At 39.4% G+C, this 115343-nt stretch carries 111 protein-coding genes and 2 tRNA genes (2 of these 113 cut by a window edge); 28 read left to right on the forward strand and 85 right to left on the reverse strand.

Going from position 1 to position 115343, the window contains the following annotated elements:
• A protein-coding gene (locus EHQ31_RS04955; protein ID WP_135570110.1) for a crotonase/enoyl-CoA hydratase family protein crosses the window boundary here: on the forward strand, positions 1-564 show its 3' portion. Its footprint begins 267 nt before the window's first position; 564 of the gene's 831 nt are visible here — the last part of the coding sequence; its start codon lies beyond the left edge, outside the window; its stop codon occupies positions 562-564.
• On the opposite strand, the gene EHQ31_RS18790 is transcribed toward EHQ31_RS04955, so the two are convergent.
• Positions 565-720: a hypothetical protein gene (locus tag EHQ31_RS18790; protein ID WP_167481632.1), complete on the reverse strand. Its 156-nt coding sequence runs from the start codon at positions 718-720 to the stop codon at positions 565-567.
• 79 nt (positions 721-799) lie between these two features.
• Between EHQ31_RS18790 and EHQ31_RS04960 the strand changes: the two genes are divergently transcribed.
• Together EHQ31_RS04960 and EHQ31_RS04965 are read left to right on the forward strand one after the other, a co-directional pair.
• Positions 800-1651 (forward strand): tetratricopeptide repeat protein, encoded by an 852-nt coding sequence (locus tag EHQ31_RS04960; protein ID WP_135570112.1) that lies wholly within the window; start codon positions 800-802, stop codon positions 1649-1651.
• Positions 1636-3462: an AAA domain-containing protein gene (locus EHQ31_RS04965; RefSeq protein WP_135570114.1), complete on the forward strand. Its 1827-nt coding sequence runs from the start codon at positions 1636-1638 to the stop codon at positions 3460-3462. The genes EHQ31_RS04960 and EHQ31_RS04965 overlap by 16 nt, the downstream gene beginning before the upstream one ends.
• Positions 3463-3540: 78 nt before the next feature.
• On the opposite strand, the gene EHQ31_RS04970 is transcribed toward EHQ31_RS04965, so the two are convergent.
• Positions 3541-4194, reverse strand: coding sequence for an adenylate/guanylate cyclase domain-containing protein (locus EHQ31_RS04970; protein WP_135570116.1), 654 nt, complete (start codon positions 4192-4194; stop codon positions 3541-3543).
• Between the two features lie 31 nt (positions 4195-4225).
• Positions 4226-4819, reverse strand: a complete 594-nt coding sequence (locus EHQ31_RS04975) for a TetR/AcrR family transcriptional regulator (RefSeq protein ID WP_135570118.1) — start codon at positions 4817-4819, stop codon at positions 4226-4228.
• Between the two features lie 183 nt (positions 4820-5002).
• Between EHQ31_RS04975 and EHQ31_RS04980 the strand changes: the two genes are divergently transcribed.
• The gene (locus EHQ31_RS04980; protein WP_135570120.1) at positions 5003-5392 is read left to right on the forward strand and encodes a DoxX family protein; all 390 of its coding nucleotides are present in this window, start codon (positions 5003-5005) and stop codon (positions 5390-5392) included.
• Positions 5393-5447: 55 nt separating this feature from the next.
• Here EHQ31_RS04980 and EHQ31_RS04985 read toward each other — a convergent pair whose 3' ends face one another.
• The 12 genes from EHQ31_RS04985 to rlmN form a co-directional block, all read right to left on the reverse strand.
• Positions 5448-5987 carry a hypothetical protein gene (locus tag EHQ31_RS04985; protein WP_135570121.1) on the reverse strand — a complete coding sequence of 180 codons (540 nt, stop codon included), beginning with the start codon at positions 5985-5987 and terminating at the stop codon, positions 5448-5450.
• 148 nt (positions 5988-6135) lie between these two features.
• Positions 6136-6651 carry an Lsa16 family lipoprotein adhesin gene (locus tag EHQ31_RS04990; protein ID WP_135570123.1) on the reverse strand — a complete coding sequence of 172 codons (516 nt, stop codon included), beginning with the start codon at positions 6649-6651 and terminating at the stop codon, positions 6136-6138.
• Between the two features lie 10 nt (positions 6652-6661).
• On the reverse strand, positions 6662-7912 hold the full coding sequence (locus EHQ31_RS04995; protein ID WP_135570125.1) for a hypothetical protein: 1251 nt from the start codon (positions 7910-7912) through the stop codon (positions 6662-6664).
• An 8-nt stretch (positions 7913-7920) separates the two neighbouring features.
• Entirely contained in the window at positions 7921-8508 is a 588-nt protein-coding gene (locus EHQ31_RS05000) for a c-type cytochrome (protein WP_135570127.1), read from the reverse strand.
• On the reverse strand, positions 8505-9071 hold the full coding sequence (locus tag EHQ31_RS05005; protein ID WP_135570129.1) for a DUF3341 domain-containing protein: 567 nt from the start codon (positions 9069-9071) through the stop codon (positions 8505-8507). Before EHQ31_RS05005 ends, EHQ31_RS05000 begins: the two co-directional genes overlap by 4 nt.
• Position 9072: 1 nt before the next feature.
• The gene (nrfD, locus tag EHQ31_RS05010) at positions 9073-10446 is read right to left on the reverse strand and encodes an NrfD/PsrC family molybdoenzyme membrane anchor subunit (RefSeq protein ID WP_135570131.1); all 1374 of its coding nucleotides are present in this window, start codon (positions 10444-10446) and stop codon (positions 9073-9075) included.
• A gap of 19 nt (positions 10447-10465) precedes the next feature.
• A complete protein-coding gene (locus EHQ31_RS05015) occupies positions 10466-13594 on the reverse strand; it encodes a TAT-variant-translocated molybdopterin oxidoreductase (RefSeq protein WP_208652736.1) in 3129 nt (1042 codons plus the stop codon).
• A gap of 24 nt (positions 13595-13618) precedes the next feature.
• Complete coding sequence (locus EHQ31_RS05020) at positions 13619-14131, reverse strand: cytochrome c3 family protein (RefSeq protein WP_135570135.1); 513 nt, start codon at positions 14129-14131, stop codon at positions 13619-13621.
• Positions 14132-14390: 259 nt separating this feature from the next.
• Complete coding sequence (locus EHQ31_RS05025) at positions 14391-16394, reverse strand: methyl-accepting chemotaxis protein (RefSeq protein WP_135570137.1); 2004 nt, start codon at positions 16392-16394, stop codon at positions 14391-14393.
• A gap of 229 nt (positions 16395-16623) precedes the next feature.
• On the reverse strand, positions 16624-18330 hold the full coding sequence (locus EHQ31_RS05030) for an ArnT family glycosyltransferase (RefSeq protein WP_135570138.1): 1707 nt from the start codon (positions 18328-18330) through the stop codon (positions 16624-16626).
• A complete protein-coding gene (locus EHQ31_RS05035) occupies positions 18327-18611 on the reverse strand; it encodes a Cys-rich protein (RefSeq protein WP_135570140.1) in 285 nt (94 codons plus the stop codon). The genes EHQ31_RS05030 and EHQ31_RS05035 overlap by 4 nt, the downstream gene beginning before the upstream one ends.
• Complete coding sequence (gene rlmN / locus EHQ31_RS05040; RefSeq protein ID WP_135570142.1) at positions 18598-19656, reverse strand: 23S rRNA (adenine(2503)-C(2))-methyltransferase RlmN; 1059 nt, start codon at positions 19654-19656, stop codon at positions 18598-18600. The genes EHQ31_RS05035 and rlmN overlap by 14 nt, the downstream gene beginning before the upstream one ends.
• Before the next feature lie 218 nt (positions 19657-19874).
• On the opposite strand from rlmN, the gene EHQ31_RS05045 reads away from it, so the two are divergent.
• Positions 19875-21194, forward strand: coding sequence for a sterol desaturase family protein (locus EHQ31_RS05045; RefSeq protein WP_135570144.1), 1320 nt, complete (start codon positions 19875-19877; stop codon positions 21192-21194).
• Here EHQ31_RS05045 and EHQ31_RS05050 read toward each other — a convergent pair.
• Positions 21191-23173, reverse strand: coding sequence for an LTA synthase family protein (locus tag EHQ31_RS05050; RefSeq protein WP_135570146.1), 1983 nt, complete (start codon positions 23171-23173; stop codon positions 21191-21193). The genes EHQ31_RS05045 and EHQ31_RS05050 overlap by 4 nt on opposite strands.
• A 71-nt stretch (positions 23174-23244) precedes the next feature.
• Positions 23245-24480, reverse strand: coding sequence for a PQQ-dependent sugar dehydrogenase (locus EHQ31_RS05055; protein WP_135570148.1), 1236 nt, complete (start codon positions 24478-24480; stop codon positions 23245-23247).
• Between the two features lie 74 nt (positions 24481-24554).
• On the opposite strand from EHQ31_RS05055, the gene EHQ31_RS05060 reads away from it, so the two are divergent.
• Complete coding sequence (locus EHQ31_RS05060) at positions 24555-24857, forward strand: transmembrane 220 family protein (protein ID WP_135570150.1); 303 nt, start codon at positions 24555-24557, stop codon at positions 24855-24857.
• Between the two features lie 99 nt (positions 24858-24956).
• Here EHQ31_RS05060 and sufB read toward each other — a convergent pair whose 3' ends face one another.
• The 4 genes from sufB to EHQ31_RS05080 all read right to left on the reverse strand — a co-directional run bounded on the left by sufB (position 24957) and on the right by EHQ31_RS05080 (position 31298).
• The gene (gene sufB, locus EHQ31_RS05065) at positions 24957-26351 is read right to left on the reverse strand and encodes a Fe-S cluster assembly protein SufB (RefSeq protein ID WP_135570152.1); all 1395 of its coding nucleotides are present in this window, start codon (positions 26349-26351) and stop codon (positions 24957-24959) included.
• Positions 26352-26386: 35 nt separating this feature from the next.
• Positions 26387-26980, reverse strand: coding sequence for a peroxiredoxin (locus EHQ31_RS05070; RefSeq protein WP_100790359.1), 594 nt, complete (start codon positions 26978-26980; stop codon positions 26387-26389).
• Between the two features lie 35 nt (positions 26981-27015).
• On the reverse strand, positions 27016-28524 hold the full coding sequence (locus tag EHQ31_RS05075; protein ID WP_135570154.1) for an ATP-binding cassette domain-containing protein: 1509 nt from the start codon (positions 28522-28524) through the stop codon (positions 27016-27018).
• A 182-nt stretch (positions 28525-28706) separates the two neighbouring features.
• Positions 28707-31298: a hypothetical protein gene (locus EHQ31_RS05080; protein ID WP_135570156.1), complete on the reverse strand. Its 2592-nt coding sequence runs from the start codon at positions 31296-31298 to the stop codon at positions 28707-28709.
• A gap of 162 nt (positions 31299-31460) precedes the next feature.
• Between EHQ31_RS05080 and EHQ31_RS05085 the strand changes: the two genes are divergently transcribed.
• Positions 31461-31865, forward strand: a complete 405-nt coding sequence (locus EHQ31_RS05085; RefSeq protein ID WP_002973585.1) for a PaaI family thioesterase — start codon at positions 31461-31463, stop codon at positions 31863-31865.
• Positions 31866-31869: 4 nt separating this feature from the next.
• Positions 31870-31956, forward strand: a tRNA-Leu gene (locus EHQ31_RS05090).
• Between the two features lie 8 nt (positions 31957-31964).
• On the opposite strand, the gene EHQ31_RS05095 is transcribed toward EHQ31_RS05090, so the two are convergent.
• Genes EHQ31_RS05095 through EHQ31_RS05125 form a run of 7 tightly spaced genes read right to left on the reverse strand, consistent with a single transcriptional unit; the run spans position 31965 to position 39402 of the window.
• Positions 31965-32738: a hypothetical protein gene (locus EHQ31_RS05095; RefSeq protein WP_135570159.1), complete on the reverse strand. Its 774-nt coding sequence runs from the start codon at positions 32736-32738 to the stop codon at positions 31965-31967.
• A gap of 18 nt (positions 32739-32756) precedes the next feature.
• Positions 32757-34103, reverse strand: coding sequence for an N-acetylmuramoyl-L-alanine amidase (locus EHQ31_RS05100; RefSeq protein ID WP_135570161.1), 1347 nt, complete (start codon positions 34101-34103; stop codon positions 32757-32759).
• Positions 34104-34145: 42 nt separating this feature from the next.
• Positions 34146-34898: a hypothetical protein gene (locus EHQ31_RS05105; RefSeq protein WP_135570163.1), complete on the reverse strand. Its 753-nt coding sequence runs from the start codon at positions 34896-34898 to the stop codon at positions 34146-34148.
• Between the two features lie 58 nt (positions 34899-34956).
• On the reverse strand, positions 34957-35616 hold the full coding sequence (locus EHQ31_RS05110; protein ID WP_135570165.1) for an O-methyltransferase: 660 nt from the start codon (positions 35614-35616) through the stop codon (positions 34957-34959).
• Positions 35613-36452, reverse strand: a complete 840-nt coding sequence (locus EHQ31_RS05115) for an MBL fold metallo-hydrolase (protein ID WP_135570989.1) — start codon at positions 36450-36452, stop codon at positions 35613-35615. Before EHQ31_RS05115 ends, EHQ31_RS05110 begins: the two co-directional genes overlap by 4 nt.
• Positions 36452-37855 carry a M16 family metallopeptidase gene (locus EHQ31_RS05120; protein ID WP_135570166.1) on the reverse strand — a complete coding sequence of 468 codons (1404 nt, stop codon included), beginning with the start codon at positions 37853-37855 and terminating at the stop codon, positions 36452-36454. The genes EHQ31_RS05115 and EHQ31_RS05120 overlap by 1 nt, the downstream gene beginning before the upstream one ends.
• On the reverse strand, positions 37852-39402 hold the full coding sequence (locus EHQ31_RS05125; protein WP_135570168.1) for a M16 family metallopeptidase: 1551 nt from the start codon (positions 39400-39402) through the stop codon (positions 37852-37854). Before EHQ31_RS05125 ends, EHQ31_RS05120 begins: the two co-directional genes overlap by 4 nt.
• A gap of 21 nt (positions 39403-39423) precedes the next feature.
• Between EHQ31_RS05125 and EHQ31_RS05130 the strand changes: the two genes are divergently transcribed.
• Both EHQ31_RS05130 and EHQ31_RS05135 read left to right on the forward strand, forming a co-directional pair.
• Positions 39424-40113 carry a hypothetical protein gene (locus EHQ31_RS05130; protein ID WP_135570170.1) on the forward strand — a complete coding sequence of 230 codons (690 nt, stop codon included), beginning with the start codon at positions 39424-39426 and terminating at the stop codon, positions 40111-40113.
• A complete protein-coding gene (locus EHQ31_RS05135; RefSeq protein WP_135570172.1) occupies positions 40114-40545 on the forward strand; it encodes a lipoprotein in 432 nt (143 codons plus the stop codon).
• A gap of 23 nt (positions 40546-40568) precedes the next feature.
• Here the strand turns inward: EHQ31_RS05135 and mpl17 are convergent, their stop codons facing one another.
• From mpl17 to EHQ31_RS05200, 14 genes are all read right to left on the reverse strand, one after another.
• Complete coding sequence (gene mpl17, locus EHQ31_RS05140) at positions 40569-40997, reverse strand: cell surface protein MPL17 (protein WP_135570174.1); 429 nt, start codon at positions 40995-40997, stop codon at positions 40569-40571.
• Between the two features lie 11 nt (positions 40998-41008).
• Complete coding sequence (locus tag EHQ31_RS05145; RefSeq protein ID WP_135570176.1) at positions 41009-42166, reverse strand: DNA methyltransferase; 1158 nt, start codon at positions 42164-42166, stop codon at positions 41009-41011.
• A gap of 577 nt (positions 42167-42743) precedes the next feature.
• Positions 42744-43268, reverse strand: coding sequence for a hypothetical protein (locus EHQ31_RS05150; protein WP_135570178.1), 525 nt, complete (start codon positions 43266-43268; stop codon positions 42744-42746).
• 71 nt (positions 43269-43339) lie between these two features.
• The gene (locus EHQ31_RS05155; RefSeq protein ID WP_135570179.1) at positions 43340-43702 is read right to left on the reverse strand and encodes a hypothetical protein; all 363 of its coding nucleotides are present in this window, start codon (positions 43700-43702) and stop codon (positions 43340-43342) included.
• Positions 43703-43940: 238 nt separating this feature from the next.
• Entirely contained in the window at positions 43941-44114 is a 174-nt protein-coding gene (locus EHQ31_RS18795) for a hypothetical protein (protein ID WP_167481633.1), read from the reverse strand.
• A gap of 97 nt (positions 44115-44211) precedes the next feature.
• A complete protein-coding gene (locus tag EHQ31_RS05160) occupies positions 44212-44442 on the reverse strand; it encodes a hypothetical protein (protein WP_135570182.1) in 231 nt (76 codons plus the stop codon).
• Positions 44439-45173 carry a hypothetical protein gene (locus tag EHQ31_RS05165; RefSeq protein WP_135570184.1) on the reverse strand — a complete coding sequence of 245 codons (735 nt, stop codon included), beginning with the start codon at positions 45171-45173 and terminating at the stop codon, positions 44439-44441. Before EHQ31_RS05165 ends, EHQ31_RS05160 begins: the two co-directional genes overlap by 4 nt.
• A 136-nt stretch (positions 45174-45309) precedes the next feature.
• On the reverse strand, positions 45310-46269 hold the full coding sequence (locus EHQ31_RS05170) for an RluA family pseudouridine synthase (RefSeq protein WP_135570186.1): 960 nt from the start codon (positions 46267-46269) through the stop codon (positions 45310-45312).
• Positions 46270-46272: 3 nt separating this feature from the next.
• Positions 46273-47493 (reverse strand): PilZ domain-containing protein, encoded by a 1221-nt coding sequence (locus tag EHQ31_RS05175; RefSeq protein WP_135570188.1) that lies wholly within the window; start codon positions 47491-47493, stop codon positions 46273-46275.
• Between the two features lie 2 nt (positions 47494-47495).
• Positions 47496-49748: an alpha-hydroxy-acid oxidizing protein gene (locus EHQ31_RS05180; RefSeq protein ID WP_135570190.1), complete on the reverse strand. Its 2253-nt coding sequence runs from the start codon at positions 49746-49748 to the stop codon at positions 47496-47498.
• Entirely contained in the window at positions 49745-50887 is a 1143-nt protein-coding gene (mnmA, locus tag EHQ31_RS05185) for a tRNA 2-thiouridine(34) synthase MnmA (RefSeq protein ID WP_135570991.1), read from the reverse strand. Before mnmA ends, EHQ31_RS05180 begins: the two co-directional genes overlap by 4 nt.
• Position 50888: 1 nt before the next feature.
• A complete protein-coding gene (locus EHQ31_RS05190; RefSeq protein ID WP_135570192.1) occupies positions 50889-51764 on the reverse strand; it encodes a hypothetical protein in 876 nt (291 codons plus the stop codon).
• A complete protein-coding gene (locus EHQ31_RS05195) occupies positions 51728-51955 on the reverse strand; it encodes a hypothetical protein (RefSeq protein WP_135570194.1) in 228 nt (75 codons plus the stop codon). The genes EHQ31_RS05190 and EHQ31_RS05195 overlap by 37 nt, the downstream gene beginning before the upstream one ends.
• A gap of 22 nt (positions 51956-51977) precedes the next feature.
• A complete protein-coding gene (locus tag EHQ31_RS05200) occupies positions 51978-53039 on the reverse strand; it encodes a sensor domain-containing diguanylate cyclase (protein ID WP_135570196.1) in 1062 nt (353 codons plus the stop codon).
• Between the two features lie 167 nt (positions 53040-53206).
• Here EHQ31_RS05200 and EHQ31_RS05205 point away from each other — a divergent pair.
• Positions 53207-53279: transfer RNA gene (locus EHQ31_RS05205), tRNA-Met, on the forward strand.
• Between the two features lie 6 nt (positions 53280-53285).
• Here EHQ31_RS05205 and proC read toward each other — a convergent pair.
• Genes proC through EHQ31_RS05220 form a run of 3 tightly spaced genes read right to left on the reverse strand, consistent with a single transcriptional unit; the run spans position 53286 to position 55568 of the window.
• Entirely contained in the window at positions 53286-54071 is a 786-nt protein-coding gene (proC, locus tag EHQ31_RS05210; RefSeq protein WP_135570198.1) for a pyrroline-5-carboxylate reductase, read from the reverse strand.
• A gap of 4 nt (positions 54072-54075) precedes the next feature.
• Positions 54076-54756 (reverse strand): YggS family pyridoxal phosphate-dependent enzyme, encoded by a 681-nt coding sequence (locus EHQ31_RS05215; protein ID WP_135570200.1) that lies wholly within the window; start codon positions 54754-54756, stop codon positions 54076-54078.
• A 2-nt stretch (positions 54757-54758) separates the two neighbouring features.
• On the reverse strand, positions 54759-55568 hold the full coding sequence (locus EHQ31_RS05220) for a hypothetical protein (protein WP_135570202.1): 810 nt from the start codon (positions 55566-55568) through the stop codon (positions 54759-54761).
• Positions 55569-55637: 69 nt separating this feature from the next.
• Here EHQ31_RS05220 and EHQ31_RS05225 point away from each other — a divergent pair, with 69 nt between their 5' ends.
• The 3 genes from EHQ31_RS05225 to nadE are packed head-to-tail and all read left to right on the forward strand — an operon-like array spanning position 55638 to position 59595.
• Positions 55638-56387: a flagellar filament outer layer protein FlaA gene (locus tag EHQ31_RS05225; protein ID WP_135570204.1), complete on the forward strand. Its 750-nt coding sequence runs from the start codon at positions 55638-55640 to the stop codon at positions 56385-56387.
• Positions 56388-57665, forward strand: a complete 1278-nt coding sequence (locus EHQ31_RS05230; protein ID WP_135570205.1) for a 3-deoxy-D-manno-octulosonic acid transferase — start codon at positions 56388-56390, stop codon at positions 57663-57665.
• Entirely contained in the window at positions 57652-59595 is a 1944-nt protein-coding gene (gene nadE / locus EHQ31_RS05235; RefSeq protein WP_135570207.1) for an NAD(+) synthase, read from the forward strand. The genes EHQ31_RS05230 and nadE overlap by 14 nt, the downstream gene beginning before the upstream one ends.
• A 2-nt stretch (positions 59596-59597) precedes the next feature.
• Here nadE and EHQ31_RS05240 read toward each other — a convergent pair whose 3' ends face one another.
• On the reverse strand, positions 59598-60287 hold the full coding sequence (locus EHQ31_RS05240; protein ID WP_135570209.1) for an LIC_20245 family lipoprotein: 690 nt from the start codon (positions 60285-60287) through the stop codon (positions 59598-59600).
• A 42-nt stretch (positions 60288-60329) separates the two neighbouring features.
• On the opposite strand from EHQ31_RS05240, the gene EHQ31_RS05245 reads away from it, so the two are divergent.
• The 7 genes from EHQ31_RS05245 (at position 60330) to EHQ31_RS05275 (ending at position 65496) form a co-directional block, all read left to right on the forward strand.
• The gene (locus tag EHQ31_RS05245; protein ID WP_135570211.1) at positions 60330-61067 is read left to right on the forward strand and encodes an LIC11073 family putative lipoprotein; all 738 of its coding nucleotides are present in this window, start codon (positions 60330-60332) and stop codon (positions 61065-61067) included.
• Positions 61057-61779 carry a 16S rRNA (cytidine(1402)-2'-O)-methyltransferase gene (gene rsmI, locus EHQ31_RS05250; protein WP_135570213.1) on the forward strand — a complete coding sequence of 241 codons (723 nt, stop codon included), beginning with the start codon at positions 61057-61059 and terminating at the stop codon, positions 61777-61779. The genes EHQ31_RS05245 and rsmI overlap by 11 nt, the downstream gene beginning before the upstream one ends.
• A 21-nt stretch (positions 61780-61800) precedes the next feature.
• On the forward strand, positions 61801-62127 hold the full coding sequence (locus EHQ31_RS05255) for a flagellar biosynthesis anti-sigma factor FlgM (RefSeq protein WP_135570215.1): 327 nt from the start codon (positions 61801-61803) through the stop codon (positions 62125-62127).
• Between the two features lie 83 nt (positions 62128-62210).
• Positions 62211-63377, forward strand: a complete 1167-nt coding sequence (locus tag EHQ31_RS05260; protein WP_135570217.1) for an iron-containing alcohol dehydrogenase — start codon at positions 62211-62213, stop codon at positions 63375-63377.
• 6 nt (positions 63378-63383) lie between these two features.
• Positions 63384-63629, forward strand: coding sequence for a hypothetical protein (locus EHQ31_RS05265; RefSeq protein WP_135570219.1), 246 nt, complete (start codon positions 63384-63386; stop codon positions 63627-63629).
• Positions 63626-64804 carry a FliG C-terminal domain-containing protein gene (locus EHQ31_RS05270; RefSeq protein WP_208652713.1) on the forward strand — a complete coding sequence of 393 codons (1179 nt, stop codon included), beginning with the start codon at positions 63626-63628 and terminating at the stop codon, positions 64802-64804. Before EHQ31_RS05265 ends, EHQ31_RS05270 begins: the two co-directional genes overlap by 4 nt.
• Before the next feature lie 62 nt (positions 64805-64866).
• Positions 64867-65496: a hypothetical protein gene (locus EHQ31_RS05275; RefSeq protein ID WP_244247266.1), complete on the forward strand. Its 630-nt coding sequence runs from the start codon at positions 64867-64869 to the stop codon at positions 65494-65496.
• A 98-nt stretch (positions 65497-65594) separates the two neighbouring features.
• Here the strand turns inward: EHQ31_RS05275 and glpK are convergent, their stop codons facing one another.
• Together glpK and EHQ31_RS05285 are read right to left on the reverse strand one after the other, a co-directional pair.
• The gene (glpK, locus tag EHQ31_RS05280; RefSeq protein WP_135570222.1) at positions 65595-67091 is read right to left on the reverse strand and encodes a glycerol kinase GlpK; all 1497 of its coding nucleotides are present in this window, start codon (positions 67089-67091) and stop codon (positions 65595-65597) included.
• 1 nt (position 67092) lies between these two features.
• Positions 67093-68049 (reverse strand): MBL fold metallo-hydrolase, encoded by a 957-nt coding sequence (locus tag EHQ31_RS05285; protein ID WP_135570224.1) that lies wholly within the window; start codon positions 68047-68049, stop codon positions 67093-67095.
• A gap of 85 nt (positions 68050-68134) precedes the next feature.
• Between EHQ31_RS05285 and EHQ31_RS05290 the strand changes: the two genes are divergently transcribed.
• Positions 68135-68452, forward strand: coding sequence for an STAS domain-containing protein (locus EHQ31_RS05290; RefSeq protein WP_135570226.1), 318 nt, complete (start codon positions 68135-68137; stop codon positions 68450-68452).
• Between the two features lie 2 nt (positions 68453-68454).
• Here the strand turns inward: EHQ31_RS05290 and EHQ31_RS05295 are convergent, their stop codons facing one another.
• The 10 genes from EHQ31_RS05295 to EHQ31_RS05340 form a co-directional block, all read right to left on the reverse strand.
• Complete coding sequence (locus EHQ31_RS05295; protein ID WP_135570228.1) at positions 68455-69210, reverse strand: CDP-alcohol phosphatidyltransferase family protein; 756 nt, start codon at positions 69208-69210, stop codon at positions 68455-68457.
• The gene (gene tsaD / locus EHQ31_RS05300; protein ID WP_135570230.1) at positions 69207-70232 is read right to left on the reverse strand and encodes a tRNA (adenosine(37)-N6)-threonylcarbamoyltransferase complex transferase subunit TsaD; all 1026 of its coding nucleotides are present in this window, start codon (positions 70230-70232) and stop codon (positions 69207-69209) included. The genes EHQ31_RS05295 and tsaD overlap by 4 nt, the downstream gene beginning before the upstream one ends.
• The gene (locus EHQ31_RS05305; protein WP_208652737.1) at positions 70232-71596 is read right to left on the reverse strand and encodes a S41 family peptidase; all 1365 of its coding nucleotides are present in this window, start codon (positions 71594-71596) and stop codon (positions 70232-70234) included. The genes tsaD and EHQ31_RS05305 overlap by 1 nt, the downstream gene beginning before the upstream one ends.
• Position 71597: 1 nt before the next feature.
• On the reverse strand, positions 71598-71888 hold the full coding sequence (locus EHQ31_RS05310) for an LA_1448 family UV-C exposure upregulated protein (protein WP_135570235.1): 291 nt from the start codon (positions 71886-71888) through the stop codon (positions 71598-71600).
• A gap of 36 nt (positions 71889-71924) precedes the next feature.
• Positions 71925-72533, reverse strand: coding sequence for a transcriptional repressor LexA (gene lexA, locus EHQ31_RS05315; protein WP_135570237.1), 609 nt, complete (start codon positions 72531-72533; stop codon positions 71925-71927).
• A gap of 50 nt (positions 72534-72583) precedes the next feature.
• Entirely contained in the window at positions 72584-73765 is a 1182-nt protein-coding gene (locus tag EHQ31_RS05320; RefSeq protein ID WP_135582923.1) for an efflux RND transporter periplasmic adaptor subunit, read from the reverse strand.
• 6 nt (positions 73766-73771) lie between these two features.
• Positions 73772-75097, reverse strand: a complete 1326-nt coding sequence (locus EHQ31_RS05325; protein ID WP_135570241.1) for a TolC family protein — start codon at positions 75095-75097, stop codon at positions 73772-73774.
• Positions 75094-75717, reverse strand: coding sequence for an inorganic pyrophosphatase (locus EHQ31_RS05330; RefSeq protein WP_135570243.1), 624 nt, complete (start codon positions 75715-75717; stop codon positions 75094-75096). Before EHQ31_RS05330 ends, EHQ31_RS05325 begins: the two co-directional genes overlap by 4 nt.
• Positions 75718-79014 (reverse strand): efflux RND transporter permease subunit, encoded by a 3297-nt coding sequence (locus tag EHQ31_RS05335; RefSeq protein ID WP_135570245.1) that lies wholly within the window; start codon positions 79012-79014, stop codon positions 75718-75720.
• 75 nt (positions 79015-79089) lie between these two features.
• Positions 79090-79416 carry a hypothetical protein gene (locus tag EHQ31_RS05340; protein ID WP_135570247.1) on the reverse strand — a complete coding sequence of 109 codons (327 nt, stop codon included), beginning with the start codon at positions 79414-79416 and terminating at the stop codon, positions 79090-79092.
• A 152-nt stretch (positions 79417-79568) separates the two neighbouring features.
• Here EHQ31_RS05340 and EHQ31_RS05345 point away from each other — a divergent pair, with 152 nt between their 5' ends.
• Both EHQ31_RS05345 and recJ read left to right on the forward strand, forming a co-directional pair.
• The gene (locus EHQ31_RS05345; RefSeq protein ID WP_135570249.1) at positions 79569-79889 is read left to right on the forward strand and encodes a bactofilin family protein; all 321 of its coding nucleotides are present in this window, start codon (positions 79569-79571) and stop codon (positions 79887-79889) included.
• Positions 79877-81847, forward strand: a complete 1971-nt coding sequence (gene recJ, locus EHQ31_RS05350) for a single-stranded-DNA-specific exonuclease RecJ (RefSeq protein WP_135570251.1) — start codon at positions 79877-79879, stop codon at positions 81845-81847. The genes EHQ31_RS05345 and recJ overlap by 13 nt, the downstream gene beginning before the upstream one ends.
• 94 nt (positions 81848-81941) lie before the next feature.
• On the opposite strand, the gene EHQ31_RS05355 is transcribed toward recJ, so the two are convergent.
• The 23 genes from EHQ31_RS05355 to EHQ31_RS05465 all read right to left on the reverse strand — a co-directional run bounded on the left by EHQ31_RS05355 (position 81942) and on the right by EHQ31_RS05465 (position 103282).
• Entirely contained in the window at positions 81942-82475 is a 534-nt protein-coding gene (locus EHQ31_RS05355; protein WP_135570253.1) for a cupin domain-containing protein, read from the reverse strand.
• A 100-nt stretch (positions 82476-82575) separates the two neighbouring features.
• Entirely contained in the window at positions 82576-84018 is a 1443-nt protein-coding gene (locus tag EHQ31_RS05360; protein WP_135570256.1) for an NADH-quinone oxidoreductase subunit N, read from the reverse strand.
• 3 nt (positions 84019-84021) lie between these two features.
• Positions 84022-85761: a complex I subunit 4 family protein gene (locus tag EHQ31_RS05365; protein ID WP_135570258.1), complete on the reverse strand. Its 1740-nt coding sequence runs from the start codon at positions 85759-85761 to the stop codon at positions 84022-84024.
• A 1-nt stretch (position 85762) separates the two neighbouring features.
• Positions 85763-87691 (reverse strand): NADH-quinone oxidoreductase subunit L, encoded by a 1929-nt coding sequence (nuoL, locus tag EHQ31_RS05370; protein WP_135570260.1) that lies wholly within the window; start codon positions 87689-87691, stop codon positions 85763-85765.
• Between the two features lie 4 nt (positions 87692-87695).
• Entirely contained in the window at positions 87696-88016 is a 321-nt protein-coding gene (gene nuoK / locus EHQ31_RS05375) for an NADH-quinone oxidoreductase subunit NuoK (RefSeq protein WP_135570262.1), read from the reverse strand.
• Positions 88013-88630: an NADH-quinone oxidoreductase subunit J family protein gene (locus EHQ31_RS05380; protein WP_135570264.1), complete on the reverse strand. Its 618-nt coding sequence runs from the start codon at positions 88628-88630 to the stop codon at positions 88013-88015. Before EHQ31_RS05380 ends, nuoK begins: the two co-directional genes overlap by 4 nt.
• A complete protein-coding gene (nuoH, locus tag EHQ31_RS05385; RefSeq protein WP_135570266.1) occupies positions 88609-89679 on the reverse strand; it encodes an NADH-quinone oxidoreductase subunit NuoH in 1071 nt (356 codons plus the stop codon). Before nuoH ends, EHQ31_RS05380 begins: the two co-directional genes overlap by 22 nt.
• 16 nt (positions 89680-89695) lie before the next feature.
• A complete protein-coding gene (gene nuoF, locus EHQ31_RS05390) occupies positions 89696-90967 on the reverse strand; it encodes an NADH-quinone oxidoreductase subunit NuoF (protein WP_135570268.1) in 1272 nt (423 codons plus the stop codon).
• A 1-nt stretch (position 90968) separates the two neighbouring features.
• Positions 90969-91457, reverse strand: coding sequence for an NADH-quinone oxidoreductase subunit NuoE family protein (locus tag EHQ31_RS05395; RefSeq protein WP_135570270.1), 489 nt, complete (start codon positions 91455-91457; stop codon positions 90969-90971).
• Complete coding sequence (locus tag EHQ31_RS05400) at positions 91457-92677, reverse strand: NADH-quinone oxidoreductase subunit D (protein ID WP_208652714.1); 1221 nt, start codon at positions 92675-92677, stop codon at positions 91457-91459. Before EHQ31_RS05400 ends, EHQ31_RS05395 begins: the two co-directional genes overlap by 1 nt.
• Positions 92678-92693: 16 nt before the next feature.
• Complete coding sequence (locus EHQ31_RS05405) at positions 92694-93215, reverse strand: NADH-quinone oxidoreductase subunit C (protein ID WP_135570273.1); 522 nt, start codon at positions 93213-93215, stop codon at positions 92694-92696.
• A complete protein-coding gene (locus EHQ31_RS05410) occupies positions 93212-93772 on the reverse strand; it encodes an NADH-quinone oxidoreductase subunit B (RefSeq protein ID WP_100742528.1) in 561 nt (186 codons plus the stop codon). Before EHQ31_RS05410 ends, EHQ31_RS05405 begins: the two co-directional genes overlap by 4 nt.
• On the reverse strand, positions 93763-94140 hold the full coding sequence (locus EHQ31_RS05415) for an NADH-quinone oxidoreductase subunit A (protein ID WP_002981657.1): 378 nt from the start codon (positions 94138-94140) through the stop codon (positions 93763-93765). The genes EHQ31_RS05410 and EHQ31_RS05415 overlap by 10 nt, the downstream gene beginning before the upstream one ends.
• A gap of 115 nt (positions 94141-94255) precedes the next feature.
• Entirely contained in the window at positions 94256-95515 is a 1260-nt protein-coding gene (locus EHQ31_RS05420) for a replication-associated recombination protein A (protein ID WP_135570274.1), read from the reverse strand.
• Between the two features lies 1 nt (position 95516).
• Entirely contained in the window at positions 95517-95738 is a 222-nt protein-coding gene (locus EHQ31_RS05425; RefSeq protein ID WP_135570276.1) for a hypothetical protein, read from the reverse strand.
• Positions 95739-96323, reverse strand: coding sequence for a YqaA family protein (locus tag EHQ31_RS05430; RefSeq protein WP_135570278.1), 585 nt, complete (start codon positions 96321-96323; stop codon positions 95739-95741).
• A gap of 49 nt (positions 96324-96372) precedes the next feature.
• A complete protein-coding gene (pth, locus tag EHQ31_RS05435) occupies positions 96373-96939 on the reverse strand; it encodes an aminoacyl-tRNA hydrolase (RefSeq protein ID WP_135570280.1) in 567 nt (188 codons plus the stop codon).
• The gene (cimA, locus tag EHQ31_RS05440; RefSeq protein ID WP_135570282.1) at positions 96936-98471 is read right to left on the reverse strand and encodes a (R)-citramalate synthase CimA; all 1536 of its coding nucleotides are present in this window, start codon (positions 98469-98471) and stop codon (positions 96936-96938) included. Before cimA ends, pth begins: the two co-directional genes overlap by 4 nt.
• Positions 98468-98743 (reverse strand): Smr/MutS family protein, encoded by a 276-nt coding sequence (locus EHQ31_RS05445; protein WP_135570284.1) that lies wholly within the window; start codon positions 98741-98743, stop codon positions 98468-98470. Before EHQ31_RS05445 ends, cimA begins: the two co-directional genes overlap by 4 nt.
• Positions 98744-98764: 21 nt before the next feature.
• Complete coding sequence (locus tag EHQ31_RS05450; protein WP_100717340.1) at positions 98765-99181, reverse strand: response regulator; 417 nt, start codon at positions 99179-99181, stop codon at positions 98765-98767.
• Entirely contained in the window at positions 99178-101910 is a 2733-nt protein-coding gene (locus EHQ31_RS05455) for a HAMP domain-containing sensor histidine kinase (RefSeq protein ID WP_135570286.1), read from the reverse strand. Before EHQ31_RS05455 ends, EHQ31_RS05450 begins: the two co-directional genes overlap by 4 nt.
• Positions 101911-101939: 29 nt before the next feature.
• Positions 101940-103001 carry an A/G-specific adenine glycosylase gene (gene mutY / locus EHQ31_RS05460; RefSeq protein ID WP_135570288.1) on the reverse strand — a complete coding sequence of 354 codons (1062 nt, stop codon included), beginning with the start codon at positions 102999-103001 and terminating at the stop codon, positions 101940-101942.
• Positions 102998-103282, reverse strand: coding sequence for a hypothetical protein (locus EHQ31_RS05465; RefSeq protein WP_039937836.1), 285 nt, complete (start codon positions 103280-103282; stop codon positions 102998-103000). Before EHQ31_RS05465 ends, mutY begins: the two co-directional genes overlap by 4 nt.
• A gap of 141 nt (positions 103283-103423) precedes the next feature.
• Here EHQ31_RS05465 and ispG point away from each other — a divergent pair, with 141 nt between their 5' ends.
• Genes ispG through EHQ31_RS05480 form a run of 3 tightly spaced genes read left to right on the forward strand, consistent with a single transcriptional unit; the run spans position 103424 to position 108435 of the window.
• Positions 103424-105472 (forward strand): (E)-4-hydroxy-3-methylbut-2-enyl-diphosphate synthase, encoded by a 2049-nt coding sequence (gene ispG, locus EHQ31_RS05470; protein WP_135570290.1) that lies wholly within the window; start codon positions 103424-103426, stop codon positions 105470-105472.
• Positions 105473-105514: 42 nt separating this feature from the next.
• A complete protein-coding gene (locus tag EHQ31_RS05475; RefSeq protein ID WP_135570292.1) occupies positions 105515-107200 on the forward strand; it encodes a DUF2339 domain-containing protein in 1686 nt (561 codons plus the stop codon).
• Entirely contained in the window at positions 107197-108435 is a 1239-nt protein-coding gene (locus EHQ31_RS05480) for a hypothetical protein (RefSeq protein ID WP_135570294.1), read from the forward strand. The genes EHQ31_RS05475 and EHQ31_RS05480 overlap by 4 nt, the downstream gene beginning before the upstream one ends.
• Positions 108436-108535: 100 nt before the next feature.
• Here EHQ31_RS05480 and EHQ31_RS05485 read toward each other — a convergent pair whose 3' ends face one another.
• Positions 108536-109624, reverse strand: a complete 1089-nt coding sequence (locus EHQ31_RS05485) for an alkane 1-monooxygenase (RefSeq protein ID WP_135570296.1) — start codon at positions 109622-109624, stop codon at positions 108536-108538.
• 12 nt (positions 109625-109636) lie between these two features.
• Positions 109637-110140, reverse strand: a complete 504-nt coding sequence (locus tag EHQ31_RS05490; RefSeq protein ID WP_135570998.1) for a TetR/AcrR family transcriptional regulator — start codon at positions 110138-110140, stop codon at positions 109637-109639.
• Positions 110141-110480: 340 nt separating this feature from the next.
• Here EHQ31_RS05490 and EHQ31_RS05495 point away from each other — a divergent pair, with 340 nt between their 5' ends.
• Positions 110481-110930 (forward strand): DUF1499 domain-containing protein, encoded by a 450-nt coding sequence (locus EHQ31_RS05495; protein WP_135570298.1) that lies wholly within the window; start codon positions 110481-110483, stop codon positions 110928-110930.
• Positions 110931-110969: 39 nt separating this feature from the next.
• Here the strand turns inward: EHQ31_RS05495 and carB are convergent, their stop codons facing one another.
• Together carB and EHQ31_RS05505 are read right to left on the reverse strand one after the other, a co-directional pair.
• Positions 110970-114287 carry a carbamoyl-phosphate synthase large subunit gene (gene carB / locus EHQ31_RS05500; protein WP_135570300.1) on the reverse strand — a complete coding sequence of 1106 codons (3318 nt, stop codon included), beginning with the start codon at positions 114285-114287 and terminating at the stop codon, positions 110970-110972.
• Between the two features lie 21 nt (positions 114288-114308).
• A protein-coding gene (locus EHQ31_RS05505; RefSeq protein WP_135570302.1) for a sulfatase family protein crosses the window boundary here: on the reverse strand, positions 114309-115343 show its 3' end. 1224 nt of this gene lie beyond the right edge of the window; 1035 of the gene's 2259 nt are visible here — the last part of the coding sequence; its start codon lies off the right edge, out of view; the stop codon is at positions 114309-114311.

The following is a 115343-nucleotide window of genomic DNA, read 5'->3' on the forward strand; positions in this document are numbered from 1 at the left end:
CTCTACCAACTCATTCTCACAATGCAAAAAGGAATCAATGCGGTTTATAATTCTAAAAAACCATCCATAGCGCTTGTTCAAAAACATTGTATTGGCGGGGGACTTGATTTGGTATCTGCTTGTGACATTCGTTACGCGGCAAAGGATGCGGTATTCTCATTAAGGGAATCCAAAGTTGCCATTGTTGCTGATATGGGTTCGCTGCAAAGGCTCCCCCATCTGATTGGAAATGCACACACAAGAGAGCTTGCCCTGACAGGAAAAGACATTAGTGCCGAGGAAGCTTTACATATGGGACTTGTAACAAAAGTTACCGAAGACTTCGACACTCTACTGCAAGCCGGACTAAAAACTGCCGAAGAAATCGCAGAAAACCCGACGATTGTCATCCGAGGAGTCAAACAAGTATTAAATCATGGTATAGGAAAGACCATTGAAGAAGGTTTAGACTACGTAGCTGTTTGGAATGCAAGTATGCTAGATTCCAAAGACTTCCGTTCTGCCATTGGTGGGTTTATGGAACGAAAACGACCAGTTTTTAATCCAGAAACCCGAGTAGACTAACTAACAGTAGATGTCGAGTAACCTTTCGCTTTTTGCTGCAGGACCTACTTTTTCTTCCACAGCCAACTTCATGAGTTTTTCTGACAGTTGGTTTTGTGCCTGGAAAATTTCCTTAGGCAAATTGACGACAGGGTTTATAGGTATAGATGGAACCATAAAGGACCTCCTTTTACAATCTTTACTCCCTATTCTACCCATCGACAATTCCAGTATTTCCTGAAGAAAAAAACGTCCTATGAGCTCTTTTTTTTCCCTAATCCGCGAAGCAAAAATCCTGGAAGAGGAAAAGGAATTCACGAGAGCATTTAATGTTTATGCACAGAGTGAATCCCATACAAAAAACGAATCGGCCCTCATCAAAATCAAAGCCAAAAAGGCCTGGTGTTTGTATGCAGTTGGTAACCCTAGAGAAACGGAAACTCTATTTCAGGATATCATTCAAAACTATCCCTCACATCCCTTAAGTATCACCGTTTATTCTCGTTATCTGATCAAATTAAAGAAATTCAAATCAGCAAAAATTTTACTCCAAAAAAGTATAATACAGTTTCCATCCTATTTAGAAAACTACCTCCTTCTTGCCTCCCTGCTAAAAGATATGGAAAGATCTGAAGAAGCGATTGAGGTATTAAAAAAAGCTCTTTCTCAAGACCATTTAAGTAACGGCCGAGGGATTGATAGGAAAGACATTTGGGCCGAACTTGGATCACTTTATTTTTCTCGAGGTGATTTTAATTCGGCTCTTGCTTCCTTAAAAAAATCTTTGAAAATGGTGGAACCGGAAGAGTTCCTTCATTATGATTTGCTTGCCTTGTGTTATTTGGAGGCAGAAGATCCAGAAAATGCACTTATATCGATAAGAACCCATATTCAATTTTGTAAAGAAATTGATCCTGAGACATTAATCATATTAGCAAGAGCCCATTGCCGCTTGGGGAAATTGGAGGAAGCTGCCAACAATCTCATCCAAGCATATTCCATAGAAGATTCTTTATACTTAAAAGCTACTGACTTTATCGATTTTGCGCCTCTACTTAGAAATGGTTTTTTTACAACCTTGGAGAACATTGAATGGGAAGAACCATAAAACAAGAGTTTGGTTCACTTGAAGAAGAAATTCTAAACGTAAAATCAATTTTATTAAAAGAACGTGAATTTGAACGTTCTTTGTTTTTAGAAAAAGGGGAACAATCGAAAGCCATTCAAGCCGCAGAACTAGAAGATCTAAAATTTGTAGTGGGAAATACTTGGAGGGCTGAATTCAAAATTTCAGCATCTACAAAAGCCAAAGAATGGTTAAAACCTGGAATTCCTGTCCTCTTAAAAGGAAATTCCGAATCCATTTTTGGAAATATTTACAGAACAAATGATACCCAATTGACAGTCCAGATACGAGGAGATTACGAGTGGGAAGACAGTGAATTTCAAATTTCCAAGTGGTTCCAAGAATCCACATATGATCTATATAACGAAATCATAGCCAAAGTTTTAGAAGATAAAGATAGCCTATCCCATAAAAAGCTAAATTGGATTTTGGGATTTGGTCTTGGAGAAAAACCGACTCCGCCAAAATCGGGACTAACAACACCTCCACTCGAACGTATCTTTCAAATCGCAGATTATGGAATGATATTCGGTCCACCAGGAACCGGAAAGACTACCTTACTCATGCAAGCTGTGGAATTCATCAAAGCAAAAAATGAGTCAGTGTTAACACTTTGTCCCACAAACTTCGCTTGTGATTATATTGTAGAACTTGCTTTAAAAAAAGGAATACGTGTGATCCGATTGGGTAACTCCACCAAAATCAAAGAAGAAGTCCTACCCCATCATATCGACCACCTCATCCAAGAACACCCAGACCAAAAACAAATTCACAACTGGCAAACAGAACTAAAAGCCATTCAAAAAAAAGCTAACTCTTGGAAACGAAATTTTGGCAAAGAAGAAAAAGAAGAAAGAAAAGCCCTTAGAAAAGAAGCTAAGTTTTTACTTACCACGATCAGAGAGGCGGAATCAAACATCCGTATGAAGTTATTAGATAATGCCGAACTCATTGTATCTACGTTTTCTGGATTTGGAAATGAATTTAAAAAAGGTAGAGTTTTTGATTACGTGTTTGTGGATGAAGCGACACAAAGTTTAGATCCAGGATGTTATCTTGCTTTATATGTTGGTAAAAAAACTTTTTACTTTGGAGATCCTAAACAACTTGGAGCTAGTTTCTCTCATCCCGACCACGAATCTCTCCATAGTTTTCTAGAAAAGGCAGTTGCTTTTGATACAGGAGAGCGGGTGATCTTTTTAGAAAAACAATTCCGAATGAAACCGGAAATCCTTGGGTTTCCCAACAAAACATATTATGAAAGCAAAATTTTAACCCATCCTGATGCAAAATGGAACAACAATCTGGATATTTCAAATGTATTTGGAAATAATTCACCGATCCTTTGGATTGATACGGCAGGAAGTGATTCTGAGGAAGAAACAGAAGGAGAAGAACCAAGTTTTTTTAATCATACGGAAATCCAACTGATAGAAACTTTGTTTCGGTTAGGAATTCCCAAAGAACAAACAACTGTCATTTCACCTTACAGAGGACAGGTGGAAAAATTAATCAACGTATCGTCGGGCAGATGGTTTACCCAAACCATTGATTCCTTCCAAGGAAGAGAGTCAGAAATTGTGATTTTAAGTTTAGTCAGGTCCAATAATGACGGAGAGATTGGGTTTTTATTAAATCCAAAACGTTTGAATGTGGCATTAACACGTGCTAAATCACATTTGATTCTAATCGGAGATTCTGGAACCCTTTGCCAGGCCAAGGAATTCCAAGACCTCTATTCTTATATTGAATCTGTTGGTGAAATTCGTTCGATTTATGAATTTATGGAATAAAGTTTCCTAACCAATTAGATTTTTTTTTCGACCCAGATATCTAATTCGAATACTTCTTTAAGGTTCATTTTTCTACATTTATAATACAACCCATTTGGGTTCTTCTAAAGTGTAAACCAATCGGAATGCCCCGTCAGAACCTGGCGGGATTTCTGTAATGGGTTCAAAATCAAAATCAGAGGTTTCGTCGGCATTTTCTTTCACAGAATTGGTGACTAAAATCTCCCAAGCATTGGCAGTATCTTCACCTAATTTAGATGCTGCGTTCACTTCCGCACCAAATACATCGGTATCTCCAATTTTTAGGATTTTGCCATACCCAAGTCCGACACAAAGTAAAATTTGTTCTTCTGCCACCCTTCCCTCATTATAACGTTTGCATGCCTTTTGCATTTGGATGGCACATTGGATTGCCTTATTGGTATTACGAAAAAGTACCATAAGGCTATCCCCTTCGTCTTTCATCAGGATTCCATCAAACTCATCCAAAACAGGAATGAGGATTCTTTGTGATTCATAGATGGTTTGTAAAAAGTGAATGATTCCAAATTTGGCAACACCACGAGAAAAACCAGAAAGGTCGGTAAACATCACACACCAGGTTTCTCCAAAGAGGTCCCAAATTCGTTTGTCGATAATTTCTTGGTTAGAGCCAGGGCTAAGTCTTTCTTCTAATAGTTTTTCTAATCGTTCTTCGGAAGCGGAGGTAGCAATGGTACGTTTTTGACCCATGAATGCGAGTATAACCGTTTTATTTCGAATGTCAATGGCAATGGCTTTGTAAATGATCTCGAAAAGAAAGATACAATGAATCATAAACCTTTCTATCATTCATTACTTTTCCCATAGCAAAGGTTGCTTCTTGGAAAGTGACGATAAACTCTGCCAGTTTCATTGTGTCAGTTTTTGCATTTAAAATCTTTTTCTTTTTGGCAATGTCCAAGTAAGTTTTTGTATTTTGGATCCAGTGGGACAAAAGATCTTTTGCTTTCTTTTGGAATTCAGGATCAATGGAGGACATTTCTTGACCCAAGTTGTTCAAGGGACAACCCCTCGAAACAAACTCATCTGGCCATTCTTCAAATGTTTTTTTAAAAGTTTGGATGATACCTTCCACAGGATTCTCAAAAGTTTTTAGCGGAACAATCCAACGATCCAAAATTCCTTTGGATAGAAACTCATCGATAATGGCATAACCCACATGATTTTTGGTCGGGAAGTGGTAGAAGAAAGCACCAATGGTTAAGTTTGCTTTTTGTGCGATTTCACGAACCCCCACACCCTGAAATCCATTTTGATAAATCAGAACAAATGCAGATTCAATAATCTGTTTACGAGTTTCCTCTTGTTTTCCCATTCCTCACTCGTTCCCTGTTCTCTCATAAAACGGAATCAACCTTCCCAAGAGAACACCAATTTGCCCACTAGTCCCTTCCATTTCCGTGGATTCTCGTTCTATTTATATTGAATTTAAATTCTATTGACAACATATCACTTGATATGTTTTTCTGACCAGACCGATTTTTTAGCAGGTGATGTTATGAACGAAATAAACCAATCCCCAACCTACCTCTGGGTGGGACGGATCCTCAGTGGACTTGTGATTGCTTTTTTACTTTTTGATGCAGGCGGAAAATTAGCCAAAATTGAACCAGTACTAAAAAGTATGGAAGAACTGGGCCTTCCTGGATCCAGCGCTGCGACCATTGGAATCATTCTTCTTGTGATCACAGTGATGTATGCCATTCCGCAAACGGCAACCCTGGGTGCACTTTTACTCACCGGATATTTAGGCGGTGCAGTTGCCATCCACTTGCGTGTGGGAAATCCCATTTGGACTCACACTTTATTTCCTGTTTATGTGGGAATTCTTCTTTGGATAGCACTAAGTTTACGAAATCCAAAAGTAAAAGAACTCTTTTGGTTTTGATCCTGACATAAAAAAGACCCTTGGTTTCCCTTGGGTCTTTTTTAATTCGTTCCGATTACTTTTTAACTGGGATCACACCAATTTTTTCTAAACCGTCTTTGCCATCCGTTTCTTTTCTTAATTTCTTATAGAAAGTTAATTCATTGGGAAACTCTCCTTTTTTTACCAAATAATAGTATCTTCGAGTTTCAATCTGACCTGGGGCAATGGTCGTTTCGTATATAGACGTGAGTAATGCAAGAGAACGTACATCTTGTATTAATTCTTCACCTATGTGACAACAAAACTTGAGGCCTACTATGGTGGCAGCTTCTGGACTATTCCCTTTTGCCTCATTATACATATAGGGAAATTCGATTGTGTAAGGTTCGTTTGTTATATTTTGAAAGGCAATATCAACTTTTGCAAATTCATAATTTGAATCATTAATTCTATTTTTTCCAACATAGTTAGTTGTATCGGATCCAAGTAAATAAATGTTCAATTTTGGACCATTTACATCGGGTTTAGCATCCTTAATTTTTGCCGTACTACAATTTATAACAATAAATATGCTAAAAATTCCTATCGTCAGTTTATCTAATATTTGTTTCATTCATCTTTCCTTTATTAGAAGCTAATGATAAACTAACAGATAACCTTTGTCAAGTGGGTAAAAAAAAGACCCTTGGTTTCCCTTGGGTCTTTTTTTTAAAAGTTAGGTTAATGGAATTATTCCCACCAAACCAATCTTAGTATAATTTTTAGTTTTGTTTTAACATGTTTTTGTTTGTGTAAGGAACTTCTTCCAAACCTTTTGTCAGGTCAGAAAGTGGAATCTTGTCTTTAGGAAGATCTTTTAAGCTACCATACTCATATCCACGAGGATAATGTTCTTTGTCCGTTGGGCTGTAAAAAGGATTGTACTCTTTTACTAGGCCTTTGGAATATCTCCAAACACTGACTTCTGGATCTTGGTTTACTACAAAACAACGAGGACTCATATAACCTTCGAATTTTGCCGTTTGCACTTTTACAAAATACTTTGGAGCCCAAACGTTATGGTTCCGAGCTTCAAAAACTTTCACTACTGTTCCTGCAGGAACAAATTCCACCACTTTCGAGTTAGAATCAGCTTCCGAATATAATGGAACCGTAAAATCCAAACTTGCTTTGTTAGTTTTGGCATCACAATTTTTATGCCAAGTCACTTCCGCATTTTTGGAACAAGCTGTGAAACTTGCACAAGTGATCATGAGTAATACAATTTTGTTTTTCAATTCCGTTCTCCTATTGGTGGTGGTGAAGGCACTCATCTAATCGAGGGTCTCCAACCGGAACTAAGCTGTGTTTTTCCAACTTTTTGAAGATAAAGAACCCGAAAATTCCTACCACACCCACTGTTCCACCGAAAGCTAAAACAAAGTGAAGAATAGAAAAGTTTTCGAAGTTTGCAGGGAATACCAACCAAAAAAGTTCGAAGAACTGAGTGACTAGAATCCAAGCTGCCAATTTCCAAAGGAAATCAATGTCTCTTTTGTTTGGGCGATTGAGAAGAAGAAGGAATGGAATCACGAACTTCACAAAAGGAAGTGCGAGAGTAGCATACCCCCAACCACCAGTCATACGCATTTCATAAAAGAATGTTTCTTCCGGGATGTTTGCATACCAAATGAGCATGAACTGTGAAAATCCCACATATGCCCAAAAAGTTGTCATACCCAATAGGAATTTTGAAATGTCATGGTAATGGTTTTCATTGACTGCTTCCCCGAGATATCCGTTTTTCTTCAAAATTGCGATTACAATTAAGTAAGAAGCAAGGGAGGTTTGAAAAGCACCTGCAAATGCATACACACCAAACATAGTGGAGAACCAATGCGGAGTGAGTGACATGAGAAGATCGAAAGCCATAAAACACCAAGATAGAGCAAAGAAGAGAATAAATCCCCCTGAGATCTTTGCTAAAGTTTTAGTAGTATCTACAACTTTATCTTTGTCCTGACCCACTGATTTTCCATGAAAGATATAAGCAAATACAGACCAAACCCCAATGAAAAGCACACATCGAATGATGAATGCAGTTGGGTTTAAGTAACCTGATTTGTGGTGGATGAGGTGGTCGTTTTCACGAACTGTTGCATCCGCCCATTCATAAAGGTCATGCATTCCAAAAATCACACCCACAAGTAAAAGCCCTGCAATTGGTGTGAAAAGCCCGTAAGTTTCAAATAGTCGTCTAACAGTGACAGACCAATGAGAACCAGTTAAGTGTTGGATTGCTGTAAAAAAGATACCTGTAATGGCAAGACCCACAACAAAGTAGGTTCCAATGAGTAAAACATGGTAACCTAAATTTGTATGATGGAAATGACCAGCTTCGTCCATATGACGAGATGTTTCATGACCAAATCCAAGGAAAGCGATGAGAAAACTCACCACTCCCACTCCGATCATAGCAATGAGGGCATTACGAAGAGTAACTGGCAGTTTGAATTGCAGTAATTTTTCGTCTAGTTTCGCTGCTTTTGTAGAGCTCATAATTTCCCCTAGTTCGCCTTTTTATTTTGAACTTCGTATTCTTGAAGTTTTCGGATGTAAGCAATGAGCTTCCATCTGTCTTCTGGTTCGATTTGGTAAGCATAACTTCCCATTAGTCCACGACCCATAGTGATGATATGATAGATTTGTCCATCGGACCAACCTTTGATTTTATCAGACACAACAGAAGGAGGTGATTGTTGGAACCTAGGAGCAGGTCCAACTACTGTTCCATTCCCAAGACCCCTTACCCCGTGGCAAGGTGTGCAATAGGTTTGGTAACGTTTTTCACCAATCATTAAATCACCTAAGTTTGCTTTGGCGATTGGATTTTTTAATCCTTTGTCTGCGCCTGGCAAAGTATCAGGTGTTGCTTCTGTTGCATAAGGGTATGGAAAATATCCTACAGGGATTGCGCCTTTCGGAGGAATCCGAGAAGCAGATCCGTTGGATGCAAAAGAATCGGCTTCTTGTGACTCACGTGCAGGAGAATCATACATACTAGGAAAGTATTCATAAACGGGAGTTTTGTAATCGCAATTCACGAGAACAAGGAGTCCCGCAATTGCTAAAACTCTAAAGATGTTTTGTTTCATTTTTGGTTCTCCGGTTTTACCACGGTTACTTCCGATCCACCAAGGCCTTTTACGAAAGAAACAACTTCTGATTCGTTATAACCTTTAGCAGATTTTGGAATCCAAAGTCCAAACCTGTGTGATGTCAAATCCGGGTGAAGGATGCGACGGGTCGCTTTGGGAATACCGCTTAAAAAACATAGTGTAGCAACAGTGTAAATCCCTGCAGAAAATACAGTTAATTCAAAGATGATTGGCACATAAGCAAACCATGCATTGAGAGATTTTCCAGAGATATTGAGTGGCCAGTCATACGCGTGAGTGAGATACTGAAAAAGAATCCCAATCGTGCAACCAAAGATACCAGCAAAGAATGTGACCCAAGGAAGTCCAGATCTTGGAGTTCCCATTGCTTCGTCGATCCCGTGAACAGGATAAGGAAGGATACAATCAAATCCTTTGTAGTCTTTTTCATTGGCTTTTTCAGCCGCATGTATGATAGCTTCCGGAGTCTCGAAAATTCCGAGCACTCCTTCATCCATTTCTTTGTATTTGTGAAACTGTTCTAATTTTGGAAGATACATACTAGTGGTGTGCTCCTTCTTTCTGTGGCATCACTGTTTTTACTTCTGCAATCGCAATCACTGGCATAATTCGACACCAGAGAAGGAAGAGAGTAAAGAAGATACCGAAAGTTCCGATTAACATTGCGTAGTCGAAAAGTGTCGGTGTATACATAGCCCAGCTGGATGGTAAAAAGTCTCGGTTTAGTGTCATCATGATCACAAATCGTTCGAACCACATACCTACGTTTACCACAAGAGAAGCCACAAACATCACGGGGATGTTGTAACGAAGTTTGCGGAACCAGAATACTTGCGGCGACAATACGTTACATGAAATCATAATGAAGTATGCCCAACCGTAAGGACCAAAGGCTCTGTTCCAGAATGCAAACACTTCGTATTCGTTTCCAGAATACCAAGCGATGAAAAACTCTGTTCCGTAAGCAAGACCAACGATAAGACCTGTTACCATCATGATTTTATTCATGTTGTCCAAGTGTTTCATCGTGATGTAGTTCTTTAAGTTAAACACTTCACGAGCAATGACCATCAGTGTTACCACCATCGCAAATCCGGAGAAAATCGCACCGGCAACGAAGTATGGAGGAAAGATGGTCGTGTGCCAACCAGGAAGGATGGAAACAGCGAAGTCGAAGGATACAATGGTGTGCACCGAAAGAACGAGTGGAGTGGAAAGAGCTGCCAAAATCATGGAAACGATTTCCAAATGAGACCAAGCTCTAGCCGATCCCACCCAACCAAAGGCAAGAACGTTGTATAAGTTCTTTCTCCAAGTTTCTGTGGCACGGTCACGAAGAGTTGCAAGGTCAGGAATGAGTCCTAAATACCAGAACACCATCGAGATGGAAAGGTAAGTTGATACCGCAAACGTATCCCAAATCAGTGGGGAACGGAAGTTCACCCAAAGTGGACCTCTTTCGTTTGGATAAGGAAACAACCAAAATCCGAGCCAAGGACGACCTACGTGAAGGATGAGGTTCGATGCCGCAACCAGTACGGCAAAGATAGTCATCGCTTCTGCAGCGCGGTTAATCCCTGTTCTCCAACCTTGACGGAAGAGAAATAGAACCGCAGAAATCAAAGTTCCTGCGTGACCAATACCGATCCAGAATACGAAGTTAACTACGAAAAATCCCCAACCTACCGGGTTATTGATCCCGAGTAAGTAAAGACCTTCATAAAACAAATATCCGATGATGGCAACGTCGATCAGGGTGATCGTAAGAACCAAAAGAAAAGTATTCCACCAAAGTTTGGTAGGGAAATCTTCGTTTGGTTTTGCGATATCAACGGTTACATCTTTAAGCGACTTCCCGCCTGTTACCAGGTCGGGGATGTCTAATTTATCTCTAACTGCTTGTGTTAATGACATTCCCTTTGTGTTCTCCCTGTTAAACTTCGTTACGAACGCGAGTCATATAGCTGACGGCCGGTCCGATGTTTAGGTATTCCAGAAGTTTGTAAGACCTAGGGTCTTTCAAGAGCTTCGCTACTTTTGATTCAGGATCATTTACGTTACCGAACACAATGGAATTGGAAGAACATGTTTGTTCACATGCTGCTTTCACTTCTCCATCACGTAATGTTCTTCCTTCGTTTTTCGCTGCGATTTTTTTCTCAGCAACTCGAGAAGCACAGAAGTTACATTTTTCCATAACCCCACGAGAACGAACGGTTACATCTGGGTTAAGGCCCAGGTTTCTTGGTGGGCGTGCCTTAAAAGTAGGTGTTGCTTCGCCAAGAAGGTTGTGTTCATTCCAATGTTCTAACCAGTTAAAACGACGCACTTTGTAAGGGCAGTTGTTCGAGCAGTAACGAGTTCCCACACAACGATTGTAAACCATATCATTGGTTCCTTCCGAACTGTGAACAGTCGCAGCTACTGGACATACTGTCTCACAAGGAGCATTGTCGCAATGTTGGCACATAAGTGGTTGGTGTGCAATTTCAAGTGATTCTGGTTTTTCAGGATCACCAATGTAGTAACGGTCAATCCGAAGCCAATGCATCTCACGACCCATTCTCACTTCGTCACGTCCTACCATTGGCACGTTGTTTTCAATATTACAAGCAACTACGCAAGCACCACAACCAGAACAAGAAGTAAGATCCACTGCCATTCCCCATTTGTATCCTGGGTATGCAAATTGGCTTCCTGGTTGGTCAGAAGGGGCGTTCGCTCCTTGGGCTCTTTGTAGTTTTCCATCGATTAAGATTTTTGGAATCTCTGGTTCAGGAATTCCTGCACCAGGATTTTTTGCATAATCTTGGAGTTTTGCGGAAATGATGAGAGGTCTTTCTTTCCACTCTACACCCATCATCACACCTGGGCTCATCATATGATGGTCTTGTGTGGTAGCGAGTTTGTATTTCTTTCCTGTAGGAGAGAGAGTGATGGAAAGTCCAGAGTAAACAAGTGTTCCATTTACTTCTGTGGCAAGAATGTTTGCATTTTTCCCTACTCCGTTTCCAATCTCACCTACATTTGTTCTTCCGTAACCAAGAGCAATTCCCACTGCTTCTGGATGGAGTCCCGGTTGGATGAGCGCTGGGAGTTCAAATGATTTACCGCCAACAGTGACTGTGACTACATCATTCAGTTTGATTCCCGACGAACGAGAGTATTGTGGACTGATCGCAACATAATTGTCCCAAGTCACTTTGGATACTGGATCCGGAAGTTCTTGGAGTTGCGAGTTGTTTGCTCTTTCGCCAGAACCAACTGCGGTGCTTTCGTAAAGAGAAACTGTCAGACCTTTTTTTGAAGGAGAAAGTGGCGCAATCGTTCCACGGAAAGATCGTCCGCCTTTGTCAGCCTTTGGATTTCCAGAAACTAAAACACCTTTTCTAAGTAGGTCTTCCCAATTTGTTTTTTTGGAGTATTTTGATTTGAGGTAGTCGTATAACGAACTCGCACCAAGAAGAGATCCACCAGCCCAAGTGATGAGCATGTCTTCAAACGCTTTGGATTGGAAAATTGGTCGGATGGTTGGTTGTTGTACGGAAACAATTCCTGCTACCGATTCATTATCCCCCCAAGACTCAAGGAAGTGAGACACAGGAGCAAGCCAGTTAGAAGCAAGAGCTGTTTCATCCACACGGTCCGAAACTTGAACTACTTGTGCTGCTTCGTGAAGGAGTTTTTTCCACTCATCTCCGTTTGGCGCTTGGTAAACTGGGTTCACTCCGAAAAGAATGACCACACCGGCCTTTCTTTCTTTTAAGTCTTTTGCTAGAGTTTTTAAATTCTCTGCATAATTAGAACGTCCGTCTTTCAAAGGATTTCCTGCATCGATGGTTTTTCCATCGTTACCGAGCATGCTGTTTAACATATTCACTGCGATTTGTAAATCAACAGCGTCTTCGGTTAAAGCATTGGAACCACCAGCAATCACAAGGGATTCACCCTTAGCAGAAGCAAGAGCCTTCGCTGTGCGTAAAACCACTTCTTTAGAAATTCCCAGTTCCGCTGCAGAAGATTCTACATTGATTCCGGAAACTCCAGTAGACCCGCCCACTCCCAAATCAGAGAGAGCCTTTGCAATCACAAGGGCAAACTTTCTTTGGTCACCAGGTTTTAATGGAACTCTTTGGTCCGCATTGGATCCCGTCATAGACGGATGAGTTTCTGCCGCAATGAAAGCATTGAAGGATTTGACACCTTTGTCTTGTAAATCTCTTCTTTTAGAGAAATCATTGTGGTAGTTTGTATTGTTTAAAAAATCACTGTCGATGGAAAGGATGACTTTTGCTTTGTCGAAATGGTAGTTTGGTAAAACTGCCTTTCCGTAAGATTTTTCTTGAGCAATTGTAATCGCATCATCCGAAGAAGCAAATGCTACTTCGATGTGTTTTCCACCACCTACTGACTTTAAGAATTCAGAAATGAATTCGGAAGTGGCAGGAGAAGTAAGAGGTTTTGAGACAACAATGGTTTTCCCTTTGTTGGCATTTAGTTTCTCTTTTACATCTTTGTCTAAAACAAACCAGTCGCTAGACTTAGCAGTTCCATTCACCACTTGTTGTGGTTCTTTGGCACGGTCTGCATCATAAAGATCAAAAATAGAAGCTTGTCCAGAAGCACAAAGAGCACCTTCCGAAATAGGATGGTTAGGATTTCCTTCGAGTTTCAAAGGTCGTCCGTCTTTTGCTTTGACTAAGATCCCACAACCAACAGAACAACCACCACAAACAGAAGCATAGTGGTAAGAGTGTCCATGTTTTACGAAGTCATATTGTTCTACTTCGTTATTGTCTGGGTTCTTAATGGTGAGGTTCACATAAGGAACAATTTTTTCAGCAGGTTTTTGGATACAACCAACAGTTGTCATCACAACCGAGGCACCCATAAACTTTAAAAAAGTTTTTCTATCAAAATCACCCTTTTTGATTTTTGCAATTAGGGGATCTGGAGATTTATAGAACTCTTGCTTTTGCAATTCACGTTCGCGAGAAGTTCCGCGAAGTTCATAAGATTGCCAAAGCGATTTTTTTTCTTTTTGGAAACTATCGTCTTTCATCATAAATTATTACTTGTCTCCCGATTATCTGTGGCACGTAGAACAATCGTTAGGGGCATTGTTCTCTCTATGGCAATCGACACAAAATCCCATATTGAGGGACTTGGACTGTCTAACCTTTACCATCTCTGCCATGTTACCGTGGCATGTGGAACAATCGACACCGCGTTGTACGTGTCGTGAATGGTTAAAGTATACGAAGTCTGGTTGGTCATGAACCTTTATCCAGGATACTGGCGTATTGCTATCGTATTGTTCTTTTAGCCATTTAACATGTTCTTGGTTGCCCGCTACGTTACCTGCTCCATGACAGTTCATACAAGTGGAACTTGGGGGAACTGTGGCATGGGCCGAATTTTCAACACCAGTATGGCAATACTTACAGTCGATTTTGTTATCGCCAGCATGTATCTTATGGTTGAAGGGGATGGGCTGGTCGGGTGAATAGCCCACATAACGGCTAGGTGAAAAAATCAAATATGCTAGTGCTGCTATTGCAACGATAGGCACAGAGATCTTGAGTATTTTTATATTCATTCGCAGATTTCCTGAATCCGTTTACACTGTCTTCTGACAAGGAAAGGTAAAATCAGAAAAAAAGCAAGTATGTAAGGGTTTTGGATGCGAAAAAACATGAAAAGAGACATAATAAGAAATTTTTCATGAACTTTTCTTATTGAAACCGAGTCTCAATTAATCGACTCTAACCAACGAACAACCGTTATTTTATTCTATTTCTCGGCAGGAACCTTCTCCGGGAGGCTTAGACTGACGAAAGCCCCATCTAGCGACCGATTCATTCGTTTTTTGCGATGGTAAACCGCTTTGTGATCGTACGCAAGGTTTCTGCGGCATGTGATAATTTTTGTGAAGAGGAAGCCACCTGGTCCGATCCTGTGGCAATGTGCATGGTTTCATTATTGATTCCAATCACAGACTGTGAGATTTGTTCTATGGCTCGTTTTTGTTCCTCAATGGCCCCACGAATCGATTCTGACTCCCTTCCTACTTCATTGGAACGTTCATCTACTTCTCGGTTATAGTTCAATTGTGCCTTTGTCGCTTCCGAAAGTCGTTTCATCACATTTTCCACTTCGGCAATATCCCGGATGATGAGGTTGAGTAGCTCCAGCGAAGAACGAATTCCTTTAGCACCCTCCTCCAACTCTTTGCTATTTTTTCCGATCATATCCTCTATGGCTTGGATGGAATGAGCCGTTTTGTCGGAAAGTTTGGAAATCTCTTCGGCCACAATGGCAAACCCACGACCTGCTTCCCCTGCCCTTGCCGCTTCAATGGCTGCATTCAGCGCCAGTAAACTGGTCTGGTCAGAAATTTCGTCGATGATCCCAATCACTTCTTTCATTTCTGTGGAAGATTCCAAAATGACATTAATCACTTCCTTCATCTGGTTTAGGGACTCACCACCTAATTTGGCCTGTTTGGTAATGTTTTCTGTATTGGCGAGGGCTGCCTTTGTATCCTTTTCGATTTGGATGGCACCTTGAGATAGTTCTAAAATCTTTTCATTGAATTCGATAATATTATTATGTTGTTTCGATGTGGAAGCCGCTGTTGTCTCCATACTGGCTGCCACTTCTTCTGTTGTGGCTGAAATTTCTTCTGCTGAGGCGGCCGTACCTTGAGCCATATCTGAAAAACTAGAAGAGGAATCCCGCAATCCTTCGGCCGAAGATGCAATCTCTTCGGCCACAGATTGAATTTCTCCGAGAGAGTTTCTTATGCTTTTCACAAAGCCATCCAAGGCAAGGTTCATTCTGCCAATCTCATCTTGATTGGTAAAATGAAATGACTCGGTTAAATCTCCCTTGGCCATTTTATCTAAAATGACAACAGAGTTTTCTAATGGTAATAATCGTTTTTTTAGAAACCGAAACACTCCAAACACCACAAGGGCTGTAATCAAAAAAACAACCACAACGGCAAATATAGCCACTTGGATGAATCCTGAATTCATATCGGATTTGGGAAGAACGACTCCAATGATGGTATTCCATTCTTCTAATCGTTTAACGAGAAAAGCAAAGTCCTTTCCATTTTCGGTATATTCAAAATAGGCTCCGTCTTTTGCCTCTAAAATGGGGCGGCCTTCGGGAATTTTACTTAAATCTAACTTTAAAATTTTGGATTTATCAGGACCTGCAAATACAACACCTTTTGTGGTAATGGCAGTGATGTATCCATTGGCTCCTACGTGGATTCCTTCTCCCATTCGTTTTGAAACTAGTTCTAAGTTTAATGCAATCCAAAGAATTCCAATTAGCTCCCCATTTTCTTCAATAGGATAAGATACTAGACTCACCGGCAAACCTGTGATAGGTGATTCTTGGACAGATCCAATCAAAAACTGTTTTTTTAGCGCTACGACAACATGGTCTCCCGTTTTAGATTCTTCTAATTGATAACCAATGGACCGAGGAATTCCTGCGGCAAAAATTTTGGCGTTTTGAACGGGTGGAGAAAGAAATATATTTTCATATTCGCCATTTGACTCGCGCATAATACCCACAAGCAGATCTGTGGCAAACTTAGATTTGCCTGATTGAAAAGAGTCTTTGATTTCTCTTTGTTTGGAAAGGATGCCTGCAATGCGGAGTTGTGATTTATAATAATTGGAAAGTTCGGCTCCGGCACTTTTGCCGGCGTTTTCCATTTCTCCTCGGTAAACTTTCAATAGAAGTCCCCAATTCAAATACAAAATGAGAGCCGATACGACTGTAGATAAAACTAAAATGGAAAGAAATGTATAGAGACCAAGAATGTATTTTAAACTCTTCATATATCCAGTATGTGACGTGTGATGGTAAAATTTTAACGATGGAAATCTTTGAAGGAATGAAATAAATTTCCAATCAGACAAACTTCTTCTTCTGTTTCAATGGGAAACAATGTTCAGTTAAGATAAGTCCGCAATCGATTTTTTGCAGGAAGGAAACGTGGGCAAAAAAAAAAGGCCCTGATTTGACATCGAAGGGCCCTAAAAACCAGACTTACACAATTTAGCCTAGTTATACTTTCGAGTTTTTAGAAGATTTCCCCTGAATTTTTTTTAGCCAAACCAAAGAAATTTTCTTTGTGACAAGGTTTCTGGTCTCTTTTTTCAAAAAAGCAATCGTAGGAGTGGCCACTTTGAAGGATTCCCTTTCCAGAACCGGTTCGATCGTATATCCTGAACCTGCAAATTCTTTTAATTGGCTTAGTTTTTCTGAAGGCAAAATGAGTAGCCTTTCTGGTTTTTCTGACCAAAGTCTGTCTAATTTTTCCCTATCATACACATTGCGAAAGTTCCTTTCGGCATAAAAACCGTAAGACCGTTTCGAATTTGACAACCAAAAGGTATACACAACTGGTTCGTTTGGTTCCAGTTCTTTGATTTTGGCGCCAAATTCTTTTGCTGGTTGGTAACTTGTGAGTAGCGGATAAAATTGCAAACTAATGGAACTAAAAAACAAAGTAGCACCGACGAGTGTGACAAGCACTTCCAATGGAATGAGTTGGGCAAGCAACATGATAAGTAAAATTCCAATCGCTCCAAATACATAATAAACAATGCCTACCTCTGCTACAAAGACAGGAATGAGAAAATACCCCACGAGATAAACAAGGCCTGCGATGAGAAAAGAAGGACGAAGTCTTTCCACACTCGAACGAAATAAACTTTCTTCCGCTATCTTTCCAAAATAAAGTGCAGCTCCTGGAAGCACCCAATACGTGTATTGCGGGAGCGGAAATCTGGAAAAAGAAATCAAAAACAAAAAGAGGAAAACCCAAAAAGGAATCACAAAGTCGATGTCTTTGTAATCATTTGCACGGATCTTCCGAAGTATTTCCTTCCAACCAAGGGATTTGATATAATTGTAAGTGCGAAAGGCAATATAGATGATCATAGGCACTACTCCACTAAAGAAGGCCCATGAAAAAGATTTATAAAAGTAAAAAGGATCAAACTTCACATCATACATTTCTTTGTAGAAACGACCAAAGGATTGGATCCACAAAAAGAAGGAAGGTCCATAGGAATTAAAACTTTTGTATAATAGAACACACCAAAAGGCAGGAAGAGAGGCAAGAACAAGCAGTCCCGTTGGCACTCGCATCGATAGAAGTAATTTCCAGTCCCTACGAAATAATATATCCCCGCCAATGGACAAAGCTGGAATGACCACAGAAATTGGGCCTTTGGTGATAAATCCCATAGACATCATGAGATACATCAAGTAGAAGTAATTAGGATTCTTTTTTCTACCCAAATAGTAAAAGTGATAAGTAAACACCAAGTAGGCGGTAAGATACACATCGATTTTTGGATCCACAACCATAGCGTAAAAACCAGGTGCTAAAAGATAAGCAAAACAAGCCAAGTATCCTTGTCTTTCTTTTCCACCCGTTAAAATGGTAATACGATAAATAGAAAAAACAGAAAGCAAACTAAGGAAAATGGCCGGAATTCGAAAGGCAATATTACTGATTCCAAAAAGAGAAAAAGAAGTAGCAATCGTCCAAAACGTAAGGATTGGTTTATCTAAGTATCTTCTACCATTATCAAATAAAGTAAAAAAATCGCCGGATAACACGAGTTCACGGCTGATACTTGCATACTGAGAACTATCAATATCAATCACATCCAAAGGAAGGGTGAACAGAACAGGAAGGGATGCTAGAAGTAATAAAATTCGATAAAAAATTCTTTCAGAGGCGTTTAGTGTTTCTTTCATTCTAAGGTACCAATTTGAATCAGGCATTGTCCAAATCCTTTGCAGGAATTGGGTTCTTGGTCATAACATTGCAAAATATCACTATTATGTGTGGTACATCCATCCATACATTGGATCCTACCTGTGCGTTTGACATCAGGTGCTAACGTGAGTTTTAGTTCTTCTTCTGTACAAGAAATAAAAACTTCACAAGCCGCTTGGCATTTTTTTTCCACAATATCTTGGCAATTAACTAGAAACAGAGTTAACGCCAGAGTTAAGATCCAATTACCGTGTTTCACTTCGAATTCCTTTTAACGCTAACATTCCACAAGCACCATTGATGTCCCGACCGGGGCTTCTACGGTTGAGGATAGGAGCTGTTGTTTTAGCTTTGAGATGCATTACAAAATCTTTTACTTCCTCATCGGTTGGTCTACGCCATCCGGTAAAATCTGTATTGAGAGGAATCACATTGATTTTACATTTATTAACAGAACGAGAAATTTTGGCGAGTCGTTCCGCGTTGTCTCTACCCATATTCACATCAGGGATCATTACATATTCGAATGTAATGGCCCGATCAAGTTCCTTGGTGAATCGTTTCGCTGATTCAATCAATTTCTCTAACGGATGTTTGTCGTTTACATCCATCACCGAGGATCGAGAGTTAGGATTTGGATGGTTGAGAGAAATAGCAAAATTGAAAGGTTCTTTATTTTCGATAAACCGATTGATCCCTGTGGTGACACCGGCAGTGGAAATGGTAATTCGGAGTGCACCTAGACCAAACCCTTCTTGGTCTCTGAGAATATGGGCAGCCTTCATTACAGAAAAATAATTGTGCATGGGTTCCCCCATTCCCATAAAGACGATATTAGTGGCCTTGTCGCCAACTAGGCGTTCTACTTGCAAAACTTGATCGAGGATTTGCCAAGTATGGAGATTGCCCTTGTATTCCAAAAGTCCTGTGGCACAAAATTTACAATTGAGTGTGCAACCAATTTGCGAAGAAATACAAATGGTTTTTCGTCCTCCGTCGCCGGAAGGAATCCAAACCGCTTCAATCTCTTTGTTTTCCCCCACATAAAAAGTAAACTTACGTGTCCCATCTTCTTTGGATGCTAAGTCTCGGCCCAGTTCAATTTCTGGAAAGGAAGTATGTAGTTTTAGTTTTTCACGGACTTCTTTGGATAAGGTGGTAAACTGGTCCAAGTGCGTGTAACGGCTCTTATAGATGCCTGTATAAATTTGTGCCGCCCGGTATTTTTCCAAACCCAAAGAAACACAGATTTCTTCTAGTTCTTTTTTGGTTTTCCCTTTGAGAACCGGTATTTCCTCTTTCATTTGTTTGGATTTCCCACCTTTAAGCCAATCTTTTCGTTGCCCCCTGTCGGGACAAGGATTTCAGCTGATTCTTTTAGACATACCTTAGATTCTTTCCAGAAACAAGTCTAAAATTCAAAACGAAGAGATCTCTTTTTTTGGAAAATGATTCTGTCAAATGGACATTGACTTACATACTGTGATTCAAAAGCCTAGTATCTAGTGAGGGAAATTTACGAATGAATAGCGACGCCTTTATGGAATATGCCTTTATCGTCATGGTCGCATTGATAGGAATCGAAATCTTCGTTTCCTATATCAAAGGCAAACAATACTACCGGTTAAATGTTCTCATTGCCGATGTAAGTACGGGTGTGATCTTTGCACTGATTGGAGTGGTCATTCTGCTCGGTGCACTTTATGTTTATGACAAAATAGAAACTAACTTTTCGCTCTCCGCCTTGGGTTACCATTTTTTTCCTTTGGAAAGTCCGTTTCAATTCTCCCCTAGTTTTTCTATAAACTGGCATGCCCTAGGAGCCTGGACTTTTGCTATCGTTTTTGCTGATTTTGTTTATTACTGGTTTCATAGACATTGCCACGAAATCAATTTGTTTTGGGCCACACATGTCACCCACCACTCCACACAAGAAATGAATTTGTCAGTCGCCTTCCGGGGAAATGGACTTCAAAGAATATTCGAATATATTTATTTTCTATCGATGGCACTTCTTGGAATTCCTTGGGCGATGTTTTTACTGAGCCACCGAATTCTAAAAGTATATCAATTTGTGGTTCATACTCGTTTTATTGGTAAACTCGGAATTTTCGAAGAGTTTATGGTAACTCCTTCAAACCATAGAGTCCACCACGGGGTGCAAAAAAAATACATCGACCGTAACCACGGGGGTATCTTTATCGTTTGGGACCGAATGTTTGGATCCTTCGAATGGGAAACAGAAGAACCAATCTATGGATTGACAAAACCTGTTAATTCCTTCAACCCCATCACTGTCAACTTACACGTGTTCAAGGATATGTTTTTTCAAATTCTGGAATGTAAATCTTTCGGCGATATATTTAAAACTATTTTTGGGCCTCCTGGATGGAAGCCAAGTTACCTTATTACAAGTGCAGACGAGGCACCGGAACCCACAAAAATTTTAAAATACGATCCAAAACCTCCAATGGGAGTGATGATCTACGTAGCACTCCAAGCAGCAGTTCTTATGGCTGTAGGACTTGTGATTTGGAAAGTTGCCAAAATCAATTTGGAAAAAGATATGGTAACACTTGGAATTCTATCTGTTGTCATTATCTTTAGTTTGTTTTCGATTGATCGAACGATGGAAATGAAACGATGGTCAAGAAGAACGGAAGTGGTACGAAACGTTTTATTTATTTTGGCTTTTGTAGCGGCTTTAGTGTATTCCAATATTCCGAATATTGAAATTTTTGCCATTCCACTCATCGGCCTCTCGTTTGTATCCCTTGTATGGATTCTCATCAAACGAAAGACCTTCTTTGATTTGAGTAATATTTCAAATACTTGGTATTAGTTTTTTATCTCTTTTAAAACGGACTCCGAAGGGAACAATTTGTTCGACTTCAGGAGTTCGTCTCCTAAATTTAAAAACGCCTTTGTTTTATCCCCATGTTTTTTACATAAATTGAAATCTTTATAACAAAGTCCCAAATCCACAAACGGTGGTATTATGGTTTTGGTTTCCCCTTGTCCACCAGACACAGATTGGTAATACAAAAAATCATCCTCAATCCATCCAAAGATATTTCCATAAGCAAAATAGGCTGATGTTCCTTTTACTTTTCTTAAATCACGACCCATCACACTAAAGTATACTTCCCTTTCCATAAACCCAAGGATGGTAGGTATCAAATCTAGTTGGGAAGTGAAATCTTCTCTTAGTTCTGGTTTGATTTTTCCCGGAGCATAAATGAGTAAGGGAACGTTTCTATCTTCATAGTAGTTTAAAAACCTGTGGTGGCTATGATCAGAAACAAAAAAGAAAATCGTATCTTTAAAATAAGGTGCTTTTTTTGCTTTTTCCATATATTCGTTCAAAGCAAAATCAGCATAATGCAGAACATTTAAGTATTCACTGTCTTGAGTGGTAGATTCAAACAAACGATACTTTTCCTCAGGAACTTTGTAAGGGTAGTGTGTGGTTCCTGTATGAATCACTGAGACAATTGGTTTTTCCGGTTTTACATTCAGGAGGCGTTTGTGCATGGCATCGAGTGATGACTCATCCAAATAACTCCAAGGTCCCGTTTTATATTCAGGATTTTTTTCTAACTCAGTTTTACCAACCAGAGTATCAAAACCCCAATGGTACATGATACTTCCTTTGTTATTAAAACTAAGATCGGTTCCTGTCACAAACAAAGTTTCATAACCAATGGTTTTTGCAATATTCCCAAGCCCAGAAAACCGGTTGAGGATTTGCGGTGTGCGAACCGCTGTTAGGCCCGGCCTATCAGGAATTCCACCCATCAATGCCATAAGGCCGTTTGTGGTCCTTCCCCCACTGGCAAAAAAGTTTTTAAAGAACATACCTTGGCGGATCAGTTGGTTAAAGTAAGGAGTGACAACTTTTCCATCCACTTTTCCCGTTCCAATGATATCAATGAACTTTCCAGTCCAACCTTCAAGGACCACAACAACGATATGTGGCAAAGGTTTTGTTGAAGTAACTGTTGTTTTACGAAGGAGAGGATACTCTTCACTCACAAAATTTGCGCCGGGATAAGCCACTTCCTTTTGGACAATCGCACTCGCCTCGGACAACTTCATAAAATGGCGGTCATCCACTTTGGTCATCTTTAAGTCTGTGATGACAGTAAAACCCGGATTGAGAACCAAATCATTGATGATGGTTTCCTTGGTAATGATGGCATCACTCGTACGAAGGGGACTTGTTTGGATTCCCCCGCGAATTCCTAAAACTAAAAGTGCTAGGACCACAAGGAATTGGAGACCAGCCCATTTATAATGTAAATTCACATGGGAATAAGGGAACTTGGATTGGATTTTATAAATTCCAAATCCAATCGCGGAAATCACAACAATTCCGATTAAAAACAAAAAAGGATTTTGAGAGAAGGCAGATCCAACGAGTGGCAACATCTCAAATCCAAGATAAGCAAAAGCCTCGTATCCTAAATGTTTGTTTCCATTTTCATAATAGATCAAATCCGCAATGAGAAGAAAAAGAAGCAGAATGATAAAAATAACAGGTAAGGTTCGCCAAACTGCCCTATAGATTTTATTCCGATTAAAAAAGTGCAAACTCGAATAGAGCAAACTTACACCGAGTAACACGCATAAGACGGATATATCAAACCGCGCCCCTTTTAGAAAGGCTTTTAATAAAATCCAAGTTGATTTATCATGAATCCGGTAAGAATACATGGCAAAAAAAGTAACACGGTAGATGGTAAGAAATACGATTCCAAGACCCGCAAGGAGTAAATGGAACCGAATGTAAAACGGCAATTTAGAAAATAGTTTTTTCATAAATAAAACTTAAAGAAACTTCCATAAAACTAATAAAGATAAATCAATTGTAACATTGTCTGGTCCAATGATTACGGTTTTACCATTTTGTAAATGGTTCCCGATTGGTAATCTGCCACAAAAATTTCTCCCTCATTGTCCCGACCAAAGGTAGGAATGAGTAAGTTCCATTTTCCAAGGGCTATCGTTTCTGTGACCTTTATATTTTCACCAGGTTTTGGTACAGGAATCGCCCAAATTTTACCTTGGATAAAATCTCCAAACACATACATTCCCTTTAAGTCAGGAATGGCAGATCCAGTATAAACATAGCCACCGGTGATGGATTGTCCTTCGTCTCTGCCGTATTCATAAAATGGTGGTTGGTAAAGGCCAAGATTACATCCATCCGTAAAACAATGGAAACCTTCGGTTTGGTTCCATCCATAGTTTTTACCGGATAAAATGATATCCACTTCTTCGTAAGCATCTTGCCCCACATCTGCTACAAGCAAACGCCCGTCAGGTGAAAAACTCATCCTCCAAGGATTACGAATTCCGTATGCAAAGGTTTCCGGAGCGAAACCCGCCTTTCCCACAAAAGGATTGTCCGTAGGAATGGAATATGGTTTTTTCGATTGGGTGTCAGGAGTGGGGCTAATTCTTAAAATAGAACCAAGGAGAGTATTCGGATTTTGTCCGTTGTTTTTGGGATCTGCTCTCCACCCTCCGTCCCCAAGACCAATGTATAATTGTCCATCGGGACCAAAGGCCAATTGCCCACCATTGTGGTTGGGATAAGGTTGCTCCACTTGCAATAACACTCGTTCGCTGGTTAGCTTCATAGAATCGTAGTTAGTTGGATTTTCTACAACCCATTCGGAAACGATGGTGACATCTTTATTTGCAACAGACTTTACATAATTGGTATATAACTTGGATTGTTTGGGATATAGCGGGTGAAAGGCCAAACCAAGAAGCCCTTCTTCACTGTCAGTGATCACGGGAAATTTAGTTAGCACACGGCTAATCTTTTTTTCTCTGTGGAATAAAATCATATTCCCTGTTTTTTCTAGGGCAAATAAAAAGGGACTGTCACCCGGTGGGAACTGGATGTCCGTTGGCTCTTTAACTTTTACCACTTCTTGTAAAGAAATGGATACTTGTTTGCGGTTTGCATCGACACCCATAAAAAGAGGTTTGGATCCGAGGACCTGGCCATCGGTTTCATACTTTTTATTGTAACTTTTTAAAATACTGCGACCTATATCGTCACAAGAAACAGACATAGACAAAAAAGAAAATAAGACAAAGGTTTGGATTTTCATAAACTTAGGTTCCCACAATAAGATAATTGGCTTGGATTTCTCTCCGCAATCAAAAAACTTAAACGAACAAAGCTATGAAACTCTTTCGCATCCTATCTGTTCCCCTTTTCCTTTACTTCGCCTATTTGCAATTGAACGACCCAGATCCTTATCTTTGGTTCCCGATCTATGCCTTTGTGGCATTGATTGCCCTTGCCAGTTTGTTTCGTCCAGTGCCTATGTTTGTGGGATGGACCCTCATTCCCATTTATCTAGTTTTGTCAGGGTATTATTTTGCCCACACACCCTACTTTGGAATGGAAGTGGAAGAAGTGAGAGAATTTTTGGGACTTTTGATTGCCAGTGCAGCGGTAGCACTTCTTATTTTTAAGAAATAAAAACCATATAGGTTCAAACGTTACGAGAAATGATCTAGGAACGGGCTGAACCAGTTGTAAATGAAAAAAGGGAGTTAATAGAAAGGGAGTGGCCGAAATTTATTTTTCGGCGATCACCTTTCCATCTTCTAAAATCATTTTGATGAGTTTAGTCATCTCAACAGAATACTCTACATCTAAATGTTTTGTGACCCCTTCACAGAATCCATTGATGATGAGTAATTTTGCATCATCTTCTGACATACCTCGGGATTGAAGGTAAAAGAGTTGGTCGTCGTCAATTTTAGAGACAGTGGCTTCGTAATTTAAAGTTCCCTCTTCTCCTGATACATCATTGTAAGGATAGGCATGAGACTGTGACCTATTGTCCATCATCAGTCCATCACATTTGATATGGCTATACGAACCTTTACTAGATGGTTCAAATTTCACAAGACCACGATAGGAATTGATTCCTCCATCGAGGGCCACACCTTTCGCAAGAATATTGGACCTGGTGTTTTTACCCACATGGATGATCCGAGCCCCCGTATCTTGCACTTGCCCACTTCCTGCAAATGCCAAAGACAATACGTCACCCGTAGAATGATCGCCTTGTAAAATGATCCCTGGGTATTTGATGGTATTGGCACCAATATTACAATCGGTCCAAGTGATATGAGCGGCTTCTTCGCAGATCCCTCGTTTCACGGTCCAATTGTACATATTCTTTTTCCAGTTTTGGATGGTGGTATAAAAGATTTTAGAATTCTTTTTGGCTACGAGTTCGACCACAGCGGTATGAAAATTGGTTCCTTTATCTTGGACAGAAGTACAACCTTCGCTGTATTCCAAATGTGCACCCTCATCAGCAATCAGAAGTGTTCGTTCATATTGTCCGGAACTAGCAGCTGTTACTTTAAAATATGCTTGAAGAGGCATGGGAGTTTTGACTCCCTTGGGAATGTATGCAAAAGATCCACCGCTAAACACAGCAGAATTCAGTGCCGAAAACTTATTATCACCGATGGTGACAACGGTTCCCAAATATTCACGAACGAGTTCTGGGAATTCACGAATGGCAGTATCAATGTCACAGAAAAGAATTCCAAGGTCAGTGAGTTCCTTTTTGACATTGGCATATATGGTTTCGGAATCGTTCATGGTTTCGATTCCAGCAAGGTATTTCCTTTCGTGTTCAGGAATTCCTAATTTTTCAAAACTACGTAGAATTTCAGGATCCACTTCGTCCCAAGATTTTTTCTTTTTTTGGTTGGAACCTACGTAATGGACATAGTCATCGATATTGATATGAAATTGCGGAATGAATCCCCAAGTCGGCATCGGTTTCTGTTCATAAACTTCAAAAGCCTTTAAACGAAATTCGGCAAGCCAACTTGGTTCATTTTTAATATGGGAAATGGATTCAACAACCTTACGAGTGAGTCCCTTTGGAAAATTATCAGGTTTATAAAACTCGAAAGAAACCTTGTCTAAGTCGGCTGTCGATTCCATTGTATCTCCCTTCTCTACTTGTAGAGAATTCTAAATTAATTTACAGAAGCGAAGTAAGCTTTGGATCCAGTAGGATCTGCTTTCATCGTTTTCTTTCCTTCGTCCCAGTTTGCAGGGCAAACTTCACCGTGTTTTTCCACAAATTGAAAAGCTTTGATGAGGCGAAGTGCTTCTTCAATGTTACGTCCTACTGGTAGGTCGTTAACAGTTGCTTGGCGAATGATTCCCGCTGGATCGATGATGAAAGTTCCTCGAAGTGCGACACCTGCATCAGGGCCTGACTCGATCAGAACTCCAAAAGACTTTGCAATTTCTTTTGTTTTATCAGCGATGAGTGGGTATTTGATCTCACCAATACCACCTTCTTTTCTGGCAGTTTTTTTCCAAGCTAAGTGTGAAAATTCGCTATCAACAGAAACTCCCAAAACTTCAGCTCCGATCTTTTTGAAATCTTCGAGTTTTGCATCGTATTCAATAATTTCTGTCGGGCAAACAAATGTAAAATCGAGTGGATAGAAAAACAGTACCACCCATTTTCCTTTGTAATCTGACAATTTGATTTCTTTAAAACTGTCCCCGATTACAGCTGTCGCTTTAAAATCTGGGGCATGTGATGTCACTTGTGGCATAAAGTCACTCCTTAGAATTATTCTAAGTACAATGATTAGATTCTGTCTAGATGTTTTTGGACGAGCGACAGGTTTTCCAAACACCATTCCTCTTTTGCCAAAGTTTCGACAAACCGCCGGTCGTGACTCACCAAGACTAAAGCAGAACCTAATCCGGTCAGAGATGTTTCTAATGCTTCCAAAGATTGGAGATCTAAATGGTTGGTGGGTTCGTCTAATAAAAGTACCTCTGGACTATTTTCCAAATGAAGTGCCAGGAATAGTTTTTTTCCTTCCCCGGGACTCAGGGCCTTTGATTCCGAAAATCGTTTGGGATCACTTCCTAGTCTGTGTATCCTTGAAAGAACCTTGGCTTTTGTTTCATCCGGTAAATTTTGAAATTCCTCAAGTAAAGCGGCTAATTCGTTTTTTGAAAATTCTTGTGGTAAATACAAATAAGGAATCCCCTTCTCTTGGAAAGTTTTCACTAAATACCTGAGAATTGTGGACTTACCTGCACCATTGGGGCCTGTGATGGCAATTTTTGAATCCGGAAGGATTTCCAAATGGAAGGAAAGTGAAAAAGACAGAATATCCAAGGAGATAAATTCATCATCGAACATAAATAAGGTGTTTCTTTTGGAAGAAACACCTTTCCATAGAATTCCTAAATTTTCCTTTTCAGGAAGTTTGCCCCAAATTTGTTTTTCTTTTAGTTTGGAATGTTCTGTTCTTCTTTCGATTTGGTTTTTCAATCGGCCTGCTTGGCCATCTTTACCTGTCACTCGGGCTAAGTTCTTTTTTTGACGGCCGTCATGGTCATGCAGATCAAGTCCCTTCTTTGATCTATGTTTATGAGAAAGACTTGCTTCTTCCCTTCTTCGTTTCAGTTCGGCATCCAGTTTTTTACGTTCCGTCCTTGCGATTTCCCAATCATGAATTCTCTCTTCGGCTTCTCGTATCATTTGAATTTTACCCGCAGAATAATTTCCTGGGCGCTTTGAAATAAAGTTTTTTTCCAAAAATACACAAGAGGTAGTCACCTCATCTAACAAAGACCTGTCGTGACTGATGAGTATTCCAATTCCTTGGTAATGCAAAATGGCATCGCGTATAATTTGTGTACTTTTTGAATCAAGGTGGTTTGTTGGTTCATCCAAAAGCAAAACATCCACATTTTTGGACAAAGCAATAGCCAAAAGAATCCTTCGTTTTTCGCCGAAACTGAGAAACTCATATTCCTCTACCGATTGTATTTTGATTTCGAGTAAACTTTTCCAAAATCCGGATTCTTTGGAATCATCGTAAAGAAAATAAGACAGTTCCTCTTCTGACATTTCGGTTCCTTGCGAAATTGTACAAATAGAATCATTTCCTAAAACAAGACCCTGGGTTGGAATGATTTCCCCTACGATGAGCTTCGCTAAGGTAGATTTTCCACTTCCGTTTTTCCCGACAATGCCTGTCCAACCTTTTGAAAAATGAAGGTTTAGATTTTGAAATAGTGGCTCAGACTGCGATTCAAATTGAAAGGTTAAATTTTGAATGGTAAGATGATCGGACATGCGACAAACTCCTGTTTTTCCAAAAAGGGAAATAGGTAAGCAAGTCTTGTCCTAAGCGTTAGGAAAAGTGTGGAATTGAAATTTAGTTTTTTGTGCTTACCTATTTTTGGTTTCGCAATCTCATCGGATTATACCTCTTTTACATTTATTAGACTGAGAAAATAGAAAAAAGTTGTAGGGTGTTAGTTCCCTTTAGCCATTAAGAATTTTTCCATAAACTCTGTGATGTCACGGATGTTTCGATTGATCATCTTACGAAGTTCCGGTGGAATATTTTGTGATTTAATGACTCTATAATAATTCAATGCATTCTTTAACATCTTACGACGTGCAAACTCTTGTGCCTTCATTAACATCGGTTTGTATTTATAATATGAGTATTCCATAATAGAATAATTCTTAGACAAACGGAAAGCATGAGGAATTTTACCAAAATCGTATGTGAGAGTTAAAAATGGGGCATCATCGGCTTCGGGGGGTTTGAGTTCCAAAACCCCGTGGATGATTTTTTCTGGTTCCTCTTCTGTGGCTTTTTCTGCCATCTCGTCCAGAGGGATGGGAGATTCTTCCTCAGCAATCTCACCTAAGTTTCCATCAACAATTTCAATTTCAGGAGCTTCCGCATCCTCAAAGGATGGCCCTTCCGCTTCTTCCGGTAACCCTGCTTCTTCTCTTCTTTTGCGTTCCCGAAAAACTTCATCAGCATCAGGAAGTCCAATTTTTAGATCTTCACTGGCAAGTGGCCGGTTAGTGAGTTCTACTTGGATTGGTAAATCCGTTTCAATGATGGTTTCGGATTTGTTGGAATCAGTTGGTTCTTTAGGCTCAGGTTTTGGCTTAATTAATTTATCAGTTTGTGGATCTACTGGGTCGGGAAGTTCTAGTTCCCGACGCAGAGCATCGGTTGTTGATTCTAACCAATTCGGCTCTTCCTCTAACGGACGTTCCTGGGGATGAAGTGGCGGTTCTTTTTCATCCCGGCGCAAATCATTAGGATCAGGGAGATTAATAGGTTCAAGATTCCAATCCTCAGGTAGTTTTAATCCAGGTTGGTCAGGAAAATATGGTTTTAGTAAATCATTAAGAGAAGCCTCTTCTCCTTGGGCCTCTAATTCCTTGGCTTTTTTTTCAATTTTCTTTAATGCCTGGTTTTTTAAGAACTCTTCTCTTTCTTGGAAACGATCTTTTTTTCGTCGATCTTCACCCGACCTGCGGTCCTTTCTACCAGCAATATTGGATCTTCGATCTTGATTTTTTCGACGTTCCTCCCCTGACCTTCTGTCCACGAGGGGCAGGTCTTTGAATTGTTTCCAATCGCGAGAAAAGAAAGTATCTTCGGGAAGATCCAGTTCGGAAATATCTTTTTTAGAAATTTGGTCAGCAAGCGTTTGTAAGTCGATTGGTTGTCCAGGAACTCCGATAGACCCAGGAATTCCTGTTCCGCCCGGTATACCTGGTTGGCCTTGCATGTCAGGAGGAACATAAAAAGGACCAACAATACCGGAACCTGGTGGTGCCATTGGTGCCCCAGGCATTCCTGCTGTCAAACCACCCGTCGTTAAACCTTGATTTAACGATTGTAAAAGTTGTTCTTGGTTTTGGAGGGCTTTTGAATCAATTCCAGGAGCTTGTGCAGAAGATTGTAAAAATTGATAAACAATCGGATGAACTAACTGGTTTCCCCCAGCCACATTTTGATTGATTTGGGGGCTAGACATGGGAGTCTGTGCCGGTGAAGCCCCCTTTCCTCCTTGAGGTGCCGTCTCTACCATGTTCGGTGGTAAAGGTGGAGGTGGTAACCCTGGACTTTGTCCAGGGTTTTGCTGAGGTGCCTGAGGTATTTGCGGAAAGTTAGGTGGTGGCGAACTTTGTGCAAACTGAATCGCACGTGCAATGGAATCCGCAAATAACTCTGATACTTCCTTCAGTGCAGAAACAAGATCTGTTAAATCTCTATCTGGGTTAGTTGCACTTCCTGGCTTTGATTCCTTTTTTTTAGGTTTCTCTTTGGGAGAAACATCTGCTTTGGGTTTGTCACCTTTACCCGGTTCCCCTCCTTTTGTTTGCGGAGGGTTGTCTTCCAAAAACTCCTCTAAGTCTTGGATGTTTTTTTTGATTTTTTCTTTGATCTCTTGGTCAGGAATCCGGTTTCCTGTCCTTTCAAAAATCTCTATCGCTTCTTCTACTTGTTCGGCTTCCACAAGTGCTTCTGCATTCAGTAGTGGCCTTCTATGAAAGCTATACTTTGAGTTTTTTGAAATGATATCATCGGCAGAAAAACTAATGTCAGGTTTTTCTTTTCTCTGTCTATCACTGGATGCAGATGAATCGGAACTTTCTTCCCCAAACTCACCTAACGGAAGATCGCTGAGGGACTTTGGAGGTTTTTGTTTTTTCCGTCTTTCACTCCTTCCCGACTTTGGTTCTTTTCCCGAACTTACACTTTCGGATTCACCAGTCTCTTCTTCACTTTCAGCTTCAAAATCGGATAATCTTTCAGAAAGTGGTTTTGGTTTGGATTTTGGTTCCTTTCGATCCGTTTGGAAATTTAATTCCTGTCCTCGTCCACCCTGTTGTGAAGCTTTTTCCTCTCTAGATGGTTTTGCTCTTGATTGAGTTTCCTCAACCTCAGTGCTCTGCCTTTGTTTTTGTCTTCGTTTTTGCCTCGGACTTAAATCTTCATTGGGCCGAGCTCCGCCCTCGCTTCCAGCGATCTCCTTGAGGTCGGCACCTGCGCCGGAAAGACCGAGTAACATCATGAGGGTGGTTAACATATAAGGGTTCTACTCTTTATTTTCGAGGTTTGCTATGTAGTAACTTTAGGTATAATCAAAGAATATTCAATTTCCTAGCATTTTACGGGGGTTTTTCAGTCAAAATGACCGCAAGTTCTTTTTCTGCTTGACACAAGAGAAATTCTTGCGTTTCATGGTGGCATGAAATCCGTTGCGAAAAAAAATCTCAGCTTTGCTTCCTCACCGGACAATGCAGACGGGTTGCAGTTAAAAATCACATTCGACGAAGACACAAAAACTGCCTTCGGTGATTACACCTGCCCCGAAAAATACCAGGGTTTACCAGATCAAATCCACCCAGGGATTATTTCTACCATCTTGGATGAAATCATGGTTAAGATCAACGAAGCGATGAATTTCGAAACCACAACAGGTGAACTCACCATTCGTTTCTTGCAACCAGCAAAAGTGAATGAGCCATTACACTTACGTGGATGGTTTGTGAAAAAGAATAAAAAAATCATAGAAAACCGTGCTGAAATAGAAAATGAGATCGGCAAAATAGTGGCCCGCGGAAAAGGTAAATATATCGAAGCTGAAGACTGATTATGCCGATGTGGTGGAATTGGTAGACGCAGTGGATTCAAAATCCACCGATGGTAACATCATGCCGGTTCGATTCCGGCCATCGGTACCAACAGTAATTTAGTTCGAACTCCTCTCACAAGCCTTTAGATAAAAATCTTCTTCGATTCTGTCTATGGCTTGTAAGATAAGGTGGATTTCTTCCTCCTTCATCTCGTCAAAGATTTTCCTTCCCTCTTTTAAAATAGACAGTCCTAAAGATATTCCTTTTCGATCTTCCTCTGTATACAGACTTCCTTTGGATTCCATCTTTAGAAGAATATCTTCCATAATCAGTATGATCTTTCTAATGAGTTCTGCATCCGAAAACACTTTAAAAAGGGCACCTATGTCCTTTCGAAAGGCATCTGCTTTTTCTTTCTCCACTTTGGAGATAAGAAACTCCATCGCAAACTCTGAGCCGAGTAATCCTATTTGGTTTTCCACAAGGTCAAGTTCTGTCACAAGTTCCTCTTCAAACTGGTGGGCTGTCACATAGGAATGTAAGGCGGCAAGTCCCGCTTTGAGTGCCATAGGAAAATGTTTTCCAAATCGAAAAATCGACATAGCCAAATTGCCAAGGATTCCCCAAATTTTTGTGGGATGATTCACAAAGCCAGATAACGCATCAAAGGCGGAATCTAATTCTTTTCGTTTGGAATATTCTGGATAAAGGTATTCTAAAAAAAAATAAAGTAATTGGTCAATTTTTGAACGAGGGATAGAACTAAACTCAGGATAAAGTTTTAAATTCTCAGGTGAATACCTCTTTTGCAAAGAATTTTGATACATTAGAATCAATTCTCGAAAGAGAGGATGGTCTAAAACTTTGGAAGATTCTTTTTTTGGTTTCATAGACTTTTTTTATATTAATTATAAAACATCATCAAAATAAGTTTCATACCGTTCCCAGTTTACCTTTTTTCCTTTCGGCTGGTATGGAAGCTTTGAATTTTTTTTAACATCCAAACCTACAAACAACGAGTAAATACCTACGGCCAAGGAGATGGCCGTTTCTTTTTTGTTTAAAGTTAAATACTTCATATCACGGCTTCGATTTACATAACCAATTTCAATAAAGGCACAAAGAGCATTGATATAAGTAGGTAAACTATAAGTAGAAATATATGGTTTTTGGATGGGACCAAGTTCTGGGTAAGGAGAATCTTTTTCTTTCAATTGAACTGGTAATCCATATTGGACAAAACGCATAAGTTCCTTAGACACGTAATGGTTATCACCACCGAAACCTTCTTTCCCCCCTTCCCTCCTCCATTCCTCTTTTTTCCCTTTTTCCCTTTCCCAAAATTTCCCAGTTTCTGCAAAGGATTCATGGTTTGTTGCATAAGGGCCAGGTTTTCCAATTTGTTTTTCCCAATTCGAATCGTCAGCGTAGCGCCAACTAACCATATTTTGGCGGTATCCTTCAAATTTGGAAAGGTCTGTATCTTTTCCATTTTTTTTAGACCAATACCCGTGAAAGTAGATCCAAGTATCAGCAATCGCATTTTCTAATTTGGACCAACCTGATTGAAAGATGAGCCATTCCGACCAAGGACCATTGACAAATCCATTTGGTGAACTTTTTTTATCTGAGATTTTTTTTAATTTAGAAAAGGTTTTATAACCAGGAGTGAGAACCGCTCCCATCCCTCCCGTTTGACCTTTACTTGCAGGATTCAAATGTAAGGACAAAACCAGATGCGGTTTTAATTCATTGATTTTAGAAAGCCTTCCCTTTCGCCTCACACCCGTTTTGGGATCCGGAAAGTCGTACAAACGGTATGCGGCATTCGGATCTTCGGAGCTCGGATCATCGTCAAAGGAAGATTCACGGGTAAGTTTACTTTCCAAAATCACTCTTTGAAAATCTGTTTTTTTAGAAAATAATTTGAGATAAACTTCAAATTCTTTCCAACCAGCTTCCGTTTCCGTGAGTTTTAGTATTTTGTGTACTTCTTTTGCTAAATCAAGGACAACCTTTCTCTCTGTTACGTTGTGATGTTCTGTTCCTTGTTTGTATGTTTCTAAGTAAGTTTGAGTGACACTATCGTATTTGTCCCCATGTTGTGCCTTGGGATCTTTGGCAATTCCTCCATGACCAGGATCCACCACAATCCGAAAGACAGGGACTGCTTCCAAAGTGGAAACCAATACTAAACTAAGAATGATTAAAAATTTATGTAATTGTATAGAAGAAAAAAAGACCACGATGGTCATTCTCCGTTCACTAGCGAACGGAGAAAAGAAAAAGTTTAGGCCTTATTTAGCGCTTTGTTGTTGTGCAAAGATTTGATTTCGATTATCACTTAAATCTTTTCCGTATTTATCGGAAATGGCTTTTTTATCTGCCTCCGCTTCTTTGAAGTCAGAAAGAATTTTAATACCGTAATCTTTTGCAATTCGGTAGTGAACAATCGAATCATAAAACCTGTCTTCTCGAGACATATCAGTTGCTAGTCCCATTTGTCCATAGGCAATACGAAGTTTTTGTTGCGCTTCTGCGATTTCACGGTAAGGAACGATGACCTTAGATCCTTCCCCGGAATTTTCCACGAGTTGGGTTTGTTCTTGGTTTGTGATCACATCTGCACATTCAGCAAGAAGGTTTTGAGTTTTTGTATCATAATTTTTAGCAAATTTTCCAAGAAGAGCAGTAATGTCTTTTTCCAAAGTAACCATCGCTTTACCAGAAGCAATATAGGCGCGGCGGTAGTAATAACGTAAAACGACTTGGTAGTCTTTTTTGATTTTTTCGAAAGCAGTTTTAGAATCAGGCACTTCATCGCCAAAATTTGCAGTAACAATTGTTAGAAGTTTGATAGCATTGATGACTCGGTCTTTATTATTTTCCGAAATGTTTTTGTATTGTTTTCGTTCTAAATTATTACCTTGATCGAGTTTGTCTAGTTCCTCGATAGACTCTTTCCCTTTTTCTTGGGTACCCGACTCCTGGGCTGAGATAGACAAACAAAAGAAACAAAACAAAAGGATGATGAAACTATTTTTTAACACGGAACTTGCTCTCCTTAAACCAAGGAGCAGAATACCAAAAATTCGGGAGGTTTGACTACTATTTTTTATCCTTTTGAAAAAAGAGTAATCCATCACCGACAGGATACAAAGTATAACCAGAAACTTGGGATTTCACCTCATGCCAAAGAGCCATTACCGCTAAATCAGATGGTTTTTTCGGATCTGGTGCTAAAACTCGTCCATGCCAAAGCATATTATCAAATAAAAAATAAGACCCTGGTTTTGCATCTCTCCAAAGGATTCCAAAAATTTCAGGATAGGTAATTTTATCACAATCCACAAAAAATAAATCAGAACTCACCCATTCGTCAGATTCCTTCGCCAAATAATCCAGTACGGAGTCAGTCACCCGTTTAACATGAATTTGCTCAAGAATTCCCATTTTTCTAGCATACCCATCCATTAGATCTGCTTGTTCTTTAAACCTGTCTACAGTCACAAACCTAGTTTCGAGGGAACCCACTGCCATCCAAAGAGTGGAATATCCAAGACCTGTTCCCAATTCTAAGATTTGTTTGGGACGAATGAGGGAAACCAAATGAGATAAAACGGCTCCAGTGGCTGCCGACACAATGGGGATGTTTTTTTCTTTGGCATAGGTTTCCATTTCTGCAAACACAGGGTTTGGTTTGTAAACCAAACTAGAATCAATATATGATTCGAGTTCTGGAATATAAATGCTTGGTCTTGGTTTCATGATTTAGGAGGTAAAAAAAGAGAAACTCTATCTTTTAAAATGGGAGGAACTTTCTTACGAAGAAGGTCGTTTAACTCGCGGTAACTATAACGTTTAGAAGGATGGATAAGGACTATGGCTTCGTTTTCAAATGCAGATGCATGGGCAACGATTTCATCAAAATGAGTATGCCCCCATTCCCGTGCGCGGTTTACATCTCTTTTATCACAATAGTAAGTGCATTCCATAAATAGGATTTTACTTTTACGAACATCTTCATTTTCTAATACGTATTCTATTTTAGTATCACCAGAAAAGGAAACCAATGGAACTGAAATTTCTTCTGTTGGATCTTCACCTAAATCTTTTTTATTTCTGATTTCTTCGGAACTAAGACTAGTCCATTCTTTCTTAAGTTTACGTTTGGTTTCATACACCGTATAACCTTGCGAAGGTACCCTATGGAAACTTTCCCAAGGTTTAAAAAAATAACCAGGTTTTAATTCCACGCGGTCACCAAAATCCAAACCGATGAGTTCACATTGATAATCAAAATCTTCAATTTCAGAATATAATTTTAAAATTTGAGACATCTTAGGTTCCAACGCTTTAGGAAGATACACTTTGGGAACAGGTAGTTTCCGAAGACTTCTCTGTGATACGTAGTATGGAATTCCACAAGAATGATCTAAATGGGCATGAGATAATAATATTTTTCCTATATGAATTTTATCTGGATTGATAAATCCAAAATCAAACATAAAGTCAAGGGATGGGCAAATGATGGATGTACGAATCCCTCCTTCGGAAAGTCCCTCAAACTTGGTACCTTTGTATTCGAAACTTGCTGTTAACATCAATCTTCCGGATTCAATACTTTCACTGATCCTTTCCAAGAAGATTCCAATGATTTTGGTCCAACAATTGTCACAATCAACTTATCCGATTGAAAATACAATTTGCCAACTCGATTTAAATCAGAAAGAGTCAACTTATCAATTTCACTTCTAAAATTTTGTAAATAACTATCTGGCATTTTATGGTCACGCCTACGAACTTCGCTCGCAAGTGTCCTTTTATCATCTTCAAACTGAAATACAAACTGATTGATGATTGCATTTTTTGCCCGTAAGAGTTCTTCTTCAGTTAACGAATCAATGAGTTTTGGTTGGATCAGTTCTCGCATAAGAGACAAAACTTCTTTTGCAGATTCCGTTTTTGTCATAGCAAAAAACTGGATGGTTCCATAGTTCTCTTGAAACTCCGTATTACTTCCTGCAGAGTAAGCAAGTCCTCGATTGTTTCGAATTTCTCTCATATAATAGGAGTTAAACCCACCAGCTCCAATGATATAATTCAAAACTTGGATGGCGTAAAAATCAGGATGATTGTGTTCAGGAAGAACCCCTATCATAGAAATAAAAGTTTGGTTTACATCCTTTATTACAAGACGAATGTCTTTACCTTCTTTTTTTACATTTTCAGCGAGTAAGGAAGGAGTAATAAGTTCCGAATCCTGTACACTAGTATTTTCATCTAACTTAGGAAAAAAATTCTCAAAAGATTGGATCTCATAATCCCCTGTGACAAGAAACCTTCGTTTTTTTGCCGATAAAATCTCTTTTTGAAATTGAACTAAATCTTCTAAACTTAGGGATTCCAAAGAAGTGATTTGCATAGAAGTGCCAGCTAAAGTCCCCCGAAACAGAGCTTCTTTTGCTTTTCTGGAACCGAGGGCAGTTGGATTGTCATTCCTACGTTTGATTTCTTCGGTGAGTTTTCCTTTCGTAGTATTTAGTAATGACTCATCTAAATACGGTGCAGTAAAAAAAGACTGCAAAACAGGAAGGACTTCTTTCTCTGTGGATTTTAAATAGGCTATGCTAAAAACGGTTTTTTCATAATCGATCGATACAGAAAAAGTAGCCCCATAAAATTCCAAAGTTTCTAAAAACTTTTCTCTGGGATATGTTTTTGATCCTGATAATTCCCAAGTATCTTCTAGTAATCTTGTGATTTCAACAGAACGTTTTCCTAAGTGTTTTCTCCCATGATAAACATAAAAATCTGCATATACAATCGGGAACTCAGAATTTTTTAACGAAAAAACCTCAACACCTGACGAATGTTTTACGGATTTGATTTCTGGAACTTCAAACTCTAGTGGTTTGAATTTTAAATCACTGACAAATTCACCCATCTCCCTGGCAGAAAGGTTATAAAAACTAAAAACAACTAAAAATAAATAAATACGTTTCATTCTGATTTTTTCCTTACGTCTTCCAATACACCAATCACAACCTTGTCTTTGGATAAATATTTAGGAACAAGAGTTTGAATTTCTTGGGAGGAAGTTTGTATAATCGAAGTATATTGGCGGAAAAGACCCGCCCAATCTCCGTATAACAACTGATAGTAACTTAATAAATCCGCAATACTTGCATTTTCATCTAAGGTTTTGATAAAGTCCGAAACCATTTGATTTTTTACTTTATCAAGTTCCTCTTTTGGAATCCCGTTTTCTTTAATTTTTGATAACTCATCCCAGATGATATTTTCTATGACTTCTGGTTTGGCATCCTCTCTTGGTTTAACAAAAAATACAAAATAATTTTGGTATCTTTCACCAGGATACCCATTGGCCGCTCCCACACTTACTGCCAGTTTTTCTTCTAAAACGAGTCGTTTGTACAACCTAGATCCTGTTCCTGAAGTAAGGACAGTGGACAGTACATCAAAAGAAGAATTGTCTTTATGCGGATAGGGAGGTTTTAAAAAACCCATCATCATTTGACTTCCGGATGGATGGTACACCTTAAATCGTTTTTCACCTGGAAACGATTTTTCTTCCACTTTATAAGTGGGTCTTGGTTTTCCTGGTTTTAGATCTGAAAAATACTTTCGAATAATGGCCTCTGTTTCTTCAAAATCAAATTGTCCAACAACAGAAATCACCATCCGATCGGGAGTATAATGTTTTTGAAAAAAAGCCTTTGTATCTTCAATTTTCAAAAATGGTAGGCCTGTGGAATATCCAATCACCGGTTTTCTATATGGATGGCTTTCAAAGGCAAGGGAGAAAAATTTTTCTCTAAGGACACCGGCACCACTATCATCAGTTCGCATCCGACGTTCTTCGATGACTACATCTCTTTCTGTATAATATTCTCTTAAAATAGGATTTTTTAATCTATCCGATTCGATCTTTGCCCAAACTTCGATTCGGTTGTTAGGAAGTTGGATTTGGTAGTTGGTTACATCTTGCGAAGTATAAGCATTGAATCCCACTTCACCATTTTGTTCATAAATATAGGAGTCTTCGTTTTTTACAATAAAGCCGTCTTGTAATTGGATTAGATTCTTTAATCTACGATTCAAAGTATCCGCTTCATTTTGCAAAGAAGAAGGAATGGATTCTCCCCTTGTGGTGAGATCTCGAATTTTGAGTTTGATGTCATCAAGCTCCGTTCCCCAAACTTCGATTTGTTTTTGGTATTTTTCTTCTTTTTCAAAGTCTGTGGTTCCCACAGTTTTTGTTCCTTTGAAGAGCATATGCTCTAAAAGATGTGCCGTACCCGCTTCTTCTGGTGTTTCATCCACAGCACCCACAAGAAATTTGATGTACAATGCCACAGTTGGCGAAGTACCTCGTTTCATCATCACAACAGTCAGTCCGTTTTCCAAACGAACTGTTTTTATTTTTTCTCGGAATTGGGATTCGGAAGTTCCAAAAAATTGGTCCTCGGAAAAAAGAGGCAAAAATTGTAGTAAGAAACAAAGGAAAAAGATTCGTAATTTCGACATCATCTACTAGTCTTGAAGTTGGAAATGGTTCGTAAACTTCTAATTTTAAGTCTCTTTTGTTCCTGCCGCCTCTTTACCATTGCTGATCCCAATTATGTGGAACAAGCTCTACTCAATGAAAAAGACGAAGGGTTTATTTCTCGTGAATTTTTCCAAGTCAAAGTCGAAATTCCTGTCACTTACAAAGAAGTTTCTGGATTTACAAGACGAGAAGATTGTAAACGTAGAGCCTTTATCGAAAGAGAAAAAGTAAGCCTACCGTACCTACTCCAAATCCAAAGACAAAAACACAGGCTCGGAGAAGGATTCAGCGAATATAATGCATCCTTAGAAGGAAAGGAACGGCAAACAAGGATTGCTACCAATGCAGCCCAAAACGCTGCCACCGCAACGAGTACACAAATCAGTCCCACAACTGCGGCCACTCCCATCTTACTTCAAAACGCGCAGACAACCCAAGGGTTATCCACTACAAATCCATCCCAACCGCAAATCGCTGGTCAGAACCTAGGCGAAGTTAGGGGGAATCCCCAAGAGATGAAAGAAAATCCTGTAGAAAACTTACACAACTTTGCCTGGTTTTTTGATGGCCTTCAACTCTACAAAGAAGATTATTCGGACCGAACAAAATGTGCTTTCCTATTCCGCAACATCCAACCTAAATTAATGGAACGTGTGGAAAAAACTCCCATATCAGAACCTAGGAAATTGTAGATGAACAAATCACTAACAAAAATTATACTTTCTTTAACTATCGTTATTCTTATTTGGAATTGTAAATCCAAAGAAACCAAAGATGTTGCCCCTCAAAGTAAAGATACAGAAAATATTACTGTTTTAGAATTTACGAAAGCCAAAGAAGGATTTATCTCTGATACATTATTTCAAGTTGCTGTCTCTAGCGTTTTGGAAACAGAAAACGCAAGGTTAGAAGAAGCAAAAACTATCGCAGAACAAAAATCCTTAAATTTATTAAAAACTTATACAATCCCCAATCTGACTGATAAGGGACGTAAAGAACTTCGCGAGATTTCCAAAGAAGGTAAGATTGTAGATAAAAACATTTCTGTGGGTGGAAGGTATTTTTTCTTATACCAAATCCAAAAACCAAACTTAAAACGTCTGGTGACAAAAGACTTAGAATAAAATTCTAAGTCTTCAATTGATCATTAAATAGAAAACGTTTTGTTTACTTTTGCTGGAATACAAATGTTTTTCACAAAATTACAATAAAACAATTTTGCATCTACCTGCAACTTCCCTTTTCCTTCCACTTGGAAGGTTAAGGGTCTTACATATTCAAAGTATTCTGGTTTTTTAGGGTGCACTGGACCTTTCAGTTTCAAATCAGCATTTAAAACTTTGAGTCCATCAGCACCTGACAAAAAAATACGATGCGGTGCTTCCATCTGAAATCCAAAATCTTTTGGTAAAAACATTTCCAACTCATACTTACCCGGAGATTTTTGTTTGATCGAAATTTCGATGGGATGGGAATCCAAAGGATCGGCAGACAAAGTAGAATAAATAACAATACTGCCGACAGACCCAATGAATACAAAAAGAGAAAGTATGAAAAGATTTCGAATTTGTTTCATATACATTAGACTTATAAAACTTTCCTAAAAACAACACAACGATTGGAATTTGTGCCCTTTTCGTTGTTGGATACCTGCCAACAATTCGAAAGTTTTGTGAAACTTTGCGTATGGACATAGGTTTTGTTCCAAACAAGTCCTGTCCCTTCGGCCATTCTCACCACATCCTCATCCAAATAAAGAATAGAATTTCCTTTTTTGACTTCACCCACTTCCATTACCATATAAGATCCTTTTTTTAAGACCCTAGCGGATTCCTTTAAAGTAGAACGAATGAACTCATTCCAATCATTTAAATTACTAAAGATACTGAGTTTTCTATCTTTTGACTTTTTGATATCAAGAAACCAGTGGCGTAACCAATTGTCTCCTTCATAGTCCACCTTATCTAGGAAAGGTGGTGAAGTCACAATCAAATCCACAGATTCAGAATCGATATCAGGAACAGAATTTGCCGAATTTAAGGAATACAAATTGTTTTTAGAAAATTCATGGTAAAACGGCGGAATTGGTAATGCTAAATCGCGTTTCATCTTTTGATAAATTCTAGGTTTGACGGGACGATATTCTGGCGATTGTCCCCTCTTGATATTATTTTTGGCCTGCGACTCAGGGGGTATTGATACTTGAGGAAAAGTATACACCGAAAAAAATCCAGTGCTATGTCCATGTAACCTTGAGAGAGCGATTAGTGAAATAAACTTCATTTCCACAGACGGATCTTCCGCCATATATCGTTTCAGATTTTTAATTTCTTTGAGAGTGCGTGGATGAAAAAAAGGAAGAAGGTTGCTATCAAATGGATCATCCTCAACTTCTCTATCCAAATCCAAAGAATTTAACTTTTTTTCTAAATCTTCAAGTCGCGGTACATATTGCCTAGCGCTCGCAAGAAAAATAGACAATGGATGGATGTCGTTATGAACCGCCACATGTCCTTCAATATTTGCCTGTATGGCCGTAGTTCCACGACCACCAAACGGATCGTAAACGACCCTATTTTTCTTTTTTAAAAATTCCTTCATAAAAAAAGAAGGAAGTTCTGGCTTAAATGATGCTCTATAACTTACGGTATGATGAATTGGATGTCCTTGGCGTTGTTTTGCAGTCCAAAACTCACCAAATACAATTTTATCGGAATCCTTTAGTAATCTGCCTGCTCCTGCCATCCTTTGCAAAAGCCTCCTCTCTCTTTATAGAAAGATCGGAGGAAAGGCGAATTCTAAATTGGATTTTTATTAAAAGCTATGGGACATAGTGTTTATGATTGGGGAAGACTCAATGCACCGTTTATAATTCAAATCGAATTTCCAGCCATTGCATGATCTTAACATCTTTTCCAAATTAGATACAGAAAAGACTCACTCATCTGCAGATGATTTCCATCAAACAATCAGAGATGATGAGTTTGATGTTGGTTCAAGTGTTCAAAGTGAAATACTTTTCGACTTCCGAAAAAAGAAAAAAGACAATGTTGACAGCAAAGGAACACTATGCAACCGAGCACTTCCTCTAACACAAGTTTCAATCAAAATTCTTTCCTACTTTCGAATAGCTAGTAAGATATTTGGTCGATTGAATATCTGGAAAATATTTAGATATAAAGCCTGTGTTTGTTTGGCTATTGCGTATCCGTCAGAAATAGAAAAAACCAAGATAATTTTAATTATTTAAGGCTAGCAACATTCTATTTTTAATCGTAAAGAATATATGGCCAGTCGGAACCCTGCTATACCTTTGCCGCGATCAAAAGATTTTAGATTGGAAAAATTTAGAAAGCCAGCCTTTGTCCTGTTTAGGCATATTCTCTTGATTGTCTGATTTCTTGAGTTCCTCGACCCATTGATTAAAAATATCTCCAGCTGTCCATTCTTTGTGATTTGTATAATGAAGTTCATAACTAATATCAATATTGAACTTACCAATCTTTGGAAAGTAGGCCATTTTCAAAAATGTCGGAACTTCTCGTTTAGCTTGCAAAAAGAGTTCCCTTACTTCTTTCAAAGATTTCCCCCCTTCTCGAAGAAGAGAAATAACCCTTGCATCACTAAGGTCATATTTCTTTTTCGATGCGACATTCAGATTATGAACTTCCGATAATTTGCCATTAATTCTATAAATAAGCTCGTATGCGATAATATTTCCCTCTAAAGATCCAAATACAAATATTGTATCTACTTCTTTTTTATTGAAATCTACAAATTCAAATGCAATCTCGATCATCTGTTCGCAGAGATCTTGAAATTTTTGATCAAATTCAATTGTGGGCATAATTAACCTCTGATAACATTTTGTTAGCTGTTATATTTGATTGGCCTTCGAAAGTCAAGATAGCTTTAGGATTAAGGAAAGTCTTTTAAATAATCTTCAATTTCGGTATAGACCTTATTATTAAGCATACTTTTATATTGAACCTCGAATTCGCCATCTAACTCTTTTTTTAGTTTCTTCCAAATCTCTATGCCTTTAGATTCGAATGCTTGTTGTTCTTCCTCAGAAAATTCAATGGAATCTGGAGGGTATTCATAGTCAAAACCCTTCTCATACCAATTTCTCCAGTTCTCGAGCTCTTCTTTTAAGTCGTCACTTAAATAGAGTCCAGCATTTTCATAAGGATACTCCGGTTCTTCGAAAGTACCTTCATCTGTTAATATCCAAAGGCAATCCCTAAGAACCTCAGCTCGTAGTTTGATGATTCTTTTCATAATATTTTCTCGAGTTTATGCCAAAGATCGACAGACAACTAATGCAAACGTACATAGTAATCTCCATCAAAGTTTTTATTTACATTCTCATCCGAATCAAATTCAAATAGAATTTTTAAATCGTCTTTTTGTCCTTTCCCATACTTTTCAAAATTTGAATGAAAATAATCTTCTAATTTCTTTCTAGATCCATTTTTCTCCGAGATTAATATGTCTTTATCTTGTTTAAAAAATACTATTAAACGAAATTTTTTTCATTTTCAACGAAGACAAAAACCTTGTGAGATGCATTTGGGCAAATGTCTTGAAAAAAATTCATACACTCTGCCTCAATCTTATCAATATTCAGATAGCGTTTTTTGCTTTTTCTTTTTGCCCTCTCAAAATCTGCCTCTGATGGAATATTTGTCATTGAACTTCCGTATTTATTTACTTTTTAAATTTTTAGTGAAAGCCTTTCACAGCTGCAAAGTCTGATATCTTTTCAAATATTCTAATTTTTCCGTTTCTTATCGGAGATAACGATCTCCGATAATCATACGAACAAAAGCGTAAAATATATATAACCAATAGACTAAACTTGGTAATGAGATATACAATTCGGGTATCCCTTTTTGAACTTCCTTCCATCCAAACATTATCACTAAAACTGCATGCAACCAACTATATAAATGAGGATGAGAAGGTAGAATTATCATATAATATAAAAAAATGAATAAAGAGATACCTATAAACTTCATTTCCCTTTCCATTTTGCAACAGGCGGAATGTAACCCATCTCTAAAAGTTTTTTCCCACAATGGGGATCGTTTAAAAAATCTTGGTATTCTTTATTCTTCGCTAATTTCTTTTCAAAATCAGGTTCTTCCCAATAGCAGGTTTCTTTATTCGCATTTATATATCGGTTCGGTTTAGTGTCATAGTGTAACATTTTGATTTGGAAATATTTTGAAGTACAGCGCTCGTAACCCCAGATGGACATTGGTCGATTTTGCCGTTTAAATTCGTGATACATTTCTAAGGCATCAATGCTACTTTCTAAAGTGACAATATCCCTTTCTTTATCAAAAAGAATGACTGAATAGAATTGGACTATTCCTTTATAGAGATACAAATTTACTAATAAAACTTCGTAAATAGTTGAGGTGTTCGATTTATTTGTTTTTTGGACAATGCCCTTTCCCCCCTCATACATAATGAATCTATCGATAGGGACATTTTTTTTTCGATACTGATAAGGAAGAATAGGAGAGAAGGAAAGTCTTTCCATTATTTTTCGTCCCAAAATTTGGTATAGCTCTAACTCGGTAGTTTTACCAGGTTTTATTAGATCTAGTAAATTCACGTCTACATTGAACAGTTGCCGTGTATCCTGATTATGAATATCCATTTCATCAGGAATGATCCTTTCTTCAGAGCATGCTTGACTCGAAGAAAGGATAAAGAATAAAAGTATTAACTTAGTTTTCATTTTTATCCTTGGTTAGGGTAGGTTGGTGATCCATACATTCTATAATAGTAAGGAGTTCTATTCTTTTGTCCAGGATTTAGCTTATAAATCTTTTCAAAACCATTCAAAAATAGAGAGGTGGAGTTATTTCAAAACATTACGAGTAGATTAAATCATAGTGATTGGGGAAGAGAGATTCTATTTCCGGAAGCGGATTGGATTTCACAGTGATTTGTAAAGGGATCCGCTCATCCATATAACTTATGCTATGTGCATGTAGAAGTTGCCTTTCCGCTCCAAGTTCTGCCAACAATTCTTTGGTGAGTCCAGACTTAACAAAATCCAAAAACATTGTTTCGCGCGGACCATATAGTTTATCTCCAAGAATCGGATAACCCAAATAAAGAAGGCTCACACGGATTTGATGAATTCTCCCTGTAACAGGCCTGACGAGAACCAAACTTATGTTTTGTGAATTATTATAACGTAAAGGTATAAAATTGGTAGAAACTGATTTAGAATCCAAAAATTCTTCTAAAGAGAATTTCATTTTTTTACGAATGGCCGATTCCAAATCCTTTCCGATAAACCCGTCCAACTTAGTTTCTTTTTCAAAAAAACCACGGACGACTGCTAGATATTCTTTTTGAACTTCCCTCAATTCAAATTTTTTTTGAAGCCAAGTGCGACTCTCTTCTGATTTGGCAAAGATGACAATCCCCGAAGTTTCCCGGTCTAGTCTGTGCACCGGGATGACTGTAGGATACGTTTTCTCAAGAAGGTTTAAGAGAGTTCGTGTGCGGTACCTGCCCGCAGGGTGCATCGGTAAATTTCCCGGTTTATCTACAAAAAGAAAGTCCTCTGTTTCTTTCAAGATTACATAGTTTGTATCAACTTCTGGCTCCTGAATCCTACCGGGAATCGGTTCGTAAGTTAAAGTATCACCTTCTCTGAGTACCAAATCTGCTGTAGCCATTTGGTCCTGTACTTTCACACGTTTTGCTTCCAAAAGGAATTGCCACTCCTCTTGCGTATGATAAGGAAATTTTGTAGTTAAAAATGTTAAAACCGTCTTACCCGTGTAAGGATATCGTATGACGGATTTATAAGATGACATTATTTAGGATTCTTGCGTTGGTTCATCTGAGGGAAACTCTGAATCCATTGTTTCCCCAAAAGGATCCCCTGGTTCCTCGTCAGCTCCCACAACGGGTGAGTTTTCTTCCGAAACGAGTTCTTCCGTCGAAGATTCTTGAGGAGGGTTTTGTTCTATAACTTCCCCTTCTTCTGCTTTCCCCGCATCCAAAAACTCCCCCAGGATTTCTAAATCTTTTTCTGTTAGGTTATAGAATTGGCAACCCACACGAAAGTTAGTCTCTTGGTTACGAATATTTTTGATGATCCCGCGAATGGTAACTCGTTTGCCCTCTTCTAAGTTTAAATCAAAAAGGATTGTGCCATTTAAAGTGACAGACCTAGAAAATGACCGAGACGGCGCGTGGATAAAACTAATACCGCCCATACTTAAATCCATAACTTGGCAAATATCGCGGGATTCTTGGAACACGCCGGTACTAATGATATCACGACTCACAGCATTGGCAAAGGTTTGGATTTGTTTATAGATTTCAAGGTCTAGAGGTTTTTCTGCTAAAACCTGTACATAACCAAGATGAACATAACCCTTGTATTTAATAGGAACACAAATTTCGGAGGTGAAGGAATCTGCAATTTTAGAACTTTCGAAAATTCTCAAATACTCATCAAAAGGAAAAAAATCAGCCGTAGCTGTAGACTTTTCCTTACGATCTATGATAAAAATATCTTTGTCATAATGGTGCATTAGCCGCAATCGGTTGTCCATACGACCTGCAAAAAAAATGGAAGATAGAGGAAAAGCTTTGGTGAGTTTTGTTCTGTAAGCAAGAAGGATGGCATCAACTTTTTTATCATCAAACCCAATGGCTTTAGAAACATCATTTACGTTAATGATATTAGAAACAACCATTCCCGTTTGGATTTGACTAGCCTCTACCCGTGATCCTTGTCGAGTGGCAGCAGTAATCTGAATTTTAACAGGTGTTAGAATTTCGATTCCGTTCCCGTCGCCGCCTGCCACAAGAAAATGTGCTAAAAATTTACTACCATTATGCACTACTGTCAGGATTCGGTCTCTACTAGGAAATTTTAAATTAGTGTTAATAACAAGTGCTTTATTTTTCAAAGCAATGATCTTCACTGGATACTCTTTGTCCAAATTGACAATATATGCTGGCAGTTTCCCGAAAAGTGCGGTGATAACCTTTAAAATTCCATCGGGGTCTTTGATTTCCTTATCCATAGTCAACCGTGAAGTTTATGAAGCAACATTGTTCGCTTGATGTCCACCAAAGTTTTGGCTCCGGTAACACTCATTGATTGTTTTAGTTCTTCCGAATATTTTTGTAAAAGAAAACGAATTCCTGCTTCTTCTCCACCAACAAGTGAAATGGCTACAGGTCGTCCAAGTAAAACAGCATCAGCACCAAGGGCCAACATCTTAAAAACATCCATACCGGAGCGTATGCCTCCATCTACAAGGAGAGGAATTTTACCTTTTACTGCTTCCGCAATTTTTGGAAGAACACGAGCGGTTCCTGGCATTCCATCCAATACCCTTCCTCCGTGGTTTGAAACAACGATAGCAGAAAATCCACCTTCCACCGCAAGTTTCGCATCTTCTGGATTCATAATCCCTTTTAAGATAAATGGCAGTTTTGTTTTCTCTTTTAAACGAACCAAACGATCAAGAGGTCTTGTGATACTCGATAAGTTCTTTTGAACCATCGTTTTGAAATTTACAGCATCAATATCCATCCCAAGTGCGAACACTCCGTCCGCCTCTGCCTCGGAAAAACGATCCACTAACATGGATTCATCTTCTCTTGGTTTGCAGATTAAAATCCCTTTTCCAGATGCTTTTTTCAAACTATCTAACATGATTTTGTATTTTTCAGGAGAAGCACCATCACCTAGCCAAGCAAGGCTTCCATTTTGAACAAAGGACCGAACCACTAGGTTGGCATAATCTGCATCGGTCATTACAAAATTCATATTGGTCCCAACACCAGTCATTGGTGCTGCCATAATTGGAGTTTTTAAATCGTATCCTAAAAACCTTGTATGAATTTCAGGAATTATATGGTCACGGATATATCCCGGCAAAATGGAATATTCAGAAAGAGCGACACTATTGTCATGGAAGGTTTCCATGCGACCCACACCGCCCATTCCAGGAATCCCGGAAGCACAATTACTTCCATCACATTGTTTACAAACCCAACAAATATCCTTTCCAAAACGAATTCTTGCTTGGTCACCTATCTCTTTTTCTGTAATAGAAAACTGCTCATCCACTTCAAACCGAATGGTTTGTTTGACTTTTTCAAAAACTACTTCTGCATCTTTTAAATTTTCAGCAACAATGATGACATGTCCCGACTTATCAATGTTATTGGTAGGTTCTTTAATGATATCCCCTGGTTTTGATTGGATAAAAACTTCTGAAACTCCATCTATTTTTTTTATCTCTTCCACTCCACCAATGGAAATGAGTTTTCCTGGTTTAGAAAGTAACGAACGTTCGATGGATACACGATTTAGCACTGGATCTAAATTGTCTGGTGTTTCGCCAAGAGAAATAAGAAGGGCAGCACGGTTTAAATTGACACCAGTAGATAAAGGATAGGTAAACGCAGACATAAACCCACCGGATAGTCTTGCCGCAATTTCCCCAATTTTGACTCCTTCTTTAGTGACTTTGATATCCCCTTTACCGGCACCTAAATGGATACCCAGTGCCCGCATTCCGCCTGCCATCACTCGTTCCACTTCGTCCAAAATCTCTTTCGACATCGCCGAAGGCATGTTATGTCCGACTTCAATAAAATAAGGTTCTCTTTCGATGATCCTGTCAGCAATACCTGTCATTCGAATTTGGCCTTGGAAGGCTAAGGCATCCACGGAAAGTTCAGGACCTTCCATATATTCCTCTAAAATCAATTCACCAGTAGGACAAAACCGTTTTGCATGTCTAAAAGCCGAAGGTAAGTCATCTTTATGATTCACCTTGATGACACCTCGAGCCCCCATATTGTCAGCTGGTTTCATTACCAATGGAAAGGTCAATGAATCCAGGGCCTCTTTGGCATCTAATAGAGACCAAACAGCTGCAAAACGAGGAATTGGCATTCCGAATTCCTTTAGCCTTTGACGCATCTTTACTTTGTTAGATGCAGCTTCTGCATCCACAAAACGAATTCCTGGTAACTGTAAAGCAGAGGCTACAGCAGCCACCGTCATACTAGCATCGGTTCCCGCAGTGATCACGCCATGAATCGGCGAATTTTGGGCAAATTTTTTCGATTCTCGAACCATTCCTTCCACATCCTTTGTGGACATGACTATGGATTCGTCTGCAATTTGAAATCCAATGGAAGATGGATTCATATCAGCTACGACTGTATGAAGTCGCATGGTTTTTGCCGTTTGGATGATGGGAACTTGTAACAATCCCCCTCCAATGATGAGGATTGTTTTACCTTCTACCGATTTCAAATGGTAACGCTCTCCGCCTCTAAAACAAAATTTGTTTTTACCTTTCTTGTAATGGAACCTTTTTGGATGATCCCACCTGCCAGTAGATAATCTCCATTGGTTTCATAAAATGTAGCAGATTGTCCTGGAGTTACACTTTTCACATCTTCCAGAAATTTTACTTTCCAAGTATTTCCCAATGAAGTCACCTTACAATGAACAGGTGCACTTCTATAACGAATTTGGACTTTCATTTCTTTTGAGTCACCCACTTCCATTGGGCTAAGTGCTTGGTAGGTAATCTCTTCCAATATAAAAGATTCGGAAACCGTTTCTTCTTCTTCCCCAAGGACAACTGTTCCGTCATCTTCGATGGCCAAAACATATAATGGATTTTTCCAAGCGATTCCAAGTCCCTTTCTTTGTCCGATCGTGAATCCTTCTTTTCCTTGGTGTTTGCCAATGATCTGGCCTGAGGCTAGTTTAAAAAATCCTGGAGTGAACTCCATTCCCTTTTTCTTCAAAAAAGATCTATAATCATTTTCAGGGATAAAACAAATCTCTTGTGATTCAGGTTTTTCTGCTACAGGTAGACCCATACGTTTTGCGATTTCCCGCACCTGTGCTTTGTCCATTTCACCAAGAGGGAAAACTGTATTTTTAATATTTTCTTGGGACAAACCGTACAAATAGTACGCTTGGTTTTTTTTCATGTCAACAGCATTACGGATTGCGTAACGTCCATCCACTTCGACGACACGGGCATAGTGGCCTGTGGCAATTTTTTCTATACCTAATATTTTGGCTTGTTCGAAAAGAGCACCAAACTTCACAAAGGTATTACACTCTACACAAGGGTTTGGCGTTCTTCCATCTTTATAATCATTAATAAAACGGTCGATGACTCGTTCTCCAAATACTTTTTCCATTTTAATTACATAAAAAGGAATGTTTAAAGAAAGACCTACATCACGTGCATCACGAATGTCTTCGGGAGAACAGCAGGATTTTTTCGTGGTATCACAGGCTGGTGCTTCATATTCCCAAGTACGTAGGTTGACACCGATGACATCGTAACCTTCTTCCATAAGTAGTCCTGCGGCTACAGCGCTATCTACCCCACCACTCATTGCTACTATGATTTTTTCTTTTTCTTTCACCTTAGTTTTTGGAATGAACAATTCCCACACGCCCCCGAGAGAAGTCCCAAAACAGGGGACGAGTCCTGAGGATGTCGAGTCCGATCACCCAAACCTCTTCCCTATCCTTGTCCCCCGGCAAAAGGAAATTCTCAAGTGAAATTCCAGTGAGAAACTGGACTTGCCTGTATTCTTCGCGGGTTCCAACCTTCGTCACCAAATAAAAGACAGAAGTCGACTTCATTAAGTTTGCCTTTTGGATTTTATTCCCTGCAAGAAATACCTTCTTTTCTCCAAGAAACCTATCCTGAGCTCCCTTAGGCAAAAGGTTTAAAGAGGAACCTGTGTCGACAAGGCCAAAGGAAATATGACCCTCCGGATACTCAAATTGTGCATAATAATGATCCCCTTTCTTTTTGATATTCAGAAATTTGAAATCCAGTGATAAGTAAGCATCGGGGTGTTCACAAAACGGGGAAGTTTCAGGAAATTGTTTTAACACCTCTCCTATCCAGAAAATACAACTGCCACGAAAAAAATCAAGGCCCAGGAGCCCCGGAATCGATTCAGGCAAAACCCCTTTTTTATTTTTTAAAATAAACCGTTTTTCACCCAACCGAAATTCCTTACTCTCTTCAGAGGAAGGCGAATCATAAAAACTCAAATCAGAACCTGTGTCCCATAATAATGACAAGGATTGGCCAGAAGACTCCAAACCATGAATCAGTAAATGAGTTCCCTCATCCGAAATGGAAATAGTGGAATGCGGAGGTAGATTTTTGGTTAGAGTAAAAGGAACAGAGGTTTGGTGGACACGAACAGGGCCTGGGTTACAGGCCCCAAACAAAACAAAGGAAAAAACTACACTAATTTTTTGATACAACGAGAATTGGGACATCGAGTATAATCTACAATACAATCCCGATATTCAATTCCTGTATTTTCATCTTTTGTCTTGTATTCGATAAAACAAGAGTAAGGTTGAAAATCATACGAAGAAAGACCCAAAGCACGATTGCGAATGGATTCATATACATCGGAAGAAACCGATGGCGAAAGATCGTTGAGTAGGTATGCTGGCTCTGCCATACTCTACCCATCGGCAAATTTCCTAATCTTTATAACAAATTGTGCGGTTTCTACCAGAATGTTTAGCCTGGTATAGTGCTTTGTCGGCCCTTTCAATCAGGTCTTTATTGTTTCTGTCGGTAGTACGAAAGCTGGAAACTCCCACAGACAGAGTTACCTTTAGATCGGTTCCATCATTCGGATTTTTCACAATCATGGACTCAACTGCTTTTCGAATTTCTTCTCCCTTGGTCATGGCTTCTTCTTCCGTTGCTCCCGGCATCACAAGACAAAACTCTTCCCCACCGTATCTTGCAGGAATGTGATGGCGAAGGGCAGCATTGATCAATTGTTTTGCCACTTCAATGAGAACCACATCACCCGCTTGGTGTCCATAGGTATCATTAAAACTTTTGAAATGATCCACATCCGTAAAAAGTAAACACAACTTAGTTCCTTTTTTACGACAACGATCCATCTCTTCTTTGAGTTTGGTTTGGAAATAATGATGAATTTTGAGTCCTGTCATCATATCTACCGTTGCCAGCTCATACAACCTTGCATTGTCTACAGCAATCCCTGCCAGGTTGGCAAGAGTGGTCATAAATTCTTTTTCATCTTCCAAAAATTCTTCGGAAGTCATTTTGTCACCGAGAACGAGAAGACCATTGACCTTACCCTTAGCATTCAAAGGAACAAGAATCTCTGCTCCCATTTTACGAAGGTAAGTGATGTCGGGAATGGATTTGAGTGTATCCATCAGGAGGATCTGGTCCATTGTGATGGCTTTGGGTTTCTCTTCAAAATAATGAATGAGAGGACTATCGATTTTTATTTCGTAGTTTTGTTCTTCTGAGCTGAGTTCAAATCCTTTTATGGATTGGGGTTCAAGTTTGAACAATCCTAAGTCAATTTCCGGCTCCAAATACATGGCTGCATGTAGAGTTTGCAACTGAGCCAAACAAATATTCAAAATAGCATCAATTAAATACTTATAGTCTAACGTGGAATTTAGGGCACGAGAGATTTCCAGTAGTTGTTTTTGGTCGTAGATTTTTTTTTCGTAATGCTCAAAAACGATATCAGTGTTTTCTTTAAAAGACAAAACGCACCGCCAGAATTCTGTATAAGATAGGAATCATTCGTCTTTTTTGACTACTGTAAAGTAAGATTTTGATGGAAATCGATAAATTTACGAACGGAAGAAAATAGAGAAGTTTTCATAATGTTTATGTTGACAATTAACCAATCTTTAAAATACTGGTTTTATACCGCGCGGTGGAGCAGCTGGTAGCTCGTTGGGCTCATAACCCAAAGGCCACAGGTTCGAATCCTGTCCGCGCAACCGTTTTTATCCTTTCCCTAATTCTTTACTTCTCTCCGTCGCTCTATGAATTGCATCTCTAACGGCGGTTGAGAATCCTCCCCTTTCCAATGCATCCAATCCATGAATGGTAGTTCCACCAGGAGAAGTGACCCAATTTTTCACTTCCATAGGATGTAAGTTTTTATCTTCTTTGCGTAAAGAGCGAAAATACGCAAGAGTTCCCTCTATGGTTTCCATTGCCAAAGATAAAGACTCCTCGTAACTGAGTCCTTCTTGCAATCCACCTTCCGTCATCGCTTGTAAAAACGTTAATACATAGGCAGGACCAGATCCAGAAAGCCCTGTCACTGCATCCATGAGAGATTCTTTAGCCACTCGAATCCCAGTTCCCATTCCATAAAACAATTGTTCAACGTTCGTTACCGCATTGTCTTCGCAAAAGTAAGCAAAGGCTCCCCTTTCTGCTACAAGCGGTAAATTAGGCATCACTCGCACAGCCAAAGACCCACTGGGTGCATTTTCCGTGATTTGCGAAAAAGAAATTCCGGCAGCAATGGATACAAAAGTAGCAGGTTTCGAAAATTCTTTTAATACAGGAACCACAAGGTTTGGTTTCACAGCGATCACAATGACTTCGGTCTCATTACGAATGGCCTCAAGTGTTTTGACAAGAACCACACCTTCCAAGTGAGACTCTTTTAGATTGGGATCAAATCCATACACCTTGGTTCCTTTTTTCACAAGCGCAGATGCGATTGCCCCACCCATTTTACCCAGGCCTACGATACCTACTGTTTCTATTGAATTCATTTGTTTATTCCCTTTCTCCAAAAATCTTCGACCCAATTCGCAAGTAATCAGATCCTAAAGAGGCAGCGATTTCAAAATCACCACTCATTCCCATCGATAATTTTTTATCGGGAAAATATGTATCACGTAATTCCGCAAGTAAGGAAAACACTTCTTTTGTTTCGGCCAAATCACCTGTTGAAGGGCCCATTCCCATAAAACCTTCCCAAATACAAAATTCATTTTGGTAACTGGAAAGGGTATCTTTCATATTTCGTAAGGTCTCAAAACCCATTCCATGTTTTGTATTTTCTTCTGTAAGATTGGCCTGGATGAAATAACGAATTTGTTTTTTTTCTTTTTCAGCACGTTTCAAAAGTTCCTTTAAAGACGAGATACTGCCCACACCATGAGTATGTGAAAAAATACCGAATAACTTCCGCAAGGTTCCCGATTGTACGGGTCCAATATGGTGTAAATGGACGGAGGATTCTGCCTCCGGAAACTCTTCTCTTAGTTTTGTGAATTTTGCGATCGCTTCGGGAATATAGTTTTCACCGAACTCACGTATTCCTTGGAGGTATGCTTCTCTTACCACTTCATAAGGTTTGGTTTTGGACACAGCTATGATCACGAGGGACCGATTCGGATATAAATCCTTTAGCGAGTTTTGGATGGAAAGATACAAAGAACCGTATTCGGCCACAATTACTTTGCTAACGCTTTTTCTAAGGAATCAATACGTCGTTCGATCTCAACAAATCGTTTTTCATTCCTATCGTTTTGCGTAGAGAGTTTTTGTTCTACATTCCGCATCCTCACTTCCAAACTGGAGGAAGTCACTTCTCCTGAGTCTTTTGTTTTAGAAGGTTTTTGCGTAAGGTATGTTTTTTTGACTTTTTTACTTTGTTTCTTTTCTGAAATAGAATTATACTTTTTAGTCCGAACTTGTTTTGGCTCTGCTTTCGGTGAACTTACTACTTTGGAATCAGGTTTTTGGTTTGGTTTGATCGAATCTTTAGTCTCTGCCTTAGGTTGTTTTGTTGTAGGAGAAGATTCCACTCCTTCGGAAACCACTTCTTCTTTGGCAGGAGTTTTTTTAGTTTTTTTAAGGTCTTCTTTTGGAGAGATGGATTCTTCTACTTGGTCCAACTTATCCTGCAAACGAGCGGCAGGATCCATCTTTTCTTTTGTCTTCGCGGAGGCGGCCACAGAAACAGAACGTGGCTGATTGGATTCCGGCTCCATATCGTCTAAACTCGGTAATTCGGGAAGTTTGGAACGATCTTCTAGCGATTCTTTGGTTTCTGTTTGAGTGAAATTTTCTTTGGGAGCGGGGATTTTGGGATTTTCTCTTTCGATTTCTCTATCTACCATCTCCACTTCCCGGTTTTTTCCGATGGTTTGGAGTTTTTGGTAAATTTCGTTTCTATAGATAAATGCAAAAATGAACGATGAAAGAAGTAGGACCACTAGAATGGCAGTTGTGAGTATTTTCAAATTGTCGCGGCGGCCCATGACGTGCGGATTCCTTTCCTTTGATAAGAACAGAGTACACGTTTTTGGTCTTTCGAAAAGTGAGAAATCATGAAAACTGCAAAAAAAATCACATTCTGTTTGGGTATGCTCCTCATGTTTTCCGGTCTTTTGTCTCTTCCGAGGCCCCATGATCCAGACGAAGCGGGTCGTGTCCATATTCTAAAATCAGCCCTGACCATCGATTCCAACTACCTTCTCTTTCTTGTAGAGGATTTTGAAGGAGAAAGACCTTGGGATTTTTACCGCGTGGATTCCTTTTTAGCGGTCACCCAATTTGCCGCCTCCGTTCCTAAATCAGAAGCCTTTTTACAAGAGACCACACTCTTAAAAGAATCAGGATACCCTCAGTTACAAAACCAAACCAGTTTTCTTTTACAAAGTTATGTAGAAAATCCAAGACTAGACCACTGGGAAGTACGCCCGAAAGAACCCATATTACTGCCACTCGGAATGCCCATCCAAGGAATCCTTTGGGTGTATTCAGAGGGACATCATATCAATTTAAGCATGGGACTTTCTCAAAAAAAATCTAAGGATTTGTATTTTGATTTAGGGACTTTGAATTTTGTGGGATGGCGAAGATTGGAATTTTCGATCAACCTACCTAAAGAAAACACAAGGCTCATCCAATCTATGTCTTTTCCTATTTCCTTTGCCGCTTTTCGTTTAAAAAGTTTAACTTCACAAAAGAAAGGTGAATTTCATTTATACTTTGACAATTTGAGTTTTGTGATCGATAAAAGAACTTTCATCTATCCTGGTTCGGAAGTGAACGATACCTGGGGTAACAAACGCTAAATGGTATATTTTTTTTACAATATTTTTGTTTTCATTATTTATTTTGTCTTAAAATTTCTTTCTTTCTTTGTAAATCGAATTAGAGAAGAATTAAGTAAAAGAGATCGTACTCTCCAACTGATTTTTTCAAAATCCGCTGAAGGAAAAACGGTGATTTGGCTTCATGCAGCAAGCGTTGGCGAACTGGACCAGGCGCGAGCAATGACAGAAACCATTCGGAAAAAACGTAAGGATGTTTTTATCATCCAGTCTGTGTTTTCTTCCTCAGTAAAAGAAACTACCTTTTCTGATCCATTGGCAGATGTATATTTTTATCTTCCCCTAGACCTTCCCCATGCTTATGATACCATCTTTCAAAAGTTTGTACCGAAAGTTCTCTTTGTCATGGCTTGGGACACTTGGCCGAATCTTTTAAAAACAGCAAACCGAATGGGTACAAAAACCTACTTAACTTGTGCCAGTTTGTCTTCTGAGTCCTCCAGAAAAAATCCCCTCATACGATCCCTAACGAAAGCTTCCTTTCGTTATCTCACAGGAATTTATCCAAGCCACGAACTGATGGCAAAAGAATTTAAAGGTTTGGTAAAAGAAAACACCGACTTTTCTGTGTTAGGAGACACAAGATTTGAATCTGTACTTGGTAAATTAGAAACAAAATCACCGAATCCAACCTTTACCAACTTTGTTTCGGAACAAAAAGATTTTTTATCCAAAAATAAACCCATCATCCTCGGTTCCACTTACGGCATTTGTGAAAAACATTTTATGGCGTATTTAAAGGAACATACAGATGAATCCTATTATTGGATTTTTCCACACAAATGGGAAACAGAACGTATGGAACAATGGATCCCCAAACTCAAAGAATTTGGCACAGTGAAAGTTTTTTCTAAACTCAATCCGGGAGAACCACTACCCAAATTTCTTCTTTTTGATCTGATGGGAATTTTGGCATTTGCCTACCAATACGGCAGTTTTGCTTATGTGGGTGGTGCCTTCACACATAGGGTTCACAATACGATAGAACCTGCGGCCCTTGGCCTTGCTGTCATTACAGGCCCCAAAATATCCAATGCACCGGAAGCAATCGTTATGCAGGAATTAGGTGGACTTTTTAAAACAGAAACGGAAATTAAATTTGTAGAAAAATTTGCCTTACTTGTGCAAAACAAAACATTACGCGAAAAGATGGGAAACGGAAATCGAAACTTTGTTGTAGAAAACAGAGGTGCATCAGAAAAGATTTATAACCGAGTTTTCTCTGATGCCAAAAATTAAAATTGCCGCAGTTACACTGAACACAACTCCCCTCGACTTTCTTGGGAACTTTGAATCAATTGTTCAGGCAATCAACAGCCCAGAATCAAACAATGCAGACTGCATTCTTTTTCCAGAACTTTGTATTTCTGGTTATGGATGTGAAGATGCTTTTTATAAACCTTCTGTTTGGAAACGTTCCGAAGAAATTTTACTTAAATTAAAAGATATATCCCCTAACCAAATCATCCTTGTGGGCCTTCCTGTTTTTGTTGGTTCTTTTTTGTACAATTGTATGGCAGTCCTTTTTGGTGGAAAGGTGGTTGCCATAATTCCAAAACTAAATTTAGCGAACACTGGCGTACACTATGAACGTCGTTGGTTTCACTGCGAATCAGATTTTATCAATAAAACCATTTCCTTTGCTAAAGAAGAAGTTCCCTTTGGACATTTTATTTTCCAAACCGAACACTGGAATTTTGGAGTGGAGATTTGTGAGGATAGTTGGTCTGTATTAAAACCGTCTTCTTTCTATAGCATTCAAGGAATTGATGTTTTATTTTCTCCTGGAGCTTCCCACTTTGCGATAGGAAAACAAAACATCAGAAAACAAATTTTTACTGAATCCAGTAGAAACCAGTGTAATTTACAAGTTTTTACCAATTTGATTGGGAATGAATCTGGACGAATTATCTTTGAAGGTGGAGCCATTTTCGCATCCCGAGGAAATTTAGTAAGCGAAGGCCCTAGGTTATCCTTTTCTCCTTATCAAATTACCTCCTACTCCTTTGATCCATTGGAGATTCGAGGAGCGAAAGCACGTGCTTTTCGAGAATCCAATCCCAAAATACAGAGGGAAGAAATTCCGAAAATCCAACTGAAACAAAAAAACAATGTGGAACCTAAAACATCCAATGGTTTTACCGTTCTCGACAAACGTAAAGAATCAGGACCGGACGATTCAGGAAATTCGGTAAATCTTTCCTCTTATGAAGAATTTACAAAAGCGGTTTGTTTAGGTCTTTTTGATTATTTAAGGAAATCAAAAACCAAAGGTTTTACACTTTCCCTTTCGGGTGGTGCGGATAGTGCCACTTGTGCCCTTCTCGTTTCTGCGATGAAAGAAATCGCCAAACAGGAAAATGGTGATTCTATTTTTACCACTCTAGGATTGGATGAATCCAATCTGCTTGTTACCATTTACCAAAAAACCGTTAACAATTCCGACCTTACAGAAACAATTGCAGAAACTCTAGCCAAAGAACTCAATTGCCGATTTTATTCCATTCCCATCGATGAGGCTGTGGATACATCAGTAAAACTCATTGAATCGGTTCTTGGAAAAACTCTGAACTGGAAAGAACATGATTTACCTTTGCAGAATATCCAAGCAAGAGTTCGTTCGCCGCTCGTTTGGTTACTTGCTAATCTAAACGGACATTTACTTTTATCTACAGGGAACCGAAGTGAAGCCGCTGTTGGTTACACAACTATGGATGGAGATTCCTCGGGCTCTATAGCACCCCTAGCAGGCGTTAGCAAAGAATTTTTATTAGAGTTTTTGGATGATATTCAAAAAGGAAACAACCGTTTTATTTCACCCAAAGATTCGATCCAAACTTTACGTAATACAAAACCGACTGCCGAACTAAAACCTTTGTCTGAACACCAAGAAGATGAAAAAGATTTAATGCCCTATCCCATCTTACAATCGATCGAGAAGAAACTTGTCTTTTTGGGATTAGATGACTTGGATTGTCTGGAAAATTTAAAACAAGAATTTCCTTGGGAAAAAACAGACACCTTACTTGGGTATCTAAAGAAATTTAATAAACTATTTACGATAGCGCAATGGAAACGAGAGAGGTTACCTCCCTCGTTTCATTTGGACGAATACGGTCTGGATCCAAAATCCAGTTACCGGTATCCGATTCTTTCCAAGGAAAGTTAGTTCTAAGGAGAAATGCCCGCTTTTTCGAAGGCATTGGCAGCTTCCTTTTCAATTTGTTCATTTTGGAATTGAATATTTTTCAAAATTTCCTGGAACTTTTTGTCCATTTCTGGATCGTCACCACCTTGTGTTTCAATTAGGTAGTTGATAATTTCCAATCGATCCTTCCCTTGTTTTTTTACATGGTTATAATAGAGAGTAACATCCGTGGCATTAGCTGCTCCACCAAACACAGAATTTGTGGCTCTTGCTAACTTTTGGTTGAACTCAGCCTGTTTTGTTTTCTCTTCAGGGGTAAGTCGTTTCGGAATCAAATCATTATCAGGAAATTGTTCTCTCAGTTCCTCAAAAGCCTGCATAGCTTCCGGAGGGTAAGGTTTTCCCGTTTGGGGATTGATCGGAATTTCTCCGGCTTCGGAATTGGCAATTGACCCATCTTCTTCATAACGCATGCCACCAGCATTATAGTAATCGGAATCGAAGATGGATCCAGAGTCCTCCCCACGCACCCCCAATCGGTTGGTGCCTTTAGGAGTGTTGGATCCTCCCCCAAATAAGGCAAGGGCCTGCGAACTTCTTTCTTTTTTACGGCGAGCTTCTTCTTCGTCCTCTCCACCCATTACGAGTAAAATGAGAAAAAAAAGCCCAATCATTGAAATGGACACAAAGAGTATTTTTTTTTGGATTCCCATAGATTGAATTCCTGAAAACTTGGAAGGGAAACGAGAAATAGAATGCGTTTTCCCTCTTTACATCCAATTTACTTAGTCTGCATATCTTTTCTCTCTTTTTTTCATTGCGGAACCAATACGGATACACCTGTAGCTCCGTTTATTTTTCTGGTTCCACCAAGTGTTCCGCAGATCCTTTCTGTGGTGGCTGTGAATAGCAATATCACCAATGATTTTAAGTTGGAAGCCACGCAAACCGTGGATCCAAGGCCGGAGTATGTGCTACGTTATTTTGTCACCAACAGAGAACCACAGTTCCAAGGTTACAATCTCTATATCACCACTGCCTTTCCTGGGATCATCCAAACCATCCAAGGCGAGTGGTTAGAAGATGGGGTTCAACCCAGTTTCCCACACCTTCCTTATGAAGCGTCCACCGAATCCTCGAAAATAGTTACAAAAAGGATTCGTTTTGCGGTTCCCCCGCCAGGAGCCGAATTCTTTCAAAAATGCCAGATTTACAACTTTACTCTACGTTCTATGTTAACTGGGGGATTGATATCCAATCCGTCGACACCCACAAGTACCTGTGCCATTCCCAACAAGGTAAACGATATCCAAACACTTTGTGCCACTGGAGCTGGTTGTAACACTACGATTTGTGCCAATCCTTCTTGTTCTACCCCTAGCTCTTGTGCTTTAGGCACAGCATGTAACCCTTGTACGAAGGGAAATAATGACCTTGCATGTACTTGTCCCGCAGGGGCCACCCCACCAGGATGCCAATACATTGGCCCATAAACGTGAAGCAGGTGCCCTTTATGTAGTGGCCACTCCCATTGGAAATCTGGGAGACATCACTCTAAGGGCCTTAGAAATCTTTAAAGAAGTGGATCTCGTACTTTGCGAATCGGCCAAAGAAACCAGGTCCTTATTTTCCAAATTGGAAATCGCAACACCGGTGCTTGCCCTTTATAAAGACAGTTCGGAAACTCCCTATGCCAATGTCCTAGAACAGCTAAAAGCTGGGAAATCGATGGCACTGGTTTCTGATGCAGGAACCCCTGGGGTTTCCGATCCCGGAAGTCAGATGGTGCGCACGGCCAGGGAAAAGGGAATTCGTATTGTCCCGGTGCCAGGTGCTTCCGCCCTAACTGCTCTACTTTCTGTTTCTGGATTTCAGGTCAATCCCACGTATTTTTTAGGGTTCCTCTCTGAAAAACCGAGTAAAAAACGCCGAGAATTAGAAAGAGCCTCTGAAATCGATGGACTAGTGGTTTTTTATGAATCCGTCCACAAACTCCCAAGACTCTACCCCATGTTAGAAGAACTCTTTCCGGAAACCGAAGTGCTTGTGGGAAGGGAGTTGACAAAGACCTTTGAAGAGGTACTTTACTATGCAAATCCTAGGGAATTGGCGAAAGATCCGCCCAATGCCAAAGGTGAGTTTGTTTTTCTCTTAAATCATCGAAAAAAAACACTTAAGGGAATTTCGGATTCCTCCGATATGTGATGTAGGAAGAGGACTAAATATATGAACGTCGACAAAGTAGGACGAGTTGGTGGTTACGGATACGAACCGAAAAAACCACAAGGGCCAAGAGAAACGGAAGCACAAGCTCCGGTAGATACTATATCTATCTCTGACGCCGCTAAAAAAATTGCCTCAGAAGCAAAACTGCAAGCAGAAGTAAAACAAATCGCAAAACAAATCGTACAAGCTCCTCCAGAAGAAGATCGTACGGAAAAAATCAGAGCGATCAAAGAACGATTGAAAAACGGCGACTACGACAATCTCTCCACTGAGATGTTGGATAAAATCTCCGACCAAATCGCGTCAACTTTCCTCGGACAACAGTAAAAAGGACGGGAGGTGAGGGATCCTTTTTTATTGTCCTCTCCGAGGATTTCTCTAACTCCGCCGAATCATAATTAGGGGATTGTATGCCAGTACTCCCCGAATGGATCAATTTTCAATTTCCACCTAAAATTCACTTCGAAATCGATTGTGGATACAAACTCGGATCTTTTGTTAAAAACATTGGGTCTCGAGTGGTTCTGATCACCACACAAAAAGAATTAGAAAACGCCGAAGAACTTTCTATCATCAAAACCAGCCTCGAAAAACACGCAGAAGGTGTGATCATTTATGATGACATCGTGGACCGAGTTCATTTTAAAGATTTAGATTCCTGTGCTCACTTCCTTAGAATTTCCAATGCAGATTGTGTTGTGGCTTATGGTTCCTTTGAATCGGTAAACGCAGGTAAGGCGGCTTCTCTTCTTGCCACCAATGATTTATTTGCAGAAGAACTACTCATTGGAAAAAAACAACCCAAGAAAAAAGGCCTTCCTTTGATCGTAGTTCCCACAAAACCCCTACTCGGAAATGAATGTTCTCCCTTCTTTTCGATTGTGGATGATAAGGATAAAAATAGAAAATACTTTGCTCATGAATGGGCCTTCCCAGAACTAATTGTGGCCGATCCAAAAATTGGGGCCGGGATGTCTAGTTCCGAAACTGCAAAAACCGGAATCTCTATATTGTCTGCAGCTGTTGACAGTATCCTATCTAAATATGCCAATGAGATTACCTCCTCCACGGCACTTCGATCCATTGAACTTATCTCTAAAAACATTGTACCTGCCATTCGTGAACCAAGAAACTTGGGACCAAAGAACTCCATTTATGCGGCAAGTTTACTTGCAGGAATTGCACAATCCACAAGTAGTCTTGGACTTTGTTATGCATTGTCACTTGCAGTAACAACCGTTACGAATTTAGATATTTTTCAAAGTATGTCGATCCTTCTCCCACATGTGATGGAATACAACTTAACCTCTTCTGCTGGTAAGTATGTAATGATTGCAAGGGCACTCGATGAAGACGTCACCAATATCTCAGTGATTGAAGCTGCGATCAAAGCGGTGGAAGGAATTCGTAAAATTTACTTAGAACTTCGTATTCCCCAAAGGTTGTCCGAATACGAAGTGAAAAAAATTGATCTTCCAGGGATTGCGACTTTGGCGGCAACTTACTCGTTTCTTGATTGTCTTCCTAGAGAACTTCCTAAAAATGAAATCGAAACCATCCTTGTGGCTGCGTTTTAGGTTCCCTTGATCCAACTAACGGAATTCGAACAAAAACTTTTAGAAACCTTTGCCCTCAGTGATCGCGATGCGAGACGATTGTTACGAGTCATCCAAGACCTTTCTATCGTTGTCGGAATGGACCATGAAGAGATTTTCGACTTCATGCGTTTTGGTGTGGAAAATGAGTTGGAAATTTTAAAAAGAGATTATAATTGGGAACACTTTCGAATTCGAATTCAGAAAAAACTTAAAAAATCTCCACCCCTTTGATTTATAGACAAGGAAACAATTACCACTTCTTTTTAGCAAACGCCGACTCGGTGGCCCGGTTCCGATCTTCCATTTTTCCCTTTTATCCGGTTCCCAAAAATAAAATTCCAGAACTACCTTCTGTCACCTCAGACCCAATTCTTTTTCCGCAGTTTTTATACGAGTTGCAATACAACAGACAAACCTTCCATTCTAAACCAGTCTACACTCCAACTTACATGGGTAGTATGAAAGTTCCCACAGATTCCGAATCCAAACCCATACCTGGTTTTTCTCCTCTGGCCATTCAGATAGGCGGAGAGCGTAACAGCCCATCCTTTCTTTACCGGGGAAAACGCGACAAGTTCCAATCGGCTAAGTATCTATCACTTAGAGACATCATCAATCCAGAACTTTCGGAAAACTTAGTGCGGGAAAAAATTGAAGCATTGTATTTTGATATAAAAAGTAAAACCTACCTATTTCGTTTGGTATCCATTCTTTTTTCTGGAACTCCCAAAGAAGAAGAAACTATTGTTTCCAATTTATTTCGCCATGAACCAGAATTTGCTAAATTTTTAAACAAACAGATGTTTACTGTAGAAATGATTCCTATGATTCATGGAAACTTTTTACAAGAAATTCTTAGGGATCATGATGAACGTTATATCAAATACATCCTTCCTAACCTTTCCAAACCTGTCTTGGAAGTAGTTCGAACTTCCATCTCCAAAAATAAAATGAAACAAATTTTGGATGGACCCACCAAAAAACCACAAGAGGGGGAGGATTTAGTTTCTGTCATAGAAACAGAACTCTTCAAACGATTTGCGAGAAATATTTATTACGAAGAAGGATCCATTTTTACATATCGGGAGACTGGGGATGAGGAACGAAAGGAAGAAGTGCCTTTTACGGATGCTGAGAAATTTAATTTTTTTATAGATGGCCAATCTCTCCAATTTTATGGAAGAACAATAACAAAACTATTTTTCAAAACCAGCGACTGGATCGATGTTTTGCGGTTTGATTTCTTTTTATCACGTAAAGAAATCGAAACAACCGAATTCCATCGGTTGCCACCAGACCTTCTCATTGAAATTCCTTATTATTCAACTGGGATCTTTCTTGTCGGTGGAGGGATAACCAAAGAAAGGAAACCATTCGAATTTTCTCTCCTTTGGTTTGATTATTAAAATTTAATCTAGTTTTTACTTTTTCTCTAGACCGGCTATTTATTTGTTTTCTCAATGGGGTCATGACCAATCAAACCAATAACCTTCTCAATCGAAATCGGATTCCGTTTTTCATTTGTAGTTTGTTATTTTTAAGTTACTACCTTACAATGTATCTAGTACCGCCACCACCTAACGAAACAAATTTATTACACAAATGGATTTTCGATTGGAAACTTTACCTACAAATCGCCGATGAGATTTTAATCTTTGCCGTCCTCGCATTAATTCCTGTGATTTATATTTTAGGGAATCCTTGGAAAAAAGAAAAATCGACCACGGCTCTATTTGCTTCAGGTTTGTTTTTCCTTTTAGTGGTTCCGATGTTTGTCCTTGTCGATTTACTCATTGGCCGATTGGTGTATCCTGTGAATTCGTATCCATTGTCAGAAGACACTATTGTTTTTCTTCTGAGTATGCAAGTGGGAACCATGCATATGATTTCGCTTGTACTGGCTCTAGCGATTTTACTATATAGTGTTTCTTATCGAAATAAGAATAAAAATGGTAGTTTGATTTTGGTCTTTGGAGTCCTTACATTTGGGTTCCAAATGATTTCAAGTTACTCCTGGTTAATCTCACCAGAAGTATTACTATTTTGCCAACTGAGTTTTCCAATTTGGATTCTATTCGTAGGAATTTCATTTTTATAAGTAGATTCTATCCACTGATAAAAAAAGCGAACCAAATAACAATCGCTAGGTTAATCTTTTTATTTACGATTCACCTAGCAAGGTAAAAAAGGTTTCCTTTAGTTTCCTGTTTTCACACGAGAAATTGCCCAGTTCCATTTATCAATTTCTTCTTTTCTTTCACTCTCTTTCATCTTGGGAAGAAATTGTGTGGTTTTGGTTTCTTCTTTTCTAAGGCTTGCCACTGATTTAAAAAATCCTCGTTCGAGGCCAGCGAGGTAGGCTGCACCAAGCACCGTGGTATCAACATTTTGTGGTCGGATAACTTTGGTTCCAAGAATATCTGCTTGGAATTGCATAAGCCAAGCATTGGAAGTAGCCCCCCCATCCACACGTAAAAACTTCAATGGTTTTCCTGTTTCTTTTTCCATCGCATTCGCAAGTTCATAAGATTGTAAGGCAATGGCTTTGAGTGCGGCTCTTGTGATCTGTGCAGGTGTTGTGTCACGAGAGAGTCCAAAGATAGCACCACGAGCTTCTTGGTCCCAATGTGGTGCACCAAGGCCAGCAAAGGCAGGAACAAAAACCAAATCATCTTTTGTTTTGATGGCCTTTACTAATTTTTCAGAATCTTTGGAGTATTCAAAAAACTCTAAATTGTCTCTGAGAAACTGAACTACAGCTCCTCCAATAAATACAGATCCTTCTAAACAATAGACAGTTTTTCCTTCGGGGCCAAGAGCAAGTGTCGTAATCAAACCTTGGTTTGAAATTCTAAATTCGTCTCCTACATTGAAGAGTAAAAAACATCCAGTGCCATAAGTGTTTTTCGCTTCTCCAGGTTCTGTACAAAGTTGACCAAAGAGAGCTCCTTGTTGGTCCCCTACAAGAGAAGATATCGGAATCCCATCGGGAAGAGATTTAACACTAGAAGTGAATCCAAATAAATTTTTAGAATTGTATGCTTTCGGAAGCATAGACATAGGAACACGTAAGATTTCACAAAGTTCTTCATCCCATTCTTTGGTTTGGATATTAAAAAGAAGGGTTCTTGAGGCATTGGTATGATCGGTTTTGTGTTCTTTGTGACCTGTAAGTTTGTACAATAACCAAGTATCGATGGTTCCAAATAATAACTCACCTTTCTCTGCTTTGGCACGAGCCCCTTTGACGTTATCAAGGATCCATTGGATTTTGGTTCCTGAAAAATAGGCATCGAGTACAAGACCTGTTTTATTTCGAAAATTGGAATCTAGGCTTTGTTTTTTTAAGTCCTTACAAATATCAGAAGTTCTTCTGCATTGCCAAACAATGGCATTGTACACTGGTTTGCCGGTCTTTTTATCCCAAACAACAGAAGTTTCCCTTTGGTTTGTGATTCCTATGGCCACAGCATCCTTAGGATTTAATTTTCCATTTTTTATGGCTTGGCTTATCAGTTTTTGTGTTTTGACCCAAATCTCTTCTGGATCATGTTCTACCCAACCTGGCTTCGGATAGAATTGTTTGAATTCTTGGTAAGCAGAAGAAATGACTTTTCCTTTATCGTTAAAACAAAACGTTCTGATACCTGTAGTTCCTGCATCGATTCCAATGATATAACCCTTTTTTGCCATTTTAAACCTCTATCTCCAAACCTTCATAAGCCATAATGATTTCTAATTTTCCGTGTGGATCAAACATCTCTTTGTATTTGAGTGCTCGCAAATAAACTAAATCTAATTTTTCGTCATCGTAAGAAGGATCATGGTGAAACATCACAAGTTTTTTAACCTTCGCACGAAGAGCAATGTCTGTGGCAATGGATGCGGAACTATGACCCCAATCAATTTTTTGTAATGATTCTTCAAATGTATATTGTGTATCAAAAACAAGTACGTCGGCATCACGGAAATAATCAATATATGTATCAATATTTTCCATCTCTTCTAAATTGAATTCTGCATCAGAGGCAAAGATGATTGCCTTGCCCTCTTCCATAAACCGGTAAGAAAAACTTCCTCCGGGATGACGGACTGCTTTACTAAACGCTTGGATATGGGGTCCGAGAGAAATAGTTTCCCCTTCCTCTAAATATTGGAAAGTTTTTTTGGCAGCATAATGATCAAACGACACCGGGAAATGTGTGAATACAAATTGGTGTTCTAATCTTTTTTCTGCATCGTTCATACAAGAAACAAATTCAAAATGGTTGCCAGGTAAAAAGAGTGGTACGAAAAAAGGAATTCCTTGGATATGATCCCAATGGGTATGAGTCAATATCCAATAGGCATGGCCTGTTCCCTTACCAAAGTCAGTGGCCATCATTTGGTTGCCTAGTTCACGTAGTCCAGTTCCTCCATCAATGATGATGAGGTTACCTTCCTTATCACGAATTTCGACACAAGTCGTATTACCACCGTAAGTTGATGAAGAGGAAAAACTCAAAGAATTAAGAAAACTATGAATACTTTGTTCATTCTGAATGTCTGTCGGACTTGCCAATGAAAGTATTTTTTCGATTTTATGTTTTACGCTTTCAGGCCGAATGGGTGAAGCAATGGATCCGCGAACACCCCAAAACTTGATTTTCATTGCTCTTTTTCTAGAGTCCTTTTTTGAAAAATCAAACGTTTTTTGATTGTCTTTGAGTCTTTCAGATGTTGTCTTAACTGAAGTTATGTTTCAGTATGAAATCAAACGAGAAAACGATAAGGCAATCGTCCTCTTAAATGGCTCCCTGTCCGTAAAAGACACTCCCAAATTTAGAGCGGACTTAAAAGAACAAATTGAAATGGCAGAAATTAAAGAACTGGTTTTAGATTTTAAAAATTTAAGTTACTTAGATTCTTCTGGGATCGGAATTTTGCTACATGCCTACAGTTGGACAAAGGAAAAAAAGAAACAGGTTCGCATCATCCATTTGTCCCCAGAAGTTCGAACGATATTTGCTGTCGCAAACCTTCTCGATATCTTTCAACTCAAAGAGTCCATCTAAGACTACACTCGGTAGTCCTGGATGGTTTGGATGAGAAACGATACGATTCCAGAAAATACATAAAATCCTACCGCACCATACATCACATAGGGCCAACGATAAAATCCAATCGCAAGTAACAACAAACCAAGCCCTAGAATGCTAATTCCTAATTTTTTCCAAGAGAAAAGTCCTCTGATGGCAACTTGTGGTTTGCTATATCGTAAAGTCGAAACCATAAGTAAGGCTGTGATCACAAAAAATAAAACAGCAGTCCAAAGTGGCACTTGAGACACAGAAAACACCAAAGGGAAAATGCCAATCACAACCCCGGCGACAGGAGACGGAAGTCCGTTAAAAGATTTGGGATCGTGAGCTACATTAAAACGTGCCAATCGGTATGCCGCACAAATAGGATACAAAGCAGCAATGAACATACCCAATGGAAAATAATCTGGTTTGTCAAAGATATCGAGTTTGATATCGTAAAAGAACATTTTGTACGACAAAAATCCAGGAGCAATTCCAAAGGTGGTAAGGTCGGCAAGGCTATCTAAGTCTGCCCCGAGCTCGCTTGTACAATTAAGAGCGCGTGCTGCCATTCCATCAAAACCATCAAAGAGAGCGGCCAAAATGATAAACACTCCCGCTAAGGTATAAAGTTCGTGGGAATTGGATTGTGATGGATTTGTTTCTGCTACCAGAAGCATAGAAACAAAGCCCAAGGTTAAGTTTCCCAGTGTAAGTGTATTTGGAATCCAGGTAAGTTTTAGTTTCATATTATTTGTTCAAAGTTTCGTTTGGGACTTACCTTAAAGTCGAGTCCCACAAAAGATTTTTGTTTCCAAAGATGGTATCCAAGACATGCCACCATCGCTCCGTTATCTGTGCAGTAAATTTTTTTGCTAGGATAAAATAGGTCAAACCGAGACCTTTCCTTTTCTTTTTCCAAACAATCTCGAAGTGTCCCGTTGGCAAGGACACCCCCTGCCGCCACAACTGTCCGAATCCCTGTTTTGGTGATGGCTTTTCCTAGATTACGAGTGACAAGTTCAAAGGCAGTCTTTTGGAAATAGTAAGCGATCTTTTCAATGGGAAGTGACTTTGCATTTTCCCGTTTATAATATAACACTGCCGTTTTAAGCCCACTATAAGAAAACCGAATTTGGTCTTCCCCATCTTCTTTCAAAAGTTTTGGAAAGGGATTTTTTTCACCAGATACCGGCCTGTATGCATTTGCTTTGGCTTCCAAATAGGGCCCACCAGGATAGGGAAGATCCAAAACGGCACTGACCTTATCAAAGGCCTCTCCGAGAGAATCATCCTGGGTATCTGCAAAAATCTGCAAATCACCAAATCCTTTGTATATATAAATGGAAGAATTTCCTCCCGATAAAAGAAGTCCAAGCCAAGGAAAAGGAGGAAGTTCTCTTTCTAAACCGATCACAGCTAAGTGCGCCTCTAAATGGTTTACAGCAACAATCGGGATACCAAAAACAAGAGATATACAACGAGCCAACTGTGCACCGATCATAAGAGAACCAACTAATCCCGGATAGCTGGTCACCGCTACGTAGTTTAAATCGGAAAATTCAATCCCTGCTTCCTCCATTGCCACAGAAAGTAGCAAATTGATTTTTTCTAAATGGGCTCTGGAAGCAATTTCAGGCACCACTCCCCGGTAAGGGGAATGTGAATCGATTTGGCTATATATTTTTAGAGAGAGAAGTTCCCTTCCATCACGAACAATCGCAATAGAAGTTTCATCACAACTGGATTCAATTCCTAACCCGTAGGCCATTATTTCAAAACACGAATGGCTTCAGAAAGTTGTGTGTCTAAATCCAATCTTGGCTTTGCATTAGAAGACCCAACCCTCATTTCATTAAACAAAAAAATACGAGTGACCGAGTCCGAGATGGTTAGATTTTCTTTTTTAAGTATGGCTGCAAAATCAGAAAGAGCAATATCATTCAATTCCGAATGTGTTTCTAAAAAGGGGCGGATTAAATTCTTCTTAAAAAGTTTTTCCAAGGCATATTTTTCATCTTCACTGGCAGAAGTGGGATTAACGATATAATCAGGAGTGATTCCCTTTCCATGAATGGAAATTCCAGATGGAGTATAATATTTTTGAATGGTAATGGCAACCCCAGTTCCCCCTGATAAAGGAAAGATGGACTGCACACTTCCCTTTCCAAAACTTTGGGTTCCGACTACCACAGCACGTTTGTTATCTTTTAAAGCACCCGCTAAAATCTCGGAAGCACTGGCAGAACCTCCATTCACCAAAATGGCAATGGGGATATCCAAAAACTTTTTCTCTTTTTTATCGGCTTTATAACTTTTTACGAGGACCCCACCTCTTCCTTTTACAGAAACGATTTCGGCATCGGGAGGTAAAAATAGATCCGCAAGGTCGATGGCCAAATCCAAAAGTCCACCTGGATTCATTCGCAAATCGATCACTAGTTTTTTAGCACCAGAATCCATCATGGTTTTCACTGCCGAAACAAATTCTTTGGTGGTAGTCTCTTTCCCCATAAACTGCACCAGTTTGATATAACCAGTTTCTGTTTCCGGAAGATAATGTGACCTTACATAACGAATTTGGATCAGTTCCCGAACCAAATTAACCACAAAAGGATCTTTGATTCCCTTTCGTTCGATCTTCATGGAAATAGAGGATCCCACATCGCCACGCATCATTGCGATAGATTCTGATAAAGAAACTGACTTTGTACTTTTACCGTTAATCTCTATGATTTTGTCTTGGGGTTGGAGTCCTGCCTTCCAAGCCGGAGTTCCCTCAATCGGTGCCACGATAATAAATGCATTTTCTTGGAAACTAATCTCAACTCCAATTCCACCAAAACTTCCTTTGGTTTCGTTTTGTAATTCCCCAAATTCATCAGTGTCCAAAAACCTGGTATGTGGATCACCTAAACTTTGTAAGGCTCCCTGTATGGCGCCGGTATAAATTTTTTTCTCTTCCTGGGGGTCTACATAATCATTTTCAATGTAGGAAACTACTTCATGGAGAATTTGTAAATATTTCTCCCCGTCAGTGGATATGGCCTTTACCTTATCTGTGCTTACAAAAAAAACTAGGGCCACCAAACAACCGGTAATTGCCCCCCAAACCAGACGTTCTGAAATTTTGATTTTATTCATTTCCATAAATTGACTCGTAAAGAGCTTTGTTTTCTTTTTTTAACATTTCTTTGGCTTCCGGGATAGACAACCGGTACACTTCGCATGCTTCTTCAAAGAGAGCCATGTCTGTGGGAGTGGGTCTTTTGGTATCTGCCATAAGCCCTGTTTGGATTCGGTTTTGTGCAAACCTTTCCAAAACGCGTTTTAGATCATAAGCATCGATTTCTTGTTTTTTGGGAGCGCAAGAGAGGACGAGAGATACGATAAGAAAGGTTGGGAAAGAAAAAAGATGTTTCGACATCCCTTCTAAACTCGTTCCCAACCAGGCTTTGGTCAATCAGTAAATACGATAGAGTCCGATTAGTTTTCCAATTATCGTAGCCTTTTTGGTACGAATCGGTTTTAGTTTTACGTTTCTTGGTTCCAAACGAATCATATCGGGCTCTTTGTAAAAAACTTTCAAAGTAGCCTCGTTTTCGATCATGGCAACTACGATCTCTCCATTTCTTGCAGTGTCCTTTTTCTGGATGATGGCAATGTCTCCATCGCTAATCCCTGCTTCCACCATAGAATCTCCTTTCACACGTAAAGCAAAGGTTCCCGGTTTGGTCGCAAGGTCTTCCGGAACCGCGATGTATTCTTCGATGTTTTCTTCAGCAAGGATAGGAGAACCGGCTGCCACTTGCCCAAGAAGTGGAATTCCCGAAGCACGAACGAGAAGTGCTTCGTCCCCATTTCCTTTCAAAAGTTCAATGGCGCGGCTTTGGTTTTTAGAAGTGCGGATATAACCTTTTTTTTCAATGGCCTTTAGGTGGTCATACGCACCTTTGGCAGTAATTCCAAATTGGTCCCCAATCTCACGGATGGTGGGTGGGAACCCCTTCTCGCGGACAGTGTCCGATATGTATTGCAGGACAAATTCTTGTTTTTCCGTGAGGTCTTTCATACTAAACAGATAACTAGGAAATGGGCGTTATGTCAACAAAAAACTAGGAGTTATAATTTTAAATACTCACTTTTTAAAACAAAACTTCCTTCTTCCACAATGGCTTCCCCTGATTCAACACCTGTTACAACTTCAACCCAATTGTCGTAAACTTTCCCTACTCCTAGTTTTTTAGCAGAAAAAGAACCATCTCCATTACGAACAAAAACAAAATTTTCACCTTCTATTTTGTGAATACAATTTACAGGAATGACTTTGGCTTTGTTAACTGAAGACTCAACCGTAGCACCCACTACCGTTGCGGTTACACTTTGTCCGGGACGAAGTCTTCCTTTTGAGTTTCTCACTTCCAAACGAATCTCTGCCGTTTTTTTGATGGGATCAATGACATCTCCCACATGAGAAACAACTGCCTTCAAAGATTCATCTTTAGATCCAATCGGAATGACTTTGGCTTCGTTTCCCATTCGAATGGATGCCAAATCTTTTTCATATACTTCTAAATTGATCCAAAGAACACTTAAATCAGCCACGGTAAACAAATTGTCTCGAGCATTAACCGCCTGACCGATGATAGCTTCTCTTTCTGTAACCGTTCCCGAAATAGGAGTTCTTATGTATAAGTTTTTTGAGTTATATTTTCCAGCTTCTAAATTGGTAATTTCAGCATCGTTTAATCCCAAGTTTTCTAAAGCATTTCGGGAAGTTTCCATTTCCGCTTTCACGGATTTGTAATCCATTAAGGACATCTCGTACTCTTTTGCAGAGGTTACTTTTCTTTCATACAAATCTTTTGCTCTATCGGCTTGCACTTTTAAAGCTTCTAGCCTTGCTCTTGCTTTTAAGTAATTTGCCTCTGTGGTGCCAAGTTCTACCGATTGAATGGAAGCAAGGGCTGTACTCTTTTTTACATACTCCCCTTCCTTCACAAAAACCTGTACAATCCGTCCACTAACACGAGATCCCACTTTTGCCACACTGTTCATATCATAAGATACAGTTCCAGGAAGTTGTAGTTCTTCCTCGAGTGCTTTTTCTTCCAAATAAACAACGGAAAAAGGATGATTCTTTTGGATTTCCTGAGAAATGATAAATTTGGATTTATCTTCTGTGAGAGCTTCTGTTTTTTTGCCGGGTCCAAAAAACTTGGTATAACCAAAGTAAGCCAAACTTCCAACGAGTACAAGTATACTCAAGGAACGAATATTCTTAAAATTGAATTCTGTTTTCATATAAATTTAAAACTCCGAGCTATCCATCTTTCCGATAGAAGCTTTGTATCCTTCCAAAGCATTGTAATAGAGATAAATGATTTCATAATAACTACGAAGCACGCTGAGATAATTTTTCTCAGCCTCTAAAAACGTTACTAAATTAGATGCACCCCGAATGTAAGCAAGCCTTGACTTCTCTTGCACTTCTTTGTTTTTTTCGAGTAGTCCCATTTTTTGGTAATCAAGTAACTGTGATTCCCGAGCCTGTAACTCTTTAATAGCAGCAGAAATTTCAGATATGATTTCGTTTCGTTTTGCATCGACATCGAATCCTAGTTTTTTATAAGATTCTTCTGATTTTAAAATTTCCCCTTGTTTACGATCAAACAAAGGAAGTGGTGTTGCCGCATATACGCCCGTAACATTTTCATTTCCTTTATTTAAAAACTCAATCCCGAGTGTTAAAGGAGGAATGATTTCTCGTTTTTTGAGTTCGATATTCATTCTTTCCTTTTGTTGGCGAATTTTCAAAGCAACAAGGTCAGGACGTTCTTCAATATCAAAGTCATTCAAATCTATTCCAAATTCACGTGTAGAAATAAACTCCAATCGACCTTTAATGCTTAAAGGAGAATTTACATCAGAGATTCCAATTAAGATTCTAAGATTTTTTACAACTTGAGCACGAAGGATCCTGGCATTTCGGTATTCACGTTCAATTTGTACACGTTCCAACGCCAATCGATCATATTCTAAAAAGGAGATATCTCCTTTTTCCGCCCTAAGTTTGGTTAAATCCAAAAGGTCTTGGTAGTTTTCCAAAAACTCCTTTTGGTAATTAATTTGTTCCGTCACATAGAGATAAGTCCAAAAATTTTGACGAAGTCGCAACCGAAACAAACGATCAAAATCTCGAAAACTGGCAATCGTTCCAAGAAACTCTTGTTTGGCGACTTTTTCCCTCTGAGGGATCACTCCACTCATATCAAAAGGTTGGTTGTAAATAAAAGAAGTTTCTGGTCTACCTGTCGCTGAATTCACAGAAGCACCCATAAACTGCTGTTGCATATTCATTATGGGATTGTAATACAAACTAGCAGTAATGATATCTCCCCGAGCCATACCGATATTTTGTTTTTCACGAAGATAAAGCGGATTACTAGTGACAGCAAAATCTTCTAATTCATCTAAATTCCATTTTTCTTTCGAATCTTGGACTCTTGAATCTTCACCTAGAAAAAACAACTCATCTTTAGAATGCAGTTCATACACTGCTTTTTCTTTTGGAAAAACAGTGGATGTGTGAATTCCGAGAAGGAACAATACCAAAAACTTCGTTATATACTTCATACGGTTACAAATTTCTTTATATAATCTTCGATTCCAAACTGGATGACTTTTATGGCTTCCACACGATCATATACTTCGGTAATTTCTACAGTTCCCGTTGAAGGTGAGTTTGGATCGAGTTTGTAAGTTAAAAAATAATGGTGGAGTTTGTTGATCAGTGCTTTCGGAACTTCTGAAATATCTTTGATTTGACCGAACACTTCGTCCCCTTTGAGAACAGCTACGATTTTGTCATCGGCCTCGCCTTTATCAATCATCCTAAGTCCACCGATGGGTATAACGGTTAAAATCATATTTCCATGAGTGATGGGATTGACACTGAGTACACAAATATCAATAGGATCTCCATCTCCGATAATGTCTGGTCTTCCCACAACTTCCGAACAATGTTTTCCAGAAGCTTCTCCTGAAAATGTTCTTGGGATAAATCCATAGAGAGTCGGCGAACGGTTGCTATACTTTTGAGGTCTGTCCACTCTGATAAAACCAGAAGCTTTATCAATTTCATACTTTACTGTGTCTTGTGGTGTTAGTTCGATAAAAACATCCAACTCATCTGGTGCCTTTGGTCCTAGTTCCAATCCATGCCAAGGGTGTGCTACGTAATAATTAGGTTTCATTTAATTCCTCTTTTTTTTCGATTTTTGATTTGGTTTATTTGTTTTAGAATCATCTTCCGTTTGTGAATCGTGATGTTCTGCTTCGTAATGTTGAGAATGTCCGTGAGTATCGTGAGTTTCTGAATCTTTGTATTTTTTCATTTCTTCTACAAAGTATTCATTCATTTTACGTTCCCTTTCCATTTGTCTAATTTCTTGTCTCTGTGCTAGTTTGACTAAAAACTCAAAGGCAATAGGAAGTAGAAAACGTGAAAGGATGGTCGCCACAAGAACCCCACCCATTACCACTGTTGCTAGTGGTCTTTGCACTTCTGCACCCGCACTTGAGGCAATGGCCATTGGTAAAAATCCAATGATGGCCACAAGTTCTGTGGTCGCAACCGCACGAAGAGTATATACTGCGGCTTCCACCACAGCTTTCGATGGATCACGTGTGACTTTTAATTGGTCTTTGAGTGCGGAAGCATAAACAACTCCGTTTAACACCGATATACCGGCTGCCGCAATAAATCCAACTCCTGCAGGAATAGAAAAAGGAAGACCTCTGATCACAAGCGAAAGGATTCCTCCCGAAAGTGACAATGGCACTAAAATAAAGACTCCCAATGCATAATAGACACTTCCAAAAGCAATAAAGAGCATCGCAAAAATAATCGCACCTGCAATGGGAATCACTATAGCAAGTCTGTTCTTCGCACGAGTGAAGTTTTCAAACTGCCCACCCCAATCCACGTAGTATCCTTGTGGTAATCCTGATTCAATCGACTGAGTCGCCGCTTGGACATCATTTACAAATCCTATCATATCTCGTCCACGAACGTTTACTTCCACAAGGATCCTTCGTTTCAAACCTTCATGATAAAGGGCAGCAGGTCCTTCTGTCATCGTAATGTCTGTGACTTGTCCGAGTGGAACTGTTCCACCAAGCTCCGTCATCACGGGAACGTTTTCGATCACACCAATGTCTGTTACGTCAGCATCCAAACGAACAATCAAATCAAAGCGTTTGTAACCTTCGTAAACTTTTCCTGCATTGGCGCCCACTCTAAGTGTTTCAATGGTAGTAAGAATTTCTTCGGCACGAACTCCATACCGGGCCATGTTTCCACGGTTCATTTTGATTTCGAGAAGTGGTAAACCTAAAAGTTTTTGGACTCGTAAGTCAGCAGCCCCTTGAATTTTTTTAATTTTGGAGGCATAATTGTCTGCAATGGATTTTAATGTCTTTAGATCATCGCCGTAAATTTTAATGACAATATCTGCTTTGGAACCGGATAACAATGCATTGACGCGGTTTTCAATGGGTTGTGACAAACTGATGTAGGAAGAAGGAACACTGTTGTTCACAGAATTTTTCATGAGCTCCATCAGCTCCTCGCGGTCATGTGCAGAAACCCATTCCTTTTTAGGTTTCAATTTGACCATCATCTCCCCTTCTTCCGAACCAATGGGTTCTGCTGCCGATTCCCCCCGACCTTGTCTGGAAACAACACTCATTGCTTCTGGAAATTTCAAAATCACCTTTTCCATTTCCAAATTCAAATCACGAGAGTGATTGATGGCAGTAGAAGGCAATCGTTTGATATCGATGGCAATTTCACCTTCATCAATTCGAGGTAAAAATTCTGATCCAAGAGTGGATGCGAGCATAAACGATAACAAAACAACACCAATCCCGGCATAAGTAAACTGGCGTTTGAACTTCATCCCATAGGTCAGAACTTCTGCATATTTAGTTTGAAACTTTTCCCAAAAGGCTGACTCATGTAAAATTGGTTTTTTATAAATATAGGACATTAGAGCTGGGAAAGTGGTAATCGAATAAAGAAGGGCTGCACCTAACGCAAAAGCAACGGTAATGGCCATTGGTCGGAACATCCTACCTTCCACACCTTCCAGTGTCATGAGCGGTAAATAAACGAGTAAAATAATCCCCACACTAAACGCGGAAGCCCGCACCACTTTGATACAAGACTCCATGATCACTTCTTCCATCCCATCTTCCATGTCTTGGGCTGAAGTTTTCGAAAGAAGAAAACTCTTACGTAGTAAAAATCCATGAAGAGTGGACTCTAACATCACAATGGAACCATCCACTAAAAGACCAAAGTCGAGAGCACCCAGTGACATCAAGTTTCCCACAATGCCAAAGGCATTCATTAAAATTGTGGCCACCATCATGGAAACAGGAATGGCAAGGGCAACGGCAAAGGCACCTTTCACTGTTCCTAAGGTTAAAATCAGACAAACAAGAACAATGATGGCAGCTTCCACCAAATTGGTAAATACAGTCGAAAGAGTTCGGCCAATGAATTCCGAGCGGTCATAATAAACTTCGATCTTCATCCCTTGGGGAAGACGAGATTCAATCTCTTTCATTTTTTCTTTCACTCGGCTCACTACTTGAAGGGAGTTACTGCCGAGTAACATCATGGCAGTCCCACCCACTACTTCGCGTTTGCCGTTCATGGTACTCAAACCAAAACGAAGGGCAGGTCCTGTTTCCACTCGTGCAATTTGGCCCAGTGTCAAAGGAATCCCATCTCTTGATGTTCTTACAGATAGCCTTGCTATATCATCAATCGATTTGAATTGGCTTTCGCCTCGAATCACAAATTGTTCTTCACCCTTTTGGATGTATCCACCACCTAAGTTGACATTGGCACCTTCTAGTGCTTCCGTGATGTGGGAAAGAGTTAGATTATGAGATAACAGACGTTTGGGGTCAATTTTAATTTGAAACTGTTTGGCATCTCCCCCCACCACGTTTACATCAATGATTCCTTTGACAGAACGAAGTTGTCTTGCCACCTCCCATTCCATCACCGTCCGCAGTTCTTCGGGAGAATGGCTTTCCGATACAAGAGCAAATTCATATATATCGCCTAGACCTGTGGCAATAGGTGAAAGTTCCGGTCTTCCATAGGATTTAGGAATAAAGTTCTCTGCTTGTTTGAGCCTCTCATTGACAAGTTGTCTTGCAAAATAGATATCCGTTCCATCTTCGAAGATAACGGTTACAGAACTCACACCAGTTCTTGAGATGGAACGAATCTCTGTGACTTTCGGCATCCCGTTAAACTCAAGTTCGATGGGGTAAGTGATAAATTGTTCTACTTCTAACGGAGAAAGACCAGGGACCGAAGTGACTGCCGACACCTGTACGTTTGTCACATCAGGAATGGCATCGATCGAAAGGTGCAGCGCATTGTAAAAACCAACAATCGTGAGTGCTGCTGTCAAAACGAGGACTGTGGCTCGTTTATGAATGGAAAACTGAATGATTTTTTCTAACATAATTCCTATTTCAAATAAAAAACATCGCAAGAGCCATTAAAGGCTTCCGCTTCTAGACTAATCTACATGCAACGATTAAGCCAAAACAGGAGGTGGGAGGTAAAGAAAGTGGAATAAGATAAGAATTTCATGAAAAAATGCAGGTTCTGTTGCTAGTGAGGACCAACGAATGACCGAAACCTTCACCGGCGATTCGTCTCTACGAGAAGGAACCAATTTCAAAACCTGGTTGGATTCTTTAGAGGAAGTAAGAACACGAGTCGTTTCTTCCAACTCGTAGGATTGGTATTGAAAGTCCAAATCTTCGAGAGGAGAAACAAACCGGTCGTCGACCAGATTCAGATTGATGAAAACCGCCAAAAGCAGGATAAACCCTGACTTCCAGAAGCGCCTAATTTTCACTGTTTTTTCCTATTCTTGAGACCCAGGTTCAAGAATAGACCCAGAGACTCAAGTGAAAACCCCGGAAATATGAACTTTTTTTCATTTCCTTTTGATGACAAATACTTGTGTAGTTGCCAAAACTCGAGAGTCAAACAAGACTATCCCTACCGATGAAAGACGAATCTATAGACACCATCATTAGCGACGACATCACGTTTCGCGGAACCCTTTCCTTCAACCAAACATTAAAAATCAAAGGGCAATTCAAAGGCACAATCACTTCTCAAGGCAAACTCATCATTGATGAAACAGGCGACGTAGAAGCTGATGTAGAAGTTGGAAGCCTTGTGGTTCACGGAAACCTAAAAGGAAACGTGGACGCAAAAGATAAAGTTGAACTTAAAAAAAATGGTAAGGTAGTGGGAGATATCAAAACACCGGGACTCGAAGTAGAATTCGGTTCCAAAATTATTGGCAATTGCATCATGTAACCAAGGTTCACTTCGGACCATTACTTTCCGAAGTAAGAACCAAAGTGGATTCCAAACGCCCCCTCTTACGTTACTTAGTCGATAAAAGAGAGGGCCTTCGTAGCATTCATCCCAAAGAACTGCTCACATCCGATTTTTCTTGTTTGCACTCACCTTTCTCCCTTCCCGATCTTTCGACTGCTGTCGAACTGATTCTTTCATTTGTGAAAGAAGGAAAAAAAATCCTCCTCTATGGAGATAGGGATTCGGATGGAGTGAGTTCCACTTGTTTACTGGCTTTCTTTTTAAAATCACATCCGACCTTTTCTTCCATCAATTTAGAAGTGATGGTTTCTTCAGAAAGTGATCCTTACGGTCTTTGTAAAGAAGCACTAACAAAAATTAAAAAAGTCAAACCAGACCTACTCATCACTCTCGACTTTGGATCAAGCCAAGCTGATGAAATCGAAGAACTTACGAAAACTGGAATTCAGGTCATAGTACTTGACCACCATGAAGTTCCTGTTCGTATCCCAACAAACTGTGCTTTGGTGAATCCAAGAAGGACAGACTCCCAATACCCTGAAAAAAAAATCTGCACGGCAGTGCTTTCTTTCAAACTAGTCACCGCCATATTATTCCGACAAAGTGATGAATTTGGAAAAATTTACAGGAAAATAGAATTAGAAGAAGGCGCTGGAAAAAAAGAATCCATTTACTTTCAAAACGGGATTCGATTACAAGAAGAGACAACTACCTCACTACCTTTAGACGACTCTTCGATATTTCCATACCCTGAGGACTTTACCACGGCAATCCCAGTGGATTTGGAAAGAAAACTTTTCTTTTACCAATGTTCCAAGATCCCCGATTTTTTTACTGATTTGGAAGAAGAAACAGACCTGGCAGGAATTGGAACCATCACAGATATGATGCCTCTAGTTGGGGAAAACAGGCATTTTGTCAAACTAGCCCTAAACTCACTCACCAAACTCTATGTTGGTGATAAAAAAAGAAAAGGTTTATCGGAACTTTTAAAAGAACTGAAACTAAGCCCCCAAGGTGTTACCACAAAAGACTTAGGTTGGTCGATAGGTCCGGTCTTAAATTCGGCTGGTCGGATGGGAAAAACGGAGGAAGCAGTTTCTCTGTTATTATCGGAAACTAGTTCGGAAGCCAAAACCAAGGCCAAACAACTCCTTTCCATCAATGAAGAAAGAAAAGAAAGAACCAAACGTAATATGGACCGCGTCGAACGTTATTTCCTTAGAAAACCGGAACGTACCTCACACGAAGTCGTATTTTGTTATGAACCTGATATGGAACCTGGGGTCAGCGGAATTGTGGCCACAAGGATGGTGGATACTTACAAAAAACCTGCCATATTTCTTGCACCTGACAATGGTGATGCGAGAGGAAGCATTCGTTCCTATGGTCCCGAAAATGTTTTAGAACTATTAGAATCTCTCTCTGAACATTTCCTACACTTCGGTGGGCATCCGGAAGCAGGAGGATTTTCTATCAAAATCGATCAAATCCCCGCCTTTGAATCTGCGTTGTATACGGCTGCTAAGGCTTGGTTATCCTTTGATAAAGATAAACCCAAAGTTCATTCCATTGAAACAGATTTTACCGTCCTCACAGAAGAAATCGGTGAAAGATTACTCAAAGAATGGAAAGACTTGGAACCGTTTGGCCAAGGAAATCCCGATATCAAACTTGCAATTAAAAATGCAAAAGCAATCCATCTAACGCCACTTAGTGGAGGGAAACACGTTCGATTCCATTTGATTGGAAGTGGTTCTTTAAAGTATATGATTTGGAATAAGGGAGAAGAATTCCAAAAGTTTATGTCAGAACATGGAAGTTTTGATTTGGTAGGAAGTTTAGAAGAAAATTTTTACCAAGGAAGGACCACCCTTCAATTTATCGTTGAGTGGTTTGGGATCACGGCAGAAAACCCTGCCGTATCAAATTAAAAAAAGTTTTTTTAAGCAAACGATTTAAATCTCTTTAAAGTTCCATTTTTTCCCAAAAGGAATCCCTTCAGAAAAGAAGAGATTCTTTTGTCCATCAAACATTGATTAAAACTTTTGATTCATCCACATAAACAGGAGTCCATCCTGAATTGTCTTTGAAGTAACGAACCGCTTTGATTCTTAAATTTTTGTCGAGGGTAAACCAATGGTTGGTATTGGCAGGGATGGAAAGAAAATCACCTTTACTCACATGGACTTCAAATCTTTCTCCATCAATGATGAATCCAAAAATTCCGCTACCATCAATGATATAACGAACTTCTTCATCTGTATGGATATGTAGTTTATCAAATTTAGCTAACATGTCCTGGATTCCAGGAACTTCGTCATGCAGGACAACGAGGTCATTGGCTTTGTAACCATGTTCTTTCTTTAGTTGGTCAAATCGATATTCCAATCCTGAGAGGACTTCCGCTTTTTCAGCGTCAGTTAAGCCCTTTTGGTCGAGGATGAGATCCAAAGTTTCTGGGGTTTTATAGAATTCATACACAAGACCCTTGGAAACAAGGAAATCCTTAATTGCTGAGGGATCCTGAAGAGTTCCTGACTTTCTTTGAATGGTTGCCATACGAATTACCTACCTACGGACTACCCTTTAGATCCCTTTCTATGAATCAATTATTTTTTCGCTATCCTGGAACTAATTCTGTTATAGCAGATTTGTTATTTTATAACAAAGCCCCAGGTTGGAAAAAGACCCAACCCACTGTGAAAAATAAACTCAAAAGAAATACTAAAAATCCAAGGGTTGGCATACTCGGAAGGTCACGGACACCCGCCACAGCACCCGTCTCTTGTTTCATATAAGATTGAATGGTGATCTTCATATAATAGTAAAAAGCCACACAAGAGTTTGCTACGGCCCCAAAAAGAAGGATTCGATTGAATAATAAATCCGATTCGGCAATTTTTTGCAAAAGGAAAAGTTTAGTCCAAAATCCGATTAAGGGAGGAAAGCCAGCAAATGATAAAAAGATGATAGAAAGAGAAAGGGCCGTTAACGGATGTTCTGCGCTCAAATGTGCGATCCCATTGACAGTCACTTCGTGTTTGCCCTGCTCTAAATAAGAAATAATAGCAAAAGCTGCCAAATTTAATAGAGAATAAGAAAATAGATAATACAAGGCTTCGAGGCCCGCACCGCAAGCGATCCCTGCCACAATATATCCGGCATGAGAAATAGAAGAGTATGCTAACATTCGTTTGAGGTTTTCTTGTTTGAGTGCCACAATATTTCCCCAAGTCATAGAAACAAGAGCAATCACTCCCATTAACACTTTCCAGGATTCTCCCATCTCTCCCACAGGAATATGATTGAATAAAACAATCATTAGTCCGAGAGCCGATGCTTTTCCCGCACTTGCCATAAAACCAGTGATGGGTGTTTGTGCACCTTCATATACATCCGGAGTCCAAGAATGGAATGGAACAAGTGCTGCTTTAAAAGACACTCCTACCAAAAAAAGCCCAAAACCTAACTTTGAAAAATTGGATTCATAACCTTTTAGAAACAGACCACGAAGTGCTCCGTCTAGGTTAGTGGTTCCCGAACCTCCATATAAAAATGCAATTCCCAGTAACATAAACCCAGAGCTAAAGGATCCGAGTAAAAAGTATTTCATGGCACTTTCTAAAGAAGAAACAGAGGTCCGAGCCATTCCAATCATCACATAGAGAGCAAGAGAAAGGATTTCTAATCCAACAAAGATCACAATAAAGTCATAACCTGAGGTAAGAAACATCATCCCCGACAAACAAAAAAGAAGGAGAGGAAAAAACTCAGGAAACAATGTTTTATGTTGAGCGAGAAATGGTGGTGCAATGAGTAAAGTGATAAGACCAGCAATCAAATAAATTCCACTGAGCCAAACGGTAAGAGGACTTAGGGAAATTTGTGAACCAAAAAATTTACCATACCCTGGAGATCCTGTTGTATGATACAAAGCGTACATGGCACCGAGAATTCCAAGAACCGAAAGCACCCAAAGTGGTTTGGAATCATCCTCTTTAGGAACAAGGAACTGAACTACGAGAGAAAGTAAAGCCACTCCACATAGAATGAGCATGGGAGAGATTGCTATTAAATCATTGGAGGATGGAGTATATGACATGGGTTAGTTTCCTATTGTCTCTTTTTGGATTGGTTCCAAGTCAAAATCGGACTCAATGGACTTTTCCAAATTGTCTAAGTTTTCATTCAAATTCGGTTTGTTTTCTTTCACAGAAAGAAAAGCAGGAAGTGCATATTTTGATTGAAATGACCCTAACCTTTCTTCAAAGGATAAAGGTTCTTTTCCTAAACTTGTATAATCAGAAAATTGACGGCTTACCTTTCCACCAAGGAAATCTTTTTGTATGTCTTTTCTTTCTGCTACGGATTGCACCGATGCTGAATTCAAATATACATTGGAGGAAGATTGCAAAATTTCTAAAAATGGTTTTGGATAAATCCCAATCCAAAAAATAAAGAAAACAAGTGGAGATAAAATTCCCACTTCTCTAAAGGTTAAATCTTTATATGGTTTGGCTTGGATGGTTTTACTCACTCCAAATAGGAATCGTTTTACAAACCAAAGTAAATACAAGGCGCCAAGCACCACACCTGTGGCAGCAATGCCACCAAGCCAAATATTGGATTTGATGGCTCCCATAAGAATGAGAAACTCACCCACAAATCCATTGGTTCCCGGAAGTCCCACAGAAGACAGAACCGCTATGAGAAAGAAAGTGGAGAACACAGGCATCTGACCGGCAAGTCCACCAAACTCGGCAATGTTTCTTGTATGAGCTCTTTCATAAATCATCCCAATCATAAGAAAGATCATACCAGTGGATATCCCGTGAGAAACCATCTGCAACATTCCACCCACAACTCCTTCGTTTGTAAAAGAAAAGAGGCCCAAAATACAAAATCCTAAATGGGAAAGGGAACTATAAGCAATGATACGTTTGATATCGGTTTGGACAAGTGCCGCCATCGAACCATAAACGATACCGATGACAGCAAGGATCTGAACCCAATTTTGAGAAAGTAAACTTGGTTCTGGGAAAAAAGGAATACAAAAACGAATGAAACCATATGCACCGATTTTGAGTAATACACCTGCCAAGTCCACCGAACCAACAGTAGGCGCTTGTGTATGAACATCCGGCATCCAAGTATGGAATGGGAAAAGTGGAATTTTGATAGCAAATGCTAAGAAAAAACTAAAAAACAAAAACCATTGGAGAGGTTCGGAATACATTCCGAGACTTGCTGTCGACAAAGACTCAATCGAGGTTTTCCCTGTTTTAAAATATAGGGTGAGTATACCACCTAACATAAACAAGGAACCAGCCATAGAGAATAAAAAGTATTTTAAAGCAGCTTTGGTTCTTTCTTCCCCACCCCAAATTCCAATCATAAGAACCATTGGTAATACCATAAGTTCCCAAAATACATAATAAAGAACGAGGTTACCGGCAGCAAAAACCCCAAGGACCGCTGTTTCCAAAACAAGTAAACAAATATGAAATTCTTTGATTTTCTTTGGAATATTGGACCAAGAAGCAATACTCGAAAGAAAAAACATAAAGGCAGTTAAGGCAAATAAAAGAAGGGAAATTCCATCAAGCCCAACATGGTAGTCTACACTCAGCTTGCCCGATAAAATCCAATCAGGAATCCAGTGGACAAATTGTAATCCCGACTTACTGGAATCAAAAAAGAAAAAAAGACCTATAGAGAGGATGGTTGTAAATGCCGACGAAAGTGCTGAGATGACAACAACTGCCCCTACTCGTTTTTGAAATACAATGAGTAAAGAGGATAAAATTGGTAAAAAGATAATGATCGATAAAATTTGTTCCGGCACCTTACACCCCCCTCGTTAATAGATACACTAAAATACAAAATGTACCAATGACAACATACAAGGCGTAATCGCCAATAAATCCTGATTGGAACCTTCGTAAACCGTTGGCTATCACACCAAAACTCCCACCAATTCCCAAAAAGAATCGATCAAGAATCTTGATATCAAAAAAGAATGCCACTCCTTTTGATAAAAAGAGAAAGGGCCGCACAAAAAGAAAATCATAGATTTCATCGATATAGTATTTATGGAAAAGAATCTTTCGAAACCCTGTATGTTCTTCCAGAATGGGGCTCTGTTTTCTTTGATAAAGGAAATAGGCAAGGATAAGTCCAATGGTGGCAATTCCTACAGAAAAAGCAGCTAACGAAAGTTCCACGTCATGAACTAAAGATTTGTGTTCGGCTAAAGTTCCCTGAAGAGAAGCCAATTCATAGCCTTTTGACAATACAGGAGCAAAAAATCTTTCTAAAGCATCGATATGTAAAAAGAAATGTGGGGTCTGTAAAAAACCGGCAACCACAGCACCTGTCGCAAGAATTACCAGGGGCAAGGTCATAGTCCAAGGAGATTCATGAACTTTGTGGTGGGGGTCCGTGTTGTCCTTTCCAAAGAATACAACAAAGACAAGTCGGAACATATAAAACGAAGTGAAAAAAGCTGCCACAACGCCCATTGTCCAAAGGATAGAACCAAACGCACCGTAGGTGTAGGCTTTTTCTAAAATTAAATCTTTGGAAAAAAATCCAGAGAAAGGAAAAAATCCTGCAATGGCAAGAGTTCCCAGTAAAAAAGTAAAAGAAGTGACTTTGATTTTTCCGAAAAGTCCACCCATATGTTTGATGTTTTGTTCATGATGGAGGGCGTGAATCACTGAACCTGCACCAAGAAAGAGTAAGGCTTTAAAAAATGCATGTGTCATCAAATGAAAAAGTCCCGCCACATAACTCATGCTACCCATCGCAAGAAACATAAAACCTAATTGGGAAACAGTCGAATATGCGAGAATTCTTTTGATATCGTTTTGTAAAGTTCCAATGGTGGCAGCAAACAGAGCTGTTACGGCTCCAATGATGGCGATGAAAAGAGAAGTTTCCGGTGCGAGTAAAAATACAAAGTTAAGCCTAGCAATGAGAAATATCCCGGCGGTTACCATTGTTGCCGCATGAATGAGAGCAGAAACGGGAGTGGGACCTGCCATCGCATCAGGCAACCAAACATACAAGGGAATTTGGGCCGACTTACCCATAGCTGCAATAAAGAAAAAAAGTGCTACAATGTTTGCATAATTTGCAAACTCACCCATTTCACTTAAATTGGTTTGGAGTTGTAAGTATTGTAAACTACCACCTAACCAAAATAAGAATCCAGTTCCTAATATAAATCCAACGTCTCCAATTCTATTAAGGATGAATGCTTTCATCCCCGCTTCTGCTGCGGAGCTTTTGTCGTAATCAAACCCTATGAGTAAATAAGAAGATAAACCCACCCCTTCCCAACCAAGAAAGGTAAGCACTAGGTTGTCACTGAGAACCAAGTTTAACATACAGAATATAAATAAATTCAAGTAGGCAAAAAATCGATTATATCCCGCATTCCCTTTCATATAACCCATCGAGTACAAATGGATGAGAGATCCAATGCCTGTGATGATAAGAGTCATATAAAGAGAGAGTTGGTCGATTTGGTAACCAAAAGAAGATTTAAAATTACCCACCACAATCCAATCAAACACAGGGACCAAATGCGGTGCGGTTCTTTCCATTGGCCGGAATTCGTTAAACGCACCTAAGGTGATAAGGAATGGTATGAACACAGCCAAGGTCCCAATGGCACCGGCAAACCTATGAGGAATCTTGTCTTTCAAAAGACCATTATGCAAAAAACCTAGGAGAGGAAGAAGGACAACTATCGGAAATAAATCTAACATAGGATTACCATCTCATCGATTGGAGTTCATCCACATTGGTGGATTTTTTATGCCGGAAAATGGCAATCACAAGCGCTAGTCCCACAGCCGCTTCAGCTGCGGCAATTGCCATCACAAAGAAAACAATGGTTTCCCCTGAAATATGCGAAAGCGCTTTGGAAAAGGTAACAAAAACTAAATTCACTGAATTTAAAATGAGTTCCACTGACATAAAGATGATGACGATGTTTCTTCGGATGAGAACACCTAGTACACCAATGGAAAATAAAATTCCAGCAAGACCTAAAATGTATGAAACGGGAATGCCATTAATGAATTGGTTCATAACACGTTGTCCTTCGTTTGTTCTACTTCCGTTAGTCTTTTTTTGGCAAGGATCACTGCACCAAGAACAGCCACGAGAAGTAAGATAGAGATCATTTCAAAAGGGAGTAAATAATCTAAATAAGTGGAGGCACCGACACTGGCGACATTCCCTTTTGCATTGATAGTTCCCGTTCCTTGGATAGGAAAAGAATACTCGGTTAGTTCATATCCTTTTCCTTTTTGTTCTGAATGAGGAACTCCTGTTGTGAGTGCACTATACAATAAAAAGAAAAAACACAAGGCAAACAGAGAAAGTAAAACCAAACGGATCGGGTGTTTTCTATAACGCGAAAGAGTTTCTGTTCTTTGCGAAAGTAGCATCAAAACAAATACTATGAGAACCATAATTGCCCCAGCATACACTAACACCTGCATGGTGGCAATAAACAAGGCACCCATAATTCCATAAATCCCTGCAAGAGCAAAGAATGTAAAAACAAGGGAAACTGCAGATACAACTGGATTTTTTTGAAAGATGACACTAAGGGCCGTAACCACAGTGACTGTCCCAAAAAAAATAAATAATAAAAAGGATGGAGAGGATTCAAAGTTCATATAAATAATTTCATCCATCCTTCTTTCCAATATACTGTATAAATCGCTGCGAACATCACAGCAAAAAGTCCCCAAGGGATCATTTTTTTCCAACCCAGTTTCATGAGTTGGTCATAACGAAAACGAGGAAGGGTCCAACGAACCCAAATAAACAAAAAGGCAAAGAATAGAACTTTTAAAATAAAAAATCCAAGTCCATAAAATGCTTGGTAAGGAGAACCTGCCCCTAAGTGAAATGGAACGTTGTATCCGCCAAAAAAGAGTAAGGTAGTAAGACAAGACATGGTAATCATGTTCATGTACTCGGCCAAAAAGAAGAGTGCGAACTTAAAAGCCCCATATTCTGTATGAAACCCAACAACCAGTTCCGATTCCGCTTCTGCAAGGTCAAAAGGAAGGCGATTGGTTTCGGCAAACATCGCAGTTACATAAATAAAAAAGGCAACAAAACCAGGAGGAGACAAAATATTCCACATGTCTTTTTGGGAATCACTAATGTCTGTTAGTTTGAGTGATCCGGTCATAATCACAATCACAACAATGGAAAGTCCCATAGGAAGTTCGTAACTAATCATCTGAGCCGTAGAACGAACCCCACCAAGTAACGAGTATTTGTTGTTACTGGACCAACCTGCAATCATAATTCCATACACAGAAAGGGAAGAGATGGCAAGCATGTATAAAACCCCTGAATCGGGATTGGCAATTTGTAAATCAATGGTTGTGACACCTGTAAGTGCTGCAAGCCACTCCGGTGCCGGAAGACTTCCCCCAAAAGGAATCACAGCCCAGGCCATAATGGCACAAGTCATAGAGATGGTGGGAGCCAAAAGATACATCCCTTTGGATACGTTTTTTGGAAAAATTTCTTCTTTGGCGATGAATTTGATTCCGTCAGCAAGAGGTTGGAAAAGTCCAAAAATTCCGGCACGGTTGGGGCCCGGACGATCCTGGATAAAACCAGCAAACTTACGTTCGGCGAGCGTGTAATAGGCCACACCCGTTAAAATGATAAAAAACAATGAGAGGATTTTAATTCCCCAAGCAAGTATTAGAGCCCAGTCCATAATGTTTCGATGACCTTTAGTGAGAGATGCTCACTTCCTTTTTCAATCGAGCCGAGAACTCTCCTTTAAACTTTGTCATCGTTGGACGGACTGCCATAACACAAGCATCCGCTAACGGACAGATGGTGGTTCCACCTTCCATATTCCTAGACAAAGAAAAAATGAGTTCTACATCTTTTTCTGTTCCTTCTCCGATTTTAATTTTATGAAGAAGGTCTTTTACCCAATGTGTACCTTCCCGACAAGGTGTACATTGACCACAGGATTCATGTGAATAAAACTCTGCCAATCGGTATGTGGTTTCCACAAGATCTGCAGATTCGGAAAGAATGATGACCGCCCCAGAACCTAACATGGATTTGAGAGAAGCAATCGATTCATAATCCATAGTTGCCGTCATGGCCTCTTCTGCTGTGAGAATCGGAGAAGAACTTCCTCCCGGAATCACTGCTTTGAGGGTCCCATCATTTTTTATCCCACCACAGATATCGTAAATGAGTTCTTTCATGGGAGTTCCCATTTCGACTTCATAAATCCCTGGTTTTTTCACATGTCCGCTGACAGCAAAAAGTCTTGTTCCCGGTGATTTTTCTGTTCCGATTTTTTTGTATTCTTCTCCCGTCATACGAATGATATGCGGAACATTACAAAATGTTTCCACATTGTTCACAACGGTAGGACATGCATAAAGACCAGATACAGCTGGAAAAGGAGGTTTTAATCTTGGATGGCCCCTCCTTCCCTCAAGGGAATTGATGAGAGCCGATTCTTCCCCGCAGATATAAGCACCTGCTCCGGAATACACAACCAAATCAAAATCATATCCAAGGCCTAAGATATTTTTTCCAAGAAGGCCTGCTTTGTATGCTTCCTCAACAGCCGCTTCCACAATCCGAATTCCTTTATGGAACTCACCTCGAATGTAAATATAACCTTGGTGGGAGTCGATTGCTTTGGCAGCAATGACCATCCCTTCGATGAGCATATGTGGGAATTTTTCGATTAAAAGTCGGTCCTTAAAGGTTCCCGGTTCCCCTTCGTCCCCATTACAAATTAAGTATTTGGGTTTGTCGGTTTTAGGAATGAATCCCCATTTGTTTCCTGTGGGAAAACCGGCACCACCGCGACCACGAAGGCCGGAGTTTTTCACATCGTTTACGATTTGTTCGGCGGTCATTTCCGTCAGAGCCTTTTTTTGGCTTTCGTATCCGCCGACAGACCGGTAATGGCTTAAAGTATGGGAATCCGCGGCACTAACATGAGTTGTGAGAAGAGTTTTTAATCCCATTTTATACCTGCTTTTCCAATTCGGAAATGATAGCTTCGATTTTTTCCGGTGTTAGGTTTTCATAATATTTGTCGTTGATTTGAGCCACTGGCCCAAACCCACAAGCACCGAGGCACTGCACTTCATCCACTGTGTATTTTTTATCACCCGTGGTTTCACCCGGATCAATTCCTAATTTGGAACAAACATGTTCGGTGATGGAATCAGATCCCGAAAGATAACAAGAGATATTTCCACAAATTTGGATATGGAATTTACCCACAGGTTTTTTATTGTACATGGTGTAAAAGGTAGCAACGCCATGAACATGAGCTAAGGAAATGGGATCTCCAATTCGGTCTGCAATGTACTGCATCCCTTCCTGGTCCACAAAACCTTTGTCAGCTTGTAGTAAAAAAAGACAGGGTAAAATTAACGAACGTTTGCTCGGAAATTGTGGAATCAACCTCTGGAACCTTATTTCAGAATCTTGTGAAAATTGATAGGCCATTAACAATCCAACTCCCCTGCAATGACATTGAGTGAAGACATAGTGGCAATGGTGTCAGCAAGTAAGCCCCCTTTAACAAGTTCCGGGAACGCTTGGTAATACCAAAAACAAGGACGTCTTACATGCACTCTCCAAGGAGATTTTTCCCCTTCGGATACCACATAAAAACCGAGTTCTCCATTGGCAGCCTCGGTGGACATATAGTATTCTCCCGGAGGCACCTTCACTCCGTGCATAATGATTTTAAAATGGTAAATGAGTTCTTCCATATTGTGATACACACGATCTTTCGGCGGAAGGAAAGTGTGTGGAACATCGGCATGGTATGGACCTTCTGGGATTCCATCGATAAGTTGTTCGATAATGCGCATGGATTGACGCATCTCTTCCATACGAACAAGAGTTCTGTCTAGGGCCGATCCATCTTCTCCCACTGGAATGTCAAAACCAACTTTGTCATAGAACATATATGGATCATCTTTTCTTACATCCCAAGGAACACCGGCCGCACGTAGGTTCGGACCAGAAAATCCATAGGCAATCGCACGATCCGCAGATAAACCACCAATCCCAGCTGTTCTTTCATTAAAAATTTTATTACGAATGAGAAGGTCCTGGAATTCATCTAAAGCAGGTTTTAAACCTTTGATTACCGTTTTGATTTCGGATTGGAATTCGGGATAGATATCACGTTCCATTCCACCCACACGACAGAAAGTTGTAGTGAGCCTAGCACCCGTTAGTTTCTCTAAAATCTGATAAATATTTTCTCTATGGTGAAACAAATGGAGTAAGCCAGAAAAAGCTCCAAGGTCCACACCCATAATTCCATTACAGATGATATGATCCATAATCCGAGATAGTTCCGAGATGATCATTCTTACATAAGTAACACGATCGGGAACTTGGATTTGCATCATTTTTTCAACGGTAAGGATCCAACCAATATTATTGAGTGGAGTGGACACATAGTTCATACGATCGGTACAAACTAAGAACTGATTGTAATCGTAACGTTCACCTAATTTTTCAAAACAACGATGGACATACCCAATGACGGATTCTGTATCCACCACACGTTCTCCATCAATTTGGATTACGTTTTGTAAAATTCCATGAGTGGCGGGGTGACTGGGTCCCAAGTTAACAAGTAAATGGCCTTCCGGTAGATCTTTGAATTTTTTTCCAAAGTGTTCGGCTGTTTTTTCGTACATTACCATAATGATTTCCTACCGCCTAACCGGTAATATCCTCGTTCACATGAATGGTGAGTAAGTCTTCAATGAGATAATCTTGTCCCGGTCCCTCTAAAGGATAATCCTTACGAAGTGGATGACCTATAAAGTTATCAGGCATAATCAGCCTTTCCATTTGAGGATGGTTTGAAAAGGGAATTCCCATCAGGTCATACACTTCTCTTTCTGGCCAATTGGCAGAAGGAAAAATACTAACTAAACTTGGAACCTCTTCCCCTTCTCCCACAGGAACTCGAAGTTGCAAACGGAAGTGTTTGTTTTTAGGAGAACGAAGTAAATATACCACCTCGAACCTTGGTTCTCTTTTTCCAAGCCAATCCACAGAAGTAAGATCGTTTAGGTAAGTGAATGCAAATTCAGGATGATCCTTTAACGTTTGTGCAACGGTGGGAAGGGCTTCCTTTTTGATACTAAAATAGAGCAAATTGGTGTTTATGTCCCTTTGCGGGAGTAACACATCGGAAAACCGCGAGTTAAAGTATTCAGTAATTGTATCTTTCATGCCACTACGAGAGGTTTGTTACGTTCGTTGATTTCTTCGATTTTTCTCATCACTTCTTGGCGTCTTGCTTCTAATCCTTGCCCTTGGACTTTCTTTTGCAGTTTGACTAGGGCATCAAGGAGAGCTTCTGGACGAGGAGGACAACCAGGAACATAAACATCCACAGGCAGGATTCGGTCGACACCTTGTAACACACCGTAGGTGTGAAACATTCCCCCGGAAGAGGCACAAGCACCCACAGAAATTACAAATTTAGGTTCTGCCAATTGGTCGTATATCTGGCGTAAGACGGGGGCCATTTTATATGTGATGGTTCCAAGAACTAAAATCATATCGGCTTGGCGCGGTGAAAAGGAAGGACGTTCTGCACCAAATCGAGCGATGTCGTAATCAGCACAAGAAGTACTCATGTATTCAATTCCACAACAAGCTGTGGCAAAAGGATAAGGCCATAATGAAAAACTTTGTCCCCATTGGACTACGTTATCCAATGTAGCGACTTGGAACATGTCGCCAAACATCTCACCCGGTTTGGATAGTGTTTCTGTTAATCCCATTCCAGTGCTCCCTTTTTCCATATATAGTATAGACCCACAACAAGTATGAGTAAAAAGAAAAACATCTCCACAAGGAAGAAGGTACCAAGGCCCGCTTCTTTAAAGCTGATTAAGTTCACTGCCCAAGGATATAAAAAGACGGCTTCAATATCGAAGAGGATAAAAAGAACCGCAACAAGATAGAACTTAATGTTAAAGAGTCCTCTCGCATCACCGTAATAGGTAACTCCACATTCAAAGGTATCTTGGGGTTTTGATTTTTTCTTCGGATTGATGAGGAAGGCAAGGGTCAAAATCAGAGCGGAAAAACCGACTCCGAGTAAAAGTTGTAAAAGGATTGGCGCAAAACTATCTGGTGCAGAACCCATGTATGAAAATGCTCTCACGAGTGGGGTCGATTGTCAAGATGAGAATCATTTTCCCCTTTGTTTTCGTGTTAATTTCGATCGTTTGTAATTTTTGCGGCCGATTTGAGATATATTCTCAATACCGGTCCCCCCAAAGTCGCTCCAATTGTTCCTTTAAATTCTTTTCCATACCTTGGTTTGTCGGATGATAAAACTGCGGAATGTCTGGATAAAAATCAGTGGGAAAATAACGTTCTTTTAGGAAATGCCCTGGGAAATCGTGGGGGTATTGGTAATCTTTTCCTGCCCCTTCCTTCTTATGTGTGGCTGTGGGAGCATTACGCAAATGGTTTGGAATTTGAAATTCCCGTTTTCTTTCTCGAACCAACTGCAAAGCTTTGTCAATTGCCAGATAACTCGCATTAGACTTCGGTGCCGAAGCAAGAAAAGTAGTACATTGACCAAGCGGAATCCTTCCCTCTGGCATTCCCACTCGTTCCACAGCTTGCCAAGTGGCAATGGCTAGGGGAAGTGCGTGGACACTGGCATTTCCTACGTCTTCACTGGCAAAAATCAGAAGTCTCCTTGCGATAAAAAGTGGGTCCTCTCCCCCTTCGATCATCAGTGCCAAATAAAAAAGGGCGGCATCGGGATCGCTCCCACGAAGGGATTTGATAAAAGCAGAGATGATATCATAATGACTTTCACTGTTTTTATCATAAAAAATTACATTTTCACCCAAAATTTCAGCTAACTTGGATTCGTTGATACTTCCCGTGTCTTCTGTAAAACTTAAAATCCGTTCTAGATACCCAAGGAGTTTTCTGGCATCTCCTGAACTTCTACGAAAAAGTTCCTTTTTTAAGTCCTCTGGAAATTTTTCCTTGTGATTGAGTTTGGTAAGACAAGTTTCAAAAATCGAATTTTCTTCTTCTTCTGATAAAGTGGTAAGTCGATACACTAGCATCCTAGAAAGGAGAGCTTTATTCACACGAAAACTTGGATTTTCTGTGGTTGCCGCAATTAGAATGATTTCTCCCTCTTCCACAGCGGAAAGAAGAGCATCTTGTTGTGAGGAGGAAAACCTATGAATTTCATCTAAAAACAAAACGATGGTTCCCCTGCGTTTGGCTTCTTCCAATACTTCCCGCACTTCTTTCAGACCACTGGTCACACAACTTAAATAACGTTTTTCTAAACTCCAACTTTGTGTGAGAAGGTGTGCTAAGGTAGTTTTTCCAGAACCAGGTGGGCCGTAAAACAGAATGGAGGTGGGTTTAGTGATGGCTCTTAATGATTGCACCACTTGAGCCTGTCCAACAAATTCTGACCAAGACTTGGGCCGAAGTGCGTGGGCCAGTGGGACTTGTTTGTTTTGTGAAAAAAGGGAGTCCAACTTAGGTGTTTTCCAATTCTTTTTTTACCGCCATATAACAATTGTATATGGTTTCATTACAAACATCACAACCGGAATTACAACAAATAAGAGACCTTTCCGAAACCTTTCCTTCCACCAAATTTTTCACAAAAGCAGCAGTCCGATCAGGCAAAAAGAAAAATCTTACTTTTTCTAAAATTACCTCATCGACAGTTTTAGGAAATAAACGTTCTTCTGACATCTATCCTCCAGTGATCCACCCCAAATACATGGCATAAAAATATACTGTGACTCGCACAAATCGAAAGAGTGAGCCGAGTAAAAATAGCGAATAACGCATCTTAAAGGTTCCCACCGTATAAGCCATCCAAGAATAGGGAACGGGAGTAAGGGCACTTATAACCACGGCTCCCAATCCATATTTTCGTAGATACGGGAGGAGTTTGTCTTCGTAATGTAAAACCATTTGCCGACCTAAATGAAACTTGGGGATAAGATACAATCCAACAAAGTATGCTAAGGATCCACCAATGATACTCCCAAAAGACATAGAGAGAATGGTTTTTAAAGGATCCATTTCTCCCGTGATGGCAAGCATTAGAAAAGCATCGGGAGGAACAAAAGCAGGCAAACTATCGGAAAGAATCATTCCCACAAAAAGCCCCAAATAACCAAAGATGCGGACAAAGTGTTCGCTAAATCCGAGCAGTTCCTTTCGAAAGAAAAAAGCAAGTCCAAATACAATCGTAAGCACTATCACAATCGATAGAATGGTTTGGAAGATAAGGCTACGAAGGTTGATAAAAGTTTCTTTGTCTTTTGTCATAAAATGAAATCTCTGGCAAATTCACCTTGTTTTGTTAAGAGTGATCCACCTAACCTCCATTTTCTTTTCGGATTAAATTGCGATTGGTTTTGACCCAATCTTCAATTTTAGTAACCGATTCCTTGATAAGTGCATCCAAACCGTTTTTTTCTTCCGAATTAAAATTTTGTAAAACAAAATCAGCCACTTCCATGCCACCTTTTTCTGGTTTGCCAACTCCAAACCGTAACCGGTGGAATTCTTGCGAACCTAGTTTTGCCACGATATCTTTTAGTCCGTTGTGGCCAGCCGTTCCGCCGCCAATTTTATTTTTTATCTTACCAAAAGGTAGGTCCACTTCATCCTGAACGACTAAAATTTGGGAGGGAGGAATTTTATACAAATTGGCAAGAGTTTGAGTGGCTTTTCCAGAAAGATTCATAAACTCTAATGGTTTCAAAAGATGGACTTTGTCTCCGTCCAGAGTATGAGTTGATTCCATATATTTTTTGGAATCTTTGAAAGAAACACTGAAACTACTCGCAAGAGCATCCAAGATCATAAAACCAATGTTATGGCGAGTGTTTTTATATTTATCCCCTGGATTCCCAAGGCCCACAATGAGAAAATGAATCATACGTTTCCGAGTAAAATATGTAACAATCGTTCTGTGGCTTTCACAGCTGCCACTTGTTGGTCAGAGTCAATGCCGATAGTGCGAATGGGATGCGTTTCACCTTCCACTTTCCAAGTAATGACAGTTTCAACTAAAGCATTGGTATTTCCTCCGGGAGGAATCCGAACTTCATAGTCGTAGAGTTTTGGAATTTGGATATTTAATTCTTTTAAAATTTTACCAAGGGCATTCATAAACGCATCGTAACCACCGTCCCCTTCTCCCTTTGCCGCGTAATCCTTCCCTTGGAAATTCACCTTTACTTCGGCCTTTGGTTTGACTCCGATCCCACTCGTTACTGTGCAAGTCTCAATACGAAAACTTGCTTCCAGATTTTCGCCAGTGATATCAGAGATGATATAGGGAAGGTCTTCCTTGGTGACGGTTTTGTTCTGATCTCCCAGTTCAATCACCCTTTCCAAAACTTTTTTTTCAATTTCGGGGGAAAGAACCATACCCAACTGTTTTAAATTTTCTGTAATGCTTGCTTTACCAGCTAACTTTCCTAATGCGTAAACCCTAGATCGTCCAAACCTTTCAGGCAAAATGGGATTGGCATACAAATTTCCTTTTTTATCTCCATCGGCATGAACTCCGGCAGTTTGTGTGAATACATCCTCACCAACAATCGGTCGGTTATCCGAAATGCGTTTCCCAGAAAAAATCGCCACAAGCCTTGAAGCATTGGTGATTTCTTTTTCCACTATGGAAGTTTTAAATTTTGTTTTGTCATGGATTGCTGTGACAACAGCTTCTAAAGGAGAATTTCCGGCACGTTCGCCAAGTCCATTCACAGCCACATGGAGCCCACGAACCCCCGCTTGTACTGCTTCCAAACAGTTAGCAACTGCTAAATCATAATCATTATGTCCGTGGAATTCAAACCATAGTTTTGGGAACTCTTTTACAAGATCAGTAATGGCTGTCCGAACTTCAAAGGGAGACAAAACACCCAAAGTATCAGCCAAATAGAATTTTTGAATCGGAAACTTGGATACAACACTTAAGTATTCTAAGACGTAATCCCTGGAATGGGTGTATCCATTTGACCAGTCTTCTAAATAAACATTTACGGCGATTCCAGAAGCAGCTGCAAATTCGACAGTTTTCTGGATGTCTAAAAAATGTTCTCTTGGGGTCTTTCGAAGTTGGTTTGTTAGGTGATTGAGCGATCCCTTTGTGAGAAGATTAAGAACCCGAACCCCGGTCCCCTTCATCCATTCGACAGTTTTATCGTAATCAACAAATCCTAAAATTTCAATACGGTCTAACAAACCTTCTGATTTGGACCATTCCACAATTTTTTTAACTGCTTCAAATTCACCGGGTGATACACGAGCGCTAGCGATTTCCACTCGGTTTGTTTTTAAATCCATTAACAGGTGTTTTGTGATATTTAGTTTTTGTTGCCAAGAAAATGAAACACCGTTGGTTTGTTCCCCATCTCGCAATGTTACGTCGAGGATTTCTATACTAGAGTTTGGTTCGGTCATGATTTCAATCGGTTGATGTATTCTTTGGAAGGGGCAAGAATTTCCACAATCGTTGCACCCGGGTTTGACCGAAACATTGGATCGGTCTCCACTAATTTCAGAAAACCGCAAGACTCTACGTAGTCAATCGCCATTCTCCGTAGGATTCCTTCCCCAATTCCATGTAAAATTTCGACGTACGATTCCCCATCCATAAAAGCATCATGGAGTTCTCGTTCTAACTTGATACGAGCTTCTTCAAATCGGAGTTTGCGGATGTAGATGGTACGCACCTTACGTCCAGAAAAATGGACTTAGGTCAAATTGCAACAGAAACGAACTGCATCTAGCAATTCTCTAGTATTCCAAGGTTTGGAAAAAATGGCATAGGTTTTTGCTTCTTCCTTCACACGGTTGATGGCATCACGATCCGCATGGCCTGAAATCAGAATGGACTTGATATGTGGGTATTTTTGGTGGACTTGGATGAGAAATTCGTCTCCTCGCATTCCCGGCATCAACCAATCAGAGAGAATGAGAATGACTTCCACTCCAGAACTGCAAAGGTCATCGATCACTTCCATAGCTTCTTCTGGATTTTGGGCTGTTTCGTACGTATAACCACCACCGATTTCCCGTTTTAGTTCTTGTACGAGGGAAAGGAGCAGGATCGGCTCATCATCCACGCATAGAATTGCGTTTTTTTCGGTTTGTAGCTGCGTAATATTCAATCTCGTTCCCCTTCCATTACCTTTGGTAAATACACCCTAAATTCCGTTCCGTGATCGTCTGACGTGAATTCAATTTTGCCCTTCATTTTTTCTACGATTTGTTTACAAATGTCAAGCCCAAGCCCAATCCCTTCTCCATGTTTTTTTGTAGTAAAAAAAGGTAAAAAGATCTTATCACGAATCTCTGGGGAAATTCCTTTCCCCGTATCCCGAATGGATGTGATCACAGAGTCCGCACTGGAGGTAACTGAAATTGCCATTTTCCCACGATAATCCATTGCTTGTAATGCATTATTAATAATATTAATCCAAACTTGGTTGAGTTTATCTCTTTCCGCCAAACAATAATCAGCTGTATTATATAGTTTGGTAACCTCTACATCATTTTTTATCTTTGAATGGTATAAAGTTAGAATTGAATCTATTTCGGTAGGGATATGAACATTTTGAAACTCTGTTTCTGTTTCTAAACGATCGGTGTATAAATAATGTTTGAGAGCATTCACCACATGAGATGCTTTTTCGGTCGCAGTTTGAATTACATATACTAAACGGTATAAACTACCTAAAATATGTACATTTTGTAAGATTACCCCAGACTTTGGTTTTTTTAGGACTTTAAGAAGTGGCTCATCGAATTGTAAAATTCCAAGAGAGGTCAAATCTTCCATCACCTCTTCAGGATTCTCAATCTGGTATGAATTCAAAATACCTAATCTTTCTTTTTTTTCAGCTCGGTTGAGTAGACCAGAATTACGTGATCCAAATGAAAAACTTAGTTGGAGTAAATAACGAAAGTTTTCTCTTTCAGAGATATCTAAAGATTGCAAAAACTCTGGTAAGTTAGTGATATCATTTTTAATAATTTCTGACATAGCACGAACACTTGAAGTGATAGCACCTAGTGGAGTATTTAATTCATGAGTAATCCCAGCAGCAAATTGCCCAAGTGCAGCTAGTTTTTCACTCAAAAGTAGTTGTGTTTGTGTATTATGCAAATCGATTAGAATTTTTTCTTTCGTTTCAATCATTTCCAAAAGACTACGATTACTTTGAATTAACGCCTCAGTCCTTTCTCCAATTTTTTCTTCTAAATTTGAATTGGTTTCCATCACCAAACGTTGGCTTTCCTCCACGCGTTCAAAACTTTGTTTTAGTTCCCTTGACATAAAACGAAACGCTTCTGATAAATCTTTCAGTTCAACAATCATACTTTCGTCTACGGGATAATTCCAATCTCCTTTGGCTAATGACTTAGAGGCTTTGGCAAAGGAAAGAACAGGTCTTGTTACAAATTCTGCAACAAAAGCGGCAAGTAACAAACTCAAAAGAATGGCCCAAGCAAAGACCATTGCTGATTTACTGTTACCAGTAAGGACTCCACTCAAATAAAAAGAATAGGGAAACAAAGTGATGAGATAAGTTTTTTCTTTTAATTTTGGATGGGAATACACAGTAACCATCGCATTCCAGTTTTCACGTGAGAGAGGTTTTTTTGTGACTACAGCAAAACTAAATCGTTTTTCAGAAGTATTAATTTCATTTCCCAACTTTTTGAGTTCAACCCTGGCTATTTCCAACAATCTTGATTTTCCACGGTCTGAGGCAAGTGATGCCAACGGATTTAAACTTTCATCTAACAAATAAACTTTGCCTTGTTCATTTACTTTGGAGGAATCAAGAACTTTTCCAAGGCCGTTTGTTCCACTGAATTCTTTACTTGTTTCAGGAAAGGAGGACAAATATAGATCTAAACTTAAATTAATATTCTTTGACCATTGTTTGTGTAAAACCTCTACCATTTGAAAGGCTGATTGTTCTGCATTTTTTAAAGTTACATAAGCAGTAATACCAACGAGAAAAAGCACCAAACCAACAAAAGGTGCAACAATAAACAACTGTAACGAAATCCCCGTTTTAAGTCCCGACTCCGATGCTAATAAATCCAATTCCTTGGGTCCCGATTTCCAAACCATTTGTGGCTCAGAAATGGTTACTTCTTTCACTTGTCCTGGAACCTCTGCCCAAAAAAAAACGAACTTACGGACCATCGGAAAAGTGATAAACATAACCAGGGGTGCGAGTATCCAAGTAATTCCCGTAGTAAAGAGAAGTGCAGAGCTAATGGTATGATAGGAAATTTCTGCGCCAAATTGTTCGGAACATAAATAACCCCATAAAAAAGGCTCTAGTAGTAAAAACAAAAGTACAAATATTAGATAATAAACCCATACGTTGGCCTTACGAAAATTAGGTGATTTTCCGATCAATTGGTAGGAAATCCAAAACAAAGAAGGATTGATAAAGTATCCAGGTAACCAGTCCCATAAAAATTCAGGAGGAACTCCCTCCATCAGATCAGATAAGCCATAGGCAAAGGGTACAGCCAGGAGTGCCGGGAATCCAAAAAAATTCAAACAAAGGAAAACAGATAAATCCTTTAAACTTTCAAAAGTTTGTGCACCGGGAATTAAAACTATGGAACTCCCCAAGTATCCGGTAATAAAGATAGTCACAAAAGTAATGAGAAACCAATAAAAGCTGGTTAGGTTCCAATTCCAAACCTCTCTTGAGATTCTTAACGATTTTCCATTCCGAAACGTAAAACCAGTAAATGCGAATATAGCGATAATTGAACCTAGTAAAAAAGAAAACCGACCCCAAACCTCTAAAATGGGCAAAGGGATGTTGGAAACAAGTCGTTCAATCCAAACAATGATTTCGGCCATAGCCCATGAATCGTAACGAACTATTACTTTTAGTAAAGCAAAAACTTTTTGACTTTAGAAGCAAGAGAGGAAGGGAATTCCGAATCCAAGGAGGAAAGTGGGACCCACTTACTTTCGACTCCAAAGTTTTTTGCCAATGTTTCTATCTGAGTTCTCTCTTTCAAACTTTGACGATGTACAAAAAATTCCATTTTATGGTGAGTGATGGTATGTTTGAATTTTCCAACGGAAAGAGGACTTGGACACCATTCTTTTAACGCTAAAAAAAATGGTGTAGGTTCATAGGTTTCTTCGGGAATTTCTCCCATAAATCCATAAGGCAAATGAAACATATCTTTCAAAAAACGCATTTTAGGTTCTTTTACGAGTAGGATTTTGTCCGTGGAATCAAAAACCAAAATTTCAGCACTCAATTGAATTTGTTTTTTTTCTTTGACCCTAAGAGGAATTTCTCCCGTCATTTGATGAATTCTCGCATAACAAGATTTAGATAAGGGGCATAATAAACATTTGGGAGATTCAGGCAAACAAAGTGTGGCACCAAGCTCCATCATGGCTTGATTATGGTCACCAGGATAATCTTTGTTTAAAAAACCATCTGCTTTTTGTTGTAAGTCAAAGTCGGCTTTCGATCCTAAAATATTTTCACTATATCCAAAATAACGAGAAAGAACTCGTTTGACATTTCCATCTAACACAGCAAAAGGCAAGTCATAAGCAATAGAAAGAATGGCTCTTGCCGTATAGTTTCCAATTCCAGGAAGTTTCAAAACTAAATTTAAATCTTTAGGAAAAGATCCATTATAATTTTGTACAAGAAAAATGGCTGCCTTTCTTAGGTTACGTGCGCGGCTATAATACCCAAGCCCTTTCCAATAGGCAAGAACCTCTTCTTCCTCGGCAGATGCTAAAGACTCTGGTGTGGGAAACCGATTCATAAAGGATTCATACAGAGGAAGCATGGCATTCACACGAGTCTGCTGCAACATCACTTCAGAAACCCAAATAGGATAAGCTTGTTTTTTCTTTCGAAACGGAAGGTCCCTTTTATGAATTTGGTACCAGTCCTGTAGTTTTTTTTGTGGGCTCAAGTTTCCGAGTCTTGGATACTATAACGAAGAAAGGTATTACAACTTCCTTCTTCTGTATAACGAACCAAATCATAATCTAAACGAGTGGATCGGAAGAATTTGGAATGTGCCAATCGTTCTCGAATTTCTTGACGGATATGATCACGAGCCTCTTGACGTTTGTCGTAATGGGCAGGAGAAAGGATTTCACTTTTATAAGATAAACTCCCCTCACGGTAAATCGCCACCGTAACCTGCACCCGGTATTTTCGCTGTAATCCTTGTTTTACTTCAGTATTCATCGTATCAAAAAAAACCGGTTTTTCTTCCTAAATAGATTTTCGGTCTGGGGGATAGGGAAATTGAAACCCACAGATTTTTTTCATACTGCTTGCCCAAAATTTCGAATTTAATTTTCTAGATAATGAGAACATAAGATTCAAATGAGCACCAAATATAACGAATCGCCATTTTTCTACAAAAGACGCCCTACTCGCGAAGTGATGGTTGGTACTGTGGGAATTGGAGGTAAAAATCCAATTCGTATCCAATCCATGATTACATCTAACACCAGAGATACGGAAGCAAGTATCAAACAAATTGCTGATTTAGAAAAAGCAGGATCAGAAATAGTTCGCCTAACAGTACCTAGCCAGGCAGATGCGGATAATTTACCAAACATTCGAAAAAGAATGAAAGAATTAGGACTTAAAGTGCCACTTGTTGCGGACATTCATTTTACACCGCAAGTAGCACTCAAATGCGTGGAATGGGTTGAAAAGGTGCGAATCAATCCAGGAAACTTTGCAGACAAAAAAAAATTTGAAATCATCGAATATACAGACAAAGACTACAACGAAGAATTAGAAAGAATTGAAGAAGTATTTACTCCCCTAGTCCTTCGTGCTAAGGAACTGGGAGTTGCTATGCGAATTGGAACCAATCATGGAAGTCTTTCTGATAGAATCATGAACCGGTTTGGAGATACTCCTCTCGGTATGGTAGAATCTGCTTTAGAGTTCATTCGGATTGCAGAAAAAAATTCATATAACGACATTGTTGTCTCCATGAAAGCATCCAATCCGCAAGTAATGATCCAAGCCTATCGAATGTTAGTTTCCAGGTTTTATGATTTAGGAATGGATTATCCTTTACATTTGGGTGTGACTGAAGCAGGCGATGGAAAAGATGGAAGGATTAAATCAGCCATTGGTATTGGCAGTTTACTCGAAGATGGACTGGGAGATACCATCCGTGTTTCACTGACAGAGGATGCCATTCATGAAATCCCTGTAGCCAAAGAATTAGTTCGTAAATACAATGATTTGTTTTTAAATGAAAAGAAAATATCCTCTTTTCCCAACTCTCCTTCACAACCAGGAATGACTGAAAATCGAGATACGATCTATACTGAATTTCGGGATCCATTTCAATACTCCCGATTTTATTCCAAAGAACTTAGTTTAGGTGAAACAAAACTGGGAGATTCTTCTCCGGTTCGGATTGAAATCTGTTTTCCTTTTTTTGGATCTGAATCAGCGGAGGAAGTCCTCCACCTCATCCAAAGAGAAAACAAATCAGGAAGAATTCCTGAGATGCTCCACTTTGCCATCCATTCCGAACTGGATTTGATATCTTTAGGCACAATGGTGCGCCGTGGATCTTTTCCCTTACCGGTATCTGTGGAACTATCAAAAGAACTGACTTACCAATATGATAGTTTGGCCGAAGACCTATACCGCATCCAAAAGTGGGTGGTAAATCCTCAGATATTTTTTAAAGAATCTGAAGAGTCTTGGGATGACCTTTTGGATTTTGTAAGTCGTTTTGCCAAAGACAAACGTTGTGTGGAGTGGAGTATCGAAGCCGAAGACATTCACCTAACAGAAAAAATTGTAAGAGAATCAAAAAAACGGAAAATAGAAAACCTGATTTTTTCTGTAAAAAATGGGGATTTACTTACAGTTCGAAAACTGGCATTTCATTTACGAGAATCCGATTATCCCATAACCCTTGCCACCCAAACACAAGATAAAGAAACTTTGCTCTATGAGTCGTCCATCCAAGTGGGTGGAAGTTTGCTAGATGGAATTGGTGATGTGGTTCGGTTGTCCTTTGGCGATGGTGAACCAGAAGAATCACTAATTTTAAGTTTTGATATTCTTCAAGCAACTAGACTTCGCCTAACAAAAACAGAATATATTTCATGTCCTTCTTGTGGCCGAACTATGTTCGATTTACAATCGACAACGGCGATGATCAAAAAAAGGACAGGGCATCTGAAAGGTGTGAAAATAGCCGTAATGGGATGTATTGTCAATGGTCCCGGAGAAATGGCAGATGCCGATTTTGGATATGTTGGTGCCGGAATTGGTAAGGTTCACCTCTACAAAGGGAAAGAAATTGTAAAAAAAGGTGTTTCGGAAGAAGAAGCAGCAGACCAACTCATCGATCTTATTCGCGAAAATGGTATGTGGAGTGATCCAAAATAAAAAGTAGTTCCCCTCTAACCACGGATGTGAACCATTTCCTCCGTGGAAGAAAAAGAATCTAAAGATATCCTTTCTAGGATCCAAACGATGGAAAGGGAACTTTCTTTTTTAAAAGAAAGAGTCCTTTCGCAAACGAATACACAGTCTCCCAAAAACCAAACTCCCCCTGTTTCGAAACCAACTCCTGTCCTAAATCACCAAACAGAAGTAACGTTAGATGAAGGTCCGAATTGGTTTGTACAGTGGATTGGCGAAAATTTATTTGTTAAGTTAGGAGTGTTTTCACTTCTTGTGGCAACCATTTGGTTTTTCTATTTAGCCATCGAAGAATATTGGATCAACGAATCTGTTCGCATTTGGATTGGGCTTATCTCAGCCATTCCTATACTTATTTATGGATTCCGTGTAAGGCATTCAAGGCCTTACCTTTCCCCAAGCCTTCTTGGACTTGGAATTGCGGTTTTATTTTCCGCATATTATTCTGGCTATCTCTGGTATGATCTTTATTCCACAGAAACCTGTTTTGTAGGTCTCCTCATTCTGAGTTTAACTACTGTAGCTATATCCCATGCCCAAAAAAGCGAGGTATTATTTGGATTTGCGTCTCTTGGTGCATTTTCAGTTCCTCTCCTTTTGTCGACAGGCCAAAACTCATATCCATTCCTATTCACTTACCTACTCCTTTGGAATCTTCTTTTTTTCTGGGTAAGAAAAGATAAAGATTGGAAGGTAATTCCTTTATTACTTCTGGCAGCAAACCACCTAATCTTCGTTGGATGGGCAAGCGACCATTTAACCGACGCTAAACCTTTTTTCCCAATTACCTTCCAATTAGGTGTTTTTATATTATTTTTATTACGAGAATTTCAAACTTTAGAATCCGCAAAGTCAAAAGACCAGATTCTTACTCTTGTAACCATTGCATTTACAGTAGGTTTAGGATTTGTTCAATCGTTTTGGGCCTTCTCAATTTTTTATCCAATCGCAAAACCTTTTTTACTGAGTCTAATCCTAATTTTGTTTTATGGATTGTATGAACGTTCCCTCAGGCGAACAAAACTTAATTTAGAAAAGAAAAAGCTATATGATTTGATAGGTCTTTTTGGGCTGCCATTCATAGTCAGTTTGATTGTCATTGGAACCACTGGAAAATTTTTAGCATTTAGTCTAATCAGTTTTGCCTTTCTTGTGACCGTTGCCTCAACTTATTCCAAACAGCTGTATATGTATTTCGCTGCATTTCCTGTTTGGTTTTTTGCTCTGTTTTATATCTTTGCATTCACCTATCGTTCTCAAAACGAAATTCCGTTTCTCAATGGTCGTTTTTTGGTTTTTGCTACAGGTTCAGTTTATCTAGTGCTTTCTTATCTTTATAGCAGAAAGTTCTCAGACTTGTCTAAATTATTTTTGTATGCTGCTTATCCTTACTGGTTACTCGGAACTTTCGTTGAAATATACTTAGGATATCCAGAGGAGAAACAATTATTTCTATATACAGTCAGTTTGATAGTCTATGGACTCGTTGCTTTGACTGTTGGATTTGGAAAAAAAATCCAAACCTTACGATACGTTGGATTTGGATCATTAACTCTTGTTATCATAAAATTCTATTTATATGATTTCTGGAATTTAAGTTTAGGATATCGAATTTTAGCAGGTCTGTTTTTAGGAATCACCCTCATCGTTACAGGAACGTTTTACAACCATTTTAAGAAGGAAACAAAATGAAGTTTAAATATTTACTCCCTATTCTATTATTTTTTACCATTACAACACAAGCGACAAGTCGACCCCTTGCAGTCCAAAACTTTAAATACAAAAAAGAATTAAAATTGACTGGCAATCTTTCCCCTAACGGAGTTGTAAAACTCATGTTAGACGAAGATATTTACAGACACTCATTTTATGGAGACTTACGATTAACCTACAACGGAGAAATCATTCCCTATTTTATCCAAAATGCGGAAGAAATTTCGAAAAACACAGAAAAAGTAAAACCAGAATTATTATTTTCCAAAAAAGATGATTTGGAGATATACGTATTGGAACTTCCCAAACTTCCAGAAGGATTGAACTATACTAAACTATCTGTTTCGAGCGCTTATGACTATGAGACATCCATTACATTAAAGTTAGGTGACAATCCAGACCAATTTGTAGAATCGAAAACAGTTTTTTTATATAAATATGGAAGTCAAACATCTGGTGAAATTGATTTAGGATACACAAAACATCGTTTTGTTCGTTTGGAAGCAGAACCTGGATCTGATTTAAAATTTCCATCAGCGTTTCGTGCCAAACAAACCAAAAATCTATATTATGAAAAAACACATACAGTTGCGGACCCTGTCCTTGCCGAAGACCATTGTCAGTTTTTATTTCCCAATGAATCTAAGTCCGCTTTCCAAATTTTGAAATTACAATTCGCGGAAGAAAATTGGGAACGAATGGTCACGGTCCGAGGAAAAATTAACAAAAAAGAATGGGAAACTGTATTTGATGGAACCGTTACACATAAAAAATCAGAAGGTGTTTATTCGGAAATACCACTTTCCAAAACGATCACTTCCGAATTTGAAATTCAAATTTACGACGGAGAAAACGAGACGCTACACCTAACGAATGTAATCTCGGTGCAGCCATTAGAAGAGATTTATTTTTTTGCAAATGCGGAAGGTTCGAAAGAGGGATATGCACTCTATTACGGGAACCCTTACCAATGGCCTGCCAGCTTCGATCCTTTTTCATACCCTTCGAGTGAAGCTACAAAGACCAATGAAGTAAAACTAGGAACTCTCTTAATGGAATCAGAAAACCCCGATTTTAGTTTTAGTGTTCTCTACCCACCCATTTCTGGATATCTAGCAACTGGATTCTTTTATTTGGGAGTGCTAGCTTTGTTATTTCTTTTATTTTCCATTTTAAAGAGTAAAAGGGCCGTTCTTACTGAGACCGAATCATAAGACTACAAAAACAAGTGACTCACGAAATAACCTTTTCGTGAGTTCGATTTGAAATTCACTAAGTTATTGATAGTGAAAAATTATCTGAATTCAATTTGCATTAAGATCGAAATGCCGTTTTCTTTTCCCATGATTCCAAAATAGGATTCATCATGGAAAACCAAAGTGGCGGAAATAGTGCAATTAAAATCATAACTTCATAACCAAAGGGTAATTGGGGTGCCTCATCAAAATGTCGCAAGGTTTGGTATCTTCTCCCGGCATTCGCATGATGATCAGAATGCCTTTGTAATTGGAAGAGAAGTGCATTGGATACAAAATAATTTTGGTTCCAAGAATGGATAGGTAATACCTTCTCAAATTTGCCATTAGGGTTTTGAATTCTCTTTAAACCATAATGCTCTATATAGTTAGTAAGTTCTAAAAGAGAAAATGCGATAAAGGATTGAAAAAGTAAAAACGCGAGAATATCCAAACGAAATCCCTTTCCACTTCCTATAGATCCCAAAACTACCATAGTCGTTAAAAATAAAATGGTAATGACCATATACCAAATCATCTCATTGCGATAATGAAATACTCCAAGTCCGAATTTAGATAATCTTTTTTTCTCTAATTCCCATGCGGAACGGAAAGCTCCCATTACTGTTTGCGGAAAAAACTGGTAGAAGGATTGATTTTTTTTAGAAGAAGCAGGATCATCAGGTGTGGATACATTAGTATGATGTCCTCTGTTGTGTTCTATATAAAAATGCATATAACAAACAGTCATATAAATCATTTTTGCAAGGAATTGTTCATACTTCGTATTTTTATGACCTAGTTCATGACCTACTGTAATTCCAATCCCACCCGTAACGATTCCCACGGCAAGGGCAAACAAAATAAACTCAGTGGTTGTATGTGGGAAAAAACTAATGCGATATACAGACCAAATTACAAATATTAGCTGAACATAAGCCCAAGTTTCTGTCAGATAACGAAAATAAGAATCGTTTTGTATTTTTAAGAAATCATTTTCAGATGGATTTGATTTATCTCTACCAAGTATTAAATCAAGAACTGGTAAAACTATAAAAACAGTAATAGGAACAATAATATAACTAATTCCCCCTTCTGCTTCGGCAACCACAACAAGAATTGGTAAAACGTAACAAAGTAAAAAACTCAGTCGTTTTGTAAGAGTCATATAATTATCTCCTTATTCTTTGTTTTGGAACAATACCTTCAAGTTCTCCAATCCTTCAAATAGTTCAGGCCAATTTGTATTTTCAGTAGCTTTATTTTTTAAAAACAAAGCTCCCAGAAAAAAAGATAAAAAAGCCTTTCCACTCATGACATTGGCATTGGCTGGAAAGAATCGATCCAAAGCTCTTCTATACGTTGAAAAAGAATCTTCCACCAACTGTGATAACTCGTTAGATTCACTTAGATGCCTCTTTACATCCACAGCAAGCAACATCAGGTTCATAAAATGATCTTCTCGCGAAGCGACAAAATTCATAATGTCAGATAGACCTGAGTGATTTTCTGAAAGTTCGGTAATCTCTCTTGCATCAATTGCGACCAGTTGTTTTACCATCGACTCAAAGAGAATCTCTTTGGTAGGAAAGTAATGATAAAGAGTTCCCGTGGAAACTCCCAGTTCCTTGGACAATTCGCGCATCGAAACCGATGACACACCTCTCGTCACAAAGATTGGCATACATTTTGTCAAAAGTTCTGCCCGGTAAAGATCGTGGTCGACTATCTTAGGCATCGGACCGATTCCTTTTTTATATCGAACGTTTGATATAAAATATTACTTTCACCACGAAATGTCCACTCATTTTTTGTAATTACATCCAATTCCCAATTATTTCTTTTTTTTTCCATAAAACTCTAGTCCTACCCCTAACCAAAACACGATACAATGCGGATTTTACAGGAATAGGCACCAGTAAGAAGTATGGAAGGGAAAGTTCAAGCGAGAAAAGACAGGTGATTTTTATGACTTTTAGGAAACAGGACCCGTCCAATCTGATAAACCACAAGAGAATGATCCAATGAACAAAAAAATCCCGATGCTCTTTCCTGCGACTCTACTTCTTTTTATATTTGCCTGTACCGGAACTAGGCCAAGTTTTTTAGGTGTTAAGTCAGAGAAATTGGCTGAATGTCCAGGAACTCCCAATTGTATTAGCAGTTTTGCAAATCCCACAGACAAAGAACACTACAGAAGCCCACTTCCCTACCAGAAACCTTTAAAAGAAGCTGTCCAAGTATTAAAAAGAAAATTGGAACTTTCACCACGTACAAAAATCATCGAAGAAAATCCTAACTACATTTATGCAGAATTTACATCACTCATCATGCGTTATGTGGATGATGTAGAATTTTATTTTGATGAAAAAAATAAACTCTTACACTTTCGGTCTGCTTCTCGACTGGGGAAATCAGACCTAGGTGTGAATCGAAAGCGAATTGATTCCATTCTAAAGGATTTAGAAATTTAACAAACGCGGTTAAACTTTCTAAATCCCAAGATTAGTTTACTATTTTTGATGTCCTCTGTGAATTTCCTGTAAGGAATTCACAGAAAAACCTTTATCCTTCATTTCCACCAAACCATGAATGAGTGCTCTTGCTGCTTGCGAAGTGGTCAAACAAGGCACCTTATATTTAATGGCCGCTTGGCGGATCGTAAAAGCATTTTCACGAGTGACCCTTGACAATGGAGTATTGATGATCAAATGGATTTTTTTCTCTTTGATGTAATCGATTACGTTTGGAAAATACCCGTCATAAATTTTGTTAATTTTACTGGATAGGATTCCATTATCAGAAAGAAATTTATGTGTTCCTTCCGTTGCGATAATGTTATACCCTAAGTTAGATAATGATCTTACTGGTTCGAGTAATTCCTTTTTTGTTTTATCATTGATAGTCACAAAAACAGTTCCATGTTTAGGTGGTTCTTCCCCTGCCATAATCTGTGCTTTGACAAAGGCTTCCCCTTTTGTCATCGCAACTCCCATCACTTCCCCTGTAGATCTCATCTCTGGTCCTAAGATGGTATCAACACCAGGAAACTTACTAAAAGGTAAAACCGCTTCTTTCACTGTAATCATAGGAGCAGAAAAACGTTTTCCTAATTTAAAAGAGGCCAAAGTTTCACCTAACATCAAACGAACGGCAATTTTTACAACAGGAATTCCAATTGATTTTGCAACAAAAGGAACAGTTCTTGATGCACGAGGATTTACTTCTAGAACATAAAGTGTTTCTTCTTTGATCGCATATTGAACATTAATGAGTCCTTTAACATTTAATTCCAAAGCCAAACGATAAGTTGCTTCTTCAATTTCTTGTAACATACGTTGAGAAATGGATTGTGGTGGCAACACACAAGCAGAGTCACCGGAGTGAATTCCCGCTTCTTCAATATGTTCCATGATTCCTGCGATAAATACATCCTTTCCATCACAAAGAGCATCTACATCCACTTCGGTCGCATCTTGTAAAAAAGAATCCACAAGAAGTGGTCTATCTTCTGATACCTCTTCGGCTTCTTCCATGTATTTATCGAGTTCGGACTCTTCATTTACAATTAACATGGCCCTTCCACCTAACACATAGGAAGGTCTAACAAGAACAGGATAACCGATTTTTCGAGCAATCTCTCTGGCTTTGTCTTTGGAAGCGGCAATTCCATTTTCAGGTGATTTTAAATTCAGTTTTTCCAAAACTTCCGCAAAACGTTTTCTGTCTTCTGCACGGTCAATGGAGTCGGGACTGGTTCCGAGAATCGGAACTCCCCTTTTTTCCAATGATTTTGCTAATTTCAAAGGCGTTTGACCACCTAACTGAACAATAACGCCGTCAGGTTTTTCTTTTTTGAAAATTGCCATTACATCTTCGAGACTTAAAGGTTCGAAATACAATCTGTCTGAAGTATCATAGTCTGTGGAAACTGTTTCTGGATTGGAGTTCACCATGATGGACTCAACTCCTGCTTCCTGTAAGGAAAAGGAAGCATGGCAACAACAATAATCGAATTCAATTCCCTGCCCAATGCGGTTTGGACCTCCACCGAGAATCATCACTTTCTTTTTCGAAGTGACATCAGCCTCATCCTCCTCGTCATAAGAGGAATACATATATGGCGTAAACGCCTCAAATTCCCCGGCACAGGTATCGATTCGTTTGTAGACTGGGTGGATGTTTTTTTCTTCTAAATATTTTTCAATTGCCTCTTCTTCCTCACGAAGAGTTTTTTCCACTTTGGCTTTTGTAATTTCAATGGCAGCTCCACTTCGAACTTGAGATAAGATTTGTTCTTCTTTACTTAGAAAAGCAAGTTGGCGATTTGAAAAACCTGCCTTTTTCATCTCTTCAATGATCGCCCTTCCCTCTTTTCGGAACTGGTTCTCTAATTGGAATAACTCTTCGAACTGATAGAGAAACCAAGGATCTATTTTACAAATTTCAAAAATCTCTTCTACACTCATTCCAAAGTTAAAAGCCATTTTTACATAAAAAATGCGTTTGTCTGTGGGACGTTTTACCTTTGCAGTAAGCCAAGTTTTTCTTTCTTCTTTAGGAATCGATTCCCATTCCAAAAGTTCTTTCAGGTAACCATCACTACCAAATCCAAATCGGTCGGTTTCCAAGGAACGAAGGGCTTTTTGAAAACTTTCTTTGAAGTTACGACCAATGGCCATCGCTTCTCCCACGGCTTTCATTTGAACCCCCAAAGTATTATCCGAACCAGGGAATTTTTCGAAAGCAAACCTAGGAATTTTTGTAACCACATAATCAATGGAAGGTTCAAAACTAGCAGGAGTCACACGAGTGATATCATTTCGAATCTCATCTAAAGTATATCCTATCGATAACAGGGCAGCAATTTTTGCAATGGGGAATCCCGTTGCTTTCGATGCCAGTGCCGAGGATCTTGATACACGCGGATTCATTTCAATGACAATGACATCTCCATTCTCTGGATTTACGGCAAACTGGATATTAGAACCACCAGTTTCCACTCCAATCTCTCTAATGATGTCAATAGACATATCGCGGAGTCTTTGGTATTCTCTATCACTTAATGTTTGTTGTGGGGCAACAGTAATGGAATCTCCTGTATGGACACCCATTGGATCTAAATTCTCGATAGAACAAATGATGACAACGTTATCCGCCAAGTCTCTCATGACTTCTAATTCGAATTCTTTCCAGCCCATAACCGATTCTTCAACTAATACTTGTGAGATGGGAGAAGCAGATAATCCTTTTTGCGCTATTTCTTCGAATTCCGACTCTTCGTAACAAGTTCCACCACCGGTTCCCCCTAAGGTAAAGGCAGGGCGAATGATGATAGGAAATCCAATTTCGTCTTTTGCTTTTCTTGCAGCATCCATGTCGGAAACCATAAAAGATTTTGCGACCCGGATTCCCAGTTTTTCCATTGCTTGTTTGAATAGTTCCCTATCTTCTGCTTTACGAATGGCCTCTACTTTCGCACCGATTAACTCGACATTGTATTTTTCTAATACACCTTCTTTATGAAGGGCCAATGCTAAGTTGAGAGCTGTTTGTCCACCTACAGTCGGTAAGATGGCATCTGGTTTTTCTTTTTTAATGATTTTTTCAAGAACAGGAACCGTGAGTGGTTCGATGTATGTTGCATCGGCAAGATCGGGATCTGTCATAATGGTTGCCGGATTGGAATTTACGAGAATGACTCGAATTCCTTTTTCTCGGAGGGCCTTGGTAGCCTGGGTTCCGGAGTAGTCAAATTCACATGCCTGCCCGATGACGATTGGCCCGGATCCGATGATCAAAATTGATTTTAAGTCGTTACGTTGCGGCATAGTTTCCTCTTTTTTTCCTATTTAGTTTTCATTTATATCTGATAAAGAACTCGGTATTAAATACTCTCCTGCGAGAGTGGCGTCTTCCCATTGGATCACAGTTTTATACAGTAAGTCTTTCATTTTAGCACTTACTGGGTGATTGGGATAAAGATTTTTCCTATTAAGAGGATCGTTTTTTCGGTCATACAATTCAAATAACACACCTTGGCGTGTAGGTATATATATTAATTTATAATTTGAATTTTGAACTGACCTATGTTTAGAAAAAGCAATGGTTTCTCGGTAAATAGGATCTGTGATCATGATTTGGTAGTCCTCTTCGGGAACAACTTGGTGGAGAGAAAGAATATTCGGATAAGGAATCCTTTGTTTTTGAAAGAAATGATCCCCAACATCAGAAAACCAAATTCCTGTTTCCGCATACACAAACCTCTCCTCTTCCCAATTGGTTTTTCCAAGGATAGGAAGTAAAGACTTACCAGGATACTCCTGTTTGGTGGGAATTCCAAAATAATCCATAAGAGTTGGATATAAATCCACACTGGATGTGATTCCAAAAAACTCGTGTTCATTTGTTGTTTCTATTTTAGATTTTGGAAATTTTATGAGTAACGGAACATGAGTTACCGCTTCCCCTCGTAAATGTTCGCCGTGCCCTTGTCCATGTACATCTTCATATAGTGCTTCCCCGTGATCCGCTGTTAAGATGATGATAGCTTGGTCATAAATCCCACGTTCTTTGAGTTCAGAAAGGATCTCTCCAAACTCAGCATCGAAAGCATATACCGCACTATCAAAAAGTCCCCTGATTTGGGTTGTTTCTTCTTCATTGGGAAGAGACGAGTTTGTGGGGTCCACAAACTTCAAATACTTATATTTACCATAATAATTGGGACTCGTAAATGATTTGTAATAAGGGTAAGAAGGAGTATAAGGGAAATGAATGACACTAGAAAAATAAGTTACCGAATAAGGAGAATCTTCTTCTCGTTTCACTATGGAACGAAGGCGGTTAAGGATACGAGTTCCGTCTCCCCAAGTAGATAACCCATC

This window comes from Leptospira montravelensis (genome assembly GCF_004770045.1).
In the GTDB taxonomy this organism is placed as follows: domain Bacteria; phylum Spirochaetota; class Leptospiria; order Leptospirales; family Leptospiraceae; genus Leptospira_A; species Leptospira_A montravelensis.

What these genes read in the sequence shown, in the direction of transcription:
- EHQ31_RS05085 (WP_002973585.1), top strand. Translation starts at nt 31,461, where the DNA reads ATGAAATCCGTTGCGAAAAAAAATCTCAGCTTTGCTTCCTCACCGGAC.
- EHQ31_RS05160 (WP_135570182.1), bottom strand. Translation starts at nt 44,442, where the DNA reads ATGAAGTTTATAGGTATCTCTTTATTCATTTTTTTATATTATATGATA.
- EHQ31_RS05320 (WP_135582923.1), bottom strand. Translation starts at nt 73,765, where the DNA reads ATGAAAACAGAATTCAATTTTAAGAATATTCGTTCCTTGAGTATACTT.
- EHQ31_RS05050 (WP_135570146.1), bottom strand. Translation starts at nt 23,173, where the DNA reads ATGAAAAAACTATTTTCTAAATTGCCGTTTTACATTCGGTTCCATTTA.
- EHQ31_RS05285 (WP_135570224.1), bottom strand. Translation starts at nt 68,049, where the DNA reads ATGAAAATCAAGTTTTGGGGTGTTCGCGGATCCATTGCTTCACCCATT.
- EHQ31_RS05120 (WP_135570166.1), bottom strand. Translation starts at nt 37,855, where the DNA reads ATGAAACGTATTTATTTATTTTTAGTTGTTTTTAGTTTTTATAACCTT.
- carB (WP_135570300.1), bottom strand. Translation starts at nt 114,287, where the DNA reads ATGCCGCAACGTAACGACTTAAAATCAATTTTGATCATCGGATCCGGG.
- pth (WP_135570280.1), bottom strand. Translation starts at nt 96,939, where the DNA reads ATGATTCATTTTCTCATTGTGGGCCTTGGGAATCCAGGGGATAAATAT.
- EHQ31_RS05480 (WP_135570294.1), top strand. Translation starts at nt 107,197, where the DNA reads ATGAAGTTTAAATATTTACTCCCTATTCTATTATTTTTTACCATTACA.
- EHQ31_RS05455 (WP_135570286.1), bottom strand. Translation starts at nt 101,910, where the DNA reads ATGGCCGAAATCATTGTTTGGATTGAACGACTTGTTTCCAACATCCCT.
- EHQ31_RS18790 (WP_167481632.1), bottom strand. Translation starts at nt 720, where the DNA reads ATGGTTCCATCTATACCTATAAACCCTGTCGTCAATTTGCCTAAGGAA.
- EHQ31_RS05055 (WP_135570148.1), bottom strand. Translation starts at nt 24,480, where the DNA reads ATGAAAATCCAAACCTTTGTCTTATTTTCTTTTTTGTCTATGTCTGTT.
- EHQ31_RS05100 (WP_135570161.1), bottom strand. Translation starts at nt 34,103, where the DNA reads ATGACCATCGTGGTCTTTTTTTCTTCTATACAATTACATAAATTTTTA.
- EHQ31_RS05095 (WP_135570159.1), bottom strand. Translation starts at nt 32,738, where the DNA reads ATGAAACCAAAAAAAGAATCTTCCAAAGTTTTAGACCATCCTCTCTTT.
- EHQ31_RS05060 (WP_135570150.1), top strand. Translation starts at nt 24,555, where the DNA reads ATGAAACTCTTTCGCATCCTATCTGTTCCCCTTTTCCTTTACTTCGCC.
- EHQ31_RS04970 (WP_135570116.1), bottom strand. Translation starts at nt 4,194, where the DNA reads ATGGGTCAAAAACGTACCATTGCTACCTCCGCTTCCGAAGAACGATTA.
- rlmN (WP_135570142.1), bottom strand. Translation starts at nt 19,656, where the DNA reads ATGAAAGAGGAAATACCGGTTCTCAAAGGGAAAACCAAAAAAGAACTA.
- EHQ31_RS05155 (WP_135570179.1), bottom strand. Translation starts at nt 43,702, where the DNA reads ATGAAAAGAATCATCAAACTACGAGCTGAGGTTCTTAGGGATTGCCTT.
- EHQ31_RS05115 (WP_135570989.1), bottom strand. Translation starts at nt 36,452, where the DNA reads ATGTTAACAGCAAGTTTCGAATACAAAGGTACCAAGTTTGAGGGACTT.
- EHQ31_RS05080 (WP_135570156.1), bottom strand. Translation starts at nt 31,298, where the DNA reads ATGTTAACCACCCTCATGATGTTACTCGGTCTTTCCGGCGCAGGTGCC.
- EHQ31_RS05330 (WP_135570243.1), bottom strand. Translation starts at nt 75,717, where the DNA reads ATGAAACCTAATTATTACGTAGCACACCCTTGGCATGGATTGGAACTA.
- EHQ31_RS05030 (WP_135570138.1), bottom strand. Translation starts at nt 18,330, where the DNA reads ATGAAAGAAACACTAAACGCCTCTGAAAGAATTTTTTATCGAATTTTA.
- nuoK (WP_135570262.1), bottom strand. Translation starts at nt 88,016, where the DNA reads ATGAACCAATTCATTAATGGCATTCCCGTTTCATACATTTTAGGTCTT.
- EHQ31_RS05045 (WP_135570144.1), top strand. Translation starts at nt 19,875, where the DNA reads ATGAATAGCGACGCCTTTATGGAATATGCCTTTATCGTCATGGTCGCA.
- sufB (WP_135570152.1), bottom strand. Translation starts at nt 26,351, where the DNA reads ATGGAATCGACAGCCGACTTAGACAAGGTTTCTTTCGAGTTTTATAAA.
- cimA (WP_135570282.1), bottom strand. Translation starts at nt 98,471, where the DNA reads ATGACCGAACCAAACTCTAGTATAGAAATCCTCGACGTAACATTGCGA.
- EHQ31_RS05000 (WP_135570127.1), bottom strand. Translation starts at nt 8,508, where the DNA reads ATGAAACAAAACATCTTTAGAGTTTTAGCAATTGCGGGACTCCTTGTT.
- EHQ31_RS05325 (WP_135570241.1), bottom strand. Translation starts at nt 75,097, where the DNA reads ATGAAGTATATAACGAAGTTTTTGGTATTGTTCCTTCTCGGAATTCAC.
- EHQ31_RS05345 (WP_135570249.1), top strand. Translation starts at nt 79,569, where the DNA reads ATGAAAGACGAATCTATAGACACCATCATTAGCGACGACATCACGTTT.
- EHQ31_RS05025 (WP_135570137.1), bottom strand. Translation starts at nt 16,394, where the DNA reads ATGAAGAGTTTAAAATACATTCTTGGTCTCTATACATTTCTTTCCATT.
- EHQ31_RS05245 (WP_135570211.1), top strand. Translation starts at nt 60,330, where the DNA reads ATGCGTTTTCCCTCTTTACATCCAATTTACTTAGTCTGCATATCTTTT.
- EHQ31_RS05005 (WP_135570129.1), bottom strand. Translation starts at nt 9,071, where the DNA reads ATGTATCTTCCAAAATTAGAACAGTTTCACAAATACAAAGAAATGGAT.
- EHQ31_RS05465 (WP_039937836.1), bottom strand. Translation starts at nt 103,282, where the DNA reads ATGAATACTGAAGTAAAACAAGGATTACAGCGAAAATACCGGGTGCAG.
- EHQ31_RS05430 (WP_135570278.1), bottom strand. Translation starts at nt 96,323, where the DNA reads ATGACAAAAGACAAAGAAACTTTTATCAACCTTCGTAGCCTTATCTTC.
- EHQ31_RS05495 (WP_135570298.1), top strand. Translation starts at nt 110,481, where the DNA reads ATGAACAAAAAAATCCCGATGCTCTTTCCTGCGACTCTACTTCTTTTT.
- EHQ31_RS05405 (WP_135570273.1), bottom strand. Translation starts at nt 93,215, where the DNA reads ATGAAAGATACAATTACTGAATACTTTAACTCGCGGTTTTCCGATGTG.
- lexA (WP_135570237.1), bottom strand. Translation starts at nt 72,533, where the DNA reads ATGAAAGACCTCACGGAAAAACAAGAATTTGTCCTGCAATACATATCG.
- mpl17 (WP_135570174.1), bottom strand. Translation starts at nt 40,997, where the DNA reads ATGAAACAAATTCGAAATCTTTTCATACTTTCTCTTTTTGTATTCATT.
- EHQ31_RS05195 (WP_135570194.1), bottom strand. Translation starts at nt 51,955, where the DNA reads ATGGCAGAGCCAGCATACCTACTCAACGATCTTTCGCCATCGGTTTCT.
- EHQ31_RS05490 (WP_135570998.1), bottom strand. Translation starts at nt 110,140, where the DNA reads ATGCCAATCTTTGTGACGAGAGGTGTGTCATCGGTTTCGATGCGCGAA.
- EHQ31_RS05415 (WP_002981657.1), bottom strand. Translation starts at nt 94,140, where the DNA reads ATGGGTTCTGCACCAGATAGTTTTGCGCCAATCCTTTTACAACTTTTA.
- EHQ31_RS04980 (WP_135570120.1), top strand. Translation starts at nt 5,003, where the DNA reads ATGAACGAAATAAACCAATCCCCAACCTACCTCTGGGTGGGACGGATC.
- EHQ31_RS05135 (WP_135570172.1), top strand. Translation starts at nt 40,114, where the DNA reads ATGAACAAATCACTAACAAAAATTATACTTTCTTTAACTATCGTTATT.
- EHQ31_RS05275 (WP_244247266.1), top strand. Translation starts at nt 64,867, where the DNA reads ATGACCAATCAAACCAATAACCTTCTCAATCGAAATCGGATTCCGTTT.
- EHQ31_RS04960 (WP_135570112.1), top strand. Translation starts at nt 800, where the DNA reads ATGAGCTCTTTTTTTTCCCTAATCCGCGAAGCAAAAATCCTGGAAGAG.
- glpK (WP_135570222.1), bottom strand. Translation starts at nt 67,091, where the DNA reads ATGGCAAAAAAGGGTTATATCATTGGAATCGATGCAGGAACTACAGGT.
- tsaD (WP_135570230.1), bottom strand. Translation starts at nt 70,232, where the DNA reads ATGGCCTACGGGTTAGGAATTGAATCCAGTTGTGATGAAACTTCTATT.
- EHQ31_RS05190 (WP_135570192.1), bottom strand. Translation starts at nt 51,764, where the DNA reads ATGTCCCAATTCTCGTTGTATCAAAAAATTAGTGTAGTTTTTTCCTTT.
- EHQ31_RS05225 (WP_135570204.1), top strand. Translation starts at nt 55,638, where the DNA reads ATGAAAACTGCAAAAAAAATCACATTCTGTTTGGGTATGCTCCTCATG.
- EHQ31_RS05175 (WP_135570188.1), bottom strand. Translation starts at nt 47,493, where the DNA reads ATGGATAAGGAAATCAAAGACCCCGATGGAATTTTAAAGGTTATCACC.
- EHQ31_RS05220 (WP_135570202.1), bottom strand. Translation starts at nt 55,568, where the DNA reads ATGGGCCGCCGCGACAATTTGAAAATACTCACAACTGCCATTCTAGTG.
- EHQ31_RS05360 (WP_135570256.1), bottom strand. Translation starts at nt 84,018, where the DNA reads ATGTCATATACTCCATCCTCCAATGATTTAATAGCAATCTCTCCCATG.
- EHQ31_RS05110 (WP_135570165.1), bottom strand. Translation starts at nt 35,616, where the DNA reads ATGAAACCAAGACCAAGCATTTATATTCCAGAACTCGAATCATATATT.
- EHQ31_RS18795 (WP_167481633.1), bottom strand. Translation starts at nt 44,114, where the DNA reads ATGACAAATATTCCATCAGAGGCAGATTTTGAGAGGGCAAAAAGAAAA.
- EHQ31_RS05310 (WP_135570235.1), bottom strand. Translation starts at nt 71,888, where the DNA reads ATGTCGAAACATCTTTTTTCTTTCCCAACCTTTCTTATCGTATCTCTC.
- EHQ31_RS05145 (WP_135570176.1), bottom strand. Translation starts at nt 42,166, where the DNA reads ATGGCAGGAGCAGGCAGATTACTAAAGGATTCCGATAAAATTGTATTT.
- EHQ31_RS05150 (WP_135570178.1), bottom strand. Translation starts at nt 43,268, where the DNA reads ATGCCCACAATTGAATTTGATCAAAAATTTCAAGATCTCTGCGAACAG.
- EHQ31_RS04995 (WP_135570125.1), bottom strand. Translation starts at nt 7,912, where the DNA reads ATGAGCTCTACAAAAGCAGCGAAACTAGACGAAAAATTACTGCAATTC.
- EHQ31_RS05425 (WP_135570276.1), bottom strand. Translation starts at nt 95,738, where the DNA reads ATGTCAGAAGAACGTTTATTTCCTAAAACTGTCGATGAGGTAATTTTA.
- EHQ31_RS05255 (WP_135570215.1), top strand. Translation starts at nt 61,801, where the DNA reads ATGAACGTCGACAAAGTAGGACGAGTTGGTGGTTACGGATACGAACCG.
- EHQ31_RS05020 (WP_135570135.1), bottom strand. Translation starts at nt 14,131, where the DNA reads ATGAATATAAAAATACTCAAGATCTCTGTGCCTATCGTTGCAATAGCA.
- EHQ31_RS05400 (WP_208652714.1), bottom strand. Translation starts at nt 92,677, where the DNA reads ATGGTAATGTACGAAAAAACAGCCGAACACTTTGGAAAAAAATTCAAA.
- EHQ31_RS05410 (WP_100742528.1), bottom strand. Translation starts at nt 93,772, where the DNA reads ATGGGATTAACAGAAACACTATCCAAACCGGGTGAGATGTTTGGCGAC.
- EHQ31_RS05485 (WP_135570296.1), bottom strand. Translation starts at nt 109,624, where the DNA reads ATGACTCTTACAAAACGACTGAGTTTTTTACTTTGTTACGTTTTACCA.
- EHQ31_RS05395 (WP_135570270.1), bottom strand. Translation starts at nt 91,457, where the DNA reads ATGGCCTATCAATTTTCACAAGATTCTGAAATAAGGTTCCAGAGGTTG.
- EHQ31_RS05075 (WP_135570154.1), bottom strand. Translation starts at nt 28,524, where the DNA reads ATGTCCGATCATCTTACCATTCAAAATTTAACCTTTCAATTTGAATCG.
- EHQ31_RS05070 (WP_100790359.1), bottom strand. Translation starts at nt 26,980, where the DNA reads ATGCCACAAGTGACATCACATGCCCCAGATTTTAAAGCGACAGCTGTA.
- nrfD (WP_135570131.1), bottom strand. Translation starts at nt 10,446, where the DNA reads ATGTCATTAACACAAGCAGTTAGAGATAAATTAGACATCCCCGACCTG.
- EHQ31_RS04965 (WP_135570114.1), top strand. Translation starts at nt 1,636, where the DNA reads ATGGGAAGAACCATAAAACAAGAGTTTGGTTCACTTGAAGAAGAAATT.
- EHQ31_RS05335 (WP_135570245.1), bottom strand. Translation starts at nt 79,014, where the DNA reads ATGTTAGAAAAAATCATTCAGTTTTCCATTCATAAACGAGCCACAGTC.
- ispG (WP_135570290.1), top strand. Translation starts at nt 103,424, where the DNA reads ATGAGCACCAAATATAACGAATCGCCATTTTTCTACAAAAGACGCCCT.
- EHQ31_RS05170 (WP_135570186.1), bottom strand. Translation starts at nt 46,269, where the DNA reads ATGTCATCTTATAAATCCGTCATACGATATCCTTACACGGGTAAGACG.
- EHQ31_RS05230 (WP_135570205.1), top strand. Translation starts at nt 56,388, where the DNA reads ATGGTATATTTTTTTTACAATATTTTTGTTTTCATTATTTATTTTGTC.
- EHQ31_RS04985 (WP_135570121.1), bottom strand. Translation starts at nt 5,987, where the DNA reads ATGAAACAAATATTAGATAAACTGACGATAGGAATTTTTAGCATATTT.
- EHQ31_RS05260 (WP_135570217.1), top strand. Translation starts at nt 62,211, where the DNA reads ATGCCAGTACTCCCCGAATGGATCAATTTTCAATTTCCACCTAAAATT.
- nuoF (WP_135570268.1), bottom strand. Translation starts at nt 90,967, where the DNA reads ATGGGATTAAAAACTCTTCTCACAACTCATGTTAGTGCCGCGGATTCC.
- nuoH (WP_135570266.1), bottom strand. Translation starts at nt 89,679, where the DNA reads ATGGACTGGGCTCTAATACTTGCTTGGGGAATTAAAATCCTCTCATTG.
- EHQ31_RS05355 (WP_135570253.1), bottom strand. Translation starts at nt 82,475, where the DNA reads ATGGCAACCATTCAAAGAAAGTCAGGAACTCTTCAGGATCCCTCAGCA.
- EHQ31_RS05295 (WP_135570228.1), bottom strand. Translation starts at nt 69,210, where the DNA reads ATGAAACTAAAACTTACCTGGATTCCAAATACACTTACACTGGGAAAC.
- EHQ31_RS05015 (WP_208652736.1), bottom strand. Translation starts at nt 13,594, where the DNA reads ATGAAAGACGATAGTTTCCAAAAAGAAAAAAAATCGCTTTGGCAATCT.
- EHQ31_RS05290 (WP_135570226.1), top strand. Translation starts at nt 68,135, where the DNA reads ATGTTTCAGTATGAAATCAAACGAGAAAACGATAAGGCAATCGTCCTC.
- EHQ31_RS05125 (WP_135570168.1), bottom strand. Translation starts at nt 39,402, where the DNA reads ATGATGTCGAAATTACGAATCTTTTTCCTTTGTTTCTTACTACAATTT.
- EHQ31_RS05130 (WP_135570170.1), top strand. Translation starts at nt 39,424, where the DNA reads ATGGTTCGTAAACTTCTAATTTTAAGTCTCTTTTGTTCCTGCCGCCTC.
- EHQ31_RS05165 (WP_135570184.1), bottom strand. Translation starts at nt 45,173, where the DNA reads ATGAAAACTAAGTTAATACTTTTATTCTTTATCCTTTCTTCGAGTCAA.
- nadE (WP_135570207.1), top strand. Translation starts at nt 57,652, where the DNA reads ATGCCAAAAATTAAAATTGCCGCAGTTACACTGAACACAACTCCCCTC.
- EHQ31_RS05240 (WP_135570209.1), bottom strand. Translation starts at nt 60,287, where the DNA reads ATGGGAATCCAAAAAAAAATACTCTTTGTGTCCATTTCAATGATTGGG.
- nuoL (WP_135570260.1), bottom strand. Translation starts at nt 87,691, where the DNA reads ATGTTAGATTTATTTCCGATAGTTGTCCTTCTTCCTCTCCTAGGTTTT.
- proC (WP_135570198.1), bottom strand. Translation starts at nt 54,071, where the DNA reads ATGAATTCAATAGAAACAGTAGGTATCGTAGGCCTGGGTAAAATGGGT.
- EHQ31_RS04975 (WP_135570118.1), bottom strand. Translation starts at nt 4,819, where the DNA reads ATGGGAAAACAAGAGGAAACTCGTAAACAGATTATTGAATCTGCATTT.
- EHQ31_RS05380 (WP_135570264.1), bottom strand. Translation starts at nt 88,630, where the DNA reads ATGGATGAAATTATTTATATGAACTTTGAATCCTCTCCATCCTTTTTA.